113 protein-coding genes (2 of these 113 only partly in view) are annotated in these 115,343 nt (G+C 33.6%); 44 read left to right on the forward strand and 69 right to left on the reverse strand.

All coding sequences use genetic code 11. The features are described from left to right. The 22 genes from ACWGOQ_RS12750 to ACWGOQ_RS12855 all read right to left on the reverse strand — a co-directional run. Nucleotides 1–523 carry the 5' portion of a hypothetical protein gene (locus tag ACWGOQ_RS12750; protein WP_452058533.1) on the reverse strand. It extends 893 nt beyond the left edge of the window, so only the first 523 of its 1,416 coding nucleotides appear in the window; the start codon lies at nucleotides 521–523; its stop codon lies beyond the left edge, outside the window. 74 nt (nucleotides 524–597) lie between these two features. Then, nucleotides 598–1,266, reverse strand: a complete 669-nt coding sequence (locus ACWGOQ_RS12755; protein WP_452058534.1) for a Crp/Fnr family transcriptional regulator — start codon at nucleotides 1,264–1,266, stop codon at nucleotides 598–600. 435 nt (nucleotides 1,267–1,701) lie between these two features. Next, nucleotides 1,702–2,775 (reverse strand): M12 family metallo-peptidase, encoded by a 1,074-nt coding sequence (locus ACWGOQ_RS12760; RefSeq protein ID WP_452058535.1) that lies wholly within the window; start codon nucleotides 2,773–2,775, stop codon nucleotides 1,702–1,704. A gap of 391 nt (nucleotides 2,776–3,166) precedes the next feature. Further along, nucleotides 3,167–4,612 carry a nicotinate phosphoribosyltransferase gene (locus tag ACWGOQ_RS12765; protein WP_452058536.1) on the reverse strand — a complete coding sequence of 482 codons (1,446 nt, stop codon included), beginning with the start codon at nucleotides 4,610–4,612 and terminating at the stop codon, nucleotides 3,167–3,169. 98 nt (nucleotides 4,613–4,710) lie between these two features. Continuing rightward, the gene (locus tag ACWGOQ_RS12770) at nucleotides 4,711–5,751 is read right to left on the reverse strand and encodes a hypothetical protein (RefSeq protein WP_452058537.1); all 1,041 of its coding nucleotides are present in this window, start codon (nucleotides 5,749–5,751) and stop codon (nucleotides 4,711–4,713) included. Between the two features lie 184 nt (nucleotides 5,752–5,935). Beyond that, nucleotides 5,936–6,670: a metallophosphoesterase family protein gene (locus ACWGOQ_RS12775; RefSeq protein WP_452058538.1), complete on the reverse strand. Its 735-nt coding sequence runs from the start codon at nucleotides 6,668–6,670 to the stop codon at nucleotides 5,936–5,938. After that, nucleotides 6,667–7,215 carry a prolyl hydroxylase family protein gene (locus ACWGOQ_RS12780; RefSeq protein WP_452058539.1) on the reverse strand — a complete coding sequence of 183 codons (549 nt, stop codon included), beginning with the start codon at nucleotides 7,213–7,215 and terminating at the stop codon, nucleotides 6,667–6,669. Before ACWGOQ_RS12780 ends, ACWGOQ_RS12775 begins: the two co-directional genes overlap by 4 nt. A gap of 5 nt (nucleotides 7,216–7,220) precedes the next feature. Then, nucleotides 7,221–7,766 carry an RNA 2'-phosphotransferase gene (locus ACWGOQ_RS12785; RefSeq protein WP_452058540.1) on the reverse strand — a complete coding sequence of 182 codons (546 nt, stop codon included), beginning with the start codon at nucleotides 7,764–7,766 and terminating at the stop codon, nucleotides 7,221–7,223. Then, nucleotides 7,738–8,292 (reverse strand): LOG family protein, encoded by a 555-nt coding sequence (locus ACWGOQ_RS12790; protein WP_452058541.1) that lies wholly within the window; start codon nucleotides 8,290–8,292, stop codon nucleotides 7,738–7,740. The genes ACWGOQ_RS12785 and ACWGOQ_RS12790 overlap by 29 nt, the downstream gene beginning before the upstream one ends. Continuing rightward, entirely contained in the window at nucleotides 8,289–8,801 is a 513-nt protein-coding gene (locus ACWGOQ_RS12795) for an O-acetyl-ADP-ribose deacetylase (protein WP_452058542.1), read from the reverse strand. Before ACWGOQ_RS12795 ends, ACWGOQ_RS12790 begins: the two co-directional genes overlap by 4 nt. Then, nucleotides 8,798–9,433: a DUF4291 domain-containing protein gene (locus tag ACWGOQ_RS12800; RefSeq protein WP_452058543.1), complete on the reverse strand. Its 636-nt coding sequence runs from the start codon at nucleotides 9,431–9,433 to the stop codon at nucleotides 8,798–8,800. Before ACWGOQ_RS12800 ends, ACWGOQ_RS12795 begins: the two co-directional genes overlap by 4 nt. Before the next feature lie 25 nt (nucleotides 9,434–9,458). Beyond that, nucleotides 9,459–10,007 (reverse strand): riboflavin biosynthesis intermediates N-glycosidase, encoded by a 549-nt coding sequence (gene ybiA, locus ACWGOQ_RS12805; protein ID WP_452058544.1) that lies wholly within the window; start codon nucleotides 10,005–10,007, stop codon nucleotides 9,459–9,461. A gap of 116 nt (nucleotides 10,008–10,123) precedes the next feature. Next, nucleotides 10,124–10,558, reverse strand: coding sequence for an ADP-ribosylation/crystallin J1 (locus ACWGOQ_RS12810; protein ID WP_452058545.1), 435 nt, complete (start codon nucleotides 10,556–10,558; stop codon nucleotides 10,124–10,126). Continuing rightward, nucleotides 10,555–11,013 (reverse strand): nucleoside 2-deoxyribosyltransferase domain-containing protein, encoded by a 459-nt coding sequence (locus ACWGOQ_RS12815; protein WP_452058546.1) that lies wholly within the window; start codon nucleotides 11,011–11,013, stop codon nucleotides 10,555–10,557. Before ACWGOQ_RS12815 ends, ACWGOQ_RS12810 begins: the two co-directional genes overlap by 4 nt. Nucleotides 11,014–11,020: 7 nt before the next feature. Then, nucleotides 11,021–11,845, reverse strand: a complete 825-nt coding sequence (gene prs / locus ACWGOQ_RS12820; RefSeq protein ID WP_452058547.1) for a ribose-phosphate diphosphokinase — start codon at nucleotides 11,843–11,845, stop codon at nucleotides 11,021–11,023. Between the two features lie 120 nt (nucleotides 11,846–11,965). After that, the gene (locus tag ACWGOQ_RS12825) at nucleotides 11,966–12,646 is read right to left on the reverse strand and encodes an NUDIX hydrolase (RefSeq protein WP_452058548.1); all 681 of its coding nucleotides are present in this window, start codon (nucleotides 12,644–12,646) and stop codon (nucleotides 11,966–11,968) included. A gap of 100 nt (nucleotides 12,647–12,746) precedes the next feature. Then, nucleotides 12,747–15,014 (reverse strand): aconitate hydratase, encoded by a 2,268-nt coding sequence (locus tag ACWGOQ_RS12830; RefSeq protein ID WP_452058549.1) that lies wholly within the window; start codon nucleotides 15,012–15,014, stop codon nucleotides 12,747–12,749. Nucleotides 15,015–15,333: 319 nt separating this feature from the next. Next, nucleotides 15,334–15,798, reverse strand: a complete 465-nt coding sequence (locus tag ACWGOQ_RS12835; RefSeq protein ID WP_452058550.1) for a hypothetical protein — start codon at nucleotides 15,796–15,798, stop codon at nucleotides 15,334–15,336. 415 nt (nucleotides 15,799–16,213) lie between these two features. After that, nucleotides 16,214–17,170 (reverse strand): AAA family ATPase, encoded by a 957-nt coding sequence (locus tag ACWGOQ_RS12840; protein ID WP_452058551.1) that lies wholly within the window; start codon nucleotides 17,168–17,170, stop codon nucleotides 16,214–16,216. A gap of 1 nt (nucleotide 17,171) precedes the next feature. Further along, entirely contained in the window at nucleotides 17,172–18,623 is a 1,452-nt protein-coding gene (locus ACWGOQ_RS12845) for a peptidylprolyl isomerase (protein WP_452058552.1), read from the reverse strand. Further along, a complete protein-coding gene (locus ACWGOQ_RS12850; protein ID WP_452058739.1) occupies nucleotides 18,586–19,362 on the reverse strand; it encodes a peptidyl-prolyl cis-trans isomerase in 777 nt (258 codons plus the stop codon). Before ACWGOQ_RS12850 ends, ACWGOQ_RS12845 begins: the two co-directional genes overlap by 38 nt. A gap of 72 nt (nucleotides 19,363–19,434) precedes the next feature. Then, nucleotides 19,435–21,390 (reverse strand): peptidylprolyl isomerase, encoded by a 1,956-nt coding sequence (locus ACWGOQ_RS12855; RefSeq protein ID WP_452058553.1) that lies wholly within the window; start codon nucleotides 21,388–21,390, stop codon nucleotides 19,435–19,437. 171 nt (nucleotides 21,391–21,561) lie between these two features. Between ACWGOQ_RS12855 and ACWGOQ_RS12860 the strand changes: the two genes are divergently transcribed. The 3 genes from ACWGOQ_RS12860 (at nucleotide 21,562) to ACWGOQ_RS12870 (ending at nucleotide 22,875) form a co-directional block, all read left to right on the forward strand. Continuing rightward, complete coding sequence (locus ACWGOQ_RS12860) at nucleotides 21,562–22,017, forward strand: SRPBCC family protein (protein WP_452058554.1); 456 nt, start codon at nucleotides 21,562–21,564, stop codon at nucleotides 22,015–22,017. Between the two features lie 20 nt (nucleotides 22,018–22,037). Continuing rightward, nucleotides 22,038–22,277: a hypothetical protein gene (locus ACWGOQ_RS12865; protein WP_452058555.1), complete on the forward strand. Its 240-nt coding sequence runs from the start codon at nucleotides 22,038–22,040 to the stop codon at nucleotides 22,275–22,277. A 91-nt stretch (nucleotides 22,278–22,368) separates the two neighbouring features. Next, a complete protein-coding gene (locus ACWGOQ_RS12870; RefSeq protein WP_452058556.1) occupies nucleotides 22,369–22,875 on the forward strand; it encodes an OmpH/Skp family outer membrane protein in 507 nt (168 codons plus the stop codon). Between the two features lie 76 nt (nucleotides 22,876–22,951). On the opposite strand, the gene guaB is transcribed toward ACWGOQ_RS12870, so the two are convergent. After that, on the reverse strand, nucleotides 22,952–24,424 hold the full coding sequence (gene guaB, locus ACWGOQ_RS12875) for an IMP dehydrogenase (protein ID WP_452058557.1): 1,473 nt from the start codon (nucleotides 24,422–24,424) through the stop codon (nucleotides 22,952–22,954). A gap of 306 nt (nucleotides 24,425–24,730) precedes the next feature. Between guaB and ACWGOQ_RS12880 the strand changes: the two genes are divergently transcribed. Continuing rightward, complete coding sequence (locus tag ACWGOQ_RS12880; protein WP_452058558.1) at nucleotides 24,731–25,501, forward strand: phosphatase PAP2 family protein; 771 nt, start codon at nucleotides 24,731–24,733, stop codon at nucleotides 25,499–25,501. Nucleotides 25,502–25,510: 9 nt separating this feature from the next. Here ACWGOQ_RS12880 and ACWGOQ_RS12885 read toward each other — a convergent pair whose 3' ends face one another. Then, nucleotides 25,511–26,020: a DinB family protein gene (locus ACWGOQ_RS12885; RefSeq protein ID WP_452058559.1), complete on the reverse strand. Its 510-nt coding sequence runs from the start codon at nucleotides 26,018–26,020 to the stop codon at nucleotides 25,511–25,513. A gap of 549 nt (nucleotides 26,021–26,569) precedes the next feature. On the opposite strand from ACWGOQ_RS12885, the gene ACWGOQ_RS12890 reads away from it, so the two are divergent. Next, entirely contained in the window at nucleotides 26,570–26,935 is a 366-nt protein-coding gene (locus ACWGOQ_RS12890) for an Ig-like domain-containing protein (RefSeq protein WP_452058560.1), read from the forward strand. A gap of 244 nt (nucleotides 26,936–27,179) precedes the next feature. On the opposite strand, the gene ACWGOQ_RS12895 is transcribed toward ACWGOQ_RS12890, so the two are convergent. Further along, entirely contained in the window at nucleotides 27,180–28,064 is an 885-nt protein-coding gene (locus tag ACWGOQ_RS12895) for a glycoside hydrolase family 16 protein (protein ID WP_452058561.1), read from the reverse strand. A gap of 453 nt (nucleotides 28,065–28,517) precedes the next feature. Here ACWGOQ_RS12895 and ACWGOQ_RS12900 point away from each other — a divergent pair, with 453 nt between their 5' ends. Continuing rightward, nucleotides 28,518–29,600 (forward strand): acyloxyacyl hydrolase, encoded by a 1,083-nt coding sequence (locus ACWGOQ_RS12900; protein WP_452058562.1) that lies wholly within the window; start codon nucleotides 28,518–28,520, stop codon nucleotides 29,598–29,600. 14 nt (nucleotides 29,601–29,614) lie between these two features. Here the strand turns inward: ACWGOQ_RS12900 and ACWGOQ_RS12905 are convergent, their stop codons facing one another. The 4 genes from ACWGOQ_RS12905 to ACWGOQ_RS12920 form a co-directional block, all read right to left on the reverse strand. Continuing rightward, on the reverse strand, nucleotides 29,615–30,217 hold the full coding sequence (locus ACWGOQ_RS12905) for a hypothetical protein (protein ID WP_452058563.1): 603 nt from the start codon (nucleotides 30,215–30,217) through the stop codon (nucleotides 29,615–29,617). Continuing rightward, nucleotides 30,210–30,704 (reverse strand): RNA polymerase sigma factor, encoded by a 495-nt coding sequence (locus ACWGOQ_RS12910; RefSeq protein WP_452058564.1) that lies wholly within the window; start codon nucleotides 30,702–30,704, stop codon nucleotides 30,210–30,212. Before ACWGOQ_RS12910 ends, ACWGOQ_RS12905 begins: the two co-directional genes overlap by 8 nt. Then, nucleotides 30,697–31,536 carry an alpha/beta fold hydrolase gene (locus ACWGOQ_RS12915; protein ID WP_452058565.1) on the reverse strand — a complete coding sequence of 280 codons (840 nt, stop codon included), beginning with the start codon at nucleotides 31,534–31,536 and terminating at the stop codon, nucleotides 30,697–30,699. The genes ACWGOQ_RS12910 and ACWGOQ_RS12915 overlap by 8 nt, the downstream gene beginning before the upstream one ends. Before the next feature lie 237 nt (nucleotides 31,537–31,773). Beyond that, nucleotides 31,774–31,965, reverse strand: a complete 192-nt coding sequence (locus tag ACWGOQ_RS12920; RefSeq protein ID WP_452058566.1) for a cold-shock protein — start codon at nucleotides 31,963–31,965, stop codon at nucleotides 31,774–31,776. A 372-nt stretch (nucleotides 31,966–32,337) separates the two neighbouring features. Here ACWGOQ_RS12920 and ACWGOQ_RS12925 point away from each other — a divergent pair, with 372 nt between their 5' ends. Further along, the gene (locus ACWGOQ_RS12925; RefSeq protein WP_452058567.1) at nucleotides 32,338–33,258 is read left to right on the forward strand and encodes a toxin-antitoxin system YwqK family antitoxin; all 921 of its coding nucleotides are present in this window, start codon (nucleotides 32,338–32,340) and stop codon (nucleotides 33,256–33,258) included. Nucleotides 33,259–33,324: 66 nt separating this feature from the next. Here ACWGOQ_RS12925 and ACWGOQ_RS12930 read toward each other — a convergent pair whose 3' ends face one another. From ACWGOQ_RS12930 to ACWGOQ_RS12985, 12 genes are all read right to left on the reverse strand, one after another. Beyond that, a complete protein-coding gene (locus ACWGOQ_RS12930; protein ID WP_452058568.1) occupies nucleotides 33,325–34,602 on the reverse strand; it encodes an RNA polymerase sigma factor in 1,278 nt (425 codons plus the stop codon). A 10-nt stretch (nucleotides 34,603–34,612) separates the two neighbouring features. Continuing rightward, entirely contained in the window at nucleotides 34,613–34,957 is a 345-nt protein-coding gene (locus ACWGOQ_RS12935) for a YciI family protein (protein ID WP_452058569.1), read from the reverse strand. Between the two features lie 15 nt (nucleotides 34,958–34,972). Next, nucleotides 34,973–35,320, reverse strand: a complete 348-nt coding sequence (locus ACWGOQ_RS12940) for a YciI family protein (RefSeq protein WP_452058570.1) — start codon at nucleotides 35,318–35,320, stop codon at nucleotides 34,973–34,975. A 110-nt stretch (nucleotides 35,321–35,430) separates the two neighbouring features. Further along, entirely contained in the window at nucleotides 35,431–36,597 is a 1,167-nt protein-coding gene (locus ACWGOQ_RS12945; protein ID WP_452058571.1) for a DUF3999 family protein, read from the reverse strand. 49 nt (nucleotides 36,598–36,646) lie between these two features. Then, entirely contained in the window at nucleotides 36,647–38,959 is a 2,313-nt protein-coding gene (locus ACWGOQ_RS12950) for a DUF2339 domain-containing protein (protein ID WP_452058572.1), read from the reverse strand. Nucleotides 38,960–39,212: 253 nt separating this feature from the next. Then, a complete protein-coding gene (locus ACWGOQ_RS12955; RefSeq protein ID WP_452058573.1) occupies nucleotides 39,213–39,464 on the reverse strand; it encodes a hypothetical protein in 252 nt (83 codons plus the stop codon). A 422-nt stretch (nucleotides 39,465–39,886) separates the two neighbouring features. After that, nucleotides 39,887–40,654, reverse strand: coding sequence for a YARHG domain-containing protein (locus tag ACWGOQ_RS12960; RefSeq protein WP_452058574.1), 768 nt, complete (start codon nucleotides 40,652–40,654; stop codon nucleotides 39,887–39,889). Between the two features lie 140 nt (nucleotides 40,655–40,794). Continuing rightward, the gene (locus ACWGOQ_RS12965) at nucleotides 40,795–41,700 is read right to left on the reverse strand and encodes a hypothetical protein (protein ID WP_452058575.1); all 906 of its coding nucleotides are present in this window, start codon (nucleotides 41,698–41,700) and stop codon (nucleotides 40,795–40,797) included. Between the two features lie 506 nt (nucleotides 41,701–42,206). Further along, nucleotides 42,207–42,719: a ferritin gene (locus ACWGOQ_RS12970; protein ID WP_452058576.1), complete on the reverse strand. Its 513-nt coding sequence runs from the start codon at nucleotides 42,717–42,719 to the stop codon at nucleotides 42,207–42,209. Nucleotides 42,720–42,974: 255 nt separating this feature from the next. Further along, the gene (locus ACWGOQ_RS12975; RefSeq protein WP_452058577.1) at nucleotides 42,975–43,481 is read right to left on the reverse strand and encodes a cupin domain-containing protein; all 507 of its coding nucleotides are present in this window, start codon (nucleotides 43,479–43,481) and stop codon (nucleotides 42,975–42,977) included. Nucleotides 43,482–43,557: 76 nt separating this feature from the next. Continuing rightward, a complete protein-coding gene (gene sucC, locus ACWGOQ_RS12980; RefSeq protein ID WP_452058578.1) occupies nucleotides 43,558–44,751 on the reverse strand; it encodes an ADP-forming succinate--CoA ligase subunit beta in 1,194 nt (397 codons plus the stop codon). A gap of 150 nt (nucleotides 44,752–44,901) precedes the next feature. Beyond that, the gene (locus ACWGOQ_RS12985) at nucleotides 44,902–45,537 is read right to left on the reverse strand and encodes an LON peptidase substrate-binding domain-containing protein (protein WP_452058579.1); all 636 of its coding nucleotides are present in this window, start codon (nucleotides 45,535–45,537) and stop codon (nucleotides 44,902–44,904) included. A 182-nt stretch (nucleotides 45,538–45,719) separates the two neighbouring features. On the opposite strand from ACWGOQ_RS12985, the gene lysA reads away from it, so the two are divergent. Beyond that, on the forward strand, nucleotides 45,720–46,952 hold the full coding sequence (gene lysA, locus ACWGOQ_RS12990; protein WP_452058580.1) for a diaminopimelate decarboxylase: 1,233 nt from the start codon (nucleotides 45,720–45,722) through the stop codon (nucleotides 46,950–46,952). An 80-nt stretch (nucleotides 46,953–47,032) separates the two neighbouring features. Here lysA and ACWGOQ_RS12995 read toward each other — a convergent pair whose 3' ends face one another. After that, the gene (locus tag ACWGOQ_RS12995) at nucleotides 47,033–48,604 is read right to left on the reverse strand and encodes an amidohydrolase family protein (protein ID WP_452058581.1); all 1,572 of its coding nucleotides are present in this window, start codon (nucleotides 48,602–48,604) and stop codon (nucleotides 47,033–47,035) included. 298 nt (nucleotides 48,605–48,902) lie between these two features. Here ACWGOQ_RS12995 and ACWGOQ_RS13000 point away from each other — a divergent pair, with 298 nt between their 5' ends. Then, the gene (locus ACWGOQ_RS13000) at nucleotides 48,903–49,052 is read left to right on the forward strand and encodes a hypothetical protein (protein WP_452058582.1); all 150 of its coding nucleotides are present in this window, start codon (nucleotides 48,903–48,905) and stop codon (nucleotides 49,050–49,052) included. A 280-nt stretch (nucleotides 49,053–49,332) separates the two neighbouring features. Here the strand turns inward: ACWGOQ_RS13000 and ACWGOQ_RS13005 are convergent, their stop codons facing one another. The 4 genes from ACWGOQ_RS13005 to guaA form a co-directional block, all read right to left on the reverse strand. Then, entirely contained in the window at nucleotides 49,333–49,557 is a 225-nt protein-coding gene (locus ACWGOQ_RS13005; protein WP_452058583.1) for a DUF3820 family protein, read from the reverse strand. Nucleotides 49,558–49,578: 21 nt separating this feature from the next. Next, complete coding sequence (locus ACWGOQ_RS13010) at nucleotides 49,579–50,112, reverse strand: DUF922 domain-containing protein (protein WP_452058584.1); 534 nt, start codon at nucleotides 50,110–50,112, stop codon at nucleotides 49,579–49,581. 357 nt (nucleotides 50,113–50,469) lie between these two features. Continuing rightward, complete coding sequence (locus ACWGOQ_RS13015; protein WP_452058585.1) at nucleotides 50,470–52,638, reverse strand: amino acid ABC transporter substrate-binding protein; 2,169 nt, start codon at nucleotides 52,636–52,638, stop codon at nucleotides 50,470–50,472. 63 nt (nucleotides 52,639–52,701) lie between these two features. Then, on the reverse strand, nucleotides 52,702–54,234 hold the full coding sequence (guaA, locus tag ACWGOQ_RS13020; RefSeq protein WP_452058586.1) for a glutamine-hydrolyzing GMP synthase: 1,533 nt from the start codon (nucleotides 54,232–54,234) through the stop codon (nucleotides 52,702–52,704). 134 nt (nucleotides 54,235–54,368) lie between these two features. Here guaA and ACWGOQ_RS13025 point away from each other — a divergent pair, with 134 nt between their 5' ends. Both ACWGOQ_RS13025 and ACWGOQ_RS13030 read left to right on the forward strand, forming a co-directional pair. Then, nucleotides 54,369–55,148, forward strand: coding sequence for an alpha/beta hydrolase family protein (locus ACWGOQ_RS13025; RefSeq protein WP_452058587.1), 780 nt, complete (start codon nucleotides 54,369–54,371; stop codon nucleotides 55,146–55,148). Nucleotides 55,149–55,230: 82 nt separating this feature from the next. After that, on the forward strand, nucleotides 55,231–55,776 hold the full coding sequence (locus ACWGOQ_RS13030; protein WP_452058588.1) for a pyridoxamine 5'-phosphate oxidase family protein: 546 nt from the start codon (nucleotides 55,231–55,233) through the stop codon (nucleotides 55,774–55,776). On the opposite strand, the gene ACWGOQ_RS13035 is transcribed toward ACWGOQ_RS13030, so the two are convergent. Then, nucleotides 55,773–56,792, reverse strand: coding sequence for a ThuA domain-containing protein (locus ACWGOQ_RS13035; RefSeq protein ID WP_452058589.1), 1,020 nt, complete (start codon nucleotides 56,790–56,792; stop codon nucleotides 55,773–55,775). The two genes, ACWGOQ_RS13030 and ACWGOQ_RS13035, sit on opposite strands and share 4 nt — an antisense overlap. A 399-nt stretch (nucleotides 56,793–57,191) precedes the next feature. Between ACWGOQ_RS13035 and ACWGOQ_RS13040 the strand changes: the two genes are divergently transcribed. The 5 genes from ACWGOQ_RS13040 (at nucleotide 57,192) to ACWGOQ_RS13060 (ending at nucleotide 66,635) form a co-directional block, all read left to right on the forward strand. Beyond that, nucleotides 57,192–58,466, forward strand: coding sequence for a hypothetical protein (locus ACWGOQ_RS13040; protein WP_452058590.1), 1,275 nt, complete (start codon nucleotides 57,192–57,194; stop codon nucleotides 58,464–58,466). 23 nt (nucleotides 58,467–58,489) lie between these two features. Next, a complete protein-coding gene (locus ACWGOQ_RS13045) occupies nucleotides 58,490–59,662 on the forward strand; it encodes a hypothetical protein (RefSeq protein ID WP_452058591.1) in 1,173 nt (390 codons plus the stop codon). A 30-nt stretch (nucleotides 59,663–59,692) separates the two neighbouring features. Further along, nucleotides 59,693–61,003, forward strand: a complete 1,311-nt coding sequence (locus ACWGOQ_RS13050; protein WP_452058592.1) for a hypothetical protein — start codon at nucleotides 59,693–59,695, stop codon at nucleotides 61,001–61,003. Nucleotides 61,004–61,021: 18 nt separating this feature from the next. Further along, nucleotides 61,022–64,588 (forward strand): T9SS type A sorting domain-containing protein, encoded by a 3,567-nt coding sequence (locus tag ACWGOQ_RS13055; RefSeq protein WP_452058593.1) that lies wholly within the window; start codon nucleotides 61,022–61,024, stop codon nucleotides 64,586–64,588. Between the two features lie 196 nt (nucleotides 64,589–64,784). Next, complete coding sequence (locus ACWGOQ_RS13060) at nucleotides 64,785–66,635, forward strand: tetratricopeptide repeat protein (RefSeq protein ID WP_452058594.1); 1,851 nt, start codon at nucleotides 64,785–64,787, stop codon at nucleotides 66,633–66,635. Nucleotides 66,636–66,648: 13 nt separating this feature from the next. Here ACWGOQ_RS13060 and bshC read toward each other — a convergent pair whose 3' ends face one another. Further along, nucleotides 66,649–68,247: a bacillithiol biosynthesis cysteine-adding enzyme BshC gene (gene bshC, locus ACWGOQ_RS13065; protein WP_452058595.1), complete on the reverse strand. Its 1,599-nt coding sequence runs from the start codon at nucleotides 68,245–68,247 to the stop codon at nucleotides 66,649–66,651. 212 nt (nucleotides 68,248–68,459) lie between these two features. Here bshC and ACWGOQ_RS13070 point away from each other — a divergent pair, with 212 nt between their 5' ends. From ACWGOQ_RS13070 to ACWGOQ_RS13130, 13 genes are all read left to right on the forward strand, one after another. Further along, nucleotides 68,460–70,940 (forward strand): M14 family metallopeptidase, encoded by a 2,481-nt coding sequence (locus ACWGOQ_RS13070; RefSeq protein WP_452058596.1) that lies wholly within the window; start codon nucleotides 68,460–68,462, stop codon nucleotides 70,938–70,940. Nucleotides 70,941–71,099: 159 nt separating this feature from the next. Continuing rightward, complete coding sequence (locus ACWGOQ_RS13075; RefSeq protein WP_452058740.1) at nucleotides 71,100–73,205, forward strand: M3 family metallopeptidase; 2,106 nt, start codon at nucleotides 71,100–71,102, stop codon at nucleotides 73,203–73,205. A gap of 48 nt (nucleotides 73,206–73,253) precedes the next feature. Continuing rightward, nucleotides 73,254–73,907 (forward strand): DinB family protein, encoded by a 654-nt coding sequence (locus ACWGOQ_RS13080; RefSeq protein WP_452058597.1) that lies wholly within the window; start codon nucleotides 73,254–73,256, stop codon nucleotides 73,905–73,907. Between the two features lie 4 nt (nucleotides 73,908–73,911). Continuing rightward, entirely contained in the window at nucleotides 73,912–74,631 is a 720-nt protein-coding gene (locus ACWGOQ_RS13085; protein ID WP_452058598.1) for a hypothetical protein, read from the forward strand. A gap of 102 nt (nucleotides 74,632–74,733) precedes the next feature. Then, nucleotides 74,734–77,604, forward strand: coding sequence for a M16 family metallopeptidase (locus ACWGOQ_RS13090; RefSeq protein WP_452058599.1), 2,871 nt, complete (start codon nucleotides 74,734–74,736; stop codon nucleotides 77,602–77,604). A gap of 26 nt (nucleotides 77,605–77,630) precedes the next feature. Continuing rightward, nucleotides 77,631–78,146, forward strand: a complete 516-nt coding sequence (locus ACWGOQ_RS13095) for a GTP cyclohydrolase (protein ID WP_452058600.1) — start codon at nucleotides 77,631–77,633, stop codon at nucleotides 78,144–78,146. Between the two features lie 56 nt (nucleotides 78,147–78,202). Beyond that, on the forward strand, nucleotides 78,203–78,826 hold the full coding sequence (locus tag ACWGOQ_RS13100) for a hypothetical protein (RefSeq protein ID WP_452058601.1): 624 nt from the start codon (nucleotides 78,203–78,205) through the stop codon (nucleotides 78,824–78,826). Nucleotides 78,827–79,332: 506 nt separating this feature from the next. Further along, nucleotides 79,333–79,482 carry a hypothetical protein gene (locus ACWGOQ_RS13105; protein WP_452058602.1) on the forward strand — a complete coding sequence of 50 codons (150 nt, stop codon included), beginning with the start codon at nucleotides 79,333–79,335 and terminating at the stop codon, nucleotides 79,480–79,482. A gap of 55 nt (nucleotides 79,483–79,537) precedes the next feature. Continuing rightward, a complete protein-coding gene (locus ACWGOQ_RS13110; protein WP_452058603.1) occupies nucleotides 79,538–79,699 on the forward strand; it encodes a hypothetical protein in 162 nt (53 codons plus the stop codon). A 251-nt stretch (nucleotides 79,700–79,950) separates the two neighbouring features. Next, the gene (locus tag ACWGOQ_RS13115) at nucleotides 79,951–80,808 is read left to right on the forward strand and encodes an AraC family transcriptional regulator (protein ID WP_452058604.1); all 858 of its coding nucleotides are present in this window, start codon (nucleotides 79,951–79,953) and stop codon (nucleotides 80,806–80,808) included. A 103-nt stretch (nucleotides 80,809–80,911) separates the two neighbouring features. Continuing rightward, nucleotides 80,912–81,625 (forward strand): pirin family protein, encoded by a 714-nt coding sequence (locus tag ACWGOQ_RS13120; RefSeq protein ID WP_452058605.1) that lies wholly within the window; start codon nucleotides 80,912–80,914, stop codon nucleotides 81,623–81,625. Nucleotides 81,626–81,637: 12 nt separating this feature from the next. Beyond that, entirely contained in the window at nucleotides 81,638–82,267 is a 630-nt protein-coding gene (locus ACWGOQ_RS13125; RefSeq protein ID WP_452058606.1) for an NAD(P)H-dependent oxidoreductase, read from the forward strand. A 603-nt stretch (nucleotides 82,268–82,870) separates the two neighbouring features. Beyond that, nucleotides 82,871–83,260: a hypothetical protein gene (locus ACWGOQ_RS13130; protein WP_458202819.1), complete on the forward strand. Its 390-nt coding sequence runs from the start codon at nucleotides 82,871–82,873 to the stop codon at nucleotides 83,258–83,260. Nucleotides 83,261–83,366: 106 nt separating this feature from the next. Here ACWGOQ_RS13130 and rimO read toward each other — a convergent pair whose 3' ends face one another. After that, nucleotides 83,367–84,668 (reverse strand): 30S ribosomal protein S12 methylthiotransferase RimO, encoded by a 1,302-nt coding sequence (gene rimO, locus ACWGOQ_RS13135; protein WP_452058608.1) that lies wholly within the window; start codon nucleotides 84,666–84,668, stop codon nucleotides 83,367–83,369. A gap of 139 nt (nucleotides 84,669–84,807) precedes the next feature. Here rimO and ACWGOQ_RS13140 point away from each other — a divergent pair, with 139 nt between their 5' ends. Beyond that, nucleotides 84,808–85,905 (forward strand): serine hydrolase domain-containing protein, encoded by a 1,098-nt coding sequence (locus ACWGOQ_RS13140; protein WP_452058609.1) that lies wholly within the window; start codon nucleotides 84,808–84,810, stop codon nucleotides 85,903–85,905. 6 nt (nucleotides 85,906–85,911) lie between these two features. On the opposite strand, the gene ACWGOQ_RS13145 is transcribed toward ACWGOQ_RS13140, so the two are convergent. From ACWGOQ_RS13145 to ACWGOQ_RS13155, 3 genes are read right to left on the reverse strand one after another with little or no spacing between them, the layout of a single operon-like run. Next, a complete protein-coding gene (locus tag ACWGOQ_RS13145; RefSeq protein WP_452058610.1) occupies nucleotides 85,912–88,389 on the reverse strand; it encodes a TonB-dependent receptor in 2,478 nt (825 codons plus the stop codon). Nucleotides 88,390–88,420: 31 nt separating this feature from the next. Further along, nucleotides 88,421–89,332 (reverse strand): FecR family protein, encoded by a 912-nt coding sequence (locus ACWGOQ_RS13150; protein WP_452058611.1) that lies wholly within the window; start codon nucleotides 89,330–89,332, stop codon nucleotides 88,421–88,423. Nucleotides 89,333–89,382: 50 nt separating this feature from the next. Next, nucleotides 89,383–89,901, reverse strand: a complete 519-nt coding sequence (locus tag ACWGOQ_RS13155; RefSeq protein ID WP_452058612.1) for an RNA polymerase sigma factor — start codon at nucleotides 89,899–89,901, stop codon at nucleotides 89,383–89,385. A 113-nt stretch (nucleotides 89,902–90,014) separates the two neighbouring features. Here ACWGOQ_RS13155 and ACWGOQ_RS13160 point away from each other — a divergent pair, with 113 nt between their 5' ends. Then, entirely contained in the window at nucleotides 90,015–91,088 is a 1,074-nt protein-coding gene (locus ACWGOQ_RS13160) for a hypothetical protein (protein ID WP_452058613.1), read from the forward strand. A gap of 404 nt (nucleotides 91,089–91,492) precedes the next feature. Here ACWGOQ_RS13160 and ACWGOQ_RS13165 read toward each other — a convergent pair whose 3' ends face one another. The 6 genes from ACWGOQ_RS13165 to rpmB form a co-directional block, all read right to left on the reverse strand. Continuing rightward, a complete protein-coding gene (locus tag ACWGOQ_RS13165) occupies nucleotides 91,493–92,518 on the reverse strand; it encodes an amidase family protein (RefSeq protein WP_452058614.1) in 1,026 nt (341 codons plus the stop codon). Continuing rightward, nucleotides 92,448–93,164 (reverse strand): amidase family protein, encoded by a 717-nt coding sequence (locus tag ACWGOQ_RS13170; RefSeq protein WP_452058615.1) that lies wholly within the window; start codon nucleotides 93,162–93,164, stop codon nucleotides 92,448–92,450. The genes ACWGOQ_RS13165 and ACWGOQ_RS13170 overlap by 71 nt, the downstream gene beginning before the upstream one ends. A gap of 90 nt (nucleotides 93,165–93,254) precedes the next feature. Next, complete coding sequence (ftsY, locus tag ACWGOQ_RS13175; RefSeq protein WP_452058616.1) at nucleotides 93,255–94,208, reverse strand: signal recognition particle-docking protein FtsY; 954 nt, start codon at nucleotides 94,206–94,208, stop codon at nucleotides 93,255–93,257. A gap of 124 nt (nucleotides 94,209–94,332) precedes the next feature. After that, nucleotides 94,333–94,485, reverse strand: a complete 153-nt coding sequence (locus tag ACWGOQ_RS13180) for a DUF4295 domain-containing protein (RefSeq protein ID WP_452058617.1) — start codon at nucleotides 94,483–94,485, stop codon at nucleotides 94,333–94,335. Nucleotides 94,486–94,489: 4 nt separating this feature from the next. After that, complete coding sequence (gene rpmG, locus ACWGOQ_RS13185) at nucleotides 94,490–94,672, reverse strand: 50S ribosomal protein L33 (RefSeq protein ID WP_027395522.1); 183 nt, start codon at nucleotides 94,670–94,672, stop codon at nucleotides 94,490–94,492. Nucleotides 94,673–94,696: 24 nt separating this feature from the next. Further along, complete coding sequence (gene rpmB, locus ACWGOQ_RS13190) at nucleotides 94,697–94,936, reverse strand: 50S ribosomal protein L28 (protein WP_118461811.1); 240 nt, start codon at nucleotides 94,934–94,936, stop codon at nucleotides 94,697–94,699. Nucleotides 94,937–95,435: 499 nt separating this feature from the next. Between rpmB and ACWGOQ_RS13195 the strand changes: the two genes are divergently transcribed. Beyond that, a complete protein-coding gene (locus ACWGOQ_RS13195) occupies nucleotides 95,436–95,837 on the forward strand; it encodes a hypothetical protein (RefSeq protein WP_452058618.1) in 402 nt (133 codons plus the stop codon). Nucleotides 95,838–96,432: 595 nt separating this feature from the next. Continuing rightward, nucleotides 96,433–96,834: a hypothetical protein gene (locus tag ACWGOQ_RS13200; RefSeq protein ID WP_452058619.1), complete on the forward strand. Its 402-nt coding sequence runs from the start codon at nucleotides 96,433–96,435 to the stop codon at nucleotides 96,832–96,834. 603 nt (nucleotides 96,835–97,437) lie between these two features. On the opposite strand, the gene ACWGOQ_RS13205 is transcribed toward ACWGOQ_RS13200, so the two are convergent. From ACWGOQ_RS13205 to ACWGOQ_RS13225, 5 genes are all read right to left on the reverse strand, one after another. Beyond that, nucleotides 97,438–98,679: a CinA family nicotinamide mononucleotide deamidase-related protein gene (locus ACWGOQ_RS13205; protein WP_452058620.1), complete on the reverse strand. Its 1,242-nt coding sequence runs from the start codon at nucleotides 98,677–98,679 to the stop codon at nucleotides 97,438–97,440. Nucleotide 98,680: 1 nt separating this feature from the next. Next, entirely contained in the window at nucleotides 98,681–99,019 is a 339-nt protein-coding gene (locus ACWGOQ_RS13210; protein ID WP_452058621.1) for an Hpt domain-containing protein, read from the reverse strand. Further along, complete coding sequence (locus ACWGOQ_RS13215; protein ID WP_452058622.1) at nucleotides 99,020–99,631, reverse strand: fumarylacetoacetate hydrolase family protein; 612 nt, start codon at nucleotides 99,629–99,631, stop codon at nucleotides 99,020–99,022. 18 nt (nucleotides 99,632–99,649) lie between these two features. Beyond that, entirely contained in the window at nucleotides 99,650–100,429 is a 780-nt protein-coding gene (locus ACWGOQ_RS13220) for an exonuclease domain-containing protein (protein WP_452058623.1), read from the reverse strand. A gap of 77 nt (nucleotides 100,430–100,506) precedes the next feature. Next, a complete protein-coding gene (locus tag ACWGOQ_RS13225) occupies nucleotides 100,507–101,190 on the reverse strand; it encodes a metal-dependent transcriptional regulator (protein ID WP_452058624.1) in 684 nt (227 codons plus the stop codon). 51 nt (nucleotides 101,191–101,241) lie between these two features. Here ACWGOQ_RS13225 and ACWGOQ_RS13230 point away from each other — a divergent pair, with 51 nt between their 5' ends. From ACWGOQ_RS13230 to ACWGOQ_RS13255, 6 genes are all read left to right on the forward strand, one after another. Then, nucleotides 101,242–102,036, forward strand: a complete 795-nt coding sequence (locus ACWGOQ_RS13230) for a transporter (protein ID WP_452058625.1) — start codon at nucleotides 101,242–101,244, stop codon at nucleotides 102,034–102,036. A 30-nt stretch (nucleotides 102,037–102,066) separates the two neighbouring features. Continuing rightward, entirely contained in the window at nucleotides 102,067–102,981 is a 915-nt protein-coding gene (locus ACWGOQ_RS13235; protein WP_452058626.1) for a metal ABC transporter solute-binding protein, Zn/Mn family, read from the forward strand. Nucleotides 102,982–103,132: 151 nt separating this feature from the next. Next, on the forward strand, nucleotides 103,133–103,870 hold the full coding sequence (locus tag ACWGOQ_RS13240; protein WP_452058627.1) for a metal ABC transporter ATP-binding protein: 738 nt from the start codon (nucleotides 103,133–103,135) through the stop codon (nucleotides 103,868–103,870). 63 nt (nucleotides 103,871–103,933) lie between these two features. Continuing rightward, complete coding sequence (locus ACWGOQ_RS13245; protein WP_452058628.1) at nucleotides 103,934–105,064, forward strand: metal ABC transporter permease; 1,131 nt, start codon at nucleotides 103,934–103,936, stop codon at nucleotides 105,062–105,064. Beyond that, entirely contained in the window at nucleotides 105,057–106,220 is a 1,164-nt protein-coding gene (locus tag ACWGOQ_RS13250) for a metal ABC transporter permease (RefSeq protein WP_452058629.1), read from the forward strand. The genes ACWGOQ_RS13245 and ACWGOQ_RS13250 overlap by 8 nt, the downstream gene beginning before the upstream one ends. Before the next feature lie 455 nt (nucleotides 106,221–106,675). Beyond that, nucleotides 106,676–107,800: a hypothetical protein gene (locus ACWGOQ_RS13255; RefSeq protein WP_452058630.1), complete on the forward strand. Its 1,125-nt coding sequence runs from the start codon at nucleotides 106,676–106,678 to the stop codon at nucleotides 107,798–107,800. A 39-nt stretch (nucleotides 107,801–107,839) separates the two neighbouring features. Here ACWGOQ_RS13255 and ACWGOQ_RS13260 read toward each other — a convergent pair whose 3' ends face one another. The 3 genes from ACWGOQ_RS13260 to ACWGOQ_RS13270 form a co-directional block, all read right to left on the reverse strand. Continuing rightward, nucleotides 107,840–108,139 carry a metallophosphoesterase family protein gene (locus ACWGOQ_RS13260; protein WP_452058631.1) on the reverse strand — a complete coding sequence of 100 codons (300 nt, stop codon included), beginning with the start codon at nucleotides 108,137–108,139 and terminating at the stop codon, nucleotides 107,840–107,842. Nucleotides 108,140–108,231: 92 nt separating this feature from the next. Beyond that, nucleotides 108,232–108,552 (reverse strand): metallophosphoesterase, encoded by a 321-nt coding sequence (locus ACWGOQ_RS13265; RefSeq protein ID WP_452058632.1) that lies wholly within the window; start codon nucleotides 108,550–108,552, stop codon nucleotides 108,232–108,234. After that, on the reverse strand, nucleotides 108,545–109,036 hold the full coding sequence (locus ACWGOQ_RS13270; protein ID WP_452058633.1) for a hypothetical protein: 492 nt from the start codon (nucleotides 109,034–109,036) through the stop codon (nucleotides 108,545–108,547). The genes ACWGOQ_RS13265 and ACWGOQ_RS13270 overlap by 8 nt, the downstream gene beginning before the upstream one ends. 231 nt (nucleotides 109,037–109,267) lie before the next feature. On the opposite strand from ACWGOQ_RS13270, the gene ACWGOQ_RS13275 reads away from it, so the two are divergent. The 4 genes from ACWGOQ_RS13275 to ACWGOQ_RS13290 all read left to right on the forward strand — a co-directional run bounded on the left by ACWGOQ_RS13275 (nucleotide 109,268) and on the right by ACWGOQ_RS13290 (nucleotide 110,878). After that, complete coding sequence (locus ACWGOQ_RS13275; RefSeq protein ID WP_452058634.1) at nucleotides 109,268–109,753, forward strand: MarR family winged helix-turn-helix transcriptional regulator; 486 nt, start codon at nucleotides 109,268–109,270, stop codon at nucleotides 109,751–109,753. 314 nt (nucleotides 109,754–110,067) lie between these two features. Then, nucleotides 110,068–110,424 carry a hypothetical protein gene (locus ACWGOQ_RS13280; RefSeq protein ID WP_452058635.1) on the forward strand — a complete coding sequence of 119 codons (357 nt, stop codon included), beginning with the start codon at nucleotides 110,068–110,070 and terminating at the stop codon, nucleotides 110,422–110,424. Nucleotides 110,425–110,479: 55 nt separating this feature from the next. Next, nucleotides 110,480–110,653 carry a hypothetical protein gene (locus ACWGOQ_RS13285; protein ID WP_452058636.1) on the forward strand — a complete coding sequence of 58 codons (174 nt, stop codon included), beginning with the start codon at nucleotides 110,480–110,482 and terminating at the stop codon, nucleotides 110,651–110,653. A 33-nt stretch (nucleotides 110,654–110,686) separates the two neighbouring features. Next, complete coding sequence (locus ACWGOQ_RS13290; RefSeq protein WP_452058637.1) at nucleotides 110,687–110,878, forward strand: hypothetical protein; 192 nt, start codon at nucleotides 110,687–110,689, stop codon at nucleotides 110,876–110,878. A gap of 233 nt (nucleotides 110,879–111,111) precedes the next feature. Here the strand turns inward: ACWGOQ_RS13290 and ACWGOQ_RS13295 are convergent, their stop codons facing one another. From ACWGOQ_RS13295 to recR, 3 genes are all read right to left on the reverse strand, one after another. Next, complete coding sequence (locus ACWGOQ_RS13295) at nucleotides 111,112–112,458, reverse strand: dihydrolipoamide acetyltransferase family protein (protein ID WP_452058638.1); 1,347 nt, start codon at nucleotides 112,456–112,458, stop codon at nucleotides 111,112–111,114. 90 nt (nucleotides 112,459–112,548) lie between these two features. After that, complete coding sequence (locus ACWGOQ_RS13300; RefSeq protein ID WP_452058741.1) at nucleotides 112,549–113,712, reverse strand: glycosyltransferase family 2 protein; 1,164 nt, start codon at nucleotides 113,710–113,712, stop codon at nucleotides 112,549–112,551. 195 nt (nucleotides 113,713–113,907) lie between these two features. Next, nucleotides 113,908–114,528, reverse strand: a complete 621-nt coding sequence (gene recR, locus ACWGOQ_RS13305; RefSeq protein WP_452058639.1) for a recombination mediator RecR — start codon at nucleotides 114,526–114,528, stop codon at nucleotides 113,908–113,910. A gap of 403 nt (nucleotides 114,529–114,931) precedes the next feature. On the opposite strand from recR, the gene ACWGOQ_RS13310 reads away from it, so the two are divergent. Beyond that, a protein-coding gene (locus ACWGOQ_RS13310; RefSeq protein ID WP_452058641.1) for a cob(I)yrinic acid a,c-diamide adenosyltransferase crosses the window boundary here: on the forward strand, nucleotides 114,932–115,343 show its 5' portion. The gene runs 164 nt beyond the window's last position; only the first 412 of its 576 coding nucleotides appear in the window; the start codon lies at nucleotides 114,932–114,934; its stop codon lies beyond the right edge, outside the window.

The raw sequence follows: 115,343 nt of genomic DNA on the forward strand, positions 1-115,343 counted from the left end.
CTGAACCAAATGCGTTCGTATCATCCAATGTAATTCCGGACACCATATCAGCTTCTCCATCTACATTGAATTCAAATGGCCCACCGGCTATAACTCCTGCATTCGCCACTTGATTACGAACTACGGTAATAGCATTAGATAGAGCAAAATCTCCTATTACATTATTGGCATTCAGTCCTTCTTCTAACCCGGTAACTGTACCATTATATCTGGCATACCAAATTAAACAAGTTCCTGCTCCTGCTTCATCAAAATCTACTCCTTCTACGGCTGTTAGCGTTGGTGGTAATCCCAAAATATTACCTTGATCATCTGTAATGACCCAAGTACTGTTTTCGCCAAATGCTGCCGAAGCATCTAGGGTTATTCCAGATACCATATCTGCTTCTCCATCTACGTCAAATTCAAATGGTCCACCAGAAATTACGCCAGCATTAGCGACCAATATGGTGTCGTCGTCATCGTTACAAGAACCTGCGATGAAACCTATCGCGAGTATTCCTATGATTAATTTTTTAAACATTGCTTTTTGTTTTATGATTATTATTCCTGTAAAAATAAACTCATAAAACTTTTTAAAATGTTAGCTAGCTAACACTACGCAACATTTATTAAACGAATCTCCTTTCTATTAAAATCAATTTTTTTTAATTCTTTTAATTCGTTCATAATAATATTCAGTGTAGGACGGGAGGTTCCTATCAAATTAGCAATATCTCGTTGGGTGTATGGATGTTGTATAATGGTGTCGCCAGTATTAGGGCAACAATATCCAAAATCTTCTTTGAGTTCATCAAAAAACTCTAACAGTCTTGTTTTTGTATCCTTAAACAGGAGTAACTGCAACCTTCTTTCCAGACGTTTAAAGCGCATTCCTATAAATTTATACACTTTTAAGCTAAAAGTTTGGTTATCCCGCATTAGATCATGCATAGTTTGTACACCAATAGGACAAATAGATGTAGTATTATCCACAGACTGGGCAAACTCCGTTCTTCTATCTTCTCCCAGAATTGCTTTTTCCCCAAAAAGCTCTCCCCTAATTAAGATAGCTTTTACTACTTCATTACCGTCTTCAGAATAATAACCTATTTTTACTTTTCCTTTTTCTATAAGGTATACCTTGTTCGCAGAGTCTTCTTCAAAATAGATGTAATCGCTTTTTTTATACGCGTCAAAGTCGTGATCTTTTTTATACCTTTTAAATTTATGAGGACATAATACCTTGAAGAGATTGGCATCCTCAAAAAACCAGATTGCACTCATGATGTTTGTGTTTTATAAGTTCGTTAGATATCAAATTATTGCACCTTTAATACTGTCGTAATCCAGATAAGATCCTTACATAAAAATCGTTAACGTTTCTAATGATCACTTCGTCACCAATAGTTGCTAACTCAATAACAGTTTCTTCAAAGGAAACCCTAAACATACAGACATAAAAAACTCCCAAAAAGTATTTTTTGGGAGTTTTCTAAACATTCTACTTGACTAATTCGAAAATTTATTTTCGGATATATGGATAAACTTTGATCAATTTGCTTCCTTCAATAATACCCCTATTAAATTTTGAAGAACATATTTATCTTATAAAAGTTTTAAAAAATAAAATATTATGTGCACTTTTAGAAACTACCTTAAAATAAGTCGGAATCGCTAATAAAAGAGCTTTCAGTTTACTTTCAATGTTATAGTATTTTACTAATTTCTCACAACACGAAAAGAAGAAATAATATCGTTCCAATTATATTGCTGAAGACATTCAACACTAAACGTAGCACTAGCTGCACGGCCACTAAAATTAGTATCTGCATAAATAATTATTTTATAACCTTGTGTAACCCTGAAGCTAGAAATATCATCATTTCGTGTTCCTCTAGCCAATAAGTCATTAAGGTTATAATCACCAACTCCGTACGTTTGTGAACTTCCTGAAAATGGACAGTCTCTGTAAACCGTTACAGCATTTTGGTCTCCACCACCACCTCCATCACCGGGGTATAACGTACGTATGGCAACAAGGTCAAAATTAGTAAATCCTCCCCAAGGTAGCACAGCAGAATTCATAACGGAGTTAGGGTCTGTAAGAGGAGTTCCAGGAATCACTGAACCACTATTTTGATTTGTATGAAGTAGACCAAAATTATGTCCCATTTCATGAACTATTGTAAATAATTTTCTTCCTGATTCCATACTATTAAATCTAGTATTAATTTCGATCCAACTACCAACCCTTCCAGAAGAATTTGGCAATAATGCTCTCGCCACCCAATTTTCATTTGAAAAACCAATAAAAATACGTGCATCTGCACTGTTCCTATCGTTTGTAAGCGAAAGGCGTAGTCCTGACCCATTGATAGCATTATATTGAGAAACTGCTCCATTTATAGCTGTTTTCCATGACTGTGGTACATCACCTTCAATAAAATAGGTTATGTCACGTGCATTATCTGCATTTACAATGTAAGTGCCTCGACGTTGTTTATTGTCTATATCTGCATCCAAACCGTCTCTCTTTATATAATTCGCTACTTCATTTCTAGAAATTAAAAGGTCTTCACCAATAATGAACATATCGCTTTCTTCATTATATGTAATGGTATTTCTCTCGAATCCTGAGTTGACCAGAAAGGTATAATATTTACTTAAATCTGTGGTTGACTCCATACTATTGTCCAATTCTTCATTCGAACAGGACACAAATAGGGAAACTATAAATATTGTTGAGTATACAAGAATATTATTTACTAATTGTTTGATAATCTGCGGTTTCATAAGTATAAATTTAGTTAAATTACGTTTGTGTAATAGAAATTTACAACAACTGATTGTTATAAAAAAACAAATAAGCTATACAGCAAAAAAGCATAGCTCAACAACTCTAAATCATAGCTTAATAGCAAAATAACATTTCTGGATATTTCTTCTTTATTTCATTCTAATCATTCTAATACCGTCAGGATATTCTTATTCTTCTGAGAAAGAATAAAGTAACACTAAAAACATTAGAGTCGGTTATGGATCCAAGTATTAGAACAACTTAGTCTTAAAATTTTATTCTTATCGTATTATCATTAAAAAGGAATGTTTTCTTTTGACCACTAAAAAAAACTCCCTTAGCCATGTTCCCGGGAGTTTCTAGTTTTTTTTAAAAGAAACAATTAATCTATCGAAGGATTCTCTCTCTAATGGTTGATAAACTATCATCTACTACTAGTTTACCGTCTTTAAAAACAGTCTGAAATAATCCTTGATTCTCTTCCTCTAGGGTACACTGATCTTTTAAAACAATCTTTCCATTTGATTTGTATAGCTGCATCAATCCTTTCGCTGATTTTTTAGTTCCATCATCTGTAATAGGGTCTTTAAAAATCTCTCTTCCTTCTCCATTTACCTCCACATAGGTTGCTTTCATAGCAAAACCAAAAGTATCTCTGGTATTATACTGATAGGTAAAACTTCCTATCCCTAAAACCACGTTGGTTGATGCAAAACCTTTTTGTTTTAGTCGTTCACAAATTTGAGTAGCTCTACCGATAGTGATACTATCTCCATAAATAGCTCCGATTTTTGGATTTAGAACTTTATATCCCTGTTCGTTAATAGTTCCTCCAAACTCATCCCATAGCAATGCTATCACTCCTTTGGCTATTACAGGATTTTCGTGTTCGCATCCGCATATAATATCCACAGGATCACCAGAATCTGGTCTAATAACCAGTTTCCCTTCTCGCTCAAGGATTTCATTCTTCAATTTAGGAAGATACTCTGTCAATACTTTCCAAAGATCCCAAGTATCAGACACTACAGATAAAATTCCTGCGGGATAGGTTTCTAGTAATCTTTTAAATGTACCGATCTCATCATCCTTACTACCAGCACACATGACACTATGTTCTGTTGCATTGACACTACCTATTACCAATTCTTTAGTAACATCTGCATTATAATACATCTCATATGCTTTTGCGACTGGTAAGGTATCACTACCCGAAAAAGAAAGTGCGTGTCCCATACCACTAAGGATAGCTGATTCTGTACCTGACATGCCTCTCATTGAGAAATCGTGACCTTGCCAGGTTATGAATTCTATATTTTCTTTATCAGTTTCTGCAGCATAACTACTCAGTATTTTTTGATATTGTTTGGCTATGGTAGCCGAGGTACATGGTTGCCAAATGATACTGGAAAGTAATGTTTCTAAATAGTTTGTCAACCAAAAAAATTCTGGCTTTGTATTTACCAAAGTAAACATTGGTACTCTTATCGGTACTTCTGTTCCTTCTGGTAATGCTTTAATCTCTATTGGCAAATACCCTAAATCATGTAATTCTGAAATATGCTGAATGTCATAATCGACACCCAAATAGTGATCTACATACTTTTTATATTCTGAAACAACCTCTTCTTTTGGGAGATCAAAAAAACTTTCATTAAATCTTTTAATCAAATACTCTTTAATAAAATATTGCAACCCAAAGAAAACAACATTATCAATTCCTTCTATCCTACTCTTTCTTGGAGTCCAGTTAGAATATACTAGTGTGGTCCCATCTGGATATTGTTCTTTATGACCTAATTTGTAACCGTCTGTTAATAATAGTGGATTCATAAACAATTATTTATTTTGCGTTAATTATACGCAAATATAACTTTTATTTTTAAACTTATAAAATTTTATCAGGATTTTATTTTTGAACACCTTATACTTTAGTTGTTCCGTATGCTCTTTAAATACTCTGCAAACACTTTCTGAAAAGTAACAAGGTCTATCTTTTCTTTTTTTATTTTATTCCCCTTTACATATTCTTCGTAATATGAATCGACATCTTTCTGAAAGAATCGTATTCCCTTCTCTATATCTCCTTGATTTCCAGTTACCAAATAACCTGTATAAACTTCCGGTTCCTTTGGACGCATACGTTCTTCTTTCTTTGTTTCATTTATAACAGCTTCCACAAAATCATTAAAAAAGATCTGAATATTCTGGAAAAAAAACATTTCAGGTTGATTGAAATAAATGTGAGCTATATCCATTAAATCGAACTGATGCGAATATTCTTCAAAACCGCTGGTTCCGTATCCATATCTACCAGCACCCTGTTCATACAAAAACAGCACACTTTGTTCTGGTAAGTTTTCTACTTCCCCTTTGATAAAATATTTTGATCCTATATTTTTTCCATTTATGTCGTAAGAAACAATCCAACTATTATGCTCTCTGAATAGTCGTATATCCAGTTTCTCTCCTGCTGCGGCTAAGGTTGGTGATCCAATTATAATACTATCTTTTTCCCGGATCATTGAAGTTCTTTGATAATAATGCATTGCAAATACATCAATATGAAGCTCTGTAATATTTTGGTCTTCTATTTTTTTAGAAAACATTGCAGAAGGTGCTTCTTCATATTCATATCCATCCACTATTTTACCATTTTTATAAACGGATTTAATGTTTAATTTTGGTTTGTACAGGTTCTTAACATACTCGTTATATGCCTCTTCATTCATCTCGATTCCCTCTGCCTCTTGAGATTCATCAACTGTATCTGCTCCTAATGCCATTTGATAAATATCTAAAGAATATTGGAATTTTACCTCTCCATTCTCATAATAATCAACTCTGGGGAATTCCCTATCCCCGTTTGAGAAATATCCACTATAAGGTTGACCATCTTTATACAGTCCCTTATATGTTTCCTGGGGTTTCTCTACAATTAAAAACGAATCATATTCGATAAAGTTATCCATTTTCTGGGAATTAGCGGTACTAGACAATAAGATACACCACACTAAAAATAAAATGATTTTTATATTATTTTTAAGCTTATATCTTAATGCACACCTAACGATTATCATCTTTTATATTTTGAATGATAAAAGTCGGTACTATTTTTTATAGAAAACACCCTGTTTTCAGTTAAAATTGAAAGACCTAATTCCGTCCTTTCTCATCAGGATATAGTGAAGGCAGTGGATCGCTTTGCCAAAATTCTTTTGTGTGGACATCCAATATGGTGAGCTTTCCGGTGAACGCAGCTCCTGTATCCATATTCCAAAGGTTATAGGCGTGTATTGGGTTTTCTTTTTTATAATCTGTTGTTGGTGTATGCCCAATATAAATTTCGTTATAGTGAGTAAATCGTTTTGGAGAAGTCAGCACACCTTCTAATTTTTTTTCTTCTACCATTTCAGCAAGTAAGGCTGCTTCCCATAATGTTCTGTCCCAATAATAATTAGATTCATATTCTTCTTTACCCACTCCGTGCATCGATGTAAATCCGGCATGAACAAAAAGCCTATTTTCTGAATCTATGTTATAATTCTGTAGTTCTTTAAAAAACCGTTTATGCGTATCCTTAGTTAGTAAACCAGATTGGATATAACTATGCATGGTTTCTTTTCCTCCATGAGCTAACCAAACCGGATTTGTTGCTCCTTTATCCAACCATAAACCACACCAAAGGTCATGATTCCCTCTTATAAAAACACAAGAATTAGTTACTGAAAGTTCGATTAACTTCTGAATAGTTTCTGCGGATTCGCTCCATCCATCCACATAATCGCCCAAAAAGATTAGTTTGTCTTGAGGTGTCACTCTAGCTCTTTCCAAAATTTGTACCAGTGCTTTGTATCCGCCGTGTATATCTCCGATTACTAATGTTCTCATTCTGATGTATACATGATATCAGTTCTTAATACATATTTTATTCCTGATATGATAGGTTTTCCTTCATGACGTAGTGGATGATGAAACAACAAAGCATCTCCTAGTTTTGGAGTTATAGTAATTCCATTTTCAAAACAAGTCTCTCCTCCTTCGAAATCATTGTTTAAGTATATAAGAAATGAGAAGAAACTACATTCCTTCTCATTTCGTTTGTAACTTCCGTCACGATGCATCTTAAAACGTTGTCCTCCTTTATACTTATAAATCCGAAACATTTCATTAAGATTAATCGCTCTATGAGTTCCAAAATCTAATTGTACAAAAGGGTTTATTCGGTTCCATATTTTATCAGCTAGTAATTGATCCTTAAACATAATCCGTTGATTATTACGAATTCCTTTAATCCTTACCTGTTTACCATCAATACTCACTTTTGCTTCTTCAAAAGAAACCTGCTCTCCTTTCTCAATAAAATGATCACACATTTCCTTTGACAGAAAGTTCTCTACTAAAAATATTTGCGGGTGTAGTACATTCTTAATCATTATTTTTAGTTTTTAAATTCAATATATTCTGGAGCAACGGTTTCTGTTAACCATACTCCATTATCTGACCGATAAAACTCTATTCCTTTACGGAACATCTCGCCTGATCTAACCGTTAGAATAACAGGAACTCCTCTTCTGGAACCAACTTTGGTTGCTGTTTCTCGTTCTTCACTAAGATGTACGTGGTGTCGACTCATTTTTAGCAAGCCCTTTTTTTTGATTTCTTCTCGGAACTTCCCCACTGTTCCGTGATATAAGAACTCTGGTGGTTGAATAGCCGTATACTTCAAATCAACTTGTATGGAATGCCCCTGATTCGCTCTTATTTTGGTTTGATCTTTATTAAACGCAAAACGTTTTTTATCATTGGTAGCTACCACCTCTTTTAGTATATATATATCCAGTTGATTGCGATGCGTATTTGTTTTGCGTATTAATTCTTCTACATCAGCCCAACCGTTTTCATCAAGCTTCAATCCAATTTTATCCGGATTATGCCGAAGAATCAGGCTTAAAAATTTACTTATTTGTTTTGTTTTCGTTTTCATTTTTTTCAATAATTCTTTTTAGTTCATCATAATCAGATAGCACTGTAAAAAGATCATGTTCATATTCTGGAATGATATTATTTTTTAATGCATCAACGATTACATTCCAAAAATTTCCAATCAAAAATATTCGAGGCCTATTTGATTTTGACTCTTTTCTTATAATATCTAGTGTTAAAAACACTTCTGACAATGTTCCAATACCTCCTCTTTGAACAATGAAAAGATCCGTATTATCAATTAATAGTTCCAATCGTTCATAAAGAGTTTCTGTTATAATCGTTTCGGTTAAAAAATCATTCCCCTTTTCTGAACCTACTTGCTTACAAGTAATTCCAATAGCATTTCCTCCTGCATTGGTCATACCTTTGGAAACTGCTTCCATCATTCCGCCATATCCTCCGTTTTTTACTACATATCCGTTCTCTGCTAATAAAGTTCCTATTAAAATGGTTTCTTTATATTCTTTGCTTTCTTGGTTCTTGCCAGATCCTCCAAACAATGTTGCATATTTCCTTTTTTTCATATTATTGTTAATCTATCATACACCTTAAAATTCTCTTCATCAAAACAAACAAAAATCACCTCTTCCATATCCGCCAAGTTTGGATCCTTCATTATCGTCTCAACAGCTATTTTAGCTGCTAACTCTTTTGGAAATTTATAAATTCCTGTGCTGATATTTGGAAAAGCAATACTTTTAATATCATTCTGACTAGCTAGTTTTAAAGAATTTATATAACAATTAGCCAATAACTTTTCTTTATCACTTCCTCCCTGATTCCATACGGGTCCAACTGTATGAATTACATATTTAGCAGGAAGATTTCCAGCAGTAGTAATGACCGCTTTTCCTGGGCTGCATTTTCCCTGAGTAGCTCTGATCTTTCTACAGGCTTCTAAAATTTCTGAGCCTCCTTTTCGATGAATCGCTCCGTCCACGCCTCCTCCACCTAATAAGGATGTGTTTGCTGCATTGACAATAGCATCTACTTTTAGGGTAGTGATATCTGATTGAAGTACTTTTAGTTTCATTTCAATTTTAATAATGTGTTCAGTTCTTTACTCTCAAAAATTAAAGGTCTTTCTACAGGTGTACTTAATGTCTCCAAATTATTGGATTGAACCAAGGTATGTTGTTCCTTTACAAATTCAGAAATATCTTCTATTTCTATAATATCTTCAGAAGCATATCTTTTTATAAATTCTTTTCTCAAGCCAATCTGGATTGCTCTTCTTTCTAACTTGGCTCCATATGGATCGTGATCAGGATCCCATTGTAATCGCACGTTGGATTTAGCCACATGCTCTTGCCAAGTCTTATAAGTTTTATATAACTCAGGTTTATAGGAAGAATAGACAGCATTTTTTACGTAACTTTCCAATGCACTTCTTTTCAAATATATTGCTAACACCACTTCTTGTCCTTCTTTTGTTCCCCATCCATTGCGATACATCATCCATAAAAAGTTAGGCTTAATCCAGGTCATTCTTTCTAGACTGAACTGCCCGCCAAAATATTGATTTTCTATAGCAAAATTTCCTATTGCCGGGTTATATGATTGATATACTACTATACTGTCATCATCATATTGTGCCATGATATGATACCCTTGTTGCGGCCAGTTTTTTTCTTGTTCTTTATAATTTGTTACTTCTAGTTTCACTTTATTATTTTTTTACATAGTCCTATTATGGACTTAGCATATCCCTTACTCCCATCAATGCAAAACCTAATAGGTTTTGTCCTCTCCAAAGGTTTGGATTTTGTGCTTTTTCATTGGCTTGTCCCATACCTATTCCCCAAATGAGATCTCTGGGACTCGCTTCTACAAGTATTCTTTTCTTGGTATTGATCAAAAAATCTTTCAATTCTTCGTGCTGAGAAAACTTATGATAATTCCCATTTTTTACAATTTCATATTTATGTTGATCCCATATTTTAGGGTCAAAACGTTTCACTTTTCGACCTAATTGCTTGGCTTCCATAGGATGATTACAACCAATAATCTCTTCTAAAATCAAAAAATCCTCAAACAATCTGGCTTTTTCAGCCATCATCCAATGTTCTGCGGTTTTATAGGTAATTCCTTCAACTTGAAAAGATTGATCCCACCATTGACTGAAACAGGTTTTACCAATGCTTCCGTCTTTATTAGGCGTATGTCCCCAAAAGAAAAGGTATTTCAAGCTCTCGCCTTTGTTAAACTGTTCTTGTATGTTTTGTAATTTGTATTTCATTTTAATATTTTTCATCAATATACCTTTGTTTTTCAAAGACAAACCGCACCGAGAGCTTGTTGGCACACCTTGAAGAATTCGGCAAAATAGTCTGGAGAACAGCTACCCCTAACTCATCAACCCAATCCTTGAATTTTATTTATTTTTTGGTTTAACCCTTTATTTTCTGAAAGAGTATATTTTATTCCAAAATATGCTTTTATCATCCTAATTTCTCCAATAATATGTTCATTAAACTCATCTAATTCTTCCGCTGGAACCCATAACTCATTGTGAATTGGCCCACCTACATTTTCTATCTTGTATTTTTCCAGAAATGAATTTTCTGCATCAAAAGCAGTTACAAAACCTGAATATCCTGATCCTTCATCATCTAAATTCCATTTAGTTGCTATCTCAATGGCATAGGCTTCATTCATTACGGGATAAAAAATAGGTTGCCAATTTAGTCTGGGAGGAAAAGTCTTCCATCCAGAGTCATCAATTAGTTCTAATTCTTTTAGTCCTACTGGTCTGTATAATGTTTTTATATTATTCAACATTTCCTTCATTTCAATTTTTCTTTTACTTCATTTATCAATTCTTTTAGACTGTTGACTTGTTTCACTCCATATCGTTCACAAACCACATCAACATTTCCTTTTCTCCAGAATCCATCCGGGCAACAAACAATTAGTTTTCCACTTCTGGCAAACAACCCTAATTCTAGTAGTGTAATTGGAGACTTGGTATTTGTATCAAAGTACATTATAATCAAATCAGCTTTTTCTAAAGCGTCTAACTCCCAGTTTACTTGTTTGTTAAAAATCGGATTGGTTATTTCTTGGTTCCAACTAGCATCCCAACTGGCTCTTCTTGGATTTAGTAGTGTTATATTTTCTTCTAATAACTCTTTTACTACTTTATCCTGCCATTTTTCAGCAACACCAACCTCTATGCTTCCTGCTAGAAAAACACTTAGGTTTTTATCTAATTCGATTTTTGATGGTGATGTAATTACTTTCATTTTTTAATTAATTTATCACTGAAAACTGAACCACTTTATCCTCTTCTATATCCCTAAAAGAGTTGGTTGTAAAGATGGTATTAAATGATTTAGTTAACTCTTCAAAACCTTTACTAAAAATTCCATGACTCACTATCAAACTTAGTTTTCCTGCGTTCTTTTCTTTTAATGCAGTAGCCAGTCCTAAAAACGTTCCACCACCATCACAAATATCATCTACAATCACACAATGTTTTCCTTTTAAATCATCTTCATACACCCTAAATCCGGAAAGTTTACCAGTTTTTACATCTCTTTTTTTAGAACATTCTACGACTTCTATTCCTCCAAGAAACTCTGAAACCTTATATATCTTTTTTAGAGCACCTCCATCAGGAGATATTAACATAATTTCTTCTTTTATATGATTCAAACACATTTTAACAAATTCATAATTCTGGATTACTTGGACGTTATTCAGTAATGCCGGAGTAACTTCTGAATGCGGATCAAAAACCATGACCTTGTTATATTTTTGTGCATTTATGATATCCGCATACACCTTTACACTTAATGATTCTCCTCCAACCATCACCCTGTCTTGTCTAGCTGCTGGAAAATAAGGAATCAAAAGGTTGATCACCTCAACATCCATTCTTCTTAATGCATCTGTAGCAACTAGCAACAAACCGACGTCGTTAAATGAATTCAGTCGATGTGTGATGGTTACTTCTTTTCCGATAGCATCTTCAGAAATTTTGATATGAGGTTCTCCTCCATTAAAAACAAAAGAAGTAAAAGTTATGGTTGTACCAGAAGGAGTAAATGCCGGATCTAAATGTAAATATCGCATAATTGTGTTATTTTTACGCAAATATAGAATAGATAGATTTATTCACAAAATATTTTGTGTAAAAAACACATTAAATATGATTTTAGCTTCTTCTCGACTCCGCTCGAAGTCCCCTGGAATCTACTTTATATCAAAAAGAAAACCTTCTTCTTTTAGTTTAAAATACTGTTTCTGATTAAATTTAAAAAGGTTTGCAGGTCTGCCTCTTCCTTCGGATATTTTTTCTTTAAGTTCTTCTAATACCCCAAAGCCTAGAATTTTCTTTCTGAAGTTCCTTCGATCGATTTGTTTATCTAAAATTGTCATATACAATTTTTCCAAATCTGAAAATAAAAACTTATCTGCCAACAAATCAAAACCTATAGGTTCATACGTCAATTTATTACGCAATCGTTTTTTAGCCATATCAAGAATAGTAGCATGATCAAAAGCTAATTCAGGGAGTTCATTGATATCAAACCAAGCTACATCATTAGCGTCTGTGTCCGCTTTTATAGTGTGACGCTCTGGCTTTACTAATCCAAAATAGGTAATGCTTACAACCCGGTTTCTCGGGTCTCTTCTAGGTTTACCAAAAGAATACAACTGCTCTAAATAATCTACAGTAACATTGGTTTCTTCTTTGAGCTCTCGCTCTACAGCATTTTCCAGGCTTTCATCTTCTAAAACCAGACCTCCTGGTAACGCCCATGAATTTTTAAAAGGGGTTGCATCTCTTTTGATTAAAAGTACGTGTAACGCCTTGTCTTTATAACCAAAGACTACTGCATCAACTGCTACCTTAATATTTTGGCGTATCATATACGCAAATTTACAAAATTCTATTTTTTTATAAAAACAAAAACTCCTGAAGAATCATCTTCAGGAGTTTTCAATATTGCTTATAAGATTTAAATAAAATTTAAGTGTTTTGCTTTTTGATTAAATTTAAAGCAGAACCCTCATTAAACCATTTTATTTGTGCATTATTATATGTATGATTTACCTCAATCACATCCTTAGAACCATCTGTGTGTACAAATTCAATATGTAAAGATTTATCAGGTGCGAACTCACTCAAATCTAAGAAGTTGATTGTATCATCTTCCTGAATCTTATCATAATCTTCTTCATTTACAAAGGTAAGCCCTAACATACCTTGTTTTTTAAGGTTAGTTTCGTGAATACGGGCAAATGATTTTACTATTACTGCAACCACGCCTAAGTGTCGTGGTTCCATAGCCGCGTGCTCACGAGAAGAACCTTCTCCATAATTATGATCTCCAACCACAATTGTCGGAACTCCCGCAGCTTTATAAGCTCTTTGCACATTTGGAACTCCGTCGTACTCACCGTTTAACTGGTTTTTTACAAAGTTAGTTTTTTTATTGTAAGCGTTTACTGCCCCTATTAAACAATTATTAGAAATGTTATCTAAATGCCCTCTATAACGTAACCAAGGTCCTGCCATAGAAATATGGTCTGTAGTACATTTACCAAAAGCTTTTATTAATAATTTGGCTCCTTTGATTTCATTACCAATAGGTTCGAATGGAGTTAATAATTGTAATCTTTCTGAAGTTGGACTAACATTCACCTCCACACCAGAACCATCTTCTTGCGGAGCCAGATAACCGGCATCTTCTACTTCAAAACCTTTTGGTGGCAATTCCCATCCAGTTGGCTCATCGAACATTACCTCTTGACCATCTTCATTAATCAATTTATCTGTTAATGGATTAAAATCCAAACGTCCGGAAACAGCAATTGCCGCAGTCAATTCAGGTGATGCTACAAAAGCATGTGTATTAGGGTTGCCATCTGCACGTTTCGCAAAGTTTCTGTTAAAAGAGTGAACAATACTATTTTTTGGTGCATTCTTAGGATCGTTATATCTTGCCCACTGTCCAATACAAGGTCCACAGGCATTGGTAAAAATCTTAGCATCTAATTTCTCGAATATCCCAAGAATTCCATCTCTATCTGCTGTATATCTAACTTGCTCGGAGCCTGGATTGATCCCTAATTCTGATTTCATTTTTAAACCTTTGTCTAATGCTTGTTGAGCAATCGAAGAAGCGCGTGATAAATCTTCATAAGAAGAATTTGTACAAGAACCTATTAATCCCCACTCTACTTTTAGCGGCCAATCATTTGCCTGAGCTTTTTCGGTCATTGCAGCACCAACTTCTGTTGATAAATCTGGAGTAAACGGTCCATTTAATAATGGTCCGAGTTCAGATAGATTAATCTCTATAACCTGATCAAAATATTGCTCTGGGTTTTCATATACTTCTGCATCAGCGGTCAAGTATTCTTTTACCTTATTTGCGGCATCTGCAACATCTTCTCTATCAGTAGCACGTAAATAACGCTCCATAGATTCATCATAACCAAAGGTAGAAGTTGTAGCTCCGATCTCTGCTCCCATATTACAGATAGTACCTTTTCCAGTACAAGACATGGATGTTGCTCCAGGTCCAAAATATTCTACAATAGCTCCTGTTCCTCCTTTTACGGTAAGAATTTCTGCTACTTTTAAAATGACATCTTTTGGTGCTGTCCATCCAGATAATTTACCTGTTAGTTTTACACCTATTAATTTAGGAAACTTAAGCTCCCAAGGCATTCCTGCCATTACATCTACGGCATCGGCTCCACCAACACCAATTGCTACCATTCCTAATCCTCCTGCATTTACTGTATGAGAATCTGTTCCGATCATCATACCACCTGGGAATGCGTAATTTTCTAAAACTACCTGATGTATAATACCTGCTCCTGGCTTCCAAAATCCAATTCCGTATTTATCCGAAACCGATTCAAGAAATTTAAACACTTCACTACTGGTGTTCATGGCAGATTGTAAATCTTTATCTGCCCCTACTTTTGCCTGAATTAAGTGATCGCAATGCACCGTAGTTGGAACTGCTACTTTCTTTTTTCCTGCTTGCATAAATTGCAACAATGCCATCTGAGCAGTTGCATCTTGGCAGGCGATTCGGTCTGGTGCAAAATCAACATAATCTTTTCCTCTGGTAAATGCTTTTTTAGTCTTGACGTCCCAAAGGTGTGAATATAAAATTTTCTCTGCTAATGTCAAAGGTTTTCCAGTCACTTCGCGAGCATCGTCTACTCTTTCTGCAACCTGAGCATAAACCTTTTTTATCATATCGATATCGAATGCCATATAGTTGTGTTTTATGTTTTGAAAAGTCCGACGAAAATACAAATTTTAAAGGATTTTATTAAATGAATAGCGTTAATAATCCTTTTTTACATTTTTAAAAAAAATAATCTATCAATTTATGGAAATCATCAATTATGAAACGAGTAAAATAATAATCGTATAAAAAAACATCCAATATTTTAAGGAATGAATTCAAAAATTACGAAAACGTTATAGTGAAATGTTAAAAAATATAGCACAAAACATCTATTTTATATAAAAGGCATAAAAAAAGTGAAGAAATTAAACTTCACTTCTAATCTATAAAAGAAAACTAAAATTAGTGATCTCTATTTTTTTCTTTTTCACGACCGCGAACTCTGTTTCTTTTTTTCTTTTTGAGATCACCGTATTTTTGAAGCTGTTCTTCACTGAGAGATGCTTCAAACTTTTTGTTTTCAGCTTTCATAGCCTCCTTATGTGAATTCATCATTTTCTTTTGCTCTTCACTTAAGGAAGACTTTATAGCTTTATGTTTACCTTTCTTAGAAAGGTCTTCGTTTTGAACAATTGCTAATTGCTCTTCTGTATAGGTTGCCTCTATTGTTTTTCTATATTCTTCACGTAATTGTCTTTTAAATTCTAATTGTGACCTCTGGTCATCCGTGAGACTTTGGTTAAACTCTTTTCTCAATTCTCTTTTTTGCTTACGACCTTCTCTTCTATCACCTACATCATCTGATTGGGCTGAAACAGACGTAACCCCCAAAAACATAATCATTATGTATATTATACTATTTTTCATCAATCTATTTTTTTTATTAATTAAACTTTTTTAGGAACGTTCAATTCTTAGACTGATCTAAATAAAAAAGGTTTAATTGAGAAATAAAGATATTTTAAATATTGTATTTCGTACAATCCTTCAAGCACATTACATCGCGACTACTCTATTGCAATGAAAACATTTAACTCTGTGCTTTATAATTTCTTTACAAACACTTAAAAATAAATTAAATAAATGTTAAAGATGGGGTTATTTCCCCTTATACTTTTATTTTCGCCAACTGAAAATTGAAAATATCCGGTGATGGTTTTCCCCAAGTATTCATTACCGAAAAATTCAATTGTTCTTAATTGCAGAAAGCCCATTTCCTACTTAAATGGGCTTTTATTTTTATTTCGATATATAGATTTTCTTAAACTCCGGAAGTAACTAATTAAAATAAGCTCTGAATGATATCTTCAATACTCACTCCTTCTGCTTCTGCTTTATAGTTTTTGATCATACGGTGTCGCAGAATGCCCATAGCTACTGCTTGTACATCTTCTATATCTGGAGAAAATTTTCCTTTAATAGCCGCTTTTGCTTTTGCTGCTAAAATTAAGTTCTGGGAGGCTCTTGGACCAGCACCCCAATCGATATAACTCTTCACTAAATCTGTTGCTGATTCTCCATTTGGTCTAGATCTAGAAACCATAGTTACGGCATACTCTACTACATTTTCTGCCACAGGAATACGGCGGATTAATTGTTGAAAATCTACAATTTCCTGTGCTGTGAACAAAGAATTGATTGTAGCAGATGTGTCTCCTGTCGTACTCTTTACTACTTCTACTTCTTCCTGAAAACTTGGGTATTTTAGTTCAATGGCGAACATAAACCTATCTAACTGTGCTTCGGGCAAAGGATACGTACCCTCTTGCTCTATCGGGTTTTGTGTCGCCAGTACAAAATAAGGTAAATCTAATTTGTAATGATGCCCTGCAACCGTAACAGCTCTTTCCTGCATCGCCTCCAATAGTGCGGCTTGAGTTTTTGGAGGAGTCCTATTGATCTCATCTGCCAAGATGATATTTGAAAAAACAGGTCCTTTAATAAATTTAAAATGTCTTGACTCATCTAAAATTTCACTTCCCAGAATATCACTAGGCATTAAGTCGGGTGTAAATTGAATTCTCTTGAAATCCAATCCTAATGCTTTAGCAATAGTGTTTACCATTAAGGTTTTAGCTAACCCTGGAACTCCAATTAGAAGTGCATGACCTCCAGAAAAAATGGAAATAAGTATCTGATCAATTACTGCTTCCTGACCAATTATGATCTTAGCTATTTCTTTTTTGAGTTCGGTATGTTTGCTTACTAGTTTTTCTACTGCTGCAACGTCGTCAGACATATTATTTTTCTTTTTTTAACCAGTTACCACTGTATTCGCAGTCTCTGTACTCTCCATTAATTTTAATATACGTAGCATCAATTTTTTCTTCCTGCCATTTGCGTATGACCTCAATCTGTTTTTTTCTAAGCCCTAATTCTTGTATTTTCAGGTAATCCTTTGAATAATCTGCAATATGTTCGTCAAAACGATTTAGCACCGTAATCAATTTAAACTTCTTACGTCCTTGACGGTCTTGATCCGGGATTACTAGTGAAACTTCATTTGTTTTTAATTTTGATACTTGATCGTACAATATAGGATCAATTTTGGTAAGTTCAAAACGAGTATCACCCGTTGTTGGGTTCAACAATTGTCCTCCGTCTTCTTTCGTTTCTTTCTCGTCACTAAATTTTCGTGCAGCTTCTTTAAATCCTATAGTTCCAGAAACCACGGCAGCACGCACCGAATCTACCAGTTTTTGCGCCACTTCTACACTTTCTCTTGTAACATCTGGAATTAATAGAATATGCCTTACATCAATTTCTTCTCCTCTTATCTTATCCAGTTGTATGATATGCCAACCAAAATCTGTTTTAAAAGGCTCGCTAACCTCTCCTACTTGCAAACTAAAAGCAACATCTTTAAATTCCTTCGCAAAAGGAGTTTGTCTGTTCAATGTATATTTTCCTCCTTTTGATTTTGATCCTGGATCCTGAGAATATAACACAGCCTTAGTAGCAAAACTACTTCCTTTCTCTACAATGTCTGTTCTGAATTCTTTCAATCTATCAATTACCTTTTGCTCTTCTTCTTCTGGTATTTTTGGTTCTATAACGATCTGAGCAAGTTCTAGCTCTGTACCAAAAAGAGGCCTTTCTTCTTTTGGAATATCGTCAAAAAACTCTCTAACTTCTTCTGGAGTAATCTCTACATCTTCTACAATTTTAGAACGCATTTGCTCTGCCAATCTATTACTTTTATTGATTTCAAAAAGCTCTTTCCTAAATTCTTCCTGACTGTCTTTTCTATAAAACTTCAGAACCTTTTCCATGGTTCCAATCTCTCTGGTCATATAACTTAATTGCTGATCCACCATAGAATTCACCTCAGCATCGGTGACAAGAACACTATCTTGTACTGCGTGATGCGCATATAGTTTATTCTCAAACAAACTTCCTGCAAGCTCACAGCGACTCACATCAGCTGCAGAAACACCTTCACTTATCAATTGCTGATATGCGATAGTAATATCACTATCCAGAATTACGTGTTCGCCAATAACTGCTGCTACTCCGTCTATCTTAATTTTATCAGATGGTTTTATAGAATCTTCTCTCTTTTCTACTTCTTTTTTAGCATCTTCAATGACTTCCTGTGCATGTATGTGACTGCATACACTCAATAATAATACAGTAACAAGACTAGTAATATTGTTAATTATAGATTTCAAATTGTTTGTTTTTAATAGCATCTTTCGTAATATCCTTTTCTAGTTTTTTTATTAACTCCCGCTTCCTTTTATTTAATATAATCTGTCGTATTGTTGGTTTTATGTAAGATAAAGGTGCGGTTTCATTTTTCTTTAGCACTTCTTTAACTTTAAACATATAGACTCCCAGAGAATCCCGCAATTGCAAATATTTACCATTTTTAAGGATCTTATTACTATCCTGAGTCTTAAGAACAGGTATTTTATTTAATACCTGATCAAACTGAACCCAAATAGAATCGGCGAAGGAAAAAGTGACAAATTCTAACTTTTTATTTCGTAAATCTTCTTCATCCTCTTCATTAAAACGATTAAAACGTGATTGCGTTGCAACAATATTATCATAACCAGGTGGCAAATGTAAGTAACGTAACTTTACCAATTCTTCATTAAGATTAAAATTTTCTAAATTTTCGGCATAATAAGATGTCATATCATCTTCTGTAACCTCCATATCGATTGATTTATTGATCACAGCATCTTTGTATGCGTTTATATATAAAGTACTTTTATAATCTTCTACAAGCTTATCAAATCCCTGAAGCTCTACATCGTTTAAGTTACGCTTAGATTGATCTATAAATAGTTGTCTAGTTGCCCAAATATTTATATAATTATTTACGATATTAATACTATCTTGTTTAGACGCACCATCCGGTACAAGATTTTTAATTTCTTCTTTATATAGATATGTTTCATTAACTCTTGCCACGACCTCCATATTTGAACGGCGGTTCACATTGTCGCAAGAAACAAATAGAAGAAAAAGTAATATGATTGAGATATATCTCATTTATATGGATAGTTCTTTTTTAATTTTTTTCAAAGTTTTTTTATTCAGCTCAACAGAATATTTTTTTCTGAGCTCATTTAACCATTTTCTTTCCAATTCTTCCTGAAAATCGTTAATCACCTTTCCTTTAGTCTCCTCAAAGGTTTTAAGTCTGGAAGGCATTACTTCTAACACTTTAAACAGCGTTATATAGTTATCTTGATTGACACTAACAACTTGTCCTTTTTTTCCTGAAAAATCATTGGTAATATCTTGCTCTTCTTTGGTAATTTCTTCTTCTGAAAAAATAACCTTATTCGTATCCGAAAGGTTTGCTTCTTTCTTAATCTCTTCGACTGATTTTCCTTTTTCGAGAAGTGTTTTTACCTTATCGATTAGGTCTTTTTTGGAGGAAGATGCTTTAATCACTTTATAACTTTCTTCCTTATAATATGTATCTTTTCTAGACTCATAGAACTTCTTGAGCCCAGTAGAATCATTTTTTGCTGCATTCCATATTTTAGATTCCATCAAATCAAACAACAATAATCCATCCCTATATTCTGAAATCACATTGGCAAAATCCTGATTATCCTCTTCCAAATGTTCTTCATAATATTGAAGCAATTTTGCAGACTCAAAATCATCATACATCATGTCAATGAAGGTCTCAACATCAGACACTTTTGACGCGCGACCACTTCGTTGTTGTATAAAACTAGCAAAATCTAGGTATAAAAATTCCTCATCACCTATCAGAAATATAGATTTTTTCAACCTATCATCTGCCGGAATCTCCCATTTTTCTTTAAAAATTGTAGCAGGTATGACTGTATTAAAATATGCTATCGCTTCTTCATTTCTATTTAAAGAATATTTCTTTCTTAGTGAATTTATAAAGGATTTTGTAATCAGTTGAGATCTGCTATCTTTTTTAATTCTTTGAGTTAATTCTCCCTGTAACTCTTCAAATGTTTTTGGCGGGTGTTTTTCTATTAGCTTTATGATATGCCAACCGTATTTTGTTTTAACAGGTTCTGATAATTCTCCAGGTTTCTTTAGAGAAAAGGCTACTTTTTCAAAATCTTCAGAATTTAGCGCTCCCTGTGAAAATCGGTTTATTTTTCCTCCATTGACGGCCGTATTGCGATCGTCACTATATTGTTTTGCCAAAGATTCGAAAGAAGCATTTTCTACAAGTTGTGTACGAATTTCCCGAATTCTTTTTTCAGCTTCGTTCTCTGTTCTTTCTTTAGAAAACGCTACCATTATATGTGCCACGGTAACTTCGCCTAATGATTGTAGTTTATCGTTTACTTTTACAATATGGTACCCAAATCGTGTTTTAAAGGGTTTTGATATTGCTCCTACTCTGGTCGTAAAAGCTGCCTCTTCAAAAGGATAAACCATTCTGAAAGCGGAAAACCATCCTAAATCACCGCCATTTTTCTTTACTGAAGGATCTTGACTATATTGAACAGCAATATCTTTAAAGTCGGCACCGTTCACAATCTTGTTTCTTGCTTCCATAATTTTCTCATACGCTGCCAACGTATCCTTGGGAGATGCGCCAGATGGCACCTGAACTAGAATATGACTCGCATTTACCCTTTGTTGTAAACGGTCATATGCTTCTTTCACCAAGGTATCCGTAGCTTTGGTATCTGTAAGATATCCTGAAGAAAGCTGTTTTTTATATCCTTCTAACTCTTTAATATAAGATTCTTTTTTATGGAGTCCTTGCTCTTTAGCTTCTGCTAGTTTTAGTTTATAATTGATAAAAAGCTCTAGATATTCATCAATATCCTTTTGAGATTCATCTTTTACCAGGTCAATATTTTTAAGATAAACTCTTTTAAATTCTGATGTATAAACCGGTGAATTATTAATCGTTAGAAGTACATGGTCATTTTGCTGACCATATACGAAGGAGCCAAAAATTACTCCTAAAAAAAGTATAATAGATTTTTTGTGCATAGTTCTCTTTAATAAAGTCCCCAATCGGACAAAAATAACAATATTAATGCGTTTTGCAAGCTCTTTGTTGTAACGAATAATTATGGCAATATAGTATTAAATAGTTTTTAAAATTTTGTGAATCTCCGTACCTTGTAATTTTATATATGTACTAACGATATATAAATAATTATGGAATATACTCACAAAATTGAAATAGCGCTCCCTAGAGATCAGGTGATTGCAAAATTTGAAAGTGATGCGAACATGAAACATTGGCAAAAAGGTTTTGTTGGTATGGAACACCTTAGTGGTAAAAAGGGAGAAACAGGAGCCACTTCTAAACTTACCTATCAAATGGGAAATAGAGAAATTGAAATGATAGAAACCATTACTTTGTTAGACCTACCAGATGCATTCCATCTTACTTTTGATGCTAAGAATGTATATAACATTCAGGAAAATTATTTTGAAGAGTTACCTAATGGCCATACAAGATGGAGTTGTAAAAATAGATTTAGGTTTAGTGGTTTCATGAAAGTTATGGGGTTTTTAATGCCTGGTGCTTTTAAAAAACAATCCCTCTGTTACATGCATGATTTTAAAGCATTTGCAGAAGAAGGAAAGAGTGTGTTAGAAGATTCATAACAAATAGTAATATCAAAAAATTGGAGAGAAAGCTAAAACTAATCTGGGATTTTAGAGGTCCAACCGCAAATAAAACAGCAGCACATCACGAAATTCATCTTAAGGAATATATAGATTCAGAAAAGCTATCACTAAAGATTACCGGACATCAAGAGGTCAATGAGATACATAGCATCGCTTTTATGGTTGTCAGAGATTCTGAAATGAAAGACGTAAGAGATGCTTTAAAACCGCATCGTGGTCAGTTGTATGAAGAATAGATTTTTTTAAAAAATGTTAGTCTTGGCACGTATATTGTCTTAGACCTTATATATTTGCAAAAATTTTTAAATAAGAATTAAAAAAATCACAATGAAAAACATATTATTTCCAATTCTATTATTGTTCATTAGTGCGCACACCATTGCACAGTCTAAGGTAGGAACTATCGATACCGATATTATACTTTCTAAAATGCCGGAACTTACTAAAGTACAAGAAGACCTGAAAGCTTACAATACAAAATTAGAAGCCGACTTAAAAGTTAAGGTGGACGACTATCAGGCCAAAGTAAAAGCGTATCAAGATGGAGTAGCAGCAATGACGGAGCCTATGAAAAAAACAAAGCAGGAAGAAATTATTAATTTAGAAAATGACATTGCTAAATTTCGTCAAAATGGCGCTCAATTAGTTCAATTAGAACAGAATAAACTATTACAGCCTTTATATAATAAAATCGGTAAAGCGTTAGAAGAAGTTGCAAAAGCAGAAGGGTATACACAGGTATTGACTATCACTAGCAGTGGTTTGGCTTATGTAGATCCAAAATTTGATCTTACGAAAACCGTAATGACAAAGTTGGGAATTGCCGTACAATAAATTCGGTAGTCTTATTTAGACTATATAAAAAACGCTTCAAAATGATTTTGAAGCGTTTTTTATTTGGTTTAGTTTTCTATCTACTGTAATTCGGTGCTTCTTTTGTAATTGTTACATCGTGAGGATGGCTCTCGTGAATACCGCTGGCAGTAATTTTAACGAATTTTCCATTATCCTGAAGTGTTTTGATATCTTTAGCTCCACAATATCCCATACCTGCTCGTAATCCACCGATGAACTGATGAATGCTTTCATATAGCTCTCCTTTGTAAGCCACTCGTCCTACAATACCTTCTGGAACTAATTTTTTAATATCATCTTCTACATCCTGAAAATACCGATCTTTTGATCCTTGTTTCATAGCCTCAACAGATCCCATACCACGGTATGACTTAAACTTTCTTCCTTCGTATATAATAGTTTCTCCCGGAGATTCTTTTGTTCCTGCCAATAACGAACCTAGCATTACTGTATCTGCTCCAGCAGCGATAGCTTTAGGTATATCACCTGTGTATCTAATTCCACCATCTGCTATTACCGGAACTCCTGACCCCTTGATTGCAGATGCAACTTCTAATACCGCAGAAAATTGTGGAAATCCAACTCCAGCTACCACGCGTGTGGTACATATAGATCCGGGCCCAATTCCAACCTTTACCGCATCTGCCCCAGCTTCTACTAAATACTGAGCCGCTTCTCCTGTAGCAATGTTACCTACGATTACATCTAGATTTGAGAATTTCTTTTTTACCTCTTTAAGAACAGCTACTACTCCTTTTGTATGTCCGTGAGCTGTATCAATAACTACAGCATCTACTCCTGCATTTACTAATGCTTCAGCACGATCAACTGCATCACCTGTAACGCCGATTGCAGCAGCTACACGAAGACGTCCAAAGCTATCCTTATTAGCACTTGGTTTTAATGTAAGTTTTGTAATATCCCTAAACGTTATTAAGCCAACTAATGTGTTATTTGCGTTAACTACCGGCAACTTTTCGATCTTATTATCTTGTAATATCACTTCTGCTTCCTGTAATGAAGTACCTTCTCCTACAGTCACGAGGTTTTCACTGGTCATTACTTCTGATATAGGCCTATCGTTATTCTTTTCAAAACGCAAATCGCGATTTGTAACAATACCTAAAAGCTTATTGTTTTCATCCACTATTGGAATTCCGCCAATACTATGTTCACGCATGTTGTTTTTAGCATCTGCCACCTTTGCGTCTAGTGGTAATGTTACAGGATCTATGATCATTCCGCTTTCTGCTCTTTTCACTTTACGAACCTTCATTGCCTGTTCTTGAATGGACATGTTTTTATGTAGCACACCAATACCACCTTCTTGTGCCATAGCAATAGCCATACGACTTTCTGTAACTGTATCCATAGCCGCAGAAACTATAGGAACATTAATCGTTATATTTTTTGTAAACTTTGTTTTAATACTTACTTCTCGTGGTAACACTTCAGAAAATGCTGGTACTAAAAGTACATCGTCATAGGTAAGTCCTTCTCCAACGATTTTGGATTCGTGTGCTGTCATCGCAATTAAGATTTAATTGCGTGCAAATATAAGTCTTTTTTAAAGGAATCCTATTAAACAACAATAGTAATATCTTTTTTATTTTGTAAACATACTTTCAAAAAACTATAGGCTTTGTTCAATTATCTAAAAGAAAAAACGAAATAACGTTAAATACTGGTTTTAAACTTATTAAAATAATTTAACATAACAACTTTGAACCAAATAGGTTATAAAATAAAAACAAATTTAACATTACTTTAGTATTTATATAGTATATTTCGAATAGGTAAATCCCAAATCACCTATACCCCAAAAAAATAGCCTATGAAAATTAGTATTAGTTTACTAGTGATATATTTTTGTATTCAAATTACGAATGCCCAGTTTACAGAATCACCCCTTGTTAAAGTTACCGCTAAAACTTCGAAACAGACGGAACGTAAGAAACCTAAGAAGAATTTATTTACAAAAAGAATTGTACCTGTCTCTATAATTGCTTCAGGAATTCTTTTATCGACCAGTGATTTTGAGAAGTCACTCCAAAAAGATATTAGAAGTTCTATGGGCAAAGATTTTTACTTTGGACTCGATGACTATACAAGATATGCCCCTATTATCCAGATGTATGCTGCAGATATCTTTGGAGTAAAATCCAGAAATCATTGGTTTGATCAGACTAAGAATCTACTGATATCATCTTTGGTAACCAGCGCGGCAACGACCGTCCTTAAAAAAGAAGTTGGTAAGCCTAGACCTGGAGACCCTTCACAACTAAACTCTTTTCCCTCTGGACATACTTCAATGGCGTTTGTTTCTGCCGCTGTTTTATATGAAGAGTTTATAGATACTAGTCCACTTTTAGCGTATAGCGGATATCTTTTTGCAGTGACCACTGGTAGTCTAAGAATGATGAACAACAAACACTATCTGTCTGATGTACTGGTTGGTGCTGGTATTGGGATTTTGACTACAAGACTCGTATACCATTATGAGCACCTTATTTCTTGGAATCCTTTTAAAAACTCAGAAGATGTCGCTTTTGCACCACATTTCACCAGAGATAGCGTAGGACTGTATTTTTCTAAATCTTTCTAAAATGAACAATTACAAACCGGCAGCATACGAAAATTTTTCTTGTGAAATATACTTAAAATAATCAAGCTTTAATTTAATGATTTGTTTACAATGGAGATAATCGTGAGCCAGCCAATTGGCAAGAAACCGTTGTGCCGTCATTTCACCCAAATCAGGGTGTATTGATGTATTGTTCCAATTAGGATCAACTAAAGAATCTAACCAATTGATAGATGCTTGTCGTTCTTGTATAAAACCCTTTAAAACTAAATCATACTCTTGTTTTATGTACTCTCTTCTTAGAACCCATCCTTCTGGATCTATCGGCTCGAATTGTTGGTCTGGTGTTTCCAGCACATGCCTGGTTCTTTTTCTAAAATCATCTCGCTCTTCATCGTACAAATGACAAACAACCTCTAATAAACACCAGCGGCTCGTTCTATCTTTCCAGGTATATTCTTTTATAGAGATGCCTTCTAATAACTGTTTAAAAACCTGTTGGTTTCTAGACAAACCTTCAATAATTATTTTTTGATTCATTTTTGACATTTCATTTATGATCCCCGAATTTTCACTAATTTAAACATTGTATAAAATAAAGTGATTGGAACAAAAGAAAAAAATAATAAGCTAAGAATACGAATATTTTGTGTATTTGTAAATCACATAGCTACAATCAACACCTCTATATCTTTAGGGTAACAAACCCCTATGGAAATCAGTTCTTTAACTCTTTACTCCTACCAAAGTATAACTTACTTTTGATAAACAATATTGATGTTCTTAAAATCATTTGAGTTAGCCAAATTCAATATCTGTAATGAACAAAAAGCCTAAAAAATTACAACGCCAAAAACTCTCCCTTTGAGTATGGGCCAGTCAGAACCGAGAGTAAAAAAAACCAGACAAATGTAATTGTATACATTTCTGACAACAGTGGAAGTACTCAAAATTAAGTGGTAATTATTTTTTAGGCTTTTTTGTAATATTAATTTTGAAGAACAACTAAAAAGTCTTTTATACCAAATCTTTCACTATTAACTAACCTACCTACACTGGTATTTATTTTAAACTAAAAACCTCACAATCATGCACATCACTCATCCTAAAAAAATCATCAGGCTAGTAATTGTATTTGCCATCTCATTTCATTCGGTTTCTTGTGGAAAAGAAAAATGTGCAAAACCGGATATAAAAATGGTTAAAGCAACGATTACCATTGCTGTCGGAGGATTAGCCGTAAGTGGTACAGCTGGATCTGTAAAACCTGGCGCCACAGTCACTATTACTGATGAAGCAGAAATATCCACAACCGTAACTGCTAATAATGACGGAAGCTTTTTTGCTCCATTTGGCCGATCTAATGCTGGAGTGGGAGATTCTTTATTTGTGACTCAAAAAATTAGCAATTGTAACGAAAGTAATAACGAAGATATAACCATACAGCAACCTTAATAACCAAACCAAAAAAGGGTCAGCAAATAATGTATGTTATTTCTGACCCTTTTTTAACCTAATTAGTTTTTATAGCGATCTGCGATATCGACAGGGGCTTGTATCTATGTTCTTTTTTTAAGTTATTTTTTTTAAACTTCCTTCGAATTTATCTCTGTATATGTATGCTATACTATCTAAATTTACTCTCATTCTCGTATAAAGCTTAAATCTAAATCTGGTTTTAGTTTAATGATATTGTTATTTAGATAGTTCGTTTATCTACTCGAACATAATCTACATACATAAACGTATTCCAGAAAATGTTGATTCTGGAATTATTGAAAATACCCGTATCAGATCCTATATTTAAGTTCAGTATAATATTATGGTTTTTAAAGTTTTGAAGCTTTAGATCATTATCCACATTATTACTGTAATTAGCCACTCTATTACCATCTACATAAATCTGCATAGTAACCCATCCATTTTTATTCTGCCATCTCTGTTCATACGTATGCCATCCTTCACCGACGTTATATCTTCTTTCTGCACTTGTTCCTAATTGATTTTGTGAAGTATTGCTCCCATAAAACAAATTACTAGCAAACCTTGCACTATTTCCAAAAGAATATCCCTCCATAATGTCACTTTCTCCTCGTGTAGGCCAATTGCTTTCATTTACTGTCCAAAATGCTGGCCAGGCTCCATATGTTTGTGCAAACCCTTTGAAACTATTACCTTCCTTTGCCAATAATTTAATTCTTGCTCTTACCCTATATTCTTCATTATTTGCAGGATGAAAGTTAAAATAAGACTTTACATGACCAGATTCGTAAGAGTTATTACTCTTTTTATACGCTTGTAGGCGCAGACAACTAAGCCCGTCAAGACTGGCTATTTCTGAATTCCAGTTTTTATAATTACACCTGCTCGAATTATAATCTGCTCGGTTATGAGTTCTCTCCCACTGATTTAGGTTTCCATTAGCATTAAAATTATCAGTAAATCGTCTGACCCAAGGTCCTGCTTTAGCTTCTATCTCATTTACATTTTCTAAGTCTGCGTTTGCGTCCATACTTAGCTCTTCTGTTTCACAGGCAGAAACTAAAAAAATTAACGACAAAAATCCAAAAAGTTTGACAAACATTCTCATAGTGTTAAATTTAGTTAATGATTATAGTGCTAAATTAAGAATGGTTTTATCAATTTATTAAATAACAAGATTAAACTATATTGAATTTTTCATTTTTTTAGCAAATTAATTAAAAAAATCATAATATAAAACCTTTCAAAGTGATGATTCTACAAAGGAAACCCCGAATTATCGTTACGCAAACGTTTTCGTTATTTTAATCATGTTTTTTTAATTAAATTTTTAAAACATAAGATAAATTTAAGATGTTTTAATAATGAAAAAATCAATATTGTATGTATTTATTAAATTTTTGCGTTAAAAAATGTCAGATTCGTTTTTTTAAAGAAAAGAATGATTAGTTCATTTATTAATAATTACTCGTTTGTTTAATATGTATTGAATAACCTAGAAATTCTATTTAACTCATAATAATTTTCAGTAAATTTAATAAGACACTGATTTATAATGAAAAAGATTCTAGGATTGTTACCATTGCTAATTATCTGTACTTCTGTTTGTTCGCAAACGAATCCTTCATTTTATGGTGTGAAATCACATTATGGTTTCATCATTGCACATTCACCAGAATTAAAACCTATTTCGCAAACCAACCCTTATGGGATACAATTAGAATACAGTTTGTTAAAAACAAGCGATAAGGCATGGAAAACCTGTTTTTGCTATGGACGAACTGGTATTGCATTTGCTTATTTTAATTATGCTAATCCAGCGATATTAGGTAGCTCATACAATTTGGTCTATTTTGTAGAACCTTATTTTACTTATAAAGGTCCTTTAAAATTTTCTTTAAGAGGTTCTATAGGAGCTACCTATCTCGATAAGAAGTTTGACGAAGAAACGAACCCGGAGAACTTACTTTTTAGCACCCATCTCAGCTTTTACCTGGCTTTGTCACTAAATTTAAACTACCAAGTTACTAACAATTACACTATCAATCTGTCTGCAAATTATAATCATATTTCTAATGGAGGACAAAAGCAACCAAACAAGGGGATGAATTTCCCAACCCTTTCAATTGGTGTGGACAAAGTGATTAATAATACATCTTTAAGAAGGAAACCTAAATCATTACGGTCTTATGAAACTACTTCGGATTATTATTTAGGAACATTTGCCAGCCTGAGGTCCTCTGACAGAGATGCTGAAGCTTCTAACCATCTGTTGATTGGTTTGATGGGCGGAATCTTAAAACCGGTATCAGGTATCAACGGCCTAAATATCGGATTGGAACTTTGGTATGATTACTCAGACCGTGAAATTGCGCAACAACAAGAAATTAACGATGCTGCTTTTTCTTCTGCTATTACAGTCGGACATCATTTTTCTATTGGTAATTTTTATTTCTTACAACAATTTGGTTTTTACCTAACCCGTCCTAAAAATATTCAAAGTAATTGGTTATATCAGCGGTATTCTTTTTGGTATAGCTTTGGGACTTCCAAACGTTGGACGATTGGCGCATCTCTAATAGCCTACGGTAAAGTGGCTGATCATATGGATGGAAGACTAATTTACCTGTTCAATTGATTCCAACGCTTTTGTTAAGTAAACTCTGCTGTCATTTTCTTTTTCAATTCGATAATTTCCTTTAAAATCCTAATTTCTTTTTTGATGTTTTTGCGAATAGCAATAAAAGGAATTATCGCAGCAATAATATAAGAAACGTCAATCAAAATCATTTGCCAGGTTTTAAAATACAAACTAAACTCTGGAGTAATCATATAAAATCCGATGGTGTACAGTCCTAGAATCATAAGGGTGACTGGTCCGTGAATGGTTTTTCTAAAATTATAAAAAGTAATCATATCATTGGTAGTCTGTAAAGCATTACCTAAAATGTTGATACCTTTTGCCCTGCACACACTAATCAATTCTATAATAATTCTTAGTAATAAACCTCCTTCCATCAACCCAACACCAAACTTACTCAGTAGTTCTTTTACAGGAGCTACAAAATAGAAAAAAGCGACTACTCCTATCAGAACTATAGATAATACCAGAATGTTTCCATAATGAAAACGAGTGCTCCAACTTTTCCTTTTTCTGATTGATACTAATACCCCTTCCAGATTATTTGGTATGTCCTTGATAGTACGTTGCTCCTTTTGCCACTGACTTTGTAATGCTTCAAATTCGTTACTCATGATCTAGTATTTTTTTAAGTCTTTTTTTAATCCTATGAATCTTTACTCTCACATTGGTTGGTTTAATCCCCATAATTTCTGAAATATTATCATAATCCAGTCCATCTAAAACCATCATAATAAGTAATCGATCTAATTCTTCTAAAGTACCAATAGCCCAGTATAAACTATGATTTTGTTCTGAATCCGCTATACCAGGCTCTTCCTTTAAAGTATATGCTACTTTTTCGATAGCTACCCTCTTTTTATGTTTTTCTTTTCTGATATGTTGCAAGCAGGTATTTACAGTGATCCTATACACCCACGTTTTATGAGCAGATTTACCCTTAAAGCTATCCATTGCATTCCAGACATTCATAAATATTTCTTGGGACAAATCTTTAGCTAAATCATCATCTCCTTTCATATATCCCATACACATCTGCAATACCATAGGATAGCATTGTTGGTATATTTTTTCAAAAAGCAGTTGATTATTTCTACTCATTTATAAGGAAAGTATTTACCTTTTTATAAAACGAATCTGGTTGATCAAACATAATAAAGTGCTTGCTATCTGGTATCATTTCTATGGTTTTGTTAGATAAGTCTGCATATTGTTTTTCATAATTTGCTTTTGCCATTTCAATGGTAGGAAATGCTGCACCTATAATCAGCGTTCTGGCGGTAATCTTATGCAGTACCTTTCTAAGATCCAATCTCAGAAGATCTGTATATCCATATACATATGTTTTTCTATCCGCCTTTAGTATCCAATTAAGCAGGGTATCTACTTTATCCTGATTATTAGTCATATTCTGAGCCATCCTCATGGCGGTTTGCTTAAATTGTGACTCATCCATAGCCAGCATCTGCTTATTATAAGGACTCTCATACTGAATCTGACTTTCTGACACACCTGGCATCATCAATTCTCGCATACAAGGAATAGAATCCACGAGAATCAAACTGTTTATATGGTTTGGCAAAGCAGCAGCAATATCTACAGCGAGATTACCACCCATACTATGTCCAATAATAGTTACATTGGTTAGCTTCTTTTTTTCAATATAGTTAATCAACTCTTTCTTGATGGTATTGTACCAAGGCATGGCAATAGGAGCATTACCATCAAAGCCTGCATATGATACTATGTGATTTTCGTGATTACCTTGCAGATTTGTAATTGTACCTTCCCAAATGGACCCTGGATTGGTAAAACCCGGTAAAAATAAAATCGGATTTCCATTGCCAGATACTTCTGAAATAATTGCCGGAGCTTGGCCAAATGCCAAATTAACAATTGCGAATAAAACGAGTGTGATTTTAAAACTTTTCATAATAATTTGCTTTTTGATTTCCTCTTTGATGTAAAAGGAGGCAAATTGTTACACCCTATTCTAAAAAAATAAAAATTTTAACTATCTCATTACTATCGTCTCATACGTTACAATAATTTATCAAAACCAAATTACCATGGTATTCAGAAATTTTCTGAAAATTTTTAAAATATGTTTTACAAAAGAAGCCTATCAAAATTGATAGGCTTCATCATTAAAAAAGTTATGTAGTATATATTAAATTACTTTGACATTTACCGCGTTTAAACCCTTTTTACCTTCTTGTAGATCAAATTCTACTACATCTCCTTCACGAATTTCATCTACTAATCCAGAAATGTGTACGAAATGTTCTTTGTTTGAACCTTCTTCTGTAATGAATCCAAATCCTTTGGAATCGTTGAAGAATTTTACTGTTCCTTTGTTCATTGTTAAAATTTAAATTAATTATATATTGGTTTACAAAGATAATGCCAGATGTAAAACAACATCATAAACATCTCTATGTTACTAACAAAGCTACAAATAATAATTTTATCTTGGTTATGGTTATACCTTTGATTATTTATTAGATTCAAATCGATCGTACCTTTCTTATAGTTATTAAAGCTATACAAGCGAATACCACCTAACATTTTTTTATTTATGATTAAAACTTAAAAGGGTAACAAACTGGTACTGTTTTTGATCTAGAAATGAGTCGAAAACTTCTATTCGATATAACTACTTGACATAGCAATCGAAATAGCTTAACTTTAATAAATATCACAGGAAAAATATCGAAAAAATTTAATGGACTACATGATGAAAAACACACTGGTTATCGTACTAATTTTGTTGTTGATCTGTACAACAATGCAGGGGCAGGCTCCAATCGAGGGGAGTTATATACAGCTCAGCCAGGAAGAATACAATGAACTCAAAAAAATCAACCAAGAAAACGAACTTGATGGAAAATACTATGTTAGAGAGTTTCAGGATAAAAAACTGGTGGGTATCCATAAAATAGAATACCGTAAAGGTGAAAAACAGGGAGAATGGTTACATTTTTTAATTTTCAGAAAAAAAGGAACTTTGGATTTATCTACTATTGAAAATTATGAAGATGATCAGAGAAATGGATATTATTATAATTCTGACAATGGTTTTACTTTTACAGAAGAAGGAAATTATGAAAAAGGAAAAAAAGAAGGGGTATGGAATGTAAGTAAAGGAGGCTCTACAGAGAAGATTCAATATAAAAATGGAAAAAAACACGGAGATTATTGGCGTCAGGATGCTTCTGGAGTAATCGTTAAAGGAACGTATAAAAAAGGAGAGAAACTTGATAACTGGACGATTGAAGATCTTTCTGGAAATACACATACAAGTACTCAGGTAGCAGAAACTTCTGGCATAACACAAAAACAACAAACGATTGAAGGCACAATTCATAAACCTGATGGATCTATCGTACCTATTGCGGTAGTACGATTACAACTGATGGATACCGATTGTGCATATGCTTTTACGGATTATGATGGTAAATTTAGTATAGAGATTGATACTAATCAGGTTGCATCTAATAGTTATTTTGAAATTGTAATTGAAGGGTTTCCAAAAAAAATAGTCCCTTTTTCTGATTTTTCTAACAAGGGAATCATTGTACTCGACAACGGTAGAAAAAAGGTAACCTATGATGAATATAGCGAGTATTATGAGTCAATGAAAGATTGCCAGTAGTACAGAAATACATTGGATTTTAGTACACGCTATAATCCCAAATACGAGTATCTGCTATGACACTATCTAATTAAGTATACGCCCTATTTTTTTTTGTAGTAAGTTTTGTTCTGCTTTCGAATCGGTAAGCCTAATGGCTTGTTGATAATATACTACAGCGTCGTTAGTCTGTAAAAGACGCTCATGAATTTCTCCAGAAACAGCGTGATAGAGATAATATTTATTCATTGTTTTGTGATGTTTTATTTCCTCTATTGTTTTTAATGCTTCTTCGGGTCCGTACAATTCTAAAATCACTAAACATCTGTTGAGAAAAACAATAGGATCATTATCGCTGCTTAATAGTAGATCGTAGTACCCAAGTATCACTTTCCAGTTAGTGGTTTCATAACTAGCAGCGCAACAATGCTCATAAGCAATAGCTGCCTCTAGGTGGTAGGTGGACAGCGATGTTCCAAAAGCAGATTGATTGAGGTAACTGCTACCTTGTAATATGAATTCTCTGTTCCACATACTTCTATCTTGATCAGGTAAAAGTATAAGTTCTTGCCTATCATTAATACGACTATCAATCCTCGCTGTATGAAAAAGCATCAGCGCCATTAGGGCATATGCTTCGGGTATACGTGTGCGTTTGTTATCCAACAATGACTTACACAACCACATTGCTTGCGAAACCAAATCCTTTCGTATTAACTGATCTTTTTGCTTAGAATTATACCCTTCATTAAACATGAGATATATAGTACTTAATACTACGTTGGTTTTTGAAAAAATCTCATCAGGAAAAGGAATTTCAGGACGTATTTTATGCTTTCTGAAATATTCTTTGGTACGATATAATCTTTTAGAGATTGCATCTTCAGTGGTAAGAAAAGATCGCGCCACTTCCTTAGTACTAAATCCACAAAGGGATTTTAGGATGAAAGTAATCTGGTTTTCTGGAGAAATATCTGAGTGACAACAAGCATACATCATTGCCAAAAAATCATCTTGTATATGCTGTTCTTTCCAAAAATCATCCATAATGGTACTTAACGTGTATTCTGATGTCAATAGCTTGCGATCAGGATTCGAAAAGTCTATAATCTTACAGTGCTTTTTCCTTCTAATAATGTCTATTGCTCTGTTTCGTGCGGTTCTGTAAAGCCAGGCTTTAGGATTATCCGGAATTCCTCTAAACTTCCATGTCTCCAGAGCACTTACCAAAGCGTCTTGTACTACATCTTCTGCCATCTCTATATTCTCTATTCCAAAAATTTTAATCAAAACAGCAACCATCTTTCCGGACTCTTGCCTAAAAAGATGGTTTAAAGTAGTATCTATATTATTTTTTGAATCCAAATAGTGAAGATTATCCCATTGGGGCTATTTCCCGAATTTCTAAACTACAACCATATTCAAAACTAGGACAACCTTTTGCTATAACTGTAGCAAAATCCAAAGAATTTGCTTTAACTAAAAGATAGCCTCCTACCAAATTTTTACCTTTGGCAAATGGCTGTTCTATAATTTTCTTTCCTCTATCTGTCATGGTACTTCCTTCATTGAGCAAAGGGTGTCCACCAATTAAATAATCTTCTTTAGCCAATCCTCTCATCCATAACTGCCAATCTTCCATATGTTTTTGCATATCGTTGGGTGACGCAGTCTCATATCTTTCTTGTCCTCCTCTGATCAGTATTAAAAACTCTTTCATATTTCTCGTTTTTAATTACACATCATCTGGCCAAACTTCTCTAACCTCTACAGAAGACTGCCACTGTAAACCTGGGCATCCTTTTGCCATTTCGGTAGCTTCTTCTATAGTATCTGCCAAAACTATAATGTAACCGCCTACTAATTCTTTAGCTTCTGCAAAAGATCTATCGGTAACTTTTGTGCCTCCAGGATGTATGTTTTTTACGGTTGGATAAAGACGTTCGCCCCCAACATATTTTTCTTCTTCTGCCATTTTCCCAATCCATTGCATCCACTTTTCCATATGTGCATTTTGTTCTTCTGTAGTTTTAGAATCCCAAACCTCATCTCCACCTTTAAAAAGGAACATAAATTGTTTCATAATTTTATTTTTTTATGGTTTATATAGCTCTATGACGAAACGATCTAATGTATTTGGACAGCCTTCCTGATTTTTTTTAAGAAGCTTTTAAGTAAATGCACTCTAAAATTTTACTTATTTTTCATCATCATAAATGTAAACCCTCCTAATAGTATAATAATCAGCAGCATTACTGCCCATAACCAGATTTTATTTTCAAAAAGAGGCTTTACAACTTTTACAGGAGTTTTAGAAATATTCTCTACTGCTCCCAGTTTTAATTTTTTTAACACTCTAGGAACAGTTTCAGTCATGTATTGAATATCGTACGATGGCTTATTGACATTGGAGTTTCCGTAGGTTAGAAAATAATCGGCTGGAGTTGTAAATCTCATAATTAATTCGTGACTAAACCCTTTTACCTCTATGGTTTCAACATCTAATTGTTCATTATCCTGATTATCAATTGTCAATCTCAATGCATTCGTAATCGTACTCTGAAAATGAAATTCATTTTTCTCAAAAGAAGTTAAAACACTTGACGCTATATTTCTATAATCATACCTCCAACCATTCGCGTTCTGCAGACTATCGTGCAAGTATTCAATACGCATGGGTCTATAATAATCAAAATCGTTAGTAGCCTCTATTCTTATATAACTTACCGGAACAGGTAGTGGTAAATCAATATCCACTATGGTATTTTTAAGTTGCTTTTGGTTTTTTACTTGTATGGATTTTACGGTATATGTATGATAGCTCCCTTCTTGTATCCCCTGTAAAGTAACCTGAGCATTCTTTACTTCTGGAGCGTTATTTCCTTTTATAAAAACCCTGTAGTATCGATATTTAGCACTTGGAAAGTTTATAGTCGTAAAATTGTAAGAGGTCAATTCATTCTTGATGGATAGTACCCGATAATTATCGACAATTGTGAACCACTCCTCTAAATTTTGACTTCCTTCTAACGATATTAACTGATCGAAGTTATCTTCCTGAAAAAATAATCTGATTTGATTAATAGTTTGATCCATCGGTACTTTATAGGTAACGAAAGACCCTCTAGCAGTTATTGACCTATTAATAGTTTCAAAGTTAACCTTTTTACTAGTTCTTATTGGTTTGTTTTGTTTCAGGAGATATGGAGCTTCTACAGTATCGTTTTCTTTAGTAATTCCAAAAACCCTAATATCTGAAAAATCATAAGATACGTCGTTAAAAATTTCGTTTGGTAACTCAAGAGTATGCCACGTATCAGATATCCCCGACAACGATCTTTTATATTTATATTGCTCCATCTGCCCGTACATTTGCGAACAGATTACAAATAAAACCCAGAATGTTGTGTTAATCTTTAACCTCATCAGTAATAATATGCTTGTACTTATTATATAAAAATGAAATGATTAGTAATAACAATCCTAAAGAAACAAATACAATTGTCTTAGAAATTGTATTAAGATGTGCTATGTCGTATAAAAATAGTTTGATAAGAGTAATACCAAAAAGCACAAAGGCTATAATTCTTATATGCTTTATCTTCTTCCAAAAACCAATAATTATCAGCGCTAATGAGTATATACCCCAAAGTATGCTTAACCCTAACTTATTAGAAGCTACATAACCTGCTATATCTAACCAATGAATCAATTCGCTACTAAGGATCCAAATCCCAGCAATTTGCAGAATTACATCAAAAACAATTGTAAAGTTAGCCTTTAAAAAATGCTGTCTCACATACCTGTAAGAAGCTACTAACAATACCAAACAGAACGCCAGCGAAATATATCGAATCCCTATGTAAAACCAACCTGGTATATTAGTTTCCATGAGTGTCGGTCCCAAGTAAACCTCTCTTAACTCACTCAGTAAATACAATCCTGAAGTCAAGAATATCAATAATGCAAACATATTAAGCACTATATTGATATATCCAAAAACCTTATTTTTGATCTTTTTGATATTTACAAAAGATATAGTAGATAGGAAAACGAGTGTATAATTAATTAACAAAATCCCCATAAAATCGTTTTGCCCATACTCCATACTTTCCCAATAATCGATAATTTCTAAGAAAAAGGTCATGTACAACACAAATAGAAACATCGCTGAAACCCATAAAGAAATCAGCTGATACCAAGTTTTGTAATGAGGCCAGAGAAATGGATATTTCTCATTGGTGTGGACATAAAGAATATATCCAAAAGATACTACACACAATAAAGATGTAAGCACCGAAATATTGAAAAATGGTATTACCGAGATTTCAGAAATACCAGAAATTGTTGAATTTTCCACATAATACATCCACCAATCCTGAAGCAGACTAAAAAAGGTTAATGCTATTACCGGGTATGCGAGCTTTTCATAAATCGAGACCTTCTTAGTTCTGCCGACCCAAAATAGAAGAGCTGCTTCTGAAGCCCATAACAAGGTTACCCAATTGCCATCTAACTGAACAGGAAACGCGATACTGATAAAAACCAACACCATCCCTGATGTAAAATAAAACAAATTTTGATCTGCTAATTTTAGTTTATAAATAAATACACTTACAACAAAATGTATGATTGCGTTTCCTAAGGTAAACACCCCCAATAATTGCGTTCCGGTAGGATGATTATTCAATAATGAAAAACCAATTCCATAAAACACAAATGTATTTATTAATTGAAGCAATACGTCTCCGGTACCAAATTTCTCCTTCTTTCGGAGTTTATATATTAGAAATATGCAATAGAATGTAGCAAAAAATACAAATAAAAAGATAGACGCCAATCCAAAATGAATATCAGTTTCGTAATCTATCACATACCAACTAAAGTAAATTAACCAAGTTAGAATAAAAGAAGAATAATATAAGGGCTTCCAATATTTTTGTAGTGCTATAACAAGGATACCAATATTAATTATAGCCATATAGCTAAATAAAATAGCTGCTTTTCCTGATCCGTCACTCAATAAAAACGGAACTGCATAAGCACCTACCAATCCTATATGGGCAATCACCTGTTTATTATATTGTATTGCTGCAAAAACTGTAAAAATGGTAAACAACACCATTAATACAAAGGTAAATAGTTGTGGAAAAAGATCATATAAACTGTATGCCAAGAAGGTTATAAAGTACAATATTGTCATTGCTCCACTAACCAATACAGCACTAAAATTCTCATACTTCTTCTTTAACCTCATCCCTACGGCTATTAAACCTATTCCTGTAAGATATCCCAGAATAATTCTTGTTAACGGACTGATTAGGTCGTTATCGATAGAATACTTTGCTCCTATAGCTACTCCAATCACAAGGATAATAACTCCTATTTTACTAATCAGATTCTCTCCAATAAATTTTTCTATGTTGGATTTATCTTTGGATCTAGTAGTCGTTGTAACTTTGGTTTTAGAAACAGGTTTTACAGATTGTTTCTGTACGGAAGGCTCAACGGTTTTCGTTGCCTCTTCTACTATTTTTACAGCTGGTTCCTGAAGAGTTGAAGTAATCGTCTCATCTGTAATTGGTTTTTCTCCGTTACTATTTTTTAATCGAAGTATTTCCAGTTTTAATGCTAGAATTTCTTTTTGGAAAACTTCTTGCTTTTTTGAAAGAGCCTCTACTTTCTGAAGGAGTTCATTTATGTACTCTTGATTGTCAGCCATTGTTGTTTCGTATAAAAATGAATAAACACAATACTATTCATTATAGAAATATAGGTAAAAAAAAGAGCATTGCTTTAACTCTAAAATATCTTCTACAGTATTTCATTCAAAAATATGACGAATAAAAACAAAACATCCCCCTGAAAAAAGGGATTTTTTTAGTGGTATATCTCCCATAGAAATTTAATAATGTACACATAATAAAGTCTAAAAACCTGTGATAAAGAAATTTATAGCTCAGCTGAAACCACTCTTACATCAATTTAATTTCCAGATTCTCCAGTAATGCAATCATCAATGGCGGCTTTAATGTGCAGGCTTCGAGTGTCATCAAATGTGTAGTCCATAGTACAGGATTAGCTTTAGCTTTTCTAATTTTGGGAGCAAAATAACTTTTGCTGTAGCAAGCCAGAATCATACTATCCCTGTTCTTGTTTACAATATTCTTATATTCCATAATACTATCAAAATCCATCAATCCATTATGTCCAATATATGCCAGCAAATCTGAGCTATCACCAAAATCTAATACTTTTTATTTTTCTGTTAGTTGGAATGACATCTGACCATTTGAAGATTTCAAAAAGTCCTTGACACTGGTTGTTATTTTAGCACCATCATTGGCATCTGCTATCATGTAAATATCATGTGTTGCACACCTAAAACAAATTTCTTTCTACTATATTATTATTAGAAGGGATACTTTTTATCAGTTGACAATCATTTGTTTTGGTTTTAAAAAATGTTTTAACACCATAACCAGCTCCCTTATACAAATTATTTTTAAGGTCTTGACCATTACCGATGGTTGGGTAACTGGCACTATCACTTGATTCATAGTATCAAACAAAGCAATAAAACGTGAATCGTCTTTGTCTGAATAAAAGAAATCACAGTAAAAAAGCACATCTAAATGTTATGACCAATTCACTGGTTCATACTTAAAATAAGTTCGACATTTCTTTTCTCAATATCGGTCAGCTTATTAGTAGCATCTGTTTCTGAAGGTTTGTACCAGGTTTTTGACTCGAAATAATCCTGCCAGTTCTTTTTAGTAAACATATACCCATGCGAGGCAAAGATCTCATTTTTAATCACTGACAATTCTTCTTTTGTCTTATTACTAAGTTCGTCTTTTGTGAAAATCCTGTAAGAAAAAATATAATTTTCTCGCTGGATCGCCTGTAAATCTGTATATGGCTTTGAAAAGTGACCATCTTCTTTTATCGGTTGAAACTCTAACCACACTTTTTCACCAAGCTGATGACCATCTCCTAAACAATCTAGTTTTGTTCTGGTTTCTTTAAAAACCAATAAATTGTCATACACAACAATAGATTCTCTTTTATCATCAAAGGAACAATCTGCTATAGCTCGTTCATATGCTAGGGTATCAATTCTTTCTCCACTGTTGTTACTAAAAGAAGTAACAGAAGATTGTTCACAACTGCCGCCCATAGTACATTTTAATATTGTAGAAAGTATTACATAATCTTTTGTTTTCACCACTACTTTTCCAGTCAAAAGTCCATCGGCTCTTTCTGTTGATTTGAAATCAAAATACTTTAACGCCAAATCCTTTGGGATTTGTTTTCTAGATTCTGAAAATAAGGTAAGTAATGTCTCAAAATCACTTTGCTGTCCATTCATAAAGGAAGAAAAAAGCATACTAATGAAGACTACATATCTAATCATAAAAACTTGGTTATATATAGGTTAATAAAATTATGATTGGGAAGAAATACAAATCTAAAAAAGATTCTTAAATAGTAATAAACTTTATGTTTTTTTTGAAATAATAATCAATCGCTTACACAAGTTTTTTTTTCAATACCTTACTTTTTTTTCCGATATTGATTGATAATAGAGGCATTTACCCAATAAATATCCTGATTACTTGTATAAAAAAAATATTTTCCATCTTTAGTGACAAATGGGCATAATTCGTGATTTTCACTATTGATAGGATATCCCATGTTCTTAGCTATGGACCAACCATAATTATTTTTAAAGCTAATATATAAATCTCCTTTGCCCAACCCTTCTTTACGTTTAGCACAAAAAATAATATACGATTCATCGGGAGCTACAAATACATCTGCTTCATACCGCTTCGTATTGACCGCATCACTAAGTTTTTCCGGTTTTTGAAATTTGCCATTTATCTGCTTTGAAACATATATATCAAAATTAGTAGTGTAGTTCTGTGAGCGAACATTAGAACTAAAATACATGGCACCGTCATTAGTAAAGGACATATAATACTCTTCATAGTCCGAGTTAATCATAGGTCCGGCATTTTTGGGATTAGACCATCCATCAGTTCTTTTCTCAGAATACCAGATATCATGATCTTTTTTATTTCCTTTTTCTTGTAGAGGTCTATTGGATATGTAAAACAATCTAGATTCATCAGGTGATAAAAAAGGATCATTGAAGCCATATTTAGAATCAGATATAATAGTTTCTGGTTCAGTCCAGGAATCCTTTTCTAGTCTTGTGTATCTAATTTCTGTCCTTCCATTTAGATCTACTCCGTAAAAAAACTCCGTACCATCCTTAGAGAATACAGATCCAAATTCTGATTCTTTTGGTTTGGAAATTATATTAGGAGCAAATACTTGCGGTTGTAACCCCGGAGGTTCTTGATTTAAGTACAAGAGAGATACTTCTTTATTCTGAGCATTTCCTATTGAAAATACTACAAAAAAGAACAAGAGTGCTGTACATCGTAATTTCATTTTTAATGTTTTTTCAATCAACCAAAGTATAAATGTCTTTGTATCCGACATTATAAAACACTAACCTATAAAATCATTTAGTATTCGTACTATTTGTTGAAAGTAGTTATAAGTTATCAAATAACGTATGACAAATATAATATCCTAATATTTCTTTAGTATTAACAGATAAACTGAAAAATAGAATATACAACCAAAAAAGCGAATATGTTTAAGACATATTCGCTTTTTTGATTGTACTTATATTATTAGAAAAAGAAATACGTTTATAACTTTGGACATCTCTTACAATTCGATTTCCCTTTTTTCTTGTATTTCTTACAACATTTTTTCTTTTTTCCTCCACAGCTCACCTCACAACTTAGAGAGGTACAAGGTGAATATAAAGAGAGTATTTCTGAGCTTTGCACAATTATTTAATTTTTATTAAATCTAAATAAAGAACAAAAATATGAAAAAGATGTTTAAAAAAACCTTTTTTTTATTTAAAACTTATTATTAACAAGTTACCTTACCTCTTCTTGTGAGTTGTTTATCTGAAATGTATTAATATCCCTGTCAAACAAATAATGCCCTGATTTATCATCACCGATAATTTTTAATTTATCCAATAATGTTCTAGCCACCGCTTCTTCTTCTAATTGTTCTGACACATACCATTGCATAAAATTATGTACGTTGTAGTCTTTGAACTCTAAACATTGAAAAATGACGTTATTAATCTGTGCTGTTACGAATTTCTCACTATCCAGAAAAGTCTCAAATAATTCTCGTAAAGATTTAAAATTATCTCTGGGCTTTTCTACAGCCGGAATGACTGATTTTCCGTTTCTTTCATTAATGAATTTGACCAATTTCGTCATATGTACACGTTCTTCTTCAGATTGTGTATAAAAAAATTCTGCTATACCATTATAGCCGTTTACATCTGCCCAACAGGCCATGGATAAATATTGTGCAGACGCTTTAGCCTCATATTCAATTTGATCATTTAATGATTTCTCTATTTCAGGTATCATAACTTTTTTATTTCAATTATATATTATTGATATAAGCATTAAAAGAAACTCACAAATCATTATCCTTAGTAAGCACCAGCTCTTTATGGGATAACTTGTTTCTTTTTTGGTTACTTAAAAGTACACAATTTATAGGCTATTCCATAGTTTTTAGGAGGGTTTCGGACTAATTTAAAATCATACCATTTAACAATGAAAACTTTCAATATTTACATATCATTCGCACGTATTATAGTTGCAAAAACAACTACCTATTCATTCTCGAGTATATTGCGAAATTATTTTTGTATGTTGCGGATATTGAGTAGTTAAAATTTTTCTTTCTGCTAGTTTAAAATCTTCAAAGTCAAAACCTGGTGATACTGTGCACCCAACCAAAGAATATCCTTCTGCTTCCTTAACACTAGAAGCAAACCAACACCCAGCCGGAACTACTAATTGTGGAAACTCTCCTTGATCTAGATTTATTCCTACAACATGTCTCGTATAATTTCCTTCTGCTGTAATTACGTGAACATATAATGAACTTCCTCCATAGAAATGCCACATTTCGTCTTGTTTTATACGGTGAAAAGCTGAAAAGTTTTCTGAAGTAAGTAGAAAATAAATTGCTGTGCAATAATTACGATCTCCTGAGAATCCTTCTTTTAAGGCTGATCTTGGTATGACACCATCACTTCTATAGGTTTCCTTATAAAAACCACCTTCAGGATGTGGTTTCATCTTCAATTTGGCAACTATGTCTTTTAATTTTTCGTCCATATCATCAATTTTTGATAAAAAAAGAAGCGATCCAGATAAATGGATCGCTTCAGAATATAGTATACTATGCCGAAAATTATGCTAGTACTGCTTGTACTTTATCGGCTGCTTCCTGGAACTGCACAGCACTCTGCACATCTAATCCACTGTTATCGATTAATTCTTTTGCTATGTCTGCATTGGTACCTTGTAAACGAACAATGATAGGAACATTGATAGCATCACCCATGTTTTTATACGCATCCACAACACCTTGAGCAACTCGATCGCAACGAACGATTCCTCCAAAAATATTGATCAATATTGCTTTTACATTCGGATCTTTAAGAATAATCCTAAAGGCTTCTTCTACACGCTTGGCATCTGCAGTACCTCCTACATCAAGGAAATTGGCAGGTTCTCCACCAGCTTGCTTAATTAAATCCATTGTTGCCATTGCAAGACCAGCACCATTTACCATGCATCCTACATTACCATCTAGATCCACATAATTAAGACCTACTTCATTGGCTTCAACTTCGATAGGATTTTCCTCACGGATATCACGCATATCCACATAATTCTTATGACGGTATAAGGCATTATCATCTATAGTTACTTTAGCATCTACTGCCATAATCTTATCATCGCTTGTTTTCAAAACAGGATTGATCTCAAACAAAGAAGAATCTGATTTCACATAAGCGGTATATAAAGCCATCACGAATTTTGTCATTTCTTTGAAAGCTGTACCACTCAATCCTAAATTAAAAGCAACACGTCTAGCCTGAAATGGCAATAACCCAACAGCGGGGTCTATTTCTTCTGTAAAAATTAAGTGAGGAGTTTCTTCTGCTACTGTTTCGATATCCATTCCTCCTTCTGTAGAATACATAATCATATTACGACCTGTAGTACGATTGAGCAATACAGACATATAGAATTCATCCGGTTCACTATCTCCAGGATAATACACATCTTCTGCTACTAATACCTGATGCACTTTTTTACCCTCAGCAGATGTCTGAGGAGTTATTAAATTCATTCCAATGATCTGTCCTGCTATCTCTTCTACTTCCTGAAGATTTTTAGCAAGTTTTACTCCACCACCTTTTCCCCGACCGCCTGCGTGTACTTGTGCTTTGATCACGTGCCATCCTGTACCTGTCTCAGCAGTTAATTGTTTCGCAGCAGCTACTGCTTCTTTCGCATTCTGTGCAACAATACCGCGTTGGATACGCACACCAAAGCTGTTTAATATCTCTTTACCCTGATATTCGTGTAAGTTCATAGTCTTATTTTTTACCTTTTGAATAGGAGTCCCAAAAATAGGAAAAGTGAAGTTACTGTGCCAATCTTTTCTAGTAAAAAAATGACGACGAAATAGTCTTTGATTTGTAAAAAAACAATACAATCATTCAAAAACTAAAGAATAACTCCTTTATAATTTGAAATCCTCAAAATCCAATGGGTCAAAATTCTTAAAATGTCCATTCATTTTAATCACTTCTTTGGCTCGATTCATTTCTCTGACTACTGGAATTGTAATTTTAAGATGTCCTATGAGATAATTAAGTCGTTCCAACTCACTTCGCAATTTTAGCAGATGATATTCCTGATGCAGGGCTAATCCCACCTTATGGGCTACCTGATAACTTACAAATGGAATATTAAAAATTGGTGGTTTTTCGATCGTTAGCTCTACATACAGAATAGCGATGTTTTTCAATAATTCTTCCTGAAGCTCCTCTACTCCATTTTCCTTATCCTCCAAATATTCAACTTCTCCTCCTGCATATAATTTACCAGGCATTTGTGGATAAAAACTTTTGATTCTAAAAACTCTTGTGCCTGTACAAACCACATCACTAGAACCATTTGGGTATCTTTTTTCCACTTTTTGTAAGGTAACCTCAGTACCATACTCCAGTTTTTTGTCAATAAACGTTGGAACACCAAATGAAATTCCCTCACGTTCGCAATCAGAAATCAATTGCTGATATCTTTCTTCAAAGATATGGAGCGGAAGCTGTTCGCCGGGATAGACAACCAACTGTAAGGGAAAGAGTGCTAACATGTTTTTATTTTAAAAATAGTAAATAAAATGGCGACTATATGTATAATATCTGTTCAAAAATCAAAAATTCGTTATTTGGAGCTTATTTTTTTCAAGTTTAGATAAATTTGTACTAATTACGCGCCTCCTAAGAGATAGTCTATGGTAAAAATAGTAATTTCGTATGCTTAATTTTAATTAAAATGGAAAACGCAAATTTATTAGCAATCGCAAAAGAATTTGGGAGTCCCTTATATGTTTATGACTCCAAAAAAATTGTTTCACAGTACGAGCGTCTTACAAACGCCTTTAAACAGGTGAAACATGTAAAATTGAACTATGCTGTAAAGGCATTATCTAATCTTGCGATATTGAAACTAATGAATTCATTGGGTGCGGGATTAGATACGGTATCCATTCAGGAAGTAAAACTAGGTTTGCTTGCCGGTGTGGAGCCTGGAAATATAATTTTTACTCCCAATGGCGTTTCTTTGGAGGAAATCGAAAAGGTTTCAAAAATGGGTGTACAGATAAACATAGATAACTTATCCATATTAGAACAATTTGGAACAAAACATCCTGATGTTCCTGTATGCATTAGAATCAATCCACACGTGATGGCTGGGGGAAATAGCAATATTTCTGTAGGACATATCGATAGCAAATTTGGTATTTCTATTCACCAAATTCCACATATATTGAGGATCGTAGAAAACACCAGAATGAATATCAATGGAATCCATATGCATACAGGTAGTGATATTTTGGATATTGATGTATTTCTATATGCCAGTGAAATATTATTTGAAACCGCCAGGAATTTTGAAAACCTAGATTTTATAGACTTTGGAAGTGGTTTTAAGGTTCCTTATAAAGATGGAGATATCGAAACTAATATTGAGGAATTTGGTGAAAAACTAACAAAACGGTTCAATACTTTTTGTAAAGAATATGGAAAAGAGTTAACCCTTGGCTTTGAACCAGGAAAATTTTTGGTGAGTGCGGCAGGCTATTTCCTTGCTAAGGTAAATGTTGTTAAACAAACTACTTCTACTGTTTTTGCTGGAATTGATAGTGGATTTAATCATTTGATCCGACCGATGTTTTACAATTCTTATCATGAGATCATTAACATCTCAAGCCCAAAAGGAAGAGAACGATTTTATTCAATTGTCGGATACATTTGTGAAACAGATACCTTTGCTACAAACAGAAGAATTTCTGAAATTACAGAAGGTGATATTTTAGCGTTTAAAAATGCTGGAGCTTATTGCTTTTCGATGGCGAGCAATTACAATTCCCGTTTTCGTCCGGCAGAGGTGCTCTGGCACAATAAAGAAGCTCATTTAATCCGTAAGCATGAAACCTTTGAAGACCTTACCAAAAATCAGGTAGATATAAATATTTTTTCGAAGGTTACAGAACCTGCTTCATAAAAAAAATACTATAATTTTACTAAAATAGAAATGCATCAGAGAATATCTTGATGCATTTTTTTGTTGATGAAATAAATCTTTTATTCTCTCACTCCTGGTTGAATAATGGAAAAATTTTCATCCTGTTTCGCCTTATCTACCATTCTTTTCACATCCAGCAATAATTCCTTTGCATTAAAGATAATACCATCTTTTACAGTGTATTTCACACCTCCTGCCCTTATGACTTTATTCTCCTCTGTTAGTCTAATCGCGCCTGTACCATATAAGACTTTTAAGTTTTTAAGAGGATTTTCATCGATCAATACGAAATCAGCCAATTTGCCAATTTCAATCGATCCTATTTGATCTGAAACGCCTAAGGCTTCAGCTCCATGTAAAGTTGCCGCCCTGATTACCTCTAAAGGATGAAAGCCTGCCTCTCTCAAAAGTTCTAATTCTCTTATATAAGCAAAACCGTATAGTTGAAAAATAAATCCAGAATCCGAACCTGTAGTAACTCTTCCTCCCCGATTCTTATATTCATTAATAAAAGTCATCCATAAGCGATAATTCTCTTTCCAGACTACTTCTTGCTCCGTTCCCCAATCGTGCCAATATGATCCATGAGAAACCTTGCTTGGTTGATAGAACTTCCATAAAGAAGGTAATGTATATGTTTCGTGCCACTCTGCTCTTCTTGCTCGTTGCAGATCTCTACTGGCTTCATAAATATTGAAAGTGGGATCCAATGTAAAGTCTAATTCCAAAAGCTCATGCATCACCTTATTCCAATGATCTGAATAGGGTTTGGCAGCTTGTTTCCATAGTTTTCCAGCTTCTTCAAACCGATGCTGCTCATTCTGGTAATTATAGTCCAATGGGTAATGCTGAATCGTTTTGTCTTCAAATAATGCCTCTGGCAGACCATACCAATGTTCCATAGACGTTAATCCAGCCCTGGCAGAATGTAAGACATTCCAACGAGCCACATCAGTTTGTGCATGGTGACAAGCAGAACCTAATCCTAATTTTTTATTTTCATCGAGCGCAGCTTTCATAATTTCTGGAGCGGCACCAAAAAACTTTATACCATCTGCTCCTTTTTTAGCATTGTCCTGAACCCATTTTCTAGCCATTTCTGGAGTACTTATCGGGTTATCACTTCCTTGCCCAAAACCAGTATACGCATATATGCGGGGAGCGATAATTTCATTTTTTTGACTTGATTTTTTAAGCTTTAGAGTCCAATCAATGCCTCTTCCACTTGGTTCACGCACGGTAGTAATTCCGTGGGCCATCCATAATTTAAACACGTAATCCGCATCTGCTCCTTGTGCAATACCACCAATATGTCCGTGCATATCGATAAATCCTGGCAAAAGATACATTCCTTTCGCATCTAGTTCTTTAGCTCCAGGTTTTAATACGGGTCTCTTAGAGTTCTCAATCGCAACACCTGGATAACCAACAACAACGATATCTTTGATGATATTGTTTTCTACAACGATATCAACCGGACCTCTTGGTGGTGCGCCGTTACCATTAATTAAAGTAACACTTCTGATAATGAGTTGAGAAAATGGCCCCTCACTCAACTTTTGTGAATGGATTTTGGTGTGAAAAAACACAGAACAAATAAAAACCCCGATCAGTAGTTTTTCTATATTCATATAAGAAAATGATTTATATTCAATAAAATTCATTGTGGTCTAACTTCAGAAATAAAATTACCGTTTTCTTTATGGAAATATGAAATTTCTCATTAAAGTTTAGAAAAATTCAACATGAACCTATTATAAAAACCTGATAATTAGGGTTCTAAAAAATTCAGTTAACTCAACTTAAGGTGGATTTTTATATATTTAATAACACACAACATATACTTTCGAAAGTATCCAAAAAATACAATAGGATTCTTTTACATAAATGATTGATATTTATTAATCTGTTAAAAAAAACCTTTCATTTATGAACAATCAAACAATCACTGAAGGAATTACATTGTGGTTCCTTAGAGAAGCTAAATATTGTTCTAAAAGCAGAAAAAAAAAAGGATCAGAATCTTTTCAAAAAAGGAATTTATATATCTGGTATTGGCATACTCGGAATGAAAAGTGAAAAGTAGCGATTCTGGAAGTTAATGTAATACATATGCAGTGTTTCTACTTGGTATCTCTAATAGTAACAGAAAGTAATGATATTGCTATTGTTGGCTATCTCAATTTGAGATCCCTGAAGATGATTACATAGGGGTAAAGTTATGTTAGGGCTGTAATAAGGACTTAACTTTCTGGTTTACAAACCTAAAATCTTATGTAGAACGTGGTATCCTCTTAAACGGAATAGACATCAATCTACAAGCCCGTGAACTTACCAAGTATTATTTTTGAATATGTGCCTATAATTTTCTAATGTTTCTTATTAGATACTCTAATCCGTTTAACTTTAGCTCATATACAGTTTGCATTTGCTGACCAAGGGTTCCTTTTGGAAATCCTTTGTTATGATACCAGACAATATAATGTTCAGGAAGATCAATAAGGTATCTATCTTTATATTTACCAAAAGGCATTTTGGTATTGGCTAACTTTACTAAGAAATTTTTTTGAGATTGAGAATCCATAAATTTATGAAACAGGCAGATCTACTTGGCATACGCTCTATAGTACCACATCAGATTTTTCACCTTCTTTTCCCATTTGCTTTGGCTTACTTTATTTTTAGAATGATCGGTTTCTGTATCGTATAACTCTTGCATATTGATCCTCATCCGTTCTACTCTTTTGTACATTTTGTTAAGATCTTTACGAACATTCTTACCAGGTCCATACTCTTTCAATTTCTTACGCATAATTCTTGCATGCAGTTCTGAAATATCAAAATGCAACTGTTCGTGTAAAAGCAGGTACTTAGTAGACTGGCCTTTTTTTACCCACGATAATGAAGGGTAACAAAAACTGTCTACTTCGTACTTTAATTCAGTTTTCCCGTAATCTTTACTTATAGACCATTGATAAGTTATGCCTGTATTGACACTAGCGTCAAAATTACTGTCCCATTTAGGTTCTCCTCTAAAATCTGACCAATCTAACTTACTCTTTTCTGCATAAGAAAAACGCTCTACATATCCATGATTAGCAAAAACTAAAACTAAAAGAATAGTAAGAAATTTACCCATAATTGCAATAATTATGCCCGGCTAAAGTTGTTTTTTCCATCCCAGATAAATATCAGATACGGGGCTAAGTACCGATAATTTTCACTAAAATAGGTTTATTTATTTTAAGATATTGTAATAAATATCTATCCCAATTAAAATATTTTTCTAAGTATCATCATATTTACTTTGATCCACAAAAATAGTCACTAGACTGTATATCAATTTTCATTCCACTACTTTAAAATATTCATAAATCGTGCTCAAAGTTGTTGTTATTTTGCTTTTTACATTTGTAAATAAATTGATTTCAGCATCTAAAAATAAAAAAAATGATTTTAAAATCAGCTGTAAATATGATTATTGACAAAATAAATTTTATTCTATCACTGTAAGTTTCAGGTCATCATCAAATTTAATAATGTATGACGCTTTGTTATAGTAGCCGCCAAGCAGCTTTTTGGCATAGTTAAATTTATTTTCTACATATTCGGTTGTTCCTTCAAATGTTGCTGCGTGATATAAATCATCGGCCGCTCCTAATCGCATTAAAACATCATATGTAATATCGAAGCCTCTCACCGTATATTTACTAGGAATTGTGCCGTATTCCTTTTTATATTTTTCTACAAAAGGAGTCATGCTATTCTCATCATAATTATCAAATTCTTTATCTATTGATGGATAGTGTAAATGCAATTTCGACAAATACTCATTTTTAATACTGTCATCTCCGAACGCATCATTTTTGTCAGTTGTATACAAAGTAACTTTGTGACTTTCTACCTTTGCATTTAATAATGTAGTGACATTACTAATCATGGCTACATCATCAGACTCCAGAAAAACCCAATTTGGTTTATTTTTGTTCAAAACCTTATTAAGGTGTACTTCATATAAATAATTACCTTCTTCTATTTTCGCTATTTTAGCGTCTGGGAATTTTGTAACTAACTTATTCTTTATTTCTTCATATTTCTTTTTTCCCTGTTGTATAATTATCACGATATTTTTCTCAGTAGAATCCTTCTCTACATATGCTATCAATTTATCCTGAAGCATAATATCCGTTGGTCTTGTTTGAAAGAAATTACTGTACAATTTGGATTCTCTATTAGAAATAGGAGAAAAAACTGGTGTTTCATATTTTTTCAGTTCTGCCGCGACAGTTTCTACATTTGCCTGATACAATGGCCCAATAACAGCATCCATTTCATCAAAAGTATTTTGATTAATTAACTTTTTGATATAAGTGCTATTATTATTTCTTTGGGTATCATAAACATTTAGATCAATACTAAGCCCTTTGTTTTTAGCAGCATCTACTGCCATTTCTACACCCTTATAAAAGTCCAAAGCCACACGTGTTCCTCGCGCTCTTCTACTTTTCAAAAACTCCTCAGTATCTTTTCTAGCATTCATATCTAATGTATCCAATCCAAAAGGAAGCATGATAGCTAACTTCTTAGTTTTAAAATTAGACAACATATTTTCTAATTTCAGAGCTTTACCCTCTGGGAAATCAATTGCTAACGAATCCTTTTCTCCCCGCTTAGGAAGTGTAATGACCATCCCTGCTTTCAGACCTTCTCTAAGATAGGGATTCATACCAAACAAAGAATCAGATGTAATCTCAGTTCTTTTAAGAATGCTGTAAATGGTTTCTTTTGGTTGCACTTCGTACAATTCGAATTCAGGTTCAATGACTTCTTCCAGTGGCATAAAAATAGTAGTTGGAACTATGATTTCCATACCAATAGGAAAGTTAGGATCCATATCAGGGTTAAGCTGATTTAACTCTCCAACCGTTATACCGTGTCTTCTGGAAATACTATACCTTGTATCTTTTGGTTTTACAATATACTTTATTGTAGTAGAGACTCTACTACTTAATGTATCTTTTAGAACTTCTGTTGTTTCGACCTCTGCTTTAGCATATATAGGAATTCTAATTTTATCCCGTTTTCTGATTTGTTCTGAGTATAATCTCTTGTTGTGCTTTTTAATATCATCAACCGTAACATCATACTTTTGCGCGATACCATATAAAGTTTCCTTTCTGCGAACTTTATGCGTTTTAAATCGAATAATTTGTCGAATCTCTTCTAGAGGTTTAATGCTGTCCAAAATAGGGTCGCTTACGTTTTCTATTGTAATATCCGTTGCTTCTGATTCTTCTGTAGCTAGTTTACCAACGCGTAAAATCTGTCCTAGATTGATACCATTAACCGCATCTGGGTTTAAGTTATAAATCGCCTCTGGAGTCGTATTATACTTCTTAGATAAACTATAAACTGTATCATCTTCTACAACAACATGAACTTGATATTCCTTATCATCGGTTACTGGAATTGCTAGAATCTGCCCTTCTTTTATCCCCTCTTTTGCTTTAGGGTTTATTTTATAAATTGCTTCTGGAGTTGTATTATATCTTTTTGCAATTCTATATACATTTTCTCCTTGAACGACTTTGTGACTTTTATACTGCTGCGCAAAACCTGAGTTAATTGCAAAAAACACAAAAAAGAAGAACAATACTTTTTTCATTCGATTTATTTTTAATGAATCTAGATTCTTTAAGGAACTAAAAGCGTTATGATATTACTACAATTATTCCCATTCTATGGTTGCCGGTGGCTTTGAGCTAATATCATACACTACTCTATTAACGCCTTTTACCTTATTTATTATTTCATTAGAAGTTTTTTGTAAAAACTCATAAGGCAGATTTACCCAATCTGCGGTCATTCCATCTGTACTCTCCACAGCTCTCAAAGCTACACATTTTTCGTACGTTCTTTCATCTCCCATAACTCCGACGCTCTGCACTGGCAATAAAATAGCTCCTGCTTGCCATACTTTATCATAAAGGCCATTATCTTTTAGACCATTAATAAAGATAGCATCTACTTCCTGCAAAATACTAACTTTTTCTGGAGTAATATCTCCTAAAATTCGTATTGCCAAACCAGGCCCAGGAAAAGGGTGTCTTCCTAACAATTCTGGATTGATCCCCATAGATCCTCCGACCCGTCTTACTTCATCTTTAAATAACAACTTTAAAGGCTCTACAACCTTTAATTTCATAAAATCAGGTAATCCACCTACATTATGATGCGATTTTATCGTAGCTGATGGACCACCATTGACAGAAACTGATTCGATTACGTCCGGATAGATAGTTCCTTGTGCTAACCATTTGGTATTTTCAATTTGATGAGCTTCGTCGTCAAATACTTCTATAAACACTCTACCGATTATTTTTCGTTTTCCCTCTGGATCACTTTCCCCTGCCAGAGCGTCCAAAAAGCGTGCCGAAGCATCGACTCCCTTTACATTTAGCCCCATTCCTTCGTATTGAAGCAGTACCGAGGAGAATTCATTCTTGCGAAGTAATCCGTTATTTACAAAAATACAATGAAGATTATCACCGATTGCTTTATTGAGCAATACTGCTGCAACCGTCGAATCCACACCACCGCTTAATCCAAGTACCACTTTATCATTTCCTAATTTTTCTTTTAACTCCGCTACTGTAGTATCCACAAAAGAACTTGGAGTCCAGTCAGGTTGAATCCCTGCAATATTAATTAAAAAATTATTTAATAATTGTTTACCATCTGTGGTATGGTAGACTTCTGGATGAAACTGAATTGCATATGTTTCTTCATTTTCGATCTTATATGCTGCATTTTTAACATCGCTGGTACTGGCCAACAGCCTCCCACCTTTAGGTAATGATTTTATTGTATCACTATGACTCATCCAAACTTGAGAACCTACTGATATCTCTTTAAAAAACTGTTCATCTGATTTTATAAACGATAAATTTGCCCTTCCGTACTCCCGTGTAATAGATGGTGCTACCTCACCCCCACTAAAATGTGCCAAATATTGAGCTCCATAACAAACAGCTAGTAGCGGCTTTTTACCTCTAATCTCAGAAAGATCGGGATGTGGAGCATCTTCACCTCTTACAGAGAACGGAGATCCTGATAGTATTACTGCCTTAAAATCTGATAAATTACCAGGTAATTTATTGAAAGGATGGATTTCACAATAAATATTAATTTCTCTTACTCTTCTCGCAATTAGCTGAGTATATTGTGATCCAAAATCTAAAATGAGTACGTTATTTTGCATAGGCAAAAATAAAATTAAATTGCAACCTCTGAAATCCTTAAGGGTATAATTTTCAACATCGTTCATTATTTTATAAACACCACGTCAATTCCCCTAAAAGATAGCAACTTACTTAGTACATTTATAGAAAAACTATGAAATCATCATTCTTAAGCTATTTACCCTATTTTTGTGTAGTATTTATTATAATTTCCTGTAAAAGCGGGTTAGACACCAGAGGAACCAGTAATTACGTAAGTAGTATTAATGAAACATCATTTAAGGAAATCCCTATAACACCAGGTAATATAATTGGTAAGATAAACGTTAACGATAAAGAATCTGAATGGAAATATGATCTAACCATTCCTGAAATTAAAAAAGGTGAAAGCGTTCCGTTATTTATTGTTTTGCACGGGGGTATTGGAAGTAAGAACTATACTAAATTTAGTAATTGTCTTGTAGTTCCCGCACTAAAAGAAGCTGGAGGGTTTATATTCAGCCCTTCGGGAGCTTGGAGAACTTGGACATTAGATTATCTCGAAAAAAGAATTTTAGATTTTATTGACCTGGCAAAAAAACATTGGCCAATTGACCCTAATAAAATTATTCTAGTAGGATATAGTAATGGTGCTATCGCCGGATGGCAGTATGCTAAAGATTACTCAAGCGTTTTTTCGGGAATGGTTCTTATGGGATCTAATTGCAAAGTGAAAGAACAATTAAATATTCCAATTTATGTAATACAAGGAACAGAAGATAAATTTTTTCCGATAAGAAAAGTAAGAAAACGAATAGCAGAAGCTAAAGCGTTAGGCTGCAACATCACTTTTGTAGAAGCTGTAGGAAAAACTCATTTGAAAGCCTGTGAATATCAGGAAATATTAAAAACAAGTATTCCTTGGATGGAAAAAGAAGTATGGAATGCAAAGTAAGTAAAAGAGGACTGTTATATAATTTTGAGGTTGGTCGATAAATTGATTAACTTTAAAAAACCTTTAAAAAACCTTACCATCCATGACCGATATTATATTTTCTTCTATAGTAGTTGACTTTAAAAAAGCTTTAGAAACCAAAACACACCCGTTCAGATATTTTACCTTGGCAACATCTGATTTTAATAATATCCCCAGACTAAGGACTGTGGTTCTCAGAGATGTTGATGACGATTTAAATATGATAGTCTATACTGACGAAAGATCAAAAAAAATTGCAAATATCCAGGCAAACAACCGGGTAAGTCTTTTGTTTTATGACCAAAAACGGTTGTTACAAATTACCGTTAAAGCTAAGGTAGAGATAATAGCAGATGAAAAAACAATACATCAACTATGGAAGCAAATCCCAGAAAAAGCTAAAAAAGATTACACTACAGAGTTTGCTCCTGGTAGAGAAATCCAAAATCCCGAAGAAGTTGATTATCTAGAAGGAAAACATTTTTTCTGCGCTATAAAGATAATTCCTGCCAGAATAGAATATTTACGATTAAAAAGACCTAATCATATCAGAGTAGTATTTAAAAAAGAAAATAGGAATTGGAAAGGAACTTATATTGTTCCTTAATCCTTTTTTATCAGTTTGAAATTACTTTTTTGATTTCCAGATACGATGCTACCAATATACAATCCATTAGACAAATCTTTTATATTAATATCTAGTGAAGAAACCTCTGAAGGAATTTCTCCTTTGTAAACTAACTGTCCATTTATGTCATAAATCATCATTGACTTTCGTTTTACAACATCTGTAGTAGTAAATCTAAATACATTGTGTACCGGATTAGGAGTAATCTGAAAAGGTATTTGTGTTTCAGGACCACCAATACTCAATGTATTACCAATAACATATTTGATCCCTTCTTCTACATGTTTTATAAAATCCGCATCGTTTGTGTAATCACTAGAATTATGTCCTAATGCAGTATAGAATGATCTTCCCCCACCATATTCTTTATACCAAGAAACTGGTCTGGCCTCATCATAATCATTAGAACCTGTAGATTCTACCATTAGTAAATCTATGTTACCACTAAATAATTGCCCTCCATTATTCTTCCAATAATAATATTCTTCAGATTTATTCCAGGTGTCTCCAATATCGCCTAAAAAATCTACTGAAGGATGTGAATTTACCACAGTCATATCAGCGTTAAAATTATTACTGGTATGATACGGTTCAGATTGCACAATCCCGCCCACAAGTTCATTATAAAAAGGCCAACTTCTGTCGCGATACGTATCTGTAGCCGCATGAATTCCTAAAAAACCTCCTCCTGCAGCTATAAAATCCTCAAAAGCCTGTCGCTGTGATGCATTAAGTAGATTATTACCACTAGTATTACACCAGATCACAGCACGATATTGCGCTAAATTTGATGCTGTAAAAGCAGTTGCATTATCTGTTTCATCGGTAGCCCAAAGACCATTGGTGTTTCCTAGGTTCGTAATCATCGTTACGCCTGCTCCTATGGATGAGTGCGTAAAACCATTGGTTTTGGTAAATATTAATACTTTATCCTGTGCATACAGGCCGAATAGGCTAAGAAAAAATATAGCTATTAAGAGAGTTGGTGTTTTCATTAGGTTAAGAGTTTGTTATACTATAACGCTAATTGCTTGGTTAAAATTATACATCTGCATCTCAGATATTCTAAATTATATTTTCCGCTCATTTTCCCTATAATCATTAACAACATAAGTTACTGTAATATTTTATTTAAAACAATCAAACATTCAGTCATTTTTTCACGATAACCACCTCCACTGGTTCAAACACCAAGTTTACAGTATAGATATCCAAGAAAACAATGCAATGATTATATAAATTTAGTGGCATATATTTTCTCTTTAAATATTCCCGAAACAGCCATACACATGTATTTAAATTTTTGTCCCGCTTTTGTCCCTATCCTTTTTTTTGGTTTGAAAGTAAAGGATGATAGGTTTGATGAAACAGCAAAAATCCATAACACAGAAATCATGAAAAAAAACCTATCTCTTGACAATCAAACGTATTCGGTAACCAGAATCTTCATAATTGTATTCGTATTGCTCTGCTCGTTTTTAGTAAAAGCTCAACACAGTAATAATTCTACTCTTCCAAGTACGGATAGAACTGGATCTAAGAGAGCAAGAGTCCTCGCCTTTAATGACGACGAATCCAGTAGTAAAAATGAAAACTTCTTTGTTTCCTTTGGAAAAAAAAATAATTGGTGGAAAAATGTAAAACTCGAAGTACAACGAGAAGGAGGTGTAAGTACTCGCTCGGGAATGTTTATGGACTGGGGTCACCTTTATCTTGTAGCAGACTGGGACAATAATGAATCTAATGAAGATATTATTTTTGGTTTTGATGGAAATACCCGGTCTTCAATCAAAGAAAAAATGCGCTTGACTGATGAAGGGCGATTAGGGATCGGAACATCCAGTCCGTCTTCAAAATTGCATATTAAAAATGGTGATTTTAGAATGGAAGGAGGAAGTCTTATGTATCTGCAAGGAGCAGAATTCAGAATGCGTAATAATAAGATTAGAAATCTTGGAACTATGACCTTTGAAGCAGATTTGGACAACGACTCTAACGATAAAAAATATCATTTCTTAGGAGCCAATAATCAGGTTTTTATCGAATTCAATACGAATACTTCAAAAAATACAATCGATGGTGAAACCACTTTTAAAAAAACTGTTACTATTAATGGAGAAATAAACTCTTTGGACACATTCAATGTAGAAGGTTCCCTTAATTTTACAAATTCAAATATTGTACAAAATGTAGTAATAAACAAGGGGATAGACATCCGCTTATCAAATATTCCTGATTCTCATTTTTCTATTCAAAATGCATTTGGTACAGACGCCTTTTATGTAGATACAAACGGCAAAATAGCAATTGGCTCTTTATCTAACCAATCCCTAACAGAACAATTACATGTAGATGGTAGAGTAAAAGCAGGTGGATTTATTGCTGATGCATCCTCTTTTCCTGATTACGTTTTCGCAAAGAATCATAAATTAATGCCTCTTGGTGAAGTGAAAGAATACATAGCAAACCATCATAGCCTACCTGGTATGCCTACCGAAAAAGAGGTTGTTGCTAATGGGTTAGACCTTAAAAAAGTGACTACGATATCTGTTGAAAAAATAGAGGAATTATATCTATATACCATCAAGCAACAGGAGTTAATCCAAGCGCAACAAAATCTTATTAAAAAACTCGAACAACGCATTTTGAAATTAGAGAATTTAAAATAAACCAACCATATACTTAGAAACTAATGAAAAAATTAAAACATTTGAACACATTCCATTTCCTATTACTATTTCTTGGAATCTCATTTTCCTCTCTCGCTCAGAATTTTGGGGGCACTACTGGTCATCATCATGACACTTATGTAATTAACTCGGATAGATCCAACCATAAAAGTGAGTTTAGAATGCAGAATAAGGATAAATCTTTTACGCTTTCTAATTTATCAAATCGCATGACATTATCTTATGCTTCAAGTTATACGGGATGGCAAAACTCAGGTACAGAGATTTTTTCAGTTAATACAAATGGGAGTACAACTATGAGTAACGCTTTTGTAGGAGATATTGGTCATGGCAGGTCTTGGGCAGGATTTGCTCATAAATCACAAAAAGGTAAGTACAGCTATAGTTTGTTAACAAATGATACAGGAAAGCATACTCTTATCAATAAACGAAATACGGGCAATGGATGGATTGGCTTTAGAGTTGGAAACGTAGATAAAATGATCCTTACTAATGATGGAAGTTTAGGTATAGGCACTACTTCTCCACAACAAAAACTTCATGTAAATGGAAATGCTATAATTACAGGAAACACAACAATAACCGGAACTACCAGTTTTGATGATATTGTAACCCTTACCAAAGGGATGAACATTAGAGGGGATATTACATCCTATGATACTTTTACTATAAAAGGTACTCTCAGTTTTGCAAATACTGATATATCCCAACAAATCGATATCAGCAAAGGACTAGACCTACGATTGACCAATATTCCTGATTCTCATTTTTCTGTACAAAACGCTTTTGGAGCTAATGCCTTATTTATAGACACAGATGGTAAAATTGCAATTGGTAGCCCTAGCAACATTGAACTTACAGAACAACTACACGTAAGTGGCAGCGTAAAAGCAAGTGGATTCATAGCCGATGCATCCTCTTTTCCTGACTATGTTTTTGCTGATGATTATAAATTAATGTCACTAGACAAGGTGAAAGCATATACGAAGAAGCATCATAGTCTACCAGGCATGCCTACCGAAAAAGAGGTTGTTGCTAATGGCTTGGATCTTAAAAAAGTGACTACGATCTCTGTTGAAAAAATTGAAGAACTCTACCTACACTTAATCACACAGGATCAAACGATCAAAAAGTTAGAAAAGCGCATTCTACAACTCGAAAAGTCAAAAAATTGACTTATAAAATCATTTTAAATTCACAAAATCATGAAAAATATTACCAGATTAAAAATAGCTAAAATAGAAATTTTCTCCTTTTTTCTGCTTCTTTTACTATTTACAAACTTTAAAATTATAGCTCAATATAGTAATAACTTTACCAGACCAGCAATAGACCGAACGAGCTCTAACAAAGCACGAGTGATATTCTTTAATGATGACCAAAGTAACCATGAAAACGAAAACTTGTATGTATCCTATGGAAAAAAAAGTGACTGGTGGAAAAACATAAAATTAGAGGTACAGAAGGAAGGTATGGTAGGTACTCGATCCGGAATGTTTGCTGACTGGGGTAATTTATACTTAGTTGGTGATTGGGACAACAACAGCACTAATGAAGATATTGTTTTTGGGTTTAATAGTAATTTAAGAAGTAGTATAAATGAAAAAATGCGACTTACTGATGAAGGTCTTTTAGGTTTAGGAACTAATGCTCCTAAAGGAATGCTTCATGTTACAGGAGATACCTATTCAAAAGGTCATGTATACTTATATGCTTATCAAGGAGATGGAAAATCCGGTACAGCATTCATACAGGCTCGTGATAAATCGTATAGTTCTAATATAGGTCTTCAACTTCGTACCCAAAATGGTGGTGATATTGTTGACGCTCTAAAGATAATGCCTAATGGAAACGTTGGCATCGGCACCACAGAACCTCAACAGAAATTTCAGGTTGAGGGTAATTCATTGTTCAATGGAAAAACTACAATTAATAACGATCTTGGTATAAAAGGAAATACATCCGTCAATGGAGACCTTACACTTACTAATGTAGATCAGTCTCAAAATCTTATAGTCAATAAAGGTTTGAATATACGGTTAACAAACATCCCGGATTCACACTTTTCAATTCAAAATGCATTTGGCGCTGATGCCCTATATATCGACACCAAAGGTAATATAGCCATCGGTTCAGTAACTAATGAGCTAACAGAGCAATTACAGGTAGCTGGTAGGATAAAAGCTAGTGGATTTGTTGCAGATGCTTCTTCTTTCCCTGACTATGTGTTTTCTGAAGAATATGAGCTAATACCATTAGAAGACGTGAAAGCATACACCAACAAACATCAAAGTTTACCTGGTATGCCTACTGAAAAAGAAGTTATTAGTAATGGATTAGATATTAAGCAAGTAACAATAATAGCTGTCGAAAAAATCGAAGAACTGTATTTACATACTATCAAACAGGAAGAATTAATCAAAAAACAACAGGATGAAAATAATACTATGAAAAGAATCATCCTTGAACTGCAACAAAGAATAACTTTATTAGAAGAACACATACAGAAAAAATAATCATCAAACAAAATTCTTATGAAAACAATAGTCAATAAACATATATTTTACGGAGTATTTCTCACTTGTTTGGGCCTACTCTGTATGACATCGCAAGCTCAGGAAAGTGTAAGCTCCAAAGTACCACAAACATTAGATTTTAGATTTGCTTCATTAAAAACACCCGATCTCATAGGAAATCAGACTGTAAGAGCATTAATTACTATTTCCCCAGATAATAGAGAAAATGAATTACTTTCTTATACAGATAGTATTCCTGTATTTGAACCAAAACCTACTTTATTTTTCCTTAAAAAAAGCCAGCTATGGTGGTTAGTACAAGACTACACTTTAAATGCATTTGCATTGGTTAGTGTTATCGATGGTACCAAGTGGTTATATATAGCATCCAATGACAACAATAACTTCTCTTTGGAAATTAACACAAATAATCAAATGGAAAATGATTATATAGATGATAATTATTTCTTTGAATTTGTGATGCCGTATGAAACCACAGAAGACAAACATTATATCATACAAAGTATTGCTGCAGACAATCAATATTGGAAGGCAGAAAACAACCAATTAGCTTTAAAAGGACTAGCGCTAGATGAAACAATTCCTTTTACATTTAACTTTAAAACATTCAGATCATTTGAAGATAGGTTTATTTCAACACCTACTTATAGTTCAGCATTTCATACAACCGAAACTTTAGAATCTGGAAGTACTGGAAGTGAATATACTCGCATAACTACCAAGGAAGAAGTCGCACCTATAAATGATAATACCGCAATCATTGGGTCAGGAAATATTACCACATTAAAAAGAGGAGGAAGCAAAGATATGTTTCAAGTGGTTTTTGAAAAAGATGCTATTGCCAAAATTGGATTGTTAGATTATAATGTTAGTAAATACACTAAAGAAGCACTACAATCTCCGGGATCACGAAAATTATTTACTGGCATCGAAATGAACGATGATGGAGAGATATATCTTTTTAACAAAGGAATTGAAAAATATACAGAATTTGTATCAGACACCCCTATCGTCTTTGGATATGATAACGGAACATTCGTAGCGAAACAAGCTGATAAAACATATACACTTACTGGTGTGTCAACCCCCATATTACTTAATAGGGATAATGGCAATTATTCAAGATTAATTACCATATCCAGAAAAGGAAGTGTACAACTATCCTACAAGCCACAGGCAATAATTATTAGTGGGGAAGATTTTGGTACACTTAGCACCCCTTTGCAGCATAGTACCGACCCACAGTTTTCTTATGCACCTTCTAATAAACCTACAAACTCTTTTGACTGGCGTCAACGTATATATCCTATTGCGTTTGAAAATCAAGGAACACCTACAAGTATATTTCCTTTAAGCCCTTTTTATACATCAAGTGATCCGGATTTATATCCAATAGCATCAAAAGCTTCTGCCAGTGGGACCTATTTAGGAGGAGAAGATTTTAGTTCTATTGATGGTTGGGAAATGATACAAATGGATTTTGGGTATGATGAAAATGGAAAACAAAAAGAAGACTTACGCGGCGAACCTTACATGGTTTTATACAATAGATTTACCGGTACACTTCGAGTATTTTTATACATTCACAATAGTTCTATTGCCAATAACCTGAGAGTTTCTCTGGTAGATAAAAAAACACAAACTATCAGTGGTCGATACCATCAACCAAGACTTTGGTCTAGCTATTTGCAAGGAAAAGCATTAGATAATCCAACTTTGGGATCAGAAGCTTATAGTAAATCAGTTCGTTTATTTAATACTTCTGAAAGTAAATTCTATTATGTTGACTTTGTATTTAATTATGATCCTTGTACGTGTTTTTTTGAATCTAATTTACAGATCAAAGTAGATAAAGTAACACAAGGATCCATGGAGATTGTAGGTAAAACATTAGGAGGTAGTATACCTGCCGGAGCAGATGGTTATGATGAGTGGATGGCTAATTCCGATTCATATCTTACCGGTGTTATGGACACCCCGTATGGAGAACAGTCCCAAACTTTGGGCGATATTAGTTTAAAAAGTTTAAACGAATGGGATAACACACCTTGGAGCAATGAAACAGATTTAGTAATTCCTGGCAGAAAAGTGCCTGATTGGGAACGTGAAGCATTACGATTACAATACCAAGGTACTGCAGCTATGGCTGCCGGTGACTTTTTATCTGCTGCCGGAAAAGTAGTTAAAGCTTTTTCTGAGGCTGGTGATTCAGGTATTATAAATTTTGGGGCTGGAGGAAAAGCAATTGGAGAAGGTATGGATGCTGCTGGAACTGCAATGAAAGGTGGTGGTAGAGCAACAACTGCAGCTGCTGTTAAAGTACGTCTAGATAATTTAGCCGACGAGCCCGACCAAACTACCACCTTATCATTTCCTCCTCCACAACCAAGTATGGTTTTTGCAGAATTAGCAGCAAAAGGTACCTTAACAATAGAAACACCTGTTTTTGACAATGTAATAATTACCACACCAGGTTCCAAGAATGCAGAATATGCTCCTATAGAAACTGGCAACAACACTAAAGGAGCTTTTCCGTACTACAATGAACCTTTAGGAGTTTTTAATTTGGTATATACTCCTAAAATAGCAGTTACTATGGTAAAGAATCAAAACGATAAATTTGGAGCCCATATGAGTCTTAAAGAAAAACCTTATGTGACTACTAATATGGATAACGTACAAGGTACTGAATTTGGTTTTTTCTCGGCTAATTATGTAATTACTACGTATAATTCTGCCGGATATTCTATAAATTCAAGAAGAACAAAACCATATCTAATCTCCAATGGTATTGATATCGACAAACAATTACCTACCTCCTTAGATATCACTCGTTTTATCGACCAAAACACAATCGCTCAAAATATAAAAAATAGTTCAGGTAATATAGATGAGCTACTAGGCAGATGGGTTTCTGTAACACTAGAAATAGATTATATGGGACTATCTGGTGTAGGTGAAAGTGGTAAACAAAATGGTGAAATTATAAGACAGTCCTATGATGCGATCACAGACTTTTCTTATGCTACCGTAAATGCGTTAACTCCAGATTTAAACCAGTTAGCAACAGCTAAAGCTACAACAGATTTTCCTGAATATGATGGTGCTAACAATAGTATCTGGGAAGATAACTACGTTATCACCAAAAACACGGAAAGTTTTGATAACAAAATGCTTACTTTTTGCGAACAAACTGTACCGTTTATTAATAGCTTCTACCGCGCTGCAGCACAGAATAAAAGCGAAAATGAAACAGAGGACAGAGAATCTAACAAATCCGAAGAACTCATAGCAGAACTAGAAGATGTAGGTATCGTTGCCTATCCTAATCCTAGTAAAAAAGATTTCAATATTAGTTACAAGGCATTGACAGAAGGAAAAATTGACCTTACTGTTTCTGATCTAAGTGGTCGTATACTATTATCACACACTGATGTTGCTGTAAACCGCGGAGAGCAAAAGGATGCTCAAATTAACCTACAGCAATTAAGTGGTACTTATATCTTAAATATTCAATTTGAAAATGGTGTATCATACACTACCAAGTTGATAAAAGATAATTAAATTACTTTTAGATGACCTTTCCCTTTTGCAAATAAAGCAAGGGAAAGGTTTTTTTATTTAAATTGACTTTCGAAGACTTATTCATCGTCAAACTATAGTTAGTTTAAGATTACATTACCTATTTGTTAAGCACCGTATATTTTTTTGAGTAAAACTTTATTTTTGGTTTCTCTTTTAAACCTCATACCTCAAAAAAATGAAAGCTTTTTGTATAAATAATATTCTCTATGTAATCTTATTATGCAACTTAATACTAACAGCCCAAAACAAAAAAATTACTGATAGTTTAGTAAAAGTAATCACCAATAAAAAGACATTGGATACCACAATGGTCAAAGCTTTAAATGATCTTGGTATTCAATATGCAACTTCTGATCCTAAACAAGCAAAAAAATACATCAAAAAAGCACTTAAGATTTCTCATAAGATTAATAGACCTCGTGGAATTGCAGGATCAAATAATTGTTTGGGAGTTGTTTACTATTACCAAAAAGAATATGACTCGGCATTAGTTCATTATGAAAGAGCGTTAAAAATTAACACAGAAATTGGGCATTCTTGGGGTCAAGCATCAGCATTACATCAGATGGGTACGATTTATAACTGTCTCAATCAATATCATACTGCTATTAAAAGCTTTAAAAATGCTGGAGAAATATTTAAATCCTTAAAAGATTCTGTATCATACATCAAATCCATTGAAAATATTGGAGTTTCTTTTAGCTTCATGAAATACAATGAAAAAGCTTTAAGATGTTTTATAAAAGCAAACGAATTATATGAAGAATTGTATAACCAATCTGGAATTGCACGTACATATATCAACATTAGTAATATATTAATAAAACAAGAAGAGTATAAAAAAGCACTAAAATATTTACACAAAGCATTACCTCCTATACAGGAAACTGGAAACAAAAGATACCTGAGCGTTATTCTAAAAAATATTGGAATTAGTCACAGAGGACTAGGTGACTATCCTCAAGCTTTACATCACCTACAAAAATCATTGTCACTAATAAAAGGAAATATAAAAGCAAGCGCATCTGTACAATCTTATATTGGTAGTACGTATTATGAAATGAAGCAATACGATAAAGGGTTACACTATCTAAAAAGAGCATTGAAAAATTATAGTCCAAAAGGGAATTTTATGCAAAAAGCTATAACACAAAACTCTATCGCTAAATCGTTCCTAGAAATAAATCAATTAGATTCTGCCACTTTTTATGCAGAAAAATCATTACACGCCTCCAAAACTGCAGTGGATCTCCATTCTGAAAAAGAAGCAAATCATACGCTGGCTCGTATCGCAGAACAATCCAATAATACTGTTGCTGCTTATCAATATTATAAAAATCTGGCAATCCTGAAAGATTCATTAAAGCACACAGAAAAACATGCACAAGTTAGAGAGTTACAAACAAAGTTTGAAACGAACCAAAAACAACAAAAAATCAATGAATTAGAAAAGCAAAATAAGTTAGCTAAATCTAAGAACTATTTATTAGCACTAGGATTCGGAATTGGTTTATTGATATCAGGTAGTTTTATTTTTGTTATTAAAAAGAAATTTAAATTAAGTTGTCTTGAAAAAACATTATTGAGTAAGGAGTTAGATGCCAAGAAAAAAGAACTCACTACTAATTCTCTCCATTTAGCTAAAAAGAATAGCGTTCTTGAAAACTTGAAAGAAGAAGTTGAAATGATTAAGTATTCAGAAGATCAAAACGCACAATACAATTATCAAAAAGTAGTACAAATCATAAATTTTGATTTGATGGATGATCATAACTGGGAAAACTTTAAAAAACACTTTGAAGAAATTCATAAAAATTTCTATTCAACAATAAAAAGCAAATACCCAACTGTCACTGCAAATGAATTACGCTTAATGGCTCTATTAAAAATGAATCTTTCATCAAAAGAAATTGCCAACATACTCAATATTACGCAAGAAGGAGTAAGAAAAGCTCGTTACAGGCTGAGAAAAAAGCTAAAAATAACGACAAATACCATATTATTGGATTTCATCCTAACTATCTAAAACTTTTTTCATGCTATTTTATTTGTATTATTAAAAACTCTGCTCCAAATGGATCCAGATGTTTTATCAATTCTGGAATTAGATTTTCTCCATATTGAAGATAAAACTCAGAGAAATTGGTGTTCCGTTCCTGTAAACTTTGGTTAGGAAACAGTTCGTTTTGCATAGTAGTTAAACGATTAACGTGATCACTTAATTTTATTCTTTGCGCCTTAAGCAATCTTTTTTCTAACATATCTAGCCCTTTCAACTGCTTTACTTCTTGCGCTTTCACCGCATCTGTGAAAGTTACATCGGTTTGCTCCGCCAACTCATACATTCCTTTAAATTGCTCTTTTAGGTGTTTTCGCTGAGGGTCAAAATTGATATCAATATTAGATATCTGTCGCACTTTACGATTAATCAACTCGTGCTGCTTTAAAAATAGCTCCCTATCAGAAACATTTAATTTCTTAATTTTCTCCGCTTGTTTTTCCGTTTGAATTAGTACAGAATTACGTAATAATAACATTGGAAAAGGAACATTTACAGCCTTAAAATAGTCCTTTAACTCCAACCAATATGCTAGTTCTCCTCCGCCTCCAATATAACAGAGATTGGGTAGAATTACTTCCTGATATAAAGGTCGCATTATCACATTAGGGCTAAAACGCTCAGGAAAGTCAGAGAGTTCTTTTAGTAATTCACTCTTGGACCAGATGATTTCTGTATCGTTAACAAAAAAATTACCGTCTTTTTCTATAATTCGTTCTCGTAGCCTTTCGGAAAGATAAAACAGATTGATTTCTCTTGGGTTGACTTGTACCTTATAACCAGTGGATGCTAACTTTTCTGCTTTTGGCAATACGGTATTGTAAGAAATCTGCTCCAATAATTCACGTTCCATAATAGGAACAAAAAGACTTTTTAACTCGCTATCATCCGCATCTATAATAACCAATCCTTGATCCTTAAATAATTCGTTTGCCAGAAATCTGGTAGCGTCTGCCAGTTTATGATGACCTAGATAAGCCTCCTTAAAAAGAGATTTTAATCGTGCTGCATTTCTACCTGATCCAATTTCAGAAGAAAAAATTTCAAAAACTTTATCCAAACCAGCAGTATCAAAACCTCCAACTGCTCCTCCATCGTGATGGTTCCACTGAATCTTTTTCCCTTTAAAATTAAAGTAATTGATCTCATCAAAATCATGATCCTCTGTAGCCATCCAATAAATAGGTACAAAATCATATTCTGGATATTCTTCCTTTAATTTTCTCGTGAGATTAATTGTAGAAACAATTTTATATAAAAAGTAAAGCGGACCGGTAAATAAGTTTAACTGATGACCTGTTGTAATAGTAAAAGTAGTATTCTTTGCTAACAAGTTAATATGACCCAATGTCTCTTCAGAAGTATCTATATTTTTATACTGTCTTAACAATACATCTTGTATGACCTGTCGGTTTTTTAACGGAAACGAATTTTGTTTTTCAAGAAGCTGTGCTTTAAAATTATCGAGTTTTGGAAATCTATGATAAAACTCTTTTAGCGCTGTTTTTTCGTCTAAATAATCACAGATAAAAGATGAAAAATAATTAGTTTCTCTAAACGGAATACACTCGCTGGGCATAGATTGGTGTTTTTTTTAGGTCGATAAATATACGGTAGATTGTGATTGCATTCTTTTTTTTATACTTTTTTTAATATTCAAGTTGCTATAGACGCTGCATCCAAGGGCTATCTAAGTTTATAAATATGGAATAACTGAAATCCTAAAATTTAGTTAATACAATTTATATCCTAAATTTAAGGCGGTATTTTACGAAAATTAAAAACTCATCAATGAAAAAATTTCTCTTAACGCTCTTTGTTATAACTTCAACCTATGTAGCTGCTCAAAATAATGTCCAATCACCTGATACTTTTTTAGGATATGAATTAGGGAGCCAATTTACGCGTCATGCAAATGTTCTTGATTATTTTAATCACATTGCTGCTACTTCTGATTTAGTTACCTATCACACCTACGGAAAAACAAATGAGAGAAGACCATTGACATATGCTATAGTAACTAGTTCTGAAAATCAAAAAAATATTGAAAACATCCGTCTCGATCATCTAAAGAACACTGGTATTATAGCAGGAGCCAGTACTCCGCAAATAGCAGTAGTATGGCTCAGTTATAACGTTCATGGTAATGAAGCGTCTAGCACAGAAGCCGCTATGAAAACCATTTATGAATTGATCACCACTAAAAAAGACTGGTTAAAAAATACGGTTGTTATTATGGATCCTTGTGTAAATCCTGACGGTAGGGATCGCTATGCCAATTGGTATAATCAAACCAAAGCAACACCTTATAATACCGATCAGAATGCCACAGAGCATAACGAACCTTGGCCAGGCGGAAGACCCAATCATTACCTTTTTGATCTAAACAGGGATTGGGCCTGGGCAACACAAGTAGAATCTTATAGTCGATTAACGGCATATAATAAATGGATGCCGCATGTTCATGTGGATTTTCATGAACAAGGTATCAATGAACCTTATTATTTTGCACCGGCTGCAGAGCCTTTCCACGAGATCATTACGCCTTGGCAAAGAGATTTTCAAACACAGATCGGTAAAAACCACGCCAAATACTTCGATGCAGAAGGTTGGTTATTCTTTACAAAAGAGCGCTTTGATCTATTATATCCCAGTTATGGTGATACATACCCCACGTTCATGGGAGCTATTGGCATGACCTATGAACAAGCAGGGCATGGACGTGCTGGATTGGGGATACAAACAGATGAAGGATATGTACTTACTTTAAAAGATAGAGTATCGCATCATACTACAACAGGCATATCCACCGTAGAAATAGCCTCAAAAAATGCAGGAAAACTTAATGCCGAATTCAAGAAGTTTTTCAACAACTCAAATCTAACCTATAAAAGTTATGTTTTGAATGGTGAAGCCGATAAAATTAATGCCTTAACCAAATTATTAGATAAGCATGAAATTAAATATGGATACACTAACAGTTCCAAAATATCAGGTTTTAGTTTTAGAGAAAATAAACAGGGAAGTATCAATGCGAATGGAGCTTTGGTAGTAAGTACAAATCAACCAAAAGGAAAAATGGTAAAAGTACTTTTTGAACCAGACGCTAAATTGAGCGAACCCCTTACATATGATATAACTGCCTGGAGTATTCCCCATGCTTACGGATTAGAAGCAATTGCTTCAACCGCTATTGTGCCGGCAAATGGAACTAAAAAAATTAAACAAATTAATAATACCATTAATGCCGCTGGAGCAGGATATATTGCCAAATGGAATAGTTTGGATGATGCGGCTTTTCTCGCGGATCTGTTGCTCCATAAAATCAGAGTCCGATTTAGTGAAAAAGATTTTGCCAATAACGGTGAGAAATTTAAAAAAGGAAGTCTCATCATTACCAAAAGTGATAATCGAAAAACCAAAGACTATGACAAAACAGTCGTAGAAATTGCTAATAAACACAACCGAAGATTATATACAACTACTACTAGTTTTGCATCAAACGGAGTGGATTTTGGTTCGCCAGATGTTAAATTAATAAATAATCATCGTGTTGCTGTATTAAAAGGAAATTATACCTCGTCATTAAGTTACGGAGAAATCTGGCATTTTTTTGAAAAACAACTTCAATATCCAATTACTTCCATTGATACGGATTACTTTAAGAGGGTAGATTTAAACAAATATGATGTATTGATATTACCTAATGGTTATTATGGAGGGTATCTGGATAAGAGTACGCTAGACAAACTAAAAGAATGGATTCGTAAAGGAGGAAAAGTAATTGCTATTGCCAATGCAGTCAATGCCTTTGCCAATAAAGATGGTTTTGACCTAAAAAGTAACAAACCCAAAGAAGAGAAAAAAGATTCTATCGGTAATCTCATACCTTATGATAAACGCGAACGAGATCGGGTGAAAGACTTCATCACAGGAAGTATTTATAAGACAAATGTAGATACTTCACACCCGTTGGCTTTTGGATATGAAGACACTTATTTTAGTCTAAAACTTGGAAATAGTTCATATAAGTTTTTACAAGACGGATATAATGTGGCTTATATGAAGGAACCCACAAGTGTTTCGGGTTTTTCTGGTAAAGATGCAATTAAAGGACTTAAAAACTCACTAGTCTTTGGCGAAGCAAGAATGGGGAACGGAAGTATTGTTTATATGGTAGACAATCCATTATTTAGATCATTCTGGGAAAATGGAAAGCTGTTTTTTGTAAATGCTATTTTCTTTACTAATAACAATAAATTCAGACTTTAGTTGGATGAGTATATTGAGTACACTTTACTTTGAGCGATAAATCATTGAGAAAAAACACTCTTGAACTCAAATACTAACAAACGATAATACTCAAATTCAATAAATATGCAACACGTCTCAAAAATAGTAAGATCCATAATAATTTGCTCTTTGATCGCTATGAATAGTTGTAATAAAAAGAAAGAAACTGTGGAAACTAAGACTCCTAAAAAAGAAACCTCAAATATATTGCTAGCAGAATGGACTGGTCCTTATGGAGGTACACCTGCTTTTGACAAAGTGGATATTGCAGCTATAAAGCCTGCTTTAGAAAAAGGGATGGAATTAAACCTGGCCGATATCGATGCTATCACAGAAAACTCAGAAACTCCGACCTTCGAAAACACGATCGTTCCTTTAGAAAAATCAGGACAGGAATTAAACCGGGTTTTTACATATTACGGAATTTTAAGTAGTAATATGTCATCTCCTGAATTTAGAGAGATTCAGAAAGAAATGGCTCCAAAATTATCTGATTTTAGATCTAAAATATCTCAAAACGAAAAATTATTCCAAAGGATAAAAACGGTATATAATCTTGTACAAAAACAACCTTTGGAAGCAGACGAACAAAGAGTCGTACAATTGATTTATGAACAGTTTGCAATGAACGGAGCAGAACTAGATGAAGAGAAAAAGAAACGTTATGCGGAAATCAATAAGGAGTTATCAGAATTATACACCAGCTTCTCTAATAATGTTTTAGCCGATGAAGAAGGCTACATTACCTACCTAACCGAGGAGCAATTAGGAGGTTTATCAGAACCAATGATCAAAGCATATGCGAAAGCTGCAACTGATAGAGGACGTGAAGGTACATATGCAGTTACAAACACCAGATCCTCCATGGATCCATTTTTAAAGTATTCCACAGAAAGAGCTTTACGAAAAAAAGTGTGGAAGAACTACTATTCCAGAGGTGATAATGGAGATGATACAGACAATAATGAGCATATTGCTGAAATTCTAAAATTAAGAAAAGAACGTGTTGCTTTATTGGGGTATGATAATTATGCAGATTGGCGGTTACAAAATCGAATGGCCAAGAACCCTGAGAATGCGATGCAATTAATGAATGCGGTTTGGCCGGCTGCTATTGCTCGTGTGAAGGAAGAAGTAGCTGATATGCAAGCTATAGCTGATGCCAATAAAGATAAAATAACTATAGAACCTTGGGATTACAGATTCTACGCAGAAAAGGTTAGAAAGAAAAAATATGACCTGGATTCTGATGAAGTAAAACAATATTTACAGCTCGATAAACTTAGGGAAGCCATGTTTTTTGTGGCAGGAGAATTGTTTAATTATAAGTTCACTCCGGTAGCACAAGGAACTGTTCCTGTATTTCACGAAGATGTAAAAGTATGGGAAGTACACGATAAAACCTCTAATGAACTTATTGGCTTATGGTACTTAGATCCATTTGCCCGCACTGGCAAACGCTCTGGTGCCTGGGCAACTACTTACAGAAGCCATACCACCTTTGATGGAAAGAAAACAGTACTAGCATCTAATAATTCTAACTTTGTAAAACCAGCACCCGGAGAACCTGTGTTAGTTTCTTGGGATGATGCAGAAACATTTTTTCACGAGTTTGGACACGCTTTGCATTTCTTTTCTTCAGAAGTACAGTACCCAACACTCAATGGTGGAGTTAGAGATTACACAGAGTTTCAATCGCAATTGTTAGAGCGTTGGTTATCTACTGATAAAGTAATTGACAACTATTTAGTGCATTACAAAACAGGAGAACCTATACCAAAGTCGTTAGTTGATAAAATTAAGAAAGCCTCTACTTTTAATCAGGGGTTTGCTACTACAGAGTATTTGGCTTCGGCATTGATGGATATGAAATTCCATCTAGCAGATCCCACAAGTATTGACGTAGCTACCTTCGAAAAAGAAACCTTAGCAGCATTACAAATGCCCAAAGAATTGGTGATGCGTCATCGTACACCACATTTTGGTCATGTATTTTCTGGTGAAGGATATGCAACCGCATATTATGGATATATGTGGGCAGATGTACTGACAGCCGATGCTGCAGAAGCTTTTGCAGAAGCTCCTGACGGGTTTTATGATAAACAAATGGCAGCCAAACTTGTGAAATACCTATTTGCCCCAAGAAATGCAATGGATCCTGCTGATGCTTATAGGTTATTTCGTGGACGTGATGCTAAAATAGAAGCATTGATGAAAGATCGCGGATTTCCAGTTACAAAATAATACAGCTATTGACAACAACCTATTTATTCATTTTAAAAAACTTTAATTATGAACAATGAATTAAACAAAACCAGTAGAAGGAAATTTATCAAAAGATCTACAATGCTTTCAGCGGGTATTGCAGCTACTCCGCTATTAAATTTTGCAAATGAAAAAACAGACCTATCCCTTTCTTCAGATAGTATTTATTTGGTAGGACCGCAAAAGGGTTACGCTCCACAAATTGGTACACTATTATCTACAATGACAATGATGCGAACTTGGGTCATAGGAACTGTAAAAGACCTAACAGTAGCGCAATTAGATTTCCAAATAGATGAAGAATCTAATTCTATTGGTGCAATGTTATTTCATCTTGCGGCAACAGAAAAATACTATCAGTTAAATACCTTTGACGAAATCCCATGGGGAAAATGGGATGATGAAATAAAAAAAGAATGGAACGTTGCCAGTGGATTAGGAGAAAAAGGTAGAGAGTTGATTAAAGGAAATCCTATCGATTACTACCTTGACAAACTAGAAAAAGTAAGAGAAGTAACTAAAAAAGAGTTTGCCAATAGAGATGATCAATGGATTATGAAGTCTGAACCTTTTTTTGGGAATCAGCCTACCAATAATTATGCAAAATGGTTTCATGTGTGCGAACACGAGTCTAATCATCGCGGACAAATGAAGTTTATTATTAAAAGGCTTCCGGTTTAAGTAAATGAATAAAAATATACAGCTACAGCCTGAAAAAATTATCAATACAATTTCATTATTAGAAAAACGTATAGAAGATCGATTTCCTGATTCGGGTCTTAGAAAAGTATGCCATAATTTTTTACAAATTGCTCAGGATAGCAAACAAAATATAGATTGGATTTCCAGGCCTAACTTATCCCTTAGAATTTTTGCCTACCTTGTTATTCTCGTTGGATTAGGTGGATTGATCTATAGCATTACATATGTAGATTTAGAGATTAAAAACACGACACTGGCAAATATGGTTTCTATATCAGAAGCTATATTTAATGATATCATACTACTCGGTGCGGCAATTTTCTTTTTAGTCTCTTTAGAATCTCGGTTAAAAACAAAAAAGGCGCTAAAAGCACTTAATGAACTAAGAGGTATTGCGCATGTAATTGATATGCATCAGTTAACAAAGGACCCCAATCTTACTGATTTTCCGGAATCTGCTACAGAAAATTCTCCCAAACGAACTTTTACAAGATTTGAGCTTCAAAGATATTTAGACTATTGCTCAGAAGGTACCGCTCTGGTAGGTAAAGTAGCAGCTTTATACTCTCAAAGCTTACCGGATCAAGCAGTTGTACAGGCAGCAAACGAGATTGAAGTACTCACAACTGGATTAAGCAGAAAAATATGGCAAAAACTTATTATTCTAAACGAATCAAATCCAAAAAATTACAAACAAACGTAAATTTATCAATCATGAAATGAGCCATATAGACTAAGTTGATAACAACTAAAAACGCGAATGGCGAATTCCATCTGACAATTACGAACGACAAAAAAAGAACAGATGAAAACAATCAAATTTTTAACGTGGTTACTCTTATTATCGGGATTCTTCATTACCTGTAAAAAAGATACACCCACTATTCCTGAAAACAGAGAAGTATCTTCAGAAACGAACGGATTTAACGTTGACTATGAAAAATTCACGTTAGATAATGGCCTTCAAGTTATTTTTCATGTAGATCGTTCTGATCCTGTTGTCGCAGTTGCGCTGACCGCCCACGTGGGGTCTGCCAGAGAAATCGAAGGAAGAACGGGTTTTGCTCATTTGTTTGAACATTTATTATTTCTGGAATCTGAAAACCTAGGGAAAGGTGGACTGGATAAAATGAGTGCTCGTATTGGTGGATCCGGAGCTAATGGATCTACCAGTAGAGACCGAACTAATTATTATCAAACCGTGCCCAAAGATGCTCTAGAGAAAATGATATGGGCCGAAGCAGATAAACTTGGTTTCTTTATCAATACAGTAACAGAACCGGTGCTAGCCAAAGAAAAACAAGTAGTAAAAAATGAAAAACGCCAATCAGTAGATAACAGACCCTACGGACATGTTTCTTATGTCATTGATAAACATATGTTTCCGAAAAACCATCCATATAACTGGCAAGTAATAGGTTCCCTGGAAGACCTTCAGAATGCTACCTTACAGGATGTCAAAGATTTTTATAACAGATGGTACGTTCCAAACAATGTAACCTTAACTATTGCCGGGGATTTTGATACCGTTCAGGCAAAAGAATGGGTACATAAATATTTTGATGAGATACAACGAGGAGAGAATATCAAACCACTGGAAAAGCGCCCTGTAGTACTAACAGAAACCAAAAAATTGTACTACGAAGATAATTTTGCGCTTCTACCACAACTTACCATGACCTGGCCGGCAGTGCATCAATATCATCCGGATTCTTATGCTTTGGATGTGCTATCCAACTATTTATCAGAAGGAAAAAAAGCACCGTTTAATAAGATTATTGTGGAGGACAAACAATTAGCACCAAATGTAACCATGTTTCATTACGGATCAGAACTAGCAGGTCAGTTTCGTTTGATGGTTCGTGCATTTGAAAAAGTAAATCTCAATGACTTAGAAAACGCAATAAACGAGTCTTTTGAAAAGTTTGAAGCAGAAGGTATTTCTGAAGAAGATCTGAACCGTATCAAAGCAGGTCTAGAGACTAATTTTTATAATAGTCTATCCAGTGTACTTGGCAAAGGTTTTCAATTAGCCCAATACGAAATTTTTGCTGGAGACCCAGGATTTATTAATCAAGATATCAAAAATATACTGGCAGTAACCACAGAGGATATTATACGCGTATATAACCAATATATTAAAGGAAAGTATTATATCGCAACAAGCTTTGTTCCTATTGGCCAAACCGATTTAGTCTTAAACAATTCAACATTGGCTGAAGTTGTAGAAGAGAAGATTGTAGAAGGAGCCGAAGAAAATTTTGATCCCAATGTAACGGCAACATATAAAAAAACACCGTCAAGTTTTGACAGATCTATAGAACCACCATATGGAGAAACCCCAAAGGTTACTATGCCAGATATATGGGAAGAAAAACTAAACTCAGGTATACAAATATACGGTATGGAAAATGATGAAGTCCCGTTGGTACAATTCAGAATGAATATTAAAGGAGGGCTATTACTAGAAGATAATGAAAAGGTAGGAGTTTCTAATCTTTTGGCTCAATTAATGACCAAAGGAACAAAAAACAAAACTACTGAAGAATTAGAAAATTCAATAAAAAGTCTTGGTGCTATTATCAATATCCGTGCTACAGATGAAAATATAATGATCAGTGGTAGTACCCTATCCAAAAATTATGATAAAACGATCGATCTCATCAATGAAATGCTACTAGAACCTAGATGGGATGAAAAAGAATTTCAATTATTAAAGCAAAGTGTAATCAGCCAGATACAAGAGCAAAAAGCAAATCCACGTAGTATTGCATCAAATGAATATGCCAAGTTAATCTACGGTAAAGACCATATCCTTTCTCGCAATAATTTAGGCACAGAAACTTCAGTAAATGCCATAACTATAAGCGATCTAAAACAATATTATAATGCACATGTTTCTCCAACTGTTACCAAATTTCATATTGCGGGTGATATTTCAAAAAGCAAAGCGATCGAAGCTCTTGCTAATCTTGATACTACTTGGCAATCTAAAGAAGTGAGGTTTAAAGAAATGAGTGTCCCTAACGCTCCTGAAAGGTCTAGAGTATATTTCTATGACGTTCCAGACGCTAAACAGTCTGTACTAAGGTTTGGATACCCTGCAATGGCTGCCACAGATGCAGATTATTACCCTGCACGTGTTATGAACTACCGATTAGGTGGTGGTGGATTTGCATCCCAACTTACACAACAATTAAGAGAAGGAAAAGGATATACGTATGGTATTCGATCCGGTTTTTCGGGCGGTACACTTCCCGGACCTTTTACTATCTCCAGCGGAGTACGATCCAATGTAACCTATGAGTCAAGTAAATTAGTAAAAGAAATATTAGAAAATTACGGTAAGAATTATAACAAAAATGATCTAGAAATAACTAAAAGTTCTCTAATTAAGAGTAATGCCAGAGCTTCTGAGACCTTAGGGGCGAAATTGAATATACTGACCAATATCAGTACGTTACAATATCCTAAGGATTATATTTCACAGCGAGAAGAAATAGTTAATCATATGACTGTGGATGACGTTAAAGAACTAGCTAACCAATATTTAGATCCTAACAAGATGATATACATGGTTGTGGGTGACGCTAAAACTCAATTGAAAAAATTAGAACAACTTGGATTTGGCGCTCCAATACTTCTAAATAAAAAAAATGAGGTTGTCAAAGATTAAACCTTAAATACTAAAAAAACCATAAAGTGATCGTTAAACTAGCTGAAACTAATCTAAAAACCAAATTTGGGAACTATCATGAAATTCTATTTTATGATGGTCAAAAAGAATCCTTTGCACTGGTAATGGGTGACATAAATAATAAAGAAAATGTACTATGCAGAATACATTCTTCGTGCATCTTTGCACATCATTTTAATAGCATAGAATGTGACTGTAGAGAGCAAATGGAGATTTCTCAACAACTCATTCAAAAAGAAGGTAAAGGAATCATCATTTGGCTAGACCAGGAAGGTAAATCCAATGGGCATTTTGCATTAATTAAAAGTATTGAACACAAAAAAAGAGGGTTGCCACAGGCTGAATCCTATGAAGCAGCAGGTTTTAAAAAAGATGCAAGAGATTTTTCTCCTGCTGCAAAAATTTTAAATGAATTGGGAGTTAATTCTATTCGGATGCTAACCAATAATCCAGAGAAAGTAACAACTCTAACTAAACTTGGTATAACAGTTATTGGTATACAGCCTACCGTTCTGAAATGATAAAATACCAATTAGAAAAAAGCAAGAATTAAAAAGATGAACTCTAGAAAAGTATAATGACATTAGCTTCTTTTTATGGTGACCTCCTTTATCAAACGGATCAATATCCCTCGATCAAAGATCATTTGTACAAACTCGCTAATCGAATGCTACAGGGGCTTGAGGAAAATCACAGTTTTATCTTTGAGGAGATTAACAATTATCACCCGGATTATTTAGGCAGAGCTGTAGAAGAACTAAAAACATTGCATCTCACAATAGAAGACTGTAAGATAACCATTGCCAATGAATACGGATTTAAAAATTGGGAAACGATTGAACAACTCAAAGAGCACTATGATCAGAATTTTGAAAAAGCTGTGAACCACATAATAGATGGAGATCTTATAGTGTTAAAAAAGTTAATTAAAACTCATCCTAATCTAGTTATTGAAAAATCAAAATACGGTCATCAAGCAACATTATTGCACTATACAGCTAGTAATGGAGTAGAAATGTGGCGACAAAAAGCTCCATCAAACCTTCCAGAAATAACACAATTCTTAATTGACAAAGGTGCTGATCGTACGGCAACTATGAATGTATACGGAGGCCAGTTTAATACCCTTGCTTTATTAAAATCAAGTACCCATCCATTTCGGGCTGGTATAGGTGAAAAAATGATCAATATTTTACAATAAAAATAATGGAAAATAAGTATCAGAATAAAATATATGACAAAAAACCAATTCTATTATCTACAGAGGAATGGTTTTTATTAAAAGTAAAATTCACTACTCTATAAAAAGGCTTCGGTTTATATGGATATAAATACTAAGAGCGAGCTAAATTTTAAATATTATTCAATAAAAAAACATTTTAAATGAATAATATTTAAAATTTAGCTTGTTTACAGGTTCAATATTATCAAATTGTTAACTCAGGGTTTTTTTCATTTTTACTCAATTCTCAGTACAATCGCTTAAAGATTGCATATAATCAATATATTCATTTCAATTTGATATGAAATGTTGAAGTTTTTCTTCTTTTCATTAAAAACCAGACACCTCTTTTTTCTCCAAAATGCCTAAGCATAAAGGGTATTAAGATTTTTTTATGAATTCAAATGGTTTTTTTAGATACATTTGCACCCGTTTTAAAAAAATAAAGAAAAAAATAAACAAACACATATTTAATTTTTACTAAAATGATCAAAAAAATTACATTTCTATTTATGCTTGTTATTGCTTTTGCATCTTGTGAAAGTAATTCTATAGAAGACGAAGTAATAAACACTGAAATCGATAAACCAGAAATCATCGACATCTATGAAGATGATACTCATGGATTAGGTTAGATTACTAAAAACACAATATCCTCAAAATAAAATTTAAAATTATAAAACAAATATCATGAAAAAAATCACATTCTTATTAGTATTAGTATTAGCTACAACATTCGTTTCTTGTGAAAACGAAACTATTGAAAGCCAGGTTGTTAACGAAGAAAACAATGATAACAACAATGAAGATGATAACACAGATGGTGATATTATAATAGACGGTAATCAATAATTAAAACGACACTGCTTTTTATAAATTACTAAATCAATAAAAAGAGTACAGATTGATAAAAAAGGGAAAACAAAAAAGGTTTTCCCTTTTTTTATTGTGTTATCTTAGATAATAACGATCCTATTTTACGCTTATGCTAGTCACTGAAAATAACCACCGATTTATTATATGATTATTAGGTCTTAGGAAAGAAAAATTATCAGATTGGTCGTATATTAAGCTAAAAATATATAACGGCTTATTAGTAACAAATGACTTCCATAAAAACATATAAACTTACTAATGAAACGGATCCTCAGATAGTTTTTGATATTAAAAAAATGGAGGATATTTACGACAAAAACGGCGGTGTTACAGACACACCTCATCGTCATGATTTTTATATCATCCTCTTAGTATCCGAGGCAAAAGGAACTCATGTTATTGATATTAATGAATTTCAACTTCAAAATTATCAAGTCTTTTTTCTTAGTCCTGGGCAAGTACATCAAATCAAAGAAGAACAAAAATCTTATGGATGGGTCATTACATTTTCAAGACAATTTCTTGAAAAGAACAATATCAACTATAATTTCATAGAAGATATCAACCTATTTCATGATTATGGCCATAGTCCTCCTTTATTTTTAAATGAAGTTCAACTAGCACAATTGAATGCATATACCACTCAAATGTTCGACACCTATCAGTCCAATTTGAAATTTAAACTGGAGGCAATTGGGGCTCTATTAAAACTCTTTTTGATATATAGTAATAATGTTTGTGATATTAACGCAAAAGATCCACAGCAGTTTCATGCAGGCGCAACGATACTAAAAGAATATAAAAATCTGGTCGAAGAACATTTCTCTGATTGGCATAAAGTACAGCAATATGCAGAAGCATTACACGTTACACCAGATCACTTAAACAGAACTATAAAATCCTTAATCGGAAAAACCGCCAAAGAATATCTACAGTCCAGAATTATTGTTGCAGCAAAGCGACTCTTGAGTTTTTCAGACAAAACCACTAAGGAAATTGGATATGAACTCGGTTTCACTATTCCGGCAAATTTTAGCAATTTCTTTAAAAAATGCACAGGCATTTCCCCTTCCAAATTTAAATAATTATCATAAATATCGGATTTTTATACGATTCCTCCGTATTCTCATATTTTACATCTTTTATTAAAAACTGAACTTTGTATTCAACTACAAAAGAAGAAATATTATGAAAACGATAATACATACATCAGACACCAGAGGAAAAGCCAATTTCGGATGGTTAAATTCTCATCATTCTTTTAGTTTTGGGAACTACTATAATCCTGAAAGAATGAATTTTGGGGCGCTCAGAGTTCTCAATGATGATACCGTTTCTGCGGGAATGGGTTTTGGAAAACATCCACATGATAATATGGAAATTATATCCATCCCGCTGGAAGGAGATTTAGAACATAAAGATAGTATGGATAATATTACAGTTATTAAACAAGGAGATATACAGGTGATGAGTGCCGGAACTGGTGTTTTTCATAGCGAGCTTAATAAAAACACTGATAAAGAAGTTAAGTTTTTGCAGATTTGGGTAACCCCAAACAAAAAGAATGTAACCCCCAGGTATGATCAGATTACAATAAACGATAATAGTCTAAAAAATAATCTACATCAAATTCTATCACCAAATCCAGATGATGATGGCGTCTGGATACATCAAAATGCTTGGTTTCATCTAGGTGAGTTGGAAGCCGAAAATACTCAAACTTACAGGCTTAAAGACGAAAAAAATGGAGTGTACGCTTTTGTTATAGAAGGCAGTATAACAATTGGAGATAACGTATTAGATAAAAGAGACGGATTAGGAATCTGGGATGTACAGCAAATTAAAATTACATCAAATGTTCCTTCCAAAGTATTATTAATCGAAGTTCCTATTACACAATAAAACTATATATAAATGCAACTAATAAAAAACTTAGAATGGCGATATGCCACCAAAAAATTCGATTCAGCAAAAAAGATATCAAAAACTGATCTCGAAAAAATCAAAAAGGTAGTTTCGCTCTCTGCTTCATCCTATGGATTGCAAGCGTACACTGTTTTAATAATAGAAGACCCGGAAATCCGGAAAAAACTACTACCAAAATCCTGGGAGCAACCCCAGGTGGTAGATGCTTCTCAATTAATTGTCTTTTGTAATTATACAACAGTAGATGAACACGTGATTGACGAGTATCTACAGTTAAAAGCGACTACACAGGGCTTAAATTTTAATGATCTAAAAGGCTATGGTGATTTTATGAAATCTAAGGTCAATTCATTTTCTAAGGAAGCCATAAAAGCCTGGACAGCAAAACAAACCTATATAGGTTTAGGAAACCTACTGGCTGCTTGTGCAGAACTGCAAATTGATGCCTGCCCAATGGAAGGTTTTGAACCTGAAGGCTACGATGAGATTTTAGGTCTATCGGAAAAAGGCCTGTCTGCTGCAGTTATTGCTACCATCGGATATCGTTCTGAGGAGGACGTAACACAACACGGCAAAAAGGTTCGTAAGCCCATCGATGAATTATTTCAAAACATATAATGAAAAATCCAACAGAGGCCTGAGTTTATAAACTTAGGCCTCTGTCATATTCTTTTTCCTAGCTTAACAAAATAGAGCTTACCAAAAACAACCGTCATATTGCACGATAATTAATATATTGACGTCTATTTTACAGAAAAACTAAAACAATAATATTTTTGAGCTTCAATATTACCAAATTGTTAAATTTGTTATTTATTAATAAAAAATAGCATTGCCTATATTTCAACAAAAAAACCAAAAAAATACATTGAAGCAACTCATTTTTTAATAATCTTATTAATCCTTCATCCCCTATCCCTTCTACATTATAAAAATCTCAATGTTATTATTTTGCTTTTTGAAAAACTACAAAGACACCTAAGCTAAATTTGTGTTTTTATATCTGTTTTTTAAATACTTTTGCGCTCGAATAAAATTAAATAAAAAATACAGCGTTTAATATAAAACTTTGTCCCTTAATAAAATAAAGAAATAAAGTTCTCTTATACATTAGAATTAGCCAAAAAATCTAAAGAGTATTACGCAACAAAATCGAGGATTTCTATAATCCTCGATTTTTTTTATCTATAAGTATTTTAGAAACCCACAACCATATCTCAGATGAACACGTCCAGACACCTTTTATTGTTATTTTTAATGACTACAACGATGTCTTCCCAAAAAAATTCGAATCAGAAATACTCTGAATTTGACTTTTGGATTGGCGAATGGAATGTGTATAAACATGGAACCGATACCATTGTGGGTAAAAGTAAAATAGAAGCTATTATTGACAACAAAGCCATTAAAGAAACCTATCATGCTACCACATCCAAATACCACGGCACCAGTTTAAATAAATATAATCCAAGAACCAGTCTATGGGAGCAATTTTGGGTTGACAACACAGGTTTAACATTACATATCCAAGGAAATTATATAGATGGAAAGATGATTCTTCAAAATACGATCACCACAGACAAGGGATCTTTGTCAAACAAAATATCGTAGCAAAAAATGCTGATAATACCGTAAGACAAATTTGGTTTCAAAGTACCGATCAGGGTAAAACCTGGAAGGTAATATTTGATGGGGATTATAAAACCGCTACAGATCATTAAATAACCTCTCCATACAGGTCAAAATCTTCTGCTTCATATATTTTTACAGTAGTAAATTCTCCTGTTTTTAGATAAAATTTGGATGCGTCTATAAGCACCTCATTATCTACATCAGGAGAGTCAAATTCTGTTCTTCCTACAAAATATGGTCCTTCTTTACGATCAATCACTACTTTAAACTCCTGTCCTATTTTCTGTTGATTTAATTCCCAGGAAATTTGTGACTGTATCTCCATAATCTTGTTAGCGCGATCCATTTTTACCTCTTCAGGAACATCATCCTCCAAATTATAGGCATGTGTGTTTTCTTCGTGGGAATATGTAAAACACCCCAGACGTTCGAAACGCATTTCTTTTACCCAATCCCTTAAAGTTTCAAAATCTTCCTGTGTCTCACCTGGATACCCTACAATTAATGTTGTTCGAATTGCCATTTCTGGCACAGCTTCTCTAAATTCCTTAAGTAGCTTAGTAGTTTTCGCTTTGGTCGTACCGCGACGCATAGATTTCAGAATAGGATCTGCTATATGTTGTAATGGAATATCTATGTAATTACAAATTTTAGGCTCTTGCCTCATTACCGCTAATACTTCCATCGGGAATCCAGTGGGAAATGCATAATGCAATCGAATCCATTCTATACCGTCTACCTTAACTAGTTCTCTAAGTAAATCTGCTAATTTTCTTTCCTTATAAAGATCTAATCCATAATAAGTAAGATCTTGAGCAATCAATACCAGTTCTTTTACTCCACCAGCAGCTAACTTTTCTGCCTCTGTAACTAATTTTTCAATAGGAGTTGACTTATGCTTACCTCGCATTAGAGGGATCGCACAAAAAGAACAAGGACGGTCACAACCTTCCGCTATTTTTAAGTATGCATAATTTTTTGGTGTTGTAGTCAGTCTTTCTCCTATAAGTTCATGTTTATAATCGGCACCTAATGCTTTTAGTAAACCTGGAAGTTCTGTAGTACCAAAGTATTGATCAACATCAGGAATTTCTTTTTGTAAATCAGGTTTATATCTTTCTGATAAGCATCCGGTGACAAAAACTTTATCCACAATACCCTCGTTTTTCTTCTGTACATACTCTAAAATTGTATTTACAGACTCTTCTTTGGCATTGGCTATAAAACCACATGTATTAATCACTACAACATTTCCTTCTTCCTCGTGCACTACTTCTTTATTGCTAGCTTTCAGCTGTCCCATTAGAACTTCGCTATCATACACATTCTTACTGCAACCCAAGGTTACTACATTAATCTTGTTCTTCTTTAAAGTCTTTGTTCTCATATCTTCCGGATAAGGGGTTGCAAAGATACAATGAATAACCAAAGTTTAGCATATTATTATAAATAACTCTATATCATAAAAAACAAAGAATTTAAACCTTTTGTATATTACACAGTCTAAATAAACCTAACCTCAAGCTATGAAAGATAACCTGACTATTATTTTATTCTTATTTCTCTGTAGTATGCTTTCTTGTTCTGATGAGACTGATGAACCTACTATAGAAGAGCCTAATCCAGATCAAGGTAGTTTATATTTCCCTCCTATTGACTCTGACTCGTGGGAAACTACCACAATTAATGATCTGGGATGGAATGATGATGCCGAAGAGCCGCTTAACAATTTTCTTGAAGAAAGAGACACTAAAGCTTTTATCGTTCTGAAAAATGGAAAAATTGTGATTGAAAAGTATTTTAATGGAGCATTGGCTACAGACAACAATCCATGGTATTCGGCAGGAAAGACATTAACGGCATTCATGATAGGATTAGTACAACAGGAAGGCTTGTTAGATATTGACGACCCATCCGCAACCTATTTAGGACCTCAATGGGCAAATATCACTAACACTCAGGTACAGGAAATTACAGTAAGAAATCATCTAACAATGACCTCTGGATTAAATTATAACGTTTCTAACCAAAATTGTACCGATTTTGATTGCCTCACATATCTCAATAATCCGGATAGCTTTTGGTATTATCATAATGCAACATACACATTACTAACCAATATAGTTGCCGAAGCCGCCAATACAGATTACAATACTTATTTTGAAACCAAACTAAAAAACAACATCGGAATGAATGGTACTTGGGTAAGCATTGGATACGCCAATGTTTTCTACAGCACAGCTAGAAGCATGGCTCGTTTTGGTCTTCTAAACCTGCATAAAGGAACCTGGAATACTACAGAAATTCTCACGGATCAAAATTACTTTACAGAAATGACCACTACTTCGCAAAACTTGAACCAATCCTATGGATATTTATGGTGGTTAAACGGTAAATCAAGTTTTAGAGTTCCAGCCTCAGAAAATGAATTTCCTGGAAGATTAATGCCCGATGCACCAGATGATCTAATCGCTGGTTTAGGAAAAGACGACCAAAAATTATACGTAGTCCCAAGTCAGAACTTAGTGATTGTTAGAATGGGCGGTGATACTGGTCAAACTGTATTAGGTCCGTCTAGCTTTGATAACGATCTATGGATTAAACTTAATGACTTGTTCAATTAAACAACATTAAAAAGAGACTCTAAGTGTTGCATTAGGAGTGATTTCTAAAGAAGAGTTGACGATTTCTTTAGGTTTGTTTTCTTCATCGATTCTATAATAATTGCTAATTGTATTATTTCTATCAGAAAAATTCCAAACAGAAATTCCTGCGTGGCATTTCACTTTATTTGAAAGTTCAAAATCATAAGTAGCAGAGATATCTAATCTCATATATTCGGGTAGTCGACTACTATTAGCAGGATTGTAATTGATTTTATCTTCTGCCACTTCGTTCATAAATTCGGGTCTTGTGGTAGGTAGTCCAGAATGCCAATTTAAACCAGCGGATATTTTTAAATCTTCAATGGTATATGCTACCCCTAATGTCAACGAATGGGTGATATCAATATTATTAGCAAATTGTTTTTCGTCAAAAGTTTCAAAAGTATATTCATTATTTGCATAAGAATACCCCAACCAGGAACTTAAGTTTCTAAATCTTTTATTTAGTAAAAAATCTATCCCTGTAACTGCGTAATCACCTATTGCCTGTATAAATTCATATTGATTCTGAAATCCCTGACTTCGTGCTGTAATTCCATTTACTATTTTATAATAACCTTCAGAACTAATAAGCCACCCTTTTCGATTGTATTGTAACCCCAAAGAAGCTTGCTTGCTTCTAATAACAGGAATATCATCATCATTTGCCAACACCCATCTCCGTTTTTCTATACCCAAAAAATCATTCTGAAAATTTATAATTTGGGAGGTATTTTGATGCTTAAACTCACCCAATATTTCAAAATTAAAATAGTTTAAAAACTTTTGATTATAACTCAGTCTTGGCTCTACGATGTGGGTTTTGAATTTCTCATTAAAACTATACCTAACTCCAAGATTAACTGAGTTCAGTGCTCTTGTGTTTTTATAACTTAGCTGCGAAAAAGCACTATGATTTCTAATCACCCTCACCCTATTTCTTCGAAAAACCGGATTGTCTATATCATTAAGATTAGACACACCAGTTTCTATAAGTTGATACCCGTTAAACCAGCTAATATGCTCCCTTAGTTTATAGTGTGTATTTAATTTTAAACTAGTTTCAGAAACAATATTCTCTTGCAGGAATCTTTGCTCGTTTTCAAGATCTGCATTTTCGGATTGTAGCCTATAATCGGTTTCATATGCTTGTAACGTCGTAGTGAATCTGTCGCTCCAATATCGCTGATACCAAATTCCTCCTGCGATACTGTTTTGCACCAAACTACTTTTTCTGGAAGTATTTACTGCGTTTACGGTAGCATTTTCTGTAAACACCAATTCATTGCTAATTCCTAAAAAGTTGATTCTTATCATATCTCTTTCTGAGATTTTCCAATTCCACCTGAGATTAACATCATAAAAATCAAACCCAATACCTGTTTCATTATTATTCCCAATTTCACTATCCTGAGAGATTCTATCAAAATACTGTATATAAGTGGGCGTTTCTACAAATTCATTTATTGCTTTTCTGGCAGAAAGTTGTACTGAAGATTTTTTTCCGACTGGAATATCCGTGAACACATCTGCATTGATAAGATTAACTCCAATGGTACTTCTAAAGTCTGAATTAATCTCCGTATCAGTATTCATTAAAATTGTTCCTGAAACTCCATCTGCATATTCTGTATCTGTTCCATTTTTAATCACTGTTGCTTTATTTGTAATAGATGGGTTAAAAATTGAAATGAGACCAAAAAAGTGTCCGGACTGATACATTCTAATTCCATCCCATAATATTAAATTTTGATCATGCGTGCCTCCTCTTATATTAATATTGGAAACCGTTTCATCAGCACTTTGTATTCCTGGTAGCGCCTGGATAGTTTGTAGCACGTCTGCTTCTATCAGACCTGGTAAGATACCAAATTCATTATAGTTTATCTGAAAAGCTCCGTCATCCGTTTTATTGATTCCCTTGGTCAGATAATCCTTAAGAATTATCTCTGCTAACATTTCAGTTTTTGGTTCTAAATAAATGGAAATACAATCTACTTTATTAAAAAAATCCGATGTTCTATAGGAAGTACGATAGCCAAGGTGACTGATAATTATAGTTTCTTTTTTATCAAAAACTTCTAACCGAAAATATCCATTAGTATCACTTATAGTGGATGATTTCTCTCCTTTAATGGTTACTCCTGACACTGTTTTTTCAGTGTTCAGATCTCTAACAACCCCGCAAATAGAAAAAGATTGGTTTCCTTTATTTATAGAAACAAAAGTATCATTAAGAATGGTGAATTCGAGCCCAGTTTCTTGTCTGAGATAGGTTAAAATCTGGTCAAAATTTATATCCTGAGGGATATCTGAAACAAAAACATTTTCTACCGTATCATCCGCATAGGTAAATTTATAAGAAAATTTTGCTTCTATCTGAATCAATAGATCTACGAGGGAAAATGATTCGTTTTCTTTAGTTACCTGAGCATTTGCTGGAAGAATTAGGAGAATAAGCAATACAAATATCAGAATCCTACTAAGGGTTCTATTACTCTTTATTACGTAATATGATGCGATCGGAGGTGTCAATATTATAAGTCAAATCTAGCGGTAAAGTTATAGATTTTAGACCATCTTCCATATCATTATGGACAAAACCTCCTGTAAAAAGTCGATTGGTGTCAATATCTTCGAACATTATAGATACATTATACTGTCTTTCGAACTCTTTTATAACTTCATAGAATGGAACACTTTTAAAACTGCTAATATTACTTAACCATTGGGGGCGGTTTAGATTGACAGTTTCAAAAGTGATCTTTCCATCTATGATTCTTAAAGTACTCCCCGCAGGTAGGTTATGGTCATACTCTTTACTTTCAACTTTTACGAGACCTTCAAAACATTTAACTTCAAAATAATTTTCTCTATTTTTTACGTTAAACTGTGTTCCTAGAACAGTAATTTTTCCATCTTTGGTAATAACATCAAAGGCAGATCCCTTTTCCACTTTAAAAAAGGCTTCTCCATCTAGGTTCACTTCTCTTTTATCATTCCATGTTTTTTCATCAAAAACAATCTCAGATGTAGCATTCAGGATTACTTCAGAAGCATCTGGAAGCTCAATCGTCAATTTTTGGCTTGCCAAAGTCTTATAGGTTGCAGCATTATTTGAAAAGAAAAAGAAAGAAACACCTAGTAGCACAACTATGGCTGCGGTAATTTTTAATAAAGGAATATACCAATTTGTTTTCTCAGAAACTACTTTATCCGCATGATACATTCTTGCGTACATCTCATCTATACCTTCTATTTCAGAAACATCAGAAGCCTTAAAATATTGAGCACCTTCAAGAATTTTGGTATGCATTTTATAATCATCCAATTTCTTAAAAGCCTCAAGCTCGGTATCCGTCAGTTCGTCAGACAACCACTTTTTTATTAGGTATTCTCTATCCATTTTCAATCTTGTCTCTATATACTATAACAACTAAGTTTTAAAAACTCCTTTTATTTAAATCCATCCAACTCATTTTTTAACTTATTATATGCTGTATAAATCCTGTTTTCGGCAGCTTTTCTGGTAATTCCCAGCATCTCTGCAATTTCAGCATGTTTTTTACCTTCTACTTTATTGAGTAAAAAAGCGGTACGTTGATCTTCTGTTAATTTGCTCAAAGCATGTTGATATCGCTGCAAAAATTGTTGTTCTTCTAAAATAAATTCTGGTGACTCATTTGTATAATCTTTTGGTTTTATTTCTCTGTGCTTAAGAACCACTTTTTGATGTTTTATCGCATTGAGCATCATGTTCTTTGCTACTTTAAATAAAAAACCTCTAGCTTTCTGGGGAGTTACTTCTTTACAATGAGAAAGTAATTTGATAAACACATCCTGCATTTTATCATTTGGTTCTAATGTCTCTCCGTACTTATAATAAAGAAAATTGTATATATCGTTAGAATACTTACGATAGACCATCGAAAATACCTTTTCGTCACAAACATTTTCATGGAGTTCTTTTGGCATACTCAAAGAAGATTTAGAAGTAAATGTAGAAAAAACAAAAAAAACAAAAGGAGTTTTTAAAACTTAGTTGTTATAGTATATAGAAGACCGACTTAAATAACACCCTAAATATCATGAAAGCACAAATCAAATCATTACTTCTTTGTCTGACCACTTCGGCAATAGTCATGACTACTTCTTGCAGAACTGAATTGGATGAAGAAATCGGAGCTCCACAAGAAAGTACACTCGAAGCAAATTCTAAAGTTGCGGACCTTATGCTTAAAATGGCTATGAATGATGGATCAGAAGATAATATTCTTGATGGTTCCAGCTGTTTTGATGTAGCCCTACCTGTTATGGTTTATGCTAATGGAGTTGAAGTAACGATCGATACCGAAGATGATTTTGAACTCATAGAAGATATTTTTGACGAATTCGAAGATGATATTGATGAGTTAGAGTTTATTTTTCCTATTACGCTAATTTTCAGTGATTTTTCTGAAGAGATTATCCAAAATGATGATCAATTAGAAGATTTAATTGACGATTGTGAAATAGCGGATGAGGACGATGATATCGAATGTATAGACTTCTTATACCCTTTCTCTGTATCGGTATTTAATGAAAACACCGAATTGTTAGAAACCATCACATTTACAAATGATCGAGAATTATATGACTTTATAAATGATATCGATGAAGATGATATTGTAAACGTTAGTTTTCCAATTACACTAGTTCTTTCTGACGATACAGAAATTGTAATTAGTGACCTGGAAGATCTGGAAGACGTAATAGAAGACGCAATTGATGATTGTGATGAAAACGACTCTAGCGATGACGATTTCACTCAAGTGATTACCAGTCAGCTACTAGAAGTTCAAAAATACAAAGACAATCAAAGTAATGAAACCAATAACTATAGAGGTTACATTTTTGATTTTTCTGAAGACGGAACAGTAGCAATTACTTTAGAAGATAATGATGGAGATGATAGTAATAATGTAATTACTAATGGGACCTGGACCTTAAGAACAAGAATTGATGGAGGACTAAATGTTACTCTTGATTTTGGCACAGAAGCACCATTAAATAAGCTTAACAACGAATGGAACGTTAAAAAAATAAAAGATAATAGAATCATGCTTGATGAACGAGAAGGCGAAGGAATCAGTAAGGATGAATTATTCTTTGATAGCGTATAAACTTCTATATGAAGTAAGGAACAAAATACCATTGATAAAAAATAAATTATTTAAACACTAATAAATTAAAAATAGAATTTAGCTCATAAGTAACCTTTAAAAAACGACCCCTATGTACTTATTAAATTTAGTAGAAAAACATCAAGTATTGCTTTATGCAAGCTTTGTAATTATTTATTGCACTTCATTATTTGTAATATTATCCATGAACCTATAAAAAAAAACAAACAAAAGAGTTAGGAAGAATTAGTTGAATATAGGGAATTTTCAACTATTTAAAACCTCTGCGTTTAGAATTCATTTTTCATACGTAAGACCAATATTTCTAGTGTCGCAGAGGCTTAATTGTATCTTTATTTTGGTAAAAAAGAGGTTATTATAAAAATAGCCTCTTTTTTTATTAACTAATCAACATATTTAACAGGCATCTTACGCTCCATAGAAATTAACTCATAAGCATATCCTATCTGCAGTAATTCTGCCTCAGAAAAAGGCTTTGCTATAAACGTAAGTCCTTTTGGCTTGCCTCTAGCCGTGTACCCCATTGGCACTGTTAAGGCAGGATATTTAGCCACGGCAGCATAACCCGCATGATAGTTATTTATTGACAACACCGCATCTAGGTTATACGTATCAATTTGATTGTCAAAATACTTACGTGCCGTAGCGTTGAGATTTTTTTTTATTTTTTCAAGATCTTCTACAGAAGTACTATCTTTTACAATCCCTTCAAAAATACCTTGCCCGTAAGGAATTCTCATAAGTGTATCTCGCAAATTAAACGCAATTATATCTTCTATTGTTTTTACATTAACATTATCAATAGCGTTCTTTTTGATATATTCAGGAAGATCATTCTTCATATCGATATTCAAAATATTGAGAAATCCCGGTAACGCAGGTTGTGCTGGTTCTACCACTACCACCTCTCCACCCGCTCTTTCGATCTTGTCCATTGCTGTTGCATATAAAGAATCTTTTAGAAAGCTTTTAATAACACCAAACCGCTTTCCTTTGATAATCGAACCTTGTATAGATGTTAGAAAATCTGTTTCAGAAGATACAGATTCTATATCCTTTGGATCCTTACCTATCATTGCATTTAGCACAATTGCATTATCAGTTACATTTCTTGTCATCGGTCCAGGAGTATCTAAAGTGTTAGAAATTGGTACTATACCGGATCTACTTAACATACCAATTGTTGGCTTCAATCCAACTATAGAGTTTTGACTTGATGGAGACAAAATAGAACCACTTGTCTCTGTTCCGACCGCCGCTACGCAAAAATTTGCAGCAACAACAGCACCGCTACCAGAGCTTGAACCTCCACTTTCAAAAATCAATCTACCATACGGATTAAGCGTTTGTCCCCCCGATGGCGCTATATCCAACAGGACAACCAATACAAAGAAAATATGCCCATTCACTAAGGTTTGCTTTACCCAAGATCAATGCATTCTGATCCAATAATCGCTGGGTCACAAAAGCATTCGCTGTTTTATTATATTGTAACACAATCGCTCCAGCTGTTGTAAACATATCTTCGGCGCCGATATTATCTTTAAGCATCATTGGCATTCCAAAAACTGAATGAGAATCAATACTGTCTTTATTTACTTTATCTATAGCTCTTGCCTGTGCAATAACTTTTGGATTCAAGGATATTACAGCATTTAAGGAAAGAGAATTATCACTCTCGTATTTTCGAATTCTATATATATAAAACTTCGTCAATTCTTCATATGATAGTTTACCGTTTTTTACACTTTGTTGAATTGAAGGTATATCCTTTTCAAGTATAAACTGTTTTAATCTTTCATAATCTTTTTCTGAAAAATAATCTAACTCTAATTCTAGGGATTGCCATATATCATTTTTATCTAAAACTTTAGAATTCACTAGTTTTAAATGCATTCTTGGCTGTTCCAGTTTTTGTGTCGAATCCAAGTCTTTAGTTTCATCATAAGGAGCCCAAATAACTTTAGGCTGTAACTCTTTTAGCGGCTCTTTTTTTTCTTCTTTACAAGAAATAAGAACTAATAGTGATAAAAAAAAGTATGATAATTTCTTCATAGAATAGCAGTTAACAAAATTGAAATTATTAAAAAAAGGTGCTATGATTTTACCATAACACCTTTTTAACTATTCTGTAACAGTTATTTATTATTTAAAAAATGAATCTACGAATTCGTGTTTATTAAACACCTGAAGGTCTTCAATTCCTTCTCCTACTCCAATATACTTAACAGGAATCTGGAATTGGTCACTAATTCCAATAACGACTCCTCCTTTTGCCGTTCCATCTAGTTTTGTTACTGCCAGCGAAGTCACCTCGGTCGCTGCAGTGAATTGTTTTGCTTGTTCAAATGCATTTTGACCGGTAGAACCATCTAAAACTAACAACACATCGTGAGGAGCATCTCCTATCACCTTTTGCATCACACGCTTTACCTTTGTTAATTCATTCATCAAGTTTACTTTATTATGTAATCGCCCTGCGGTATCAATGATAATAACATCCGCATCTTGATTAACTCCAGATTGTAATGTATCAAAAGCTACAGATGCAGGATCGCTACCCATATCTTGCTTGATGATGGGAACATCCACTCGGTCTGCCCAGACTTGCAATTGATCTATTGCAGCAGCTCTAAAAGTATCTGCCGCACCCAACACCACCTTTAGACCCTTTTTATTAAACTGATAAGCTAACTTACCTATTGTAGTAGTTTTTCCTACACCATTAACCCCAACCACCATCAAAACGTATGGTTTCTTATCGACCGGAATCTCAAAGTCGGTAGCTTCTCCAGAGTTCGTTTCAGAAAGCAATCCTGCAATTTCTTCTCGTAGAATTTGGTTCAACTCCTCTGCTCCCAAATATTTATCCTGGGCTACCCGATCTTCTATTCGTTCTATAACTTTAATAGTTGTTTTTACACCAACATCACTGGTTACCAATACCTCTTCGAGGTTATCCAAGACATCATCATCTACTTTAGATTTACCAGCGACAGCTTTACTTAATTTAGAAAAAAAGCTGGTTTTGGATTTCTCTAACCCTTTATCCAAGGTTTCTTTTTTCTCAGAAGAGAATATTTTTTTAAACAAACTCATGTGTTGTATTCAAAATGCTAAAAAGTTAAAATTATGGATACCTCGTAATATCTTATAAATATAAAAAGAAAGAGCCATTCCAATAGAATTGAAACGGCTTCTTTTTAAAATATTTTCTTATAAATTACTTTTTCGTAAAAAAGTCATTTACTGCTTCCGGCTGCATTATTGACTCTACAAATGTATACGCTCCTGTTTTTGGAGATTTTACCATTTTAATAGCTTTTGTCAATCTCTTTGATCCTGTCTGTAACGATGCTACTGATTTCTTTGCCATTTTCTTATTTTATTTCTTTATGAACAGTCATTTTCTTTAGAATAGGATTAAATTTCTTTATTTCCATTCTGTCTGGAGTATTCTTCTTATTCTTTGTTGTAATATATCTTGATGTACCTGGTTTACCAGAAGCTTTGTGCTCTGTACATTCTAAGATTACCTGAACTCTATTACCTTTTTTTGCCATTGTAGTATCTTTTTAAACGCTGATTTATTTTGTTAAGAAACCTTTAGCTCTTGCTTCTTTTAAAACAGCAGCAATACCGTTTTTGTTTATATTCTTTAAAGCCGCAGTAGACACCTTAAGTGTTACCCAACGATCTTCTTCTGGAATATAAAAACGCTTTTTTATTAAATTCGCGTTGAATTTACGTTTTGTTTTATTCATCGCGTGAGAAACATTATTTCCCACCATCGCTTTCTTACCTGTAAGCTCGCAAACTCTTGACATCTTTTCTTGATTTTGGTATTATTTCAAAACAGGGTGCAAATTAACGAATTATTTACCGAACCTCCAATAATAGTTTTGTAATTTTTTACTCTTTTTTAAAATTTTGTTTCAATCCCACGATAAACCTTTAACCTCAGTATATTTTATCAACTATAATTACTATTAAAATCACTTGTAATCACTAAAACATCTCATACATATAAGGATACAACAGCCTTTTTATCAAAACAGGTATTTATACCTATATAACATATCGCTCTTACCGATTACTTTTACACCAGTTAGTTTTCATAACTGTAACTAACTACTTGATATGGGGTAATTGAGTAGTAAACAAGCGGATCTTAGGATCCGCTTTTTTTGTATGTTTTTATTGTCAATTATCTGAAAACAAAGAGAATCTTACAAACTTTGTTTTATCCTACTAAAAAAAACTTAAAAACATACTTCAAATAATTGATTATTAAAGCCCTAAATTGTATATTAGATAAAAAATGTTATGCTCCGAAACAGTACTCGTAAACTTGTGCGCAAACACATTCTCGATATCGGATCTTTTTATTTTTACGATCACTTTCTAATAGCAGAAATGAGTGATGGAGTTTCTGTTGATTATGATAAAGCCACAAAAATGTTTTTATTAGCAAAAGAGTATTATGGAAACAACATTCCATTTGTTTATATTACAAATCGAGTGAATTCGTACTCATTTAAGCCTACTGCACATTTTAAATCAACCAAACTATTCCCAAATTTAAGAGGTTATGGAGTAGTTACCTATGATGCCATTAATAATAAAATAGCTTCACTTGAACAGTCTTTTCTTAATGTTCCCACCAAGGTTTTTGATAATTTGGAAGATGCCGTACGATGGGTTGATGAATTAATCTTGCACGACTAAATCAACAAGGTTGTTATTTATAATTCAGAAAATTACAAATAAGTATATTTTAAACATAAACTAAAACATAAAACAATTATTACAAAAACAATGTATTACTCCGTATTTGGAAATCACCTTATACTAAATCTTAGATGGCCAACCATTTTATTAAGATCCTAATTCATAAGCACTGTTACCCAATTGAAACATCTTATCTCAATAAGAATTACATAATTTCTTAAATAAAAAGAAAGAATTATCATTACTTTCGAAAATTCTACAGATTTATTTCAAATAATTTATACTAAAGAAGAACTATTCCTCTCGCCTATATTCCCAATAAAAGACTCTTATAGATTTGAATCAGCAATGCATGTTAATTTCTTAAAATTAATTCTTAATTTTATTACTTACAGTTTTATAAGTTATAATGTAATCAATATCAAAATAGCTACCCTAGAATAGTCTTTTCTGAAAAAAATTAAAATTTTTGACGGTTTGAATGATGCACTATTCTAGATTTAAGCGTCGATTTTCAGCAGGCTAACCTTTTTGGTCAGATCAACTTTAAAGAATATAGTAAGCCAAAAAGCAACCCTAAAACACCATTAAAATGTATAAGAATTTAAACTGTAAACTAATAAATAAGTACGATCTAGATATTGGATCGTTTTACTTTGATAAAAATTTTGTAATATCAGAAATAAAGAATGGGATTATATTTAGCGCAGAAAACTCTGCGGAACTATACCAATTAATTGAAAACCATTATCATAAAACAACATCGTTTTTTTACATTGCTAACCGCAAAAATTTCTATTCCTTCAATCCGATAGGACACTTCAGGTTCATTGAACTCTTTCCCAACGCTAAGGCTTATGCTGTGGTTGTATACGATCAAAAAAACCGACAAATAGCGGAGTACGAAAAATACTTTGTGCGAGCGTCAACAGACATTTTTGATAATTTAGAAGAAGTCATTTTATGGGGAAAAGAAATAATTTTTTCAGATTAACAAATAAAATTGTATTCGAAAATATAGAAATAAATGTATATCGAAGTTTCCATAGGTTATAATGAAATAACACAAACTATATCGTTAGAAACCCTTAGATTTGTATTAAATCACTGAATTACCGATGCTCAGAAGAAATAATCACCTCAGTTTCCCGACATATTCATAACTAATATAAAAATAAAACGTTATGAGAATAACAGTACGTGATACATTGATTCAAAAATATGATCCCAACTTAGGTACTTATTACTTTTATGAGCAATATAATATATTATCGCAGAGATTAAAGAAGGTGAAGTATTAACGTTAGATAAACTTAACAATCTGATATACCCCTTGTGTAAAAACATTATGGAGATGGTAAACCTTTTACTTATATTTCGGACAGAGTCTATTCCCTCTCGATAACACCTACTGATTATCTTAATTGTGCGTTATGGTAGATGCATAATTCTAAACGGTACGGAGTAGTTACTTACAATTTAATCAGTCCCAAATCTACATTGATTGAAAAGCATTTTACTAAGAGACCTTTTTATAATTTCAACCATCTTGAGGATGCTATTGAATGGTCTAAAAATATCCTAAACTTAAGCTAAATCACCTCAATTTATTCAAAAGTAACTCGAAAGATTTATTGACTGCTTTACCGATGGTTCTCTCACGTAAATTGCTAAATACAAACTTCTCTGAAAAAACACGATCTGGAGTAGCGATTGCTATAAAAACAGTTCCCACTTCAACGTCACCATCTCCTTTTAAAGGCCCTGCGTTACCCGTAGTTGCAATAGCATAATCTGATTTAAATTTATTTTTAACACCCAATGCCATAGACTTTGCCACTTCATGGCTTGTTACTGTAAACTTCTCGATCAGATCTTTTTCTATGCCTAAAATATCCATTTTAGATTGTGTAGCATACGTGACAACCGCTCCTTTAAAAAAAGCAGAAGAACCTGCGTGAGCTGTTATAGACTGCGCTATTTTACCGCCTGTACAGCTTTCCGCTACTGCCAGATATTGCCCTCGAGAAGACAATAATTTTCCTATCAATGTTTCAATAGATTCATCTTCTTCAAAACCGACGATAATATCACCAATAATTGTATTCAGATCTGCAATCCTTTCCGAAAGCATATCCTTTAATAATTGCTCATCCGTTCCACGTGCAGAAAGTCGCAACCTGACTCTTCCTAAGCTAGGAAGATATGCAAGCTTTATAAAAGATGGTAAACTATCTTCCCATAGTTCTATTTTTTTTGCAATTGCACTTTCACCCAAACCATAGGTTAATACCGTTTTATGAATAATAAATGGGCGTTCAAATCTTTTCTGAAGCCTTGGCAACACCTCATCTTTCATAAGGTTTTTCATTTCAAAAGGTACGCCTGGCATAGCAACAAATACGGTATCATCTTTTTCTAACCACATCCCGGGTGCAGTCCCATAATTATTCATCAACACTATTGCTTTGCTAGGAACAAGCGCCTGTATCCTATTGATATCCGTAACTGGTGTATGAATATATTTTGCAAACAGAGCTTCGATATGATATAATACATCATCATCCTGAACTAATGAGTCATTGAAAAATTCACAAATGGTATGCTTGGTAACGTCATCCTTTGTAGGGCCTAATCCACCAGTAATGACTACAACATTTACTCTATGTTTTGCCTCTTCGAGTGCGTTAAGAATATGCTGTTTGTCATCCTGAACAGAAGTTATTTGATATACATCAACACCAATTTTATTAAGTTCTTTCCCTATGAAAGCAGCATTTGAATCAACAATCTGACCAATAAGGATTTCATCTCCAATGGTGATTATTTCTGCCTGCATACTATTGAAAATCCGCTTTCAGATCTTCGATAGCACCATTAACTGTAGTAACGATATGATTTAATACAGGTAGTATCTCAGACTGTTCTTTGCCTGATTTAGACCAGGCTTCTATTTGTTTTATCTCTTTTAAAAGATCTATACCAAATAACTGTAGGTTTGGTTTCATTTTATGAGCAAACTGATATGCCGTCTGAGGATTATTATCATTTACCGCCTGAACCATACCACTAAGATCTGGAGGTATTTCTTCTAAAAAAGTTTGTACTAATACTATTATAAACTCATCGTCTCCACCAGACAATTCATTAACACTTTCTAAGCTATACCCTTTGCTCATTTATTTAATTCTTATTGAAAAAATTTGTTGTTTTTCTATAAAACCAGTCATAGTATCGTCTGTCTTAACAGTACCAACTCCGGCTGGTGTTCCTGTAAAGATAACATCTCCGATCTTTAAAGTAAAATATTTTGACACATATTCTATCAATTCATCAATCTTCCACAACATAAACCTTGTATTTCCTTTTTGAACGGTCTCCCCGTTTTTTTCTAAGTGAAAATCAATATTATTAAGATCCTGAAAGTTTTCTTTGGAAACCCAACTACCAATAACAGCAGCCCCATCAAAAGCCTTAGCCTTTTCCCAGGGCAAACCTTTAGACTTTAATGTGTACTGTAAGTCTCGGGCAGTAAAATCGATACCCAGCCCAATTTCGTCATAATATTTATGAGCAAATTTTTTATCAATATGCTTTCCTACTTTCTTAATTTTTACCAAAATTTCTACCTCGTGATGTACATCATCGGAGAAATCTGGAATAAAAAATGGTTGTTTTTTTAATAAGATTGCTGTATCCGGCTTCATAAATACGACCGGATCCGTTGGTTTTTCATTTTCTAGTTCCTCAATATGATCGGTATAATTACGACCTATACAAATAAGCTTCATACAATTATTAATAAGGAATTATGGTTTCAGGCTATTATTTAATTTACGAAGTCTAACAGCAGTAAGTACTTTCTTTGTATATAAAGGAAAATCTGCATTTTGCAGCCATCCAAAATACCCAGGCTCTTCTTCCATTACTTTTTCTACTAATTTACCCTTGTGCTTACCAAAAGAAAAAATTTCTCTTCCTTCTTTATCATATGCGATAAAACCTGCAAAATCTGCAAACTGCTTTCTGGAGCTAAACTCTGCAAGAAACTTAGTGTCATTTTCTAACTCAGGATACCTATCCAATTGCGCTTTCAGAACCTCATAAGTGGCATTGGTATCAGCCGCTGCAGAGTGTGCATCTTCTAAATCTTTGTCACAATAAAACTTATAAGCCGCAGCCAAAGTCCTTTTTTCCATTTTATGAAAAATAGTCTGCACATCTACGGCTGCAGCATTCTTCATATCAAAATCGATATCGGCGCGCAACAATTCTTCTGCCAACAAAGGGATATCAAAGCGATTAGAATTAAATCCACCCAAGTCGCATCCTTTTATCATATCATTAACCTGATTTGCTAATTGTTTAAAAGTAGGTTCATTAGCCACTTTTTCATCAGTAATTCCATGTATTTCAGTAGTCTCTGGCGGAATAGGTATTTCAGGATTAACTAGCCATGTTTTGCTTTCCTTATTACTATTAGGAAAAACTTTCAGGATAGAGATTTCGACGATTCGATCTTTAGAAATGTTAATACCGGTTGTTTCCAGATCAAAAAAACAGATCGGTTTTTTTAAATTAAGCTCCATAAATTGATTGTGTGGCTCAAAGATAACAGGTAAATCTTATAATCTGTTACAGTAAAACTTTTTTTAACATTTTAACATTATATCAATTTAACAAAAACATTGTCTGCAAATTTTCTAGTTACTGTTTCCTCTGAATTATTGAACATGATTTTCATAGAACCATCAAATTCTCTTACTTCTAAAACACGTATCTCACTACTAAGTGCCAATCCAATCTCAGATACATATTTAAGAAATGAAACAGAAGCGTCATTTACAGAAACTAATCTACAGATAGCACCTTCTGCTAATGAAGACAACGTTATCTTTGGCAAGATAGAATACTCACCATCTGCATTTGGGATTACCTCGCCGTGAGGATCCTTGGCCGGAAAATCCATAAACCGATCCAGTTCATTAATTAATTTTTGAGATTTAATATGCTCTAATTGCTCTGCTACTTCATGTACTTCATCCCAACCAAAATTTAAATATTGGCAAAGAAAAGTTTCCCAAAGCCTATGTTTTCTGATCAAACGCACTGCTATCGAGCGTCCTTCTTCGGTTAACTCTAACTTACCATATTTTTCACTTACCACATATCTCTTGGCCTTCAACTTTTTAACCATATTGTTTGTCGACGCAGGAGAAACCTTAAGATAATCCGCAAGCTGGTTGTTCCCAACTTTAGAAGAGCTATTTTCTACAAGTAATTGAAATAGCGCTTTCAAGTAATCCTCTTCACTCTTTGTTAAATTATTCAAATTTATTTTGTTAGTCATAACTAACTTCTTTAGTTTTGTATTTGTAACAAAACAAAAGTACTAAACCTAATGCAATTACACAGAACCATTTTACTTACTTTATTGAGTTGTCTAATTTTTAAAGCTGTTTTTTCTCAGGAAAACAATACTATTGGACCTCTCGTTACCGATAGACCCGATGCTACCGAGTCTCCCACAGTAGTACCAAAAGGATATTTACAAATAGAAACAGGAGCTTTTTATGAAGACGCAGGAACCAACGCTCTACAACAAAAAACCACTACATTTAATACTACCTTATTGAGGTACGGATTATTAGATAATCTAGAACTTAGAATTGGGTGGGATTTTGCTGAAATCAAAACCAAAATCAATGGTGTAGAGTTAGAAGATATTGACAGTGGATTATCACCTTTATTATTAGGAGCAAAAATTGGAATTGCTAAAGAGCAAGGGTTTCTACCCGAAATAGGTATCATTGGACACCTATTCTTACCATTTACCGCGGCTGAGGATTTTAGACCCGAAACTACTGCAGTAGACTTTAGGTTTTCATTTTCACACACACTCAACAAAAAATCTAATCTATCATATAATCTTGGGGCAGCTTGGCGAAACGATTCTCCAGAAACCGCTTATGTATACACAATCTCTTATGGATATAGCATTACCGATTCTTTTGGAATATACGGCGAATTGTATGGCGATTTACCTGAAGACAGCAGAGCCAATCATCTTTGGGATGCTGGATTAACTTATTTGTTAACCAATAACATACAACTAGACACTACCATAGGTTCTGGAATTACAGAAGGACAAAACCTATTGCTAAGCGCAGGTATTAGCGTAAGATTACCGAACTAACCTTTTTTAATTTTAAAAAATTCAATAGCGATGCAAAAGATATTATCAACCCTTATAGTTTCTATCATCTTGTTATCCTGTAAACAGGAAACAAAAGACCCAAATCAAAAATTAAAGGTGGTTACAACCACTACGATGATCACGGATCTTGTGCAAAATATTGGCGGTGATGCAATCATAGTTCAGGGATTAATGGGCTCTGGAGTAGACCCACATTTATACAAAGCTAGCGAAGGTGATGTTACAAAATTGACAAACGCTGATGTCATATTTTATAATGGGCTTCACCTTGAAGGAAAACTGGTAGAGGTATTTGAGAAAATGGGAAGTCAAAATATCAAAACGATCGCTGTAGGTGAAATTTTGGATAAGAGTATCCTTATCGGATCCGATTATTTTGCATCCAACTATGATCCACATATTTGGTTTAGTATCAAGAACTGGAAACAAGTCGCTACTTTTACTATTGAAAAATTAAAAGAGTTAGATCCTACAAATGCTAAAACTTTTGAATCTAACGGGAAAAAATACCTAGAAAAACTAGCTATTCTTGAAACTAAACTTAAAACTACCATAGAAACATTGCCCAAAGAAAAAAGGATACTTGTTACCGCTCATGATGCTTTTAGTTATTTTGGAAAAGAATACGAATTTAATGTTGTTGGTCTACAGGGGTTATCTACTGCTACAGAAGCCGGTGTGCAAGATGTGCAAAAATTAGCTTCCTTTATTATTGAAAATAAAGTAAAAGCTATTTTTGTAGAAACATCCGTTCCTAAACGTACTATTGCTGCACTACAGGCAGCAGTTAAATCCAAAGATCATGAAGTCACGATTGGAGGCACTTTATACTCTGATGCTCTGGGTAATCCTGGTACTTTTGAAGGAACATATATAGGAATGTTTGAATTTAATGTAAATACCATTGTAAATGCTTTGAAGTAGGTTTTCTGTAGTACTTAGCTAATTTTAAGCACTATCGAATGAATACGGAGAACTCAAGAAACAATTGAAAAAAGACCATTAGTTCGAGAGAAATAATATAAAAATAAGCACCAATGAAATATAAACTGCTAATGACAAAAAATGACTACTGATGGAGAACAAGATAGCTGTACAAATAGACGACCTCACCGTTGCTTATAATTACAAACCTGTTTTATGGGATATTGACCTTACGATCCCAGAAGGTGTTCTTATGGCAATTGTAGGGCCTAATGGCGCAGGAAAATCAACCTTAATCAAGTCGATTTTGGATATTATTAAACCAATTGCAGGAAGTGTAAAAATATACAACAAACCTTACAAGAAACAAAGAGCACTTGTCGCATATGTTCCACAGAAAGGCAGTGTAGACTGGGATTTTCCAACTACTGCACTCGATGTAGTAATGATGGGCACTTATGGTAGTCTAGGTTGGATCAAAAGACCTGGGCAGAAAGAAAAAAAAGCTTCATTGGAAGCTTTAGAAAAAGTAGGTATGCTTGCCTTTAAAGGCAGGCAAATTAGTCAGCTTTCTGGAGGACAACAGCAACGTATCTTTCTGGCTAGAGCCCTGGTACAAAATGCGTCTATCTATTTTATGGATGAGCCGTTTCAAGGAGTGGATGCCACCACAGAAAAAGCTATTATCAATATTCTTAAGGAGCTTAGAAAAGATGGGAAAACCGTTATAGTAGTCCACCATGATTTACAAACGGTTCCGGAATATTTTGATTGGGTAACATTCTTAAATGTAAAAAAAATCGCGACGGGTCCCGTAAAAGATATTTTTAACGATGATAATTTGACCAAAACTTATGGAATTAATTACAAAGTAAGTGTACAGCAGTAAAAATTGATGGTTCGTAATGACTATTGAGAGACACCTTAGTAACTGACGATATACAACCAAAAAATGGATGTTTTAGAATATATACAACTTGTTTTTACAGATTACACGCTACGCACTATTACATTGGGTACAGCTATTCTGGGTGCCATCTGTGGTATGTTAGGAAGTTTTGCTGTCCTCAGAAAACAAAGTTTACTAGGTGATGCTATCTCGCACGCCGCCTTGCCGGGTATTGCTATTGCTTTCTTAATTATCGGGGCAAAAAACAGCAACGCCTTTTTATTGGGTGCGCTAGTCAGTGGTTTGGTCGGAAGTTTCTGGATTAGAGGGATCGTTAAAAAAACACATTTAAAGTCAGATACCGCTTTGGGACTTATTCTCTCCATATTCTTTGGTTTTGGAATGCTATTACTCACCTATATTCAAAAATTACCGAATGCCAATCAGGCCGGATTAGAAAATTATCTTTTTGGACAAGCTGCCACCCTTTTAGAAAGCGATGTTTGGATGATGTCACTCGTAACTGGAATCTGCCTTATTGTTTTACTACTTTTCTGGAAAGAACTTAAGTTATCGCTTTTTGACATTGACTATACTACAACTTTAGGTTTTAATATCAAATTTCTTGATGTTTTGATTACTACTTTTATCGTTATTGCCATTGTTTTGGGATTACAAACCGTGGGTGTTGTCTTAATGAGTGCTATGCTTCTTGCTCCGGCTGCTGCTGCAAGGCAATGGACTAACAGTTTGTCGATGATGGTCATTTTAGCCGCTATCTTTGGAGCTTTTTCAGGAGTCATCGGAACTGCCATAAGCGCCAGTCATCATAATCTATCCACCGGACCTGTCATTGTTTTGGTGGCTGCCGTATTTGTGTTAGTTTCTTTTGTTTTTTCTCCAGGCAGGGGATTGCTATTTAGAGAAATTCGTTTTAGGAAAAACAGAAATGATCTACAACTACACAAGACGCTTTCATTTATGTATAATATTGCTAGGGATCACGAAGATATTTCACATCCACACGCAATCAAAATATTAAATAATTTTCAGGGATTCACTAAAAAGTCTTTGCAGAAACTAGAAGACAAAGATTATGTAAGAATTGATGGAAACATGTGGTCACTAACAAATTCTGGATATAAAACTGCTGCGAATTTATATAATCAATTAACAAAAACAGAGGATGAGTAGTGCACAGATCGAAATACAATTGATTGCTAGTTTGGTTGCCATTGCCTGCGCTATTCCAGGGACTTTTCTGGTATTACGTAAGATGGCATTAATAACAGACGCTATTAGTCATTCTATCTTGCCGGGGATAGTAATTGGCTTTTTTATTACCCACGACCTATCTTCACCTTTGTTAATTCTACTTGCTGCTTTTAGTGGAGTACTAACCGTTGTGTTGGTAGAGTTTATCCAAAAAACCGGATTGGTAAAAGAAGACACTGCGATCGGATTGGTTTTTCCTGCTATGTTTAGTCTTGGAGTAATTATGATTGCTCAGAATGCAAATGACGTACATTTAGACATAGATGCTGTATTACTTGGAGAACTTGCTTTTGCTCCGTTTGACCGATTGATTATCAATGGTATTGATGTTGGACCCAAATCTTTGTGGATCATTGGAACCATATTAATCGTTTCTCTAGGACTACTTTTTGCTTTTTTTAAAGAATTAAAAGTCAGCACTTTTGATGCTGGATTGGCAGCGGCACTAGGATTGTCACCAGTTATTATGCATTATGGATTAATGACTGTAGCATCTATCACTACTGTGGGAGCTTTTGATGCAGTGGGAGCTATTTTAGTTATTGCCTTTATGATTGCACCCGCTGCTACGGCATATCTGCTCACCAACAATCTTAAAAAAATGCTTTTGCTAGCTTGTTTGTTTGGAGTCATTTCTGCGGTTGCCGGATATTGGTTAGCTCATGGATTGGACACTTCCATTTCAGGGTCTATGACCAGCGTACTCGGAATCAATTTTTTGACCATATACTTATTTGCTCCTAATAAAGGATATTTTTCGGTATTGTATCGCCAAAAACAACAACGTATCGAGGTTTCCTTATTGACATTTTTATTACACCTAGATAATCATGAGGATGACGAAACAGAAAGACATGTAAAACACCTGAACGAACATATCAACTGGCAAAAAGTAAGAGCAAAATCAGTATTAGAACTAGCATTAAAAAATAATATGATTTTAATCAATAATGATATCGTTTCTCTAACTGAAAAAGGGAAACATTTTACTACAGAAGCCATTGATTATATTGTGACTAACAAGAATTCTGAAATTGAAAAAATGAAAGAACGATTTTTCTTATTTAGAGGGTAATGATAAGTGCTCTCTATAAATTTTGGTAAAAATAAAACGCAAACTCCACCTCTTGATAAAAAAAGTACCGTTTTTAACAGAAGATATTGATAGTAACAACAATTTACTATCGCCAATATTTCGGAGGAAAACGAAAGATCAAGGATACAACAGAGATACTATGACGCTTTCTTTTGTAGAATATGACAAAAAGTTATAGCATCCAAGATTTTAATGCGTTTATTGAACACCTAAAACCAAGGTCGAAGGAAGGCGTACAGGTTAAACGAACTTCTATTTTTTAAGTAAGTTATATAGCGGTATTTTTGGTTATAACAATTCAAATTACAGGCTCAAAATTTACTTAATCAAGAAAAACCATTTCATTGACTTTCATTTACTTTTCCTACATCAAAAAAAATATTTAAAAGTTTAAAAAAACGCTATTTTTGCGAAAATAAATTAAACCAAATATGATGAGAAACTTTTCACTAAAATTCTCAATTAGCTTAATTATTGTAACCTTTCTATCCTGTAGTTCAGACAATAATATCAGCAATAGTGATGATGACAACATCATTGACGATTCGAAAAAAGTACCTTCTTTTTTAATTATTGGAAGAAATAGTAACGGGAATACATTTCAATATGATTTTAATGAAGAATCTCAATCTGGTGAACTAAAAAACATTACAGAACAAACCCCATTCTTTTATAATTCTGTAACTTTTAGAGAAAATCTACTTTCTTTTTATCAACTACAATCCCTTTGGTTAAAGAATATTAATACCAATAATGTTACTGTTAGAGAAAATTTCTTTAATAATTCTGAGGGAGAAACTCCTTTTTTACATAAAAACTCTGGTAGTACTATATTTTCAGCATATATAAGACTATCAGTATCAGATGACCTTTATATTAGAGCTAAAGATATTCTCAGCTCTACTGAAGTTGATATTTTAATCGGTAAAGCTGATTCAGTGTATGACTTGTTATACAGCCAAAATCGTTTAATAATAGTTTATTCGTTTACTGAAAATCAAGAGACAATATATTCAGTATCTGTATTAAATACCCTGGATTACACAATCATAAAGACCCTGGAATTTGATTTTAGACCTCAATTTATCGCTCCAACTGATTCCGGTGATTTACTTTTAAGACACGGCTTTTCTTCTACTTATGGTCTATACACTTTAGATAACATGGAATTAACCAATGAATACACATCTGAAATTGGTTTGTCAGGAGTAGGTCACGGATTATATAAAGAAAATACCGCTTATTATCTTGAACCTCTGCCAGTTCCAGGTCCTTACCCGTATTTCCCCTCCATTTATAATCTAGAAACGAAAACAAACAAATTCATTAATCTTTTTTCTGTATTATCTGATTACCAAGCAACCAATAGTATTACTGGTATTACATTTATTGATAGTGTTTTTAATTTTGAAAATAACACTGTCCTGATGTCAACCAGAGTTGGATACGGTAACGATATTTATAAAGCTGTTATTTTTGTATTTGATGTTGATGGAAATATGCTATCAAATATTATCATTGATGAGGATTTTTCCCCTTACTATTTATTTTTAAAATAAATTAACAGGAATAATAAATTGCAAAATGGTTTTTAACCTTTAAAATAAAATCACTTCAGAGGATACTTGATCAATATATAGCTCTATCATCCGGTATCCAAATGAATTATTGTGGACTTTAATCTCTTTCAAATCTTTTTCTACCTGATATGAGGCTGCTGGTGTAATGTATTGTGTTATGTTCTCATTACGAGAATGATCTTCCACATGATAATGACCACAAAAAATAGCAATATCATTAGTTACTTGCTCTAATAGAGGATCTTGAATTTTTTCTCTTCCCTTCAAAGAAAAACGTGTATCCATCATATTAGGTATCGCTAAAATAGGGTGATGCACAAATAGCTATACTTTTTTGGTAGTCATTAATTCAGTTTTTAGCCAGGCTAGTTGTTTATCGCTTATTACTTCTGTACTGGAATCTAAAAAGATTAATTTAAAAAAACATTTTCCTGACTATAAAAAAGTTCACTAACTGTAGTATCCGTACCGTTTTTATAGTATTTTATCGCTTCAGAAAAAACGTCATGATTTCCCAAAGTAATAGATAGATTGTATTTTTTTAATGAGTCAAAAAACCAGGAATTTGATGATTTTTTTCCGATATCTCCTCCATAGATAATTTCTGTGATATCTTTGGAATCAATATCTTTTAAAATAGCTTTCCAGTTATTTCTACTATCAACCCCCAAGATTTTAGGAAATTCCTCATCAAGATGAATGTCGGTAATATATGCTACCCTCTTAATCATATTTAAGACTTAACACCTTACCTTCTTTTTTTGCTTTATTATCCATAGCAGCACCTATAGCTAGGCCTATAGCTAATCCAATCTGCATTCCAAACGTCATCCCGTAAATTAACCCTTTGGAAACATTTGATTCGAAACCGAAAACTACGCCAAAGGTCATTCCTAAACTCATCCCTAAACACATTCCGATGCTCATTCCCAAGGTCATATAATATTTATCTGATATTAAGGAAAGCTCCTTTTTTATAAAATCAGAAAACTCCTTGAGTGTCTTTTTAAAATACTTTTTTCTGCTTTCTCTACTGACATCAACACCAAATGCGCTAAGTTTTTCCTCAATTGTTTCTAGTTGCTCTTCACTCAAATCTCTACTTTCTAGTTGAGATAAAATTCGTAAGATTTTATTATAAATCTTTATTTCAGATGTATCATCCGTTTCAGTAATTAGGTTCCTAAAAAATTTTGACGCTTCAATAATATTCATAGCAATTTAGTTTTTAGTATTAAAAAAGAGATACTCACTAAATAATTAGTAGTTATGTTCTTTAATTTGTTACAGCTATATCGACAGAACTCTATAAAAACACCTTTTTCATGATAAATACATATGTTATGAATCTGAGACTTCTACATTTTAAAGAGATATAGTTTCAATATTATCGACTAATAATACTTATGTTTATATCTTTGTATTATTCTTTTAAATAAATCATTTGTGAAATACATTGAAATACTAGTTAAACTGCGCAAAATAATTCGATCTATTAATCTGGAAAGCAAAAAGATTGAAAAGGAGTTTGGTATTAGTATTCCACAGTTATTGGTTTTACAGTTTTTATCAGAACAAGAAGATTACAGAGCTTCTGCCAAAGAAATAAGGATTTATATTAACCTTAACGCCAGTACGGTATCTGGAATTATTAGCAGATTGGAATCCAAAGGATTAGTAGCAAAACTACCTAAGCCTAACGATAAAAGAACTATATATATTACGCTTACCGCAAAAGGTGCGGACATACTGCATCGATCCCCAACTACCTTACAAGAAAAAACAACAGAAAAGCTACAAAAACTTACTCAGGAACAAATTGACGAACTGGATCGAAACATTGAATTATTAGCTTCTATCATGGATGCTGAAAACATCGATGCTGCTCCGCTAATTACTATAAAAGAAATGACTCCTGAGGATAATAGATAGATCTACAGGATAATATCATTGCTACACGTTACAGTGTAACTCCTTTTCTGTGACACGACTAACTGTTGGACTACCAGCTTTTTTGGAGTATATTTAGTAAATAATATGATACTAATATCATTATTTTCTACAGAACTAAAAGTTCAATTTAATTGAGTTATTTGCACCCAAAAACATTGTAAAACATTATAAATAAAGGCTTTTAACAAAAATAAAACAACAAATAGTTCCTATAGAAACTATTTTTTTTGTAAATTTGTATACTCATTTGAAATAAATGGGTTAAAGAATTATGTTTAATTTAAAAAATCAGCATGGAAAAGGAAACTTATTTGGAGAAAGCATTAGCGTGGGCAGAAAAAAGAGCAACTATATCTTTAAAAGCAGTTCCAGATGGCTATGAAGACCCAAAAGTTTTTCGAAGTACAAAAACTGATTTGAAGATTCAGCCAGACATGTCTTTTGTTACCCACGGCGGATCAAAACATTTTTCTGATATAGCCCTTAAGAATGAGGATGATAAAACATTAGTTGTGCGATGGAAACTACTAGGTTTTATGGCTCAGATGAAACGCGGAAAGCTACATTTGTTAGCACCACGTGGTCATAAGTCATTTACTGAAAAATTAGTAGCTAGACACAACATCAACGCAGTCATACATTCAATTTAAGAACTGTGCTTCTAAGTTACCCAAAATAAATCTTATTAATAATCAAAATTTATATATGTCGACAAACACATTTGTTCCGCAAAAAAACGGAAGAACGATTAAAACAAAAGATGGAAGAAAAGTAAAAAATGAAATCGATTACTGGAAATCAGAGATCAACAGTAGAAAATGTCAGGAGTTTTCTGAAATGTCTTATTGGGAAGTTGTATGCACCAGTAATGCATTATAAAAGATAAACCAACTGATAACCCAAATTCATATTATGAAAATCATTAGGATTAAAAGAAAAACCAGAATTAGAAACATACACTCTAGAAATATGGGTAGATTAAGTACTAATGTAACATCTATCAAAAAATATTTATTAGGAGTTCCAATCACTACGCTTCATAAATACAGGGAAACCTATTACGGCGAAATAAAAGATTGTAAAGACTGTATACTTCAGGCATAGAGATCTGATATAAAGAAAATATAAACCCTAATCGAGAGATTAGGGTTTTGTTTTATTGCTATTTCAATATCTGACTTTTTATTATTTTATTAAAAATTCTCTTTTTATCTATTGAAGTAATCCTGATGATTATCAGGTGTAAGTAAGTTTAGAACCATTTTACTACTAAATTACGATCCTCGATAGTAATTTTTAACTCTAATCACTAGGATTGGTTAGCATTACGTGTAAAATTAAAACTCTCTATTCACATCAAAAGCTTCAAGATAGTCTTTTACACGTTGTACAAACTGCCCTCCAAGCGCTCCATTGACTACTCTATGATCATACGAGTGTGATAAGAACATTTTATAACGGATTCCTATAAAATCTCCATCTGGTGTTTCAATCACTGCGGGTACTTTACGGATGGCGCCCAGTGCCAAAATAGCTACTTGCGGTTGATTTATGATCGGTGTCCCCATAATACTACCAAACGTACCTACGTTGGTTACTGTATACGTTCCTCCTTGGATATCATCCGGTTTTAGCGCATTATTTCTCGCGCGATTAGCTAAATCATTTACTGCCTTGGTCATCCCTACCAGATTTAACTGATCTGCATTTTTAATTACAGGTACAATAAGATTACCATCAGCTAAAGCTGCGGCCATACCCAGATTTATATTTTTCTTTTTAATGATTGTATCACCAGAAACGGAAATATTGATCATCGGAAAATCTCTAATAGTTTTTGCAACAGCTTCCATAAAAATTGGGGTAAAAGTCAGGTTCTCTCCTTCTCTTTTCATAAAATCTCCTTTTACCTTCTTTCTCCAATTCCAGATATTAGTCACATCTGCTTCGATAAAAGATTGTACATGTGCAGAGGTCTGCACAGATTCTACCATATGATGTGCAATCAACTTGCCCATTCTAGTCATCTCAATGATCTCATCCTCACCAGATACTACAACTGGCGTTGCTTTTGGTGCTTCGGTATTCTTAGCAAGTGCTTCTGGAGCGTTTTTTGATTCTGTAACCATTGGCGCTGCAGTAGCCATCTTAGTCTTACCTGCTTTACGATTTTCTACAAATTGTAAAATATCATTTTTGGTAACTCTTCCATCTTTTCCGGTTCCGGATAACTTTTCTAGTTCTGCTACAGAAATTCCTTCGGCAGCTGCTATATTTTTTACCAATGGAGAATAAAAATTAGAACTTTCGGAGAAATCTGCTTTTGTAGAAGCAGTTTCTGTTACGACATCCATATCATTTTCAATTGCTTGCGCCGCTGCTTCTGGCGTTATCGACGCTTCTTCTTTGGTTTCTTCCTGTGTTGCCTCTGCTCCATTTTCTCCTTCTGTTTCGATAATAGCGATCGTTTGACCAACTTTTACAACATCATCAACTTCAAAAAGTTTTTCTGCCAGCACACCTTCTACCTCACAGGGAACCTCACTATCCACCTTGTCTGTAGCAATCTCTAATACTGGATCGTCCATCTCGATAGTCTCTCCAACTTCTTTTAACCAAGTTGTTATTGTCGCTTCTGCAACACTCTCACCCATCTTCGGAAGTTTAAGCTCAAATTTTGCCATATTCTTAATCAAAGGTATTTATTAGTAAAGTTTTTTGCGAAATTAATAAAAGTTATGCTCTTAAATTAATTTTTATTTATTAAAATTTCTCTAAAAAGTAATCACTTCTCCTTTTCCATCACTAAAATCACTTCCTAAAACGTAATTACAACCTAATGGTCTGATTTTAAATGTGATATTCGGTTTTTTTAATTGTAACATTGCGTTGATAATTTCTCCAAAGCTCAGCATCTCATTGTCAAAGATAAGCTCGTTATTAGCATCTCCCAAATTCTTTGCCGATTCTAAAGAAATAAATACCACTTTTTTTTTCAATACATCAGCAAGTTTATCTCTTAACTCTTCACTCTCAGAAATCAAAAAATATTGATCAATTTGTTGTTTTTTTGTGTGATGCTTTTTAAACGACTGTATAACTGAGATCAAGCGTATTCCGACAGACACCGCAAAGTCCAACAACCAGTTGCTTCTAAAGTGCTTGTGGTAAAACAATCTCATAGCTCCATAAAAGCGTTTGATATATTCAGCATTATGATCTGTACTTTCTCCTTTATAATGAATTACAGGCACAGTGCCTATAAAATAGTTTACCAAACCTTTCTTTTTCATTTTATAAGAAAGGTCGATATCTTCTCCGTACATAAAGTAGTCTTCATCAAAACCTGCTACAGATTCATAAGCTGTTTTTCTTGTAAGAATAAAAGCTCCCACTAAAATATCCACATCACCTATTTCAGTTTCTGATATGTGATCTGCATAATAATTTTTCACTTTACCTAGTTTAATACCAAATAATCTTCTAAAAGATGTTAGCGGTGAAGGTACATTACGTTTACTTTCTGGCAAAAAACTGCCCGTACCATCGATCAATCTGGGCCCGACCATCCCTGTATGTATGAGCTTTTCGGATGCTGCGATGATCCTCGTAAACGTATCTTCTGTGACTACCGTATCTGGGTTCAAAATACAGATATATTCTCCTTTTGCGATAGCAATACCTTGATTATTAGCTTTAGCAAAACCGATATTTTCTTTATTTTCTATCAATATTGCTTCAGGAAAACGTTCCCTGACCATCTTACAGCTATCGTCTGCAGAGTTATTATCAATCACAACAATCTCAGCTTCTAAATTGGCTACTGCTTTCTGAACGCTAAGAATACATAGTTCTAGAAAGTAACGTACATTATAATTGAGAATGACTACAGAAAGCTTCAGAAGAAAATAACTTTTAAGATTAATATTATATAGAATCTAATGCAATCATTACATATGTATTAGAACCGTTATTTGATTTTAGCATTGCACTTATATTGAATTTAGACAGCTAAGGAGAATATATTAGTATATTTAAAATTTAGTGAAAACATAAAAAATTACAATCAACTACTTAAATTTATTTACGTGAAATAACAGCACAATGATACGTATTAAAAACTATTTATTCTTTCACGTGCTCTTCAACGCATTTTCAAATGGAATTCTATTAAGGATACTTCTACCCAAAGTTACCTCATCTGCATACTCTAATTCATCGTTTACACCAATTCCTCTGGCAATTGTGGAAGTTTTTATCGCTACACCCTCTAATTGTTTATACATATAGAAATTAGTAGTATCGCCCTCCATAGTGGCACTCAGTGCAAAAATCAGTTCTTTCACTTTACCAGCTTTTACTTTTTCTACAAGTGTACTAATTTTAAGATCTTGTGGTCCAACGCCATCCATTGGACTTATTTTCCCTCCTAAAACGTGGTACAAGCCTCTGTATTGACTTGTACTTTCGATAGCCATCACATCCCTAATATCTTCCACTACACAGATGATATCATGTATTCGATTAGGGTTACTGCAGATATCACAAACCGCCACATCACTAATACTGTGGCATTTTTTACAAAACTTTACTTCTTCTCGTAAAGTTCCTAATGCTTTTACTAAATGCTGTGTTTGCGTTTCTGGTTGTCTCAAGAGGTGCAGCACCAATCGCAATGCTGTTCGCTTACCAATTCCTGGCAATTGCGACATCTCGTATACAGCGTTTTCTAATAATTTTGATGAAAATTCCATAGCGATACAAAGGTAATAAATAGTGGTGAGTATTTGAATGCGGAGTATTGAAGTATTTAACTCCATAAACTCAAAAACCAACAAACTCATTGCTATTTATTACTTTTACCTCAAAAGAAAAAACATGTTTGATGCACTTTCTGAAGAAACCCAACTTCTATTAGTTGTTATAGGAATAGCACTATTATTTTTTATTGTACGTTGGAATTCTGGCAGAAACAAAAAAAAATTATATCATAGAGACAAAAGGGATTTTAGAAAAAATTATTTTAAAAAGAAGAAAAAATGACCTTTGAGTGGTTATTACTGGCACTGATAATTGGTGCTATTTATGTCTACCTGAATACAAGAAAGGCTAAGAAAGCTATTACCAATTATAAAAAGAATCATCAAGAAAACACTAATGAAGATATATACAAAAACAGGAGATAAGGGCACCACCGCCTTATTTGGCGGCACTATAGTTCCTAAACATCATATTCGTATTGACAGTTATGGTACGGTCGATGAGCTAAACTCACACATTGGACTCATTAGAGATCAACAAATAGATGAATTGAGCAAAAAAATGCTGATTAATATTCAGAACAAATTATTCACCGTCGGAGCAATATTAGCTACTGATCCAGAAAAAGCAATTCTAAAAAGTGGACAAAAACGACTAAATATCCCAACGATTTCTATACAAGACATAGCACTTTTGGAAACTGAGATAGATCGTATGAACGAGTCTTTACCTCCAATGACACATTTTGTATTGCCTGGAGGACATGAAACCGTGTCATTCTGTCACATTGCTCGTTGTGTATGTAGAA

This window comes from Aquimarina ulvae, assembly GCF_053613295.3.

Coding starts and splice junctions, on each gene's coding strand:
- ACWGOQ_RS12755 (WP_452058534.1), bottom strand. CDS start 1,266: ATGAGTGCAATCTGGTTTTTTGAGGATGCCAATCTCTTCAAGGTATTA.
- ACWGOQ_RS12760 (WP_452058535.1), bottom strand. CDS start 2,775: ATGAAACCGCAGATTATCAAACAATTAGTAAATAATATTCTTGTATAC.
- ACWGOQ_RS12765 (WP_452058536.1), bottom strand. CDS start 4,612: ATGAATCCACTATTATTAACAGACGGTTACAAATTAGGTCATAAAGAA.
- ACWGOQ_RS12770 (WP_452058537.1), bottom strand. CDS start 5,751: ATGGATAACTTTATCGAATATGATTCGTTTTTAATTGTAGAGAAACCC.
- ACWGOQ_RS12775 (WP_452058538.1), bottom strand. CDS start 6,670: ATGAGAACATTAGTAATCGGAGATATACACGGCGGATACAAAGCACTG.
- ACWGOQ_RS12780 (WP_452058539.1), bottom strand. CDS start 7,215: ATGATTAAGAATGTACTACACCCGCAAATATTTTTAGTAGAGAACTTT.
- ACWGOQ_RS12785 (WP_452058540.1), bottom strand. CDS start 7,766: ATGAAAACGAAAACAAAACAAATAAGTAAATTTTTAAGCCTGATTCTT.
- ACWGOQ_RS12790 (WP_452058541.1), bottom strand. CDS start 8,292: ATGAAAAAAAGGAAATATGCAACATTGTTTGGAGGATCTGGCAAGAAC.
- ACWGOQ_RS12795 (WP_452058542.1), bottom strand. CDS start 8,801: ATGAAACTAAAAGTACTTCAATCAGATATCACTACCCTAAAAGTAGAT.
- ybiA (WP_452058544.1), bottom strand. CDS start 10,007: ATGAAATACAAATTACAAAACATACAAGAACAGTTTAACAAAGGCGAG.
- ACWGOQ_RS12810 (WP_452058545.1), bottom strand. CDS start 10,558: ATGAAGGAAATGTTGAATAATATAAAAACATTATACAGACCAGTAGGA.
- ACWGOQ_RS12815 (WP_452058546.1), bottom strand. CDS start 11,013: ATGAAAGTAATTACATCACCATCAAAAATCGAATTAGATAAAAACCTA.
- prs (WP_452058547.1), bottom strand. CDS start 11,845: ATGCGATATTTACATTTAGATCCGGCATTTACTCCTTCTGGTACAACC.
- ACWGOQ_RS12825 (WP_452058548.1), bottom strand. CDS start 12,646: ATGATACGCCAAAATATTAAGGTAGCAGTTGATGCAGTAGTCTTTGGT.
- ACWGOQ_RS12830 (WP_452058549.1), bottom strand. CDS start 15,014: ATGGCATTCGATATCGATATGATAAAAAAGGTTTATGCTCAGGTTGCA.
- ACWGOQ_RS12835 (WP_452058550.1), bottom strand. CDS start 15,798: ATGAAAAATAGTATAATATACATAATGATTATGTTTTTGGGGGTTACG.
- ACWGOQ_RS12840 (WP_452058551.1), bottom strand. CDS start 17,170: ATGTCTGACGACGTTGCAGCAGTAGAAAAACTAGTAAGCAAACATACC.
- ACWGOQ_RS12845 (WP_452058552.1), bottom strand. CDS start 18,623: ATGCTATTAAAAACAAACAATTTGAAATCTATAATTAACAATATTACT.
- ACWGOQ_RS12850 (WP_452058739.1), bottom strand. CDS start 19,362: ATGGAGGTCGTGGCAAGAGTTAATGAAACATATCTATATAAAGAAGAA.
- ACWGOQ_RS12855 (WP_452058553.1), bottom strand. CDS start 21,390: ATGCACAAAAAATCTATTATACTTTTTTTAGGAGTAATTTTTGGCTCC.
- ACWGOQ_RS12860 (WP_452058554.1), top strand. CDS start 21,562: ATGGAATATACTCACAAAATTGAAATAGCGCTCCCTAGAGATCAGGTG.
- ACWGOQ_RS12870 (WP_452058556.1), top strand. CDS start 22,369: ATGAAAAACATATTATTTCCAATTCTATTATTGTTCATTAGTGCGCAC.
- guaB (WP_452058557.1), bottom strand. CDS start 24,424: ATGACAGCACACGAATCCAAAATCGTTGGAGAAGGACTTACCTATGAC.
- ACWGOQ_RS12880 (WP_452058558.1), top strand. CDS start 24,731: ATGAAAATTAGTATTAGTTTACTAGTGATATATTTTTGTATTCAAATT.
- ACWGOQ_RS12885 (WP_452058559.1), bottom strand. CDS start 26,020: ATGAATCAAAAAATAATTATTGAAGGTTTGTCTAGAAACCAACAGGTT.
- ACWGOQ_RS12890 (WP_452058560.1), top strand. CDS start 26,570: ATGCACATCACTCATCCTAAAAAAATCATCAGGCTAGTAATTGTATTT.
- ACWGOQ_RS12895 (WP_452058561.1), bottom strand. CDS start 28,064: ATGTTTGTCAAACTTTTTGGATTTTTGTCGTTAATTTTTTTAGTTTCT.
- ACWGOQ_RS12900 (WP_452058562.1), top strand. CDS start 28,518: ATGAAAAAGATTCTAGGATTGTTACCATTGCTAATTATCTGTACTTCT.
- ACWGOQ_RS12905 (WP_452058563.1), bottom strand. CDS start 30,217: ATGAGTAACGAATTTGAAGCATTACAAAGTCAGTGGCAAAAGGAGCAA.
- ACWGOQ_RS12910 (WP_452058564.1), bottom strand. CDS start 30,704: ATGAGTAGAAATAATCAACTGCTTTTTGAAAAAATATACCAACAATGC.
- ACWGOQ_RS12915 (WP_452058565.1), bottom strand. CDS start 31,536: ATGAAAAGTTTTAAAATCACACTCGTTTTATTCGCAATTGTTAATTTG.
- ACWGOQ_RS12920 (WP_452058566.1), bottom strand. CDS start 31,965: ATGAACAAAGGAACAGTAAAATTCTTCAACGATTCCAAAGGATTTGGA.
- ACWGOQ_RS12925 (WP_452058567.1), top strand. CDS start 32,338: ATGATGAAAAACACACTGGTTATCGTACTAATTTTGTTGTTGATCTGT.
- ACWGOQ_RS12935 (WP_452058569.1), bottom strand. CDS start 34,957: ATGAAAGAGTTTTTAATACTGATCAGAGGAGGACAAGAAAGATATGAG.
- ACWGOQ_RS12940 (WP_452058570.1), bottom strand. CDS start 35,320: ATGAAACAATTTATGTTCCTTTTTAAAGGTGGAGATGAGGTTTGGGAT.
- ACWGOQ_RS12945 (WP_452058571.1), bottom strand. CDS start 36,597: ATGGAGCAATATAAATATAAAAGATCGTTGTCGGGGATATCTGATACG.
- ACWGOQ_RS12950 (WP_452058572.1), bottom strand. CDS start 38,959: ATGGCTGACAATCAAGAGTACATAAATGAACTCCTTCAGAAAGTAGAG.
- ACWGOQ_RS12960 (WP_452058574.1), bottom strand. CDS start 40,654: ATGATTAGATATGTAGTCTTCATTAGTATGCTTTTTTCTTCCTTTATG.
- ACWGOQ_RS12965 (WP_452058575.1), bottom strand. CDS start 41,700: ATGAAATTACGATGTACAGCACTCTTGTTCTTTTTTGTAGTATTTTCA.
- ACWGOQ_RS12970 (WP_452058576.1), bottom strand. CDS start 42,719: ATGATACCTGAAATAGAGAAATCATTAAATGATCAAATTGAATATGAG.
- ACWGOQ_RS12975 (WP_452058577.1), bottom strand. CDS start 43,481: ATGGACGAAAAATTAAAAGACATAGTTGCCAAATTGAAGATGAAACCA.
- sucC (WP_452058578.1), bottom strand. CDS start 44,751: ATGAACTTACACGAATATCAGGGTAAAGAGATATTAAACAGCTTTGGT.
- ACWGOQ_RS12985 (WP_452058579.1), bottom strand. CDS start 45,537: ATGTTAGCACTCTTTCCCTTACAGTTGGTTGTCTATCCCGGCGAACAG.
- lysA (WP_452058580.1), top strand. CDS start 45,720: ATGGAAAACGCAAATTTATTAGCAATCGCAAAAGAATTTGGGAGTCCC.
- ACWGOQ_RS12995 (WP_452058581.1), bottom strand. CDS start 48,604: ATGAATATAGAAAAACTACTGATCGGGGTTTTTATTTGTTCTGTGTTT.
- ACWGOQ_RS13000 (WP_452058582.1), top strand. CDS start 48,903: ATGAACAATCAAACAATCACTGAAGGAATTACATTGTGGTTCCTTAGA.
- ACWGOQ_RS13005 (WP_452058583.1), bottom strand. CDS start 49,557: ATGGATTCTCAATCTCAAAAAAATTTCTTAGTAAAGTTAGCCAATACC.
- ACWGOQ_RS13010 (WP_452058584.1), bottom strand. CDS start 50,112: ATGGGTAAATTTCTTACTATTCTTTTAGTTTTAGTTTTTGCTAATCAT.
- ACWGOQ_RS13015 (WP_452058585.1), bottom strand. CDS start 52,638: ATGAAAAAAGTATTGTTCTTCTTTTTTGTGTTTTTTGCAATTAACTCA.
- guaA (WP_452058586.1), bottom strand. CDS start 54,234: ATGCAAAATAACGTACTCATTTTAGATTTTGGATCACAATATACTCAG.
- ACWGOQ_RS13025 (WP_452058587.1), top strand. CDS start 54,369: ATGAAATCATCATTCTTAAGCTATTTACCCTATTTTTGTGTAGTATTT.
- ACWGOQ_RS13030 (WP_452058588.1), top strand. CDS start 55,231: ATGACCGATATTATATTTTCTTCTATAGTAGTTGACTTTAAAAAAGCT.
- ACWGOQ_RS13035 (WP_452058589.1), bottom strand. CDS start 56,792: ATGAAAACACCAACTCTCTTAATAGCTATATTTTTTCTTAGCCTATTC.
- ACWGOQ_RS13040 (WP_452058590.1), top strand. CDS start 57,192: ATGAAAAAAAACCTATCTCTTGACAATCAAACGTATTCGGTAACCAGA.
- ACWGOQ_RS13045 (WP_452058591.1), top strand. CDS start 58,490: ATGAAAAAATTAAAACATTTGAACACATTCCATTTCCTATTACTATTT.
- ACWGOQ_RS13050 (WP_452058592.1), top strand. CDS start 59,693: ATGAAAAATATTACCAGATTAAAAATAGCTAAAATAGAAATTTTCTCC.
- ACWGOQ_RS13055 (WP_452058593.1), top strand. CDS start 61,022: ATGAAAACAATAGTCAATAAACATATATTTTACGGAGTATTTCTCACT.
- ACWGOQ_RS13060 (WP_452058594.1), top strand. CDS start 64,785: ATGAAAGCTTTTTGTATAAATAATATTCTCTATGTAATCTTATTATGC.
- bshC (WP_452058595.1), bottom strand. CDS start 68,247: ATGCCCAGCGAGTGTATTCCGTTTAGAGAAACTAATTATTTTTCATCT.
- ACWGOQ_RS13070 (WP_452058596.1), top strand. CDS start 68,460: ATGAAAAAATTTCTCTTAACGCTCTTTGTTATAACTTCAACCTATGTA.
- ACWGOQ_RS13075 (WP_452058740.1), top strand. CDS start 71,100: ATGAATAGTTGTAATAAAAAGAAAGAAACTGTGGAAACTAAGACTCCT.
- ACWGOQ_RS13080 (WP_452058597.1), top strand. CDS start 73,254: ATGAACAATGAATTAAACAAAACCAGTAGAAGGAAATTTATCAAAAGA.
- ACWGOQ_RS13085 (WP_452058598.1), top strand. CDS start 73,912: ATGAATAAAAATATACAGCTACAGCCTGAAAAAATTATCAATACAATT.
- ACWGOQ_RS13090 (WP_452058599.1), top strand. CDS start 74,734: ATGAAAACAATCAAATTTTTAACGTGGTTACTCTTATTATCGGGATTC.
- ACWGOQ_RS13100 (WP_452058601.1), top strand. CDS start 78,203: ATGACATTAGCTTCTTTTTATGGTGACCTCCTTTATCAAACGGATCAA.
- ACWGOQ_RS13105 (WP_452058602.1), top strand. CDS start 79,333: ATGATCAAAAAAATTACATTTCTATTTATGCTTGTTATTGCTTTTGCA.
- ACWGOQ_RS13110 (WP_452058603.1), top strand. CDS start 79,538: ATGAAAAAAATCACATTCTTATTAGTATTAGTATTAGCTACAACATTC.
- ACWGOQ_RS13115 (WP_452058604.1), top strand. CDS start 79,951: ATGACTTCCATAAAAACATATAAACTTACTAATGAAACGGATCCTCAG.
- ACWGOQ_RS13120 (WP_452058605.1), top strand. CDS start 80,912: ATGAAAACGATAATACATACATCAGACACCAGAGGAAAAGCCAATTTC.
- ACWGOQ_RS13125 (WP_452058606.1), top strand. CDS start 81,638: ATGCAACTAATAAAAAACTTAGAATGGCGATATGCCACCAAAAAATTC.
- ACWGOQ_RS13130 (WP_458202819.1), top strand. CDS start 82,871: ATGAACACGTCCAGACACCTTTTATTGTTATTTTTAATGACTACAACG.
- rimO (WP_452058608.1), bottom strand. CDS start 84,668: ATGAGAACAAAGACTTTAAAGAAGAACAAGATTAATGTAGTAACCTTG.
- ACWGOQ_RS13140 (WP_452058609.1), top strand. CDS start 84,808: ATGAAAGATAACCTGACTATTATTTTATTCTTATTTCTCTGTAGTATG.
- ACWGOQ_RS13150 (WP_452058611.1), bottom strand. CDS start 89,332: ATGGATAGAGAATACCTAATAAAAAAGTGGTTGTCTGACGAACTGACG.
- ACWGOQ_RS13155 (WP_452058612.1), bottom strand. CDS start 89,901: ATGCCAAAAGAACTCCATGAAAATGTTTGTGACGAAAAGGTATTTTCG.
- ACWGOQ_RS13160 (WP_452058613.1), top strand. CDS start 90,015: ATGAAAGCACAAATCAAATCATTACTTCTTTGTCTGACCACTTCGGCA.
- ACWGOQ_RS13170 (WP_452058615.1), bottom strand. CDS start 93,164: ATGAAGAAATTATCATACTTTTTTTTATCACTATTAGTTCTTATTTCT.
- ftsY (WP_452058616.1), bottom strand. CDS start 94,208: ATGAGTTTGTTTAAAAAAATATTCTCTTCTGAGAAAAAAGAAACCTTG.
- ACWGOQ_RS13180 (WP_452058617.1), bottom strand. CDS start 94,485: ATGGCAAAGAAATCAGTAGCATCGTTACAGACAGGATCAAAGAGATTG.
- rpmG (WP_027395522.1), bottom strand. CDS start 94,672: ATGGCAAAAAAAGGTAATAGAGTTCAGGTAATCTTAGAATGTACAGAG.
- rpmB (WP_118461811.1), bottom strand. CDS start 94,936: ATGTCAAGAGTTTGCGAGCTTACAGGTAAGAAAGCGATGGTGGGAAAT.
- ACWGOQ_RS13195 (WP_452058618.1), top strand. CDS start 95,436: ATGCTCCGAAACAGTACTCGTAAACTTGTGCGCAAACACATTCTCGAT.
- ACWGOQ_RS13200 (WP_452058619.1), top strand. CDS start 96,433: ATGTATAAGAATTTAAACTGTAAACTAATAAATAAGTACGATCTAGAT.
- ACWGOQ_RS13205 (WP_452058620.1), bottom strand. CDS start 98,679: ATGCAGGCAGAAATAATCACCATTGGAGATGAAATCCTTATTGGTCAG.
- ACWGOQ_RS13210 (WP_452058621.1), bottom strand. CDS start 99,019: ATGAGCAAAGGGTATAGCTTAGAAAGTGTTAATGAATTGTCTGGTGGA.
- ACWGOQ_RS13215 (WP_452058622.1), bottom strand. CDS start 99,631: ATGAAGCTTATTTGTATAGGTCGTAATTATACCGATCATATTGAGGAA.
- ACWGOQ_RS13220 (WP_452058623.1), bottom strand. CDS start 100,429: ATGGAGCTTAATTTAAAAAAACCGATCTGTTTTTTTGATCTGGAAACA.
- ACWGOQ_RS13225 (WP_452058624.1), bottom strand. CDS start 101,190: ATGACTAACAAAATAAATTTGAATAATTTAACAAAGAGTGAAGAGGAT.
- ACWGOQ_RS13230 (WP_452058625.1), top strand. CDS start 101,242: ATGCAATTACACAGAACCATTTTACTTACTTTATTGAGTTGTCTAATT.
- ACWGOQ_RS13235 (WP_452058626.1), top strand. CDS start 102,067: ATGCAAAAGATATTATCAACCCTTATAGTTTCTATCATCTTGTTATCC.
- ACWGOQ_RS13240 (WP_452058627.1), top strand. CDS start 103,133: ATGGAGAACAAGATAGCTGTACAAATAGACGACCTCACCGTTGCTTAT.
- ACWGOQ_RS13245 (WP_452058628.1), top strand. CDS start 103,934: ATGGATGTTTTAGAATATATACAACTTGTTTTTACAGATTACACGCTA.
- ACWGOQ_RS13250 (WP_452058629.1), top strand. CDS start 105,057: ATGAGTAGTGCACAGATCGAAATACAATTGATTGCTAGTTTGGTTGCC.
- ACWGOQ_RS13255 (WP_452058630.1), top strand. CDS start 106,676: ATGAGAAACTTTTCACTAAAATTCTCAATTAGCTTAATTATTGTAACC.
- ACWGOQ_RS13265 (WP_452058632.1), bottom strand. CDS start 108,552: ATGATTAAGAGGGTAGCATATATTACCGACATTCATCTTGATGAGGAA.
- ACWGOQ_RS13270 (WP_452058633.1), bottom strand. CDS start 109,036: ATGAATATTATTGAAGCGTCAAAATTTTTTAGGAACCTAATTACTGAA.
- ACWGOQ_RS13280 (WP_452058635.1), top strand. CDS start 110,068: ATGGAAAAGGAAACTTATTTGGAGAAAGCATTAGCGTGGGCAGAAAAA.
- ACWGOQ_RS13285 (WP_452058636.1), top strand. CDS start 110,480: ATGTCGACAAACACATTTGTTCCGCAAAAAAACGGAAGAACGATTAAA.
- ACWGOQ_RS13290 (WP_452058637.1), top strand. CDS start 110,687: ATGAAAATCATTAGGATTAAAAGAAAAACCAGAATTAGAAACATACAC.
- ACWGOQ_RS13295 (WP_452058638.1), bottom strand. CDS start 112,458: ATGGCAAAATTTGAGCTTAAACTTCCGAAGATGGGTGAGAGTGTTGCA.
- recR (WP_452058639.1), bottom strand. CDS start 114,528: ATGGAATTTTCATCAAAATTATTAGAAAACGCTGTATACGAGATGTCG.